This window comes from Armatimonadota bacterium (assembly GCA_031459715.1).
In the GTDB taxonomy this organism is placed as follows: Bacteria; Sysuimicrobiota; Sysuimicrobiia; order Sysuimicrobiales; family Humicultoraceae; genus Humicultor; species Humicultor tengchongensis.
Window position 1 is genome coordinate 112,429 of the sequence record JAVKIA010000001.1, and the last position, 101,398, is coordinate 213,826.

95 protein-coding genes and 2 tRNA genes are annotated in these 101,398 nt (G+C 69.7%); 81 read left to right on the forward strand and 16 right to left on the reverse strand.

The annotated features are described in order from the left end of the window. The 4 genes from QN152_00525 to QN152_00540 all read right to left on the reverse strand — a co-directional run. Positions 1-805 (reverse strand): branched-chain amino acid ABC transporter permease (locus QN152_00525; protein ID MDR7538002.1); only part of this gene is annotated, 805 nt, incomplete at its 3' end. Positions 806-886: 81 nt separating this feature from the next. Beyond that, on the reverse strand, positions 887-1,585 hold the full coding sequence (locus QN152_00530) for an ABC transporter ATP-binding protein (GenBank protein ID MDR7538003.1): 699 nt from the start codon (positions 1,583-1,585) through the stop codon (positions 887-889). 16 nt (positions 1,586-1,601) lie between these two features. Continuing rightward, positions 1,602-2,402 carry an ABC transporter ATP-binding protein gene (locus QN152_00535; protein ID MDR7538004.1) on the reverse strand — a complete coding sequence of 267 codons (801 nt, stop codon included), beginning with the start codon at positions 2,400-2,402 and terminating at the stop codon, positions 1,602-1,604. 168 nt (positions 2,403-2,570) lie between these two features. Next, positions 2,571-3,812, reverse strand: coding sequence for an ABC transporter substrate-binding protein (locus tag QN152_00540; protein ID MDR7538005.1), 1,242 nt, complete (start codon positions 3,810-3,812; stop codon positions 2,571-2,573). A 209-nt stretch (positions 3,813-4,021) separates the two neighbouring features. On the opposite strand from QN152_00540, the gene QN152_00545 reads away from it, so the two are divergent. The 4 genes from QN152_00545 to QN152_00560 are packed head-to-tail and all read left to right on the forward strand — an operon-like array spanning position 4,022 to position 7,680. Next, a complete protein-coding gene (locus QN152_00545; protein MDR7538006.1) occupies positions 4,022-4,903 on the forward strand; it encodes a xanthine dehydrogenase family protein subunit M in 882 nt (293 codons plus the stop codon). Beyond that, complete coding sequence (locus QN152_00550; GenBank protein ID MDR7538007.1) at positions 4,893-5,375, forward strand: (2Fe-2S)-binding protein; 483 nt, start codon at positions 4,893-4,895, stop codon at positions 5,373-5,375. The genes QN152_00545 and QN152_00550 overlap by 11 nt, the downstream gene beginning before the upstream one ends. Further along, complete coding sequence (locus QN152_00555) at positions 5,372-6,679, forward strand: molybdopterin-dependent oxidoreductase (GenBank protein MDR7538008.1); 1,308 nt, start codon at positions 5,372-5,374, stop codon at positions 6,677-6,679. The genes QN152_00550 and QN152_00555 overlap by 4 nt, the downstream gene beginning before the upstream one ends. Further along, positions 6,679-7,680, forward strand: a complete 1,002-nt coding sequence (locus QN152_00560; GenBank protein ID MDR7538009.1) for a nicotinate dehydrogenase medium molybdopterin subunit — start codon at positions 6,679-6,681, stop codon at positions 7,678-7,680. The genes QN152_00555 and QN152_00560 overlap by 1 nt, the downstream gene beginning before the upstream one ends. Before the next feature lie 10 nt (positions 7,681-7,690). On the opposite strand, the gene QN152_00565 is transcribed toward QN152_00560, so the two are convergent. Continuing rightward, on the reverse strand, positions 7,691-8,131 hold the full coding sequence (locus tag QN152_00565; GenBank protein ID MDR7538010.1) for a hypothetical protein: 441 nt from the start codon (positions 8,129-8,131) through the stop codon (positions 7,691-7,693). Between the two features lie 81 nt (positions 8,132-8,212). Here QN152_00565 and QN152_00570 point away from each other — a divergent pair, with 81 nt between their 5' ends. Further along, on the forward strand, positions 8,213-8,863 hold the full coding sequence (locus QN152_00570) for an exopolysaccharide biosynthesis protein (GenBank protein MDR7538011.1): 651 nt from the start codon (positions 8,213-8,215) through the stop codon (positions 8,861-8,863). Positions 8,864-9,502: 639 nt separating this feature from the next. Here the strand turns inward: QN152_00570 and QN152_00575 are convergent. Next, positions 9,503-9,637 (reverse strand): hypothetical protein, encoded by a 135-nt coding sequence (locus QN152_00575; GenBank protein MDR7538012.1) that lies wholly within the window; start codon positions 9,635-9,637, stop codon positions 9,503-9,505. Between the two features lie 149 nt (positions 9,638-9,786). Then, a tRNA-Phe gene (locus tag QN152_00580) sits at positions 9,787-9,862 on the reverse strand. Between the two features lie 253 nt (positions 9,863-10,115). Here QN152_00580 and QN152_00585 point away from each other — a divergent pair. From QN152_00585 to QN152_00600, 4 genes are read left to right on the forward strand one after another with little or no spacing between them, the layout of a single operon-like run. Next, the gene (locus QN152_00585; GenBank protein MDR7538013.1) at positions 10,116-10,589 is read left to right on the forward strand and encodes a GAF domain-containing protein; all 474 of its coding nucleotides are present in this window, start codon (positions 10,116-10,118) and stop codon (positions 10,587-10,589) included. 4 nt (positions 10,590-10,593) lie between these two features. Next, the gene (locus QN152_00590; GenBank protein ID MDR7538014.1) at positions 10,594-11,601 is read left to right on the forward strand and encodes an ABC transporter ATP-binding protein; all 1,008 of its coding nucleotides are present in this window, start codon (positions 10,594-10,596) and stop codon (positions 11,599-11,601) included. Then, positions 11,598-12,404, forward strand: coding sequence for an ABC transporter permease (locus QN152_00595; protein ID MDR7538015.1), 807 nt, complete (start codon positions 11,598-11,600; stop codon positions 12,402-12,404). Before QN152_00590 ends, QN152_00595 begins: the two co-directional genes overlap by 4 nt. 4 nt (positions 12,405-12,408) lie before the next feature. Next, positions 12,409-13,251, forward strand: coding sequence for an ABC transporter permease (locus QN152_00600; GenBank protein ID MDR7538016.1), 843 nt, complete (start codon positions 12,409-12,411; stop codon positions 13,249-13,251). On the opposite strand, the gene QN152_00605 is transcribed toward QN152_00600, so the two are convergent. Together QN152_00605 and thyA are read right to left on the reverse strand one after the other, a co-directional pair. Further along, complete coding sequence (locus tag QN152_00605) at positions 13,245-13,826, reverse strand: dihydrofolate reductase (GenBank protein MDR7538017.1); 582 nt, start codon at positions 13,824-13,826, stop codon at positions 13,245-13,247. The genes QN152_00600 and QN152_00605 overlap by 7 nt on opposite strands. Further along, on the reverse strand, positions 13,823-14,812 hold the full coding sequence (gene thyA, locus QN152_00610) for a thymidylate synthase (GenBank protein MDR7538018.1): 990 nt from the start codon (positions 14,810-14,812) through the stop codon (positions 13,823-13,825). The genes QN152_00605 and thyA overlap by 4 nt, the downstream gene beginning before the upstream one ends. Positions 14,813-15,157: 345 nt before the next feature. Between thyA and QN152_00615 the strand changes: the two genes are divergently transcribed. The 16 genes from QN152_00615 (at position 15,158) to QN152_00690 (ending at position 31,066) form a co-directional block, all read left to right on the forward strand. Then, the gene (locus tag QN152_00615; protein MDR7538019.1) at positions 15,158-15,727 is read left to right on the forward strand and encodes a CoA pyrophosphatase; all 570 of its coding nucleotides are present in this window, start codon (positions 15,158-15,160) and stop codon (positions 15,725-15,727) included. 59 nt (positions 15,728-15,786) lie between these two features. Beyond that, entirely contained in the window at positions 15,787-16,956 is a 1,170-nt protein-coding gene (locus QN152_00620; protein MDR7538020.1) for a cysteine desulfurase family protein, read from the forward strand. Positions 16,957-17,083: 127 nt separating this feature from the next. Continuing rightward, positions 17,084-17,449: an NADH-quinone oxidoreductase subunit A gene (locus QN152_00625; GenBank protein ID MDR7538021.1), complete on the forward strand. Its 366-nt coding sequence runs from the start codon at positions 17,084-17,086 to the stop codon at positions 17,447-17,449. Positions 17,450-17,496: 47 nt separating this feature from the next. Then, complete coding sequence (locus tag QN152_00630; protein MDR7538022.1) at positions 17,497-17,961, forward strand: NADH-quinone oxidoreductase subunit B family protein; 465 nt, start codon at positions 17,497-17,499, stop codon at positions 17,959-17,961. Further along, positions 17,961-18,500, forward strand: a complete 540-nt coding sequence (locus QN152_00635) for an NADH-quinone oxidoreductase subunit C (GenBank protein ID MDR7538023.1) — start codon at positions 17,961-17,963, stop codon at positions 18,498-18,500. The genes QN152_00630 and QN152_00635 overlap by 1 nt, the downstream gene beginning before the upstream one ends. A gap of 5 nt (positions 18,501-18,505) precedes the next feature. Beyond that, complete coding sequence (nuoD, locus tag QN152_00640) at positions 18,506-19,684, forward strand: NADH dehydrogenase (quinone) subunit D (GenBank protein ID MDR7538024.1); 1,179 nt, start codon at positions 18,506-18,508, stop codon at positions 19,682-19,684. Beyond that, entirely contained in the window at positions 19,684-20,160 is a 477-nt protein-coding gene (gene nuoE, locus QN152_00645) for an NADH-quinone oxidoreductase subunit NuoE (GenBank protein MDR7538025.1), read from the forward strand. The genes nuoD and nuoE overlap by 1 nt, the downstream gene beginning before the upstream one ends. Continuing rightward, a complete protein-coding gene (nuoF, locus tag QN152_00650; protein MDR7538026.1) occupies positions 20,150-21,433 on the forward strand; it encodes an NADH-quinone oxidoreductase subunit NuoF in 1,284 nt (427 codons plus the stop codon). Before nuoE ends, nuoF begins: the two co-directional genes overlap by 11 nt. A gap of 11 nt (positions 21,434-21,444) precedes the next feature. After that, entirely contained in the window at positions 21,445-23,859 is a 2,415-nt protein-coding gene (gene nuoG, locus QN152_00655; GenBank protein MDR7538027.1) for an NADH-quinone oxidoreductase subunit NuoG, read from the forward strand. Continuing rightward, a complete protein-coding gene (nuoH, locus tag QN152_00660; protein MDR7538028.1) occupies positions 23,856-24,866 on the forward strand; it encodes an NADH-quinone oxidoreductase subunit NuoH in 1,011 nt (336 codons plus the stop codon). Before nuoG ends, nuoH begins: the two co-directional genes overlap by 4 nt. Before the next feature lie 18 nt (positions 24,867-24,884). After that, positions 24,885-25,370 (forward strand): NADH-quinone oxidoreductase subunit NuoI, encoded by a 486-nt coding sequence (nuoI, locus tag QN152_00665; protein ID MDR7538029.1) that lies wholly within the window; start codon positions 24,885-24,887, stop codon positions 25,368-25,370. Continuing rightward, positions 25,370-25,933 (forward strand): NADH-quinone oxidoreductase subunit J, encoded by a 564-nt coding sequence (locus tag QN152_00670; protein ID MDR7538030.1) that lies wholly within the window; start codon positions 25,370-25,372, stop codon positions 25,931-25,933. Before nuoI ends, QN152_00670 begins: the two co-directional genes overlap by 1 nt. Before the next feature lie 2 nt (positions 25,934-25,935). After that, positions 25,936-26,235: an NADH-quinone oxidoreductase subunit NuoK gene (nuoK, locus tag QN152_00675; GenBank protein MDR7538031.1), complete on the forward strand. Its 300-nt coding sequence runs from the start codon at positions 25,936-25,938 to the stop codon at positions 26,233-26,235. Next, positions 26,228-28,072 carry an NADH-quinone oxidoreductase subunit L gene (gene nuoL / locus QN152_00680; GenBank protein ID MDR7538032.1) on the forward strand — a complete coding sequence of 615 codons (1,845 nt, stop codon included), beginning with the start codon at positions 26,228-26,230 and terminating at the stop codon, positions 28,070-28,072. Before nuoK ends, nuoL begins: the two co-directional genes overlap by 8 nt. Further along, a complete protein-coding gene (locus QN152_00685) occupies positions 28,072-29,625 on the forward strand; it encodes an NADH-quinone oxidoreductase subunit M (GenBank protein MDR7538033.1) in 1,554 nt (517 codons plus the stop codon). Before nuoL ends, QN152_00685 begins: the two co-directional genes overlap by 1 nt. A 4-nt stretch (positions 29,626-29,629) precedes the next feature. Continuing rightward, on the forward strand, positions 29,630-31,066 hold the full coding sequence (locus tag QN152_00690; protein ID MDR7538034.1) for an NADH-quinone oxidoreductase subunit N: 1,437 nt from the start codon (positions 29,630-29,632) through the stop codon (positions 31,064-31,066). Positions 31,067-31,076: 10 nt separating this feature from the next. On the opposite strand, the gene lgt is transcribed toward QN152_00690, so the two are convergent. Further along, on the reverse strand, positions 31,077-31,850 hold the full coding sequence (lgt, locus tag QN152_00695; protein MDR7538035.1) for a prolipoprotein diacylglyceryl transferase: 774 nt from the start codon (positions 31,848-31,850) through the stop codon (positions 31,077-31,079). Between the two features lie 19 nt (positions 31,851-31,869). Between lgt and QN152_00700 the strand changes: the two genes are divergently transcribed. From QN152_00700 to QN152_00770, 15 genes are all read left to right on the forward strand, one after another. Then, on the forward strand, positions 31,870-32,427 hold the full coding sequence (locus QN152_00700; GenBank protein ID MDR7538036.1) for an inosine/xanthosine triphosphatase: 558 nt from the start codon (positions 31,870-31,872) through the stop codon (positions 32,425-32,427). 110 nt (positions 32,428-32,537) lie between these two features. Then, positions 32,538-33,437: a homoserine kinase gene (thrB, locus tag QN152_00705; GenBank protein ID MDR7538037.1), complete on the forward strand. Its 900-nt coding sequence runs from the start codon at positions 32,538-32,540 to the stop codon at positions 33,435-33,437. A gap of 49 nt (positions 33,438-33,486) precedes the next feature. Next, complete coding sequence (ligA, locus tag QN152_00710) at positions 33,487-35,466, forward strand: NAD-dependent DNA ligase LigA (protein MDR7538038.1); 1,980 nt, start codon at positions 33,487-33,489, stop codon at positions 35,464-35,466. Next, positions 35,463-35,996, forward strand: a complete 534-nt coding sequence (locus QN152_00715; GenBank protein ID MDR7538039.1) for a GerMN domain-containing protein — start codon at positions 35,463-35,465, stop codon at positions 35,994-35,996. Before ligA ends, QN152_00715 begins: the two co-directional genes overlap by 4 nt. Before the next feature lie 66 nt (positions 35,997-36,062). Then, the gene (locus tag QN152_00720) at positions 36,063-37,217 is read left to right on the forward strand and encodes a hypothetical protein (GenBank protein ID MDR7538040.1); all 1,155 of its coding nucleotides are present in this window, start codon (positions 36,063-36,065) and stop codon (positions 37,215-37,217) included. 95 nt (positions 37,218-37,312) lie between these two features. Next, a complete protein-coding gene (locus tag QN152_00725) occupies positions 37,313-38,806 on the forward strand; it encodes an acyl-CoA carboxylase subunit beta (protein ID MDR7538041.1) in 1,494 nt (497 codons plus the stop codon). Between the two features lies 1 nt (position 38,807). Continuing rightward, positions 38,808-39,971 carry an FAD-binding oxidoreductase gene (locus tag QN152_00730; protein MDR7538042.1) on the forward strand — a complete coding sequence of 388 codons (1,164 nt, stop codon included), beginning with the start codon at positions 38,808-38,810 and terminating at the stop codon, positions 39,969-39,971. 124 nt (positions 39,972-40,095) lie between these two features. Further along, a complete protein-coding gene (locus tag QN152_00735; protein MDR7538043.1) occupies positions 40,096-40,569 on the forward strand; it encodes a GNAT family N-acetyltransferase in 474 nt (157 codons plus the stop codon). A 73-nt stretch (positions 40,570-40,642) separates the two neighbouring features. Continuing rightward, entirely contained in the window at positions 40,643-42,136 is a 1,494-nt protein-coding gene (locus QN152_00740; GenBank protein ID MDR7538044.1) for a biotin carboxylase N-terminal domain-containing protein, read from the forward strand. After that, complete coding sequence (locus QN152_00745; protein ID MDR7538045.1) at positions 42,133-42,660, forward strand: biotin/lipoyl-containing protein; 528 nt, start codon at positions 42,133-42,135, stop codon at positions 42,658-42,660. The genes QN152_00740 and QN152_00745 overlap by 4 nt, the downstream gene beginning before the upstream one ends. A gap of 1 nt (position 42,661) precedes the next feature. Continuing rightward, positions 42,662-44,227 (forward strand): methylmalonyl-CoA mutase family protein, encoded by a 1,566-nt coding sequence (locus QN152_00750; protein MDR7538046.1) that lies wholly within the window; start codon positions 42,662-42,664, stop codon positions 44,225-44,227. Then, positions 44,224-45,168 (forward strand): methylmalonyl Co-A mutase-associated GTPase MeaB, encoded by a 945-nt coding sequence (meaB, locus tag QN152_00755; GenBank protein ID MDR7538047.1) that lies wholly within the window; start codon positions 44,224-44,226, stop codon positions 45,166-45,168. Before QN152_00750 ends, meaB begins: the two co-directional genes overlap by 4 nt. A gap of 214 nt (positions 45,169-45,382) precedes the next feature. Further along, the gene (locus QN152_00760; protein MDR7538048.1) at positions 45,383-46,504 is read left to right on the forward strand and encodes a 3D domain-containing protein; all 1,122 of its coding nucleotides are present in this window, start codon (positions 45,383-45,385) and stop codon (positions 46,502-46,504) included. Continuing rightward, positions 46,501-47,427: a 16S rRNA (adenine(1518)-N(6)/adenine(1519)-N(6))-dimethyltransferase RsmA gene (gene rsmA, locus QN152_00765; GenBank protein MDR7538049.1), complete on the forward strand. Its 927-nt coding sequence runs from the start codon at positions 46,501-46,503 to the stop codon at positions 47,425-47,427. Before QN152_00760 ends, rsmA begins: the two co-directional genes overlap by 4 nt. Then, positions 47,424-48,677 carry a PLP-dependent aminotransferase family protein gene (locus QN152_00770; protein MDR7538050.1) on the forward strand — a complete coding sequence of 418 codons (1,254 nt, stop codon included), beginning with the start codon at positions 47,424-47,426 and terminating at the stop codon, positions 48,675-48,677. Before rsmA ends, QN152_00770 begins: the two co-directional genes overlap by 4 nt. A gap of 144 nt (positions 48,678-48,821) precedes the next feature. On the opposite strand, the gene QN152_00775 is transcribed toward QN152_00770, so the two are convergent. Further along, a complete protein-coding gene (locus QN152_00775; GenBank protein ID MDR7538051.1) occupies positions 48,822-50,102 on the reverse strand; it encodes an LCP family protein in 1,281 nt (426 codons plus the stop codon). A gap of 133 nt (positions 50,103-50,235) precedes the next feature. Here QN152_00775 and ispE point away from each other — a divergent pair, with 133 nt between their 5' ends. From ispE to QN152_00795, 4 genes are all read left to right on the forward strand, one after another. Further along, positions 50,236-51,105: a 4-(cytidine 5'-diphospho)-2-C-methyl-D-erythritol kinase gene (gene ispE, locus QN152_00780; GenBank protein ID MDR7538052.1), complete on the forward strand. Its 870-nt coding sequence runs from the start codon at positions 50,236-50,238 to the stop codon at positions 51,103-51,105. After that, positions 51,102-51,854 (forward strand): nucleotidyltransferase family protein, encoded by a 753-nt coding sequence (locus QN152_00785; GenBank protein ID MDR7538053.1) that lies wholly within the window; start codon positions 51,102-51,104, stop codon positions 51,852-51,854. Before ispE ends, QN152_00785 begins: the two co-directional genes overlap by 4 nt. Positions 51,855-51,903: 49 nt before the next feature. Continuing rightward, a complete protein-coding gene (gene purR / locus QN152_00790) occupies positions 51,904-52,791 on the forward strand; it encodes a pur operon repressor (protein MDR7538054.1) in 888 nt (295 codons plus the stop codon). Between the two features lie 116 nt (positions 52,792-52,907). After that, the gene (locus QN152_00795; protein MDR7538055.1) at positions 52,908-53,510 is read left to right on the forward strand and encodes an SMI1/KNR4 family protein; all 603 of its coding nucleotides are present in this window, start codon (positions 52,908-52,910) and stop codon (positions 53,508-53,510) included. On the opposite strand, the gene QN152_00800 is transcribed toward QN152_00795, so the two are convergent. Further along, positions 53,507-54,682, reverse strand: a complete 1,176-nt coding sequence (locus QN152_00800; GenBank protein MDR7538056.1) for an MFS transporter — start codon at positions 54,680-54,682, stop codon at positions 53,507-53,509. The genes QN152_00795 and QN152_00800 overlap by 4 nt on opposite strands. A 202-nt stretch (positions 54,683-54,884) precedes the next feature. On the opposite strand from QN152_00800, the gene QN152_00805 reads away from it, so the two are divergent. From QN152_00805 to cimA, 10 genes are all read left to right on the forward strand, one after another. Beyond that, the gene (locus QN152_00805) at positions 54,885-56,243 is read left to right on the forward strand and encodes a TolC family protein (GenBank protein ID MDR7538057.1); all 1,359 of its coding nucleotides are present in this window, start codon (positions 54,885-54,887) and stop codon (positions 56,241-56,243) included. Positions 56,244-56,311: 68 nt separating this feature from the next. After that, entirely contained in the window at positions 56,312-58,291 is a 1,980-nt protein-coding gene (locus QN152_00810; GenBank protein ID MDR7538058.1) for an acetoacetate--CoA ligase, read from the forward strand. Between the two features lie 141 nt (positions 58,292-58,432). Beyond that, a tRNA-Met gene (locus tag QN152_00815) sits at positions 58,433-58,509 on the forward strand. Positions 58,510-58,741: 232 nt separating this feature from the next. After that, positions 58,742-59,458 carry a hypothetical protein gene (locus tag QN152_00820; GenBank protein MDR7538059.1) on the forward strand — a complete coding sequence of 239 codons (717 nt, stop codon included), beginning with the start codon at positions 58,742-58,744 and terminating at the stop codon, positions 59,456-59,458. 176 nt (positions 59,459-59,634) lie between these two features. After that, on the forward strand, positions 59,635-61,131 hold the full coding sequence (locus QN152_00825) for an isochorismate synthase (protein MDR7538060.1): 1,497 nt from the start codon (positions 59,635-59,637) through the stop codon (positions 61,129-61,131). Then, positions 61,118-62,941, forward strand: a complete 1,824-nt coding sequence (menD, locus tag QN152_00830) for a 2-succinyl-5-enolpyruvyl-6-hydroxy-3-cyclohexene-1-carboxylic-acid synthase (GenBank protein ID MDR7538061.1) — start codon at positions 61,118-61,120, stop codon at positions 62,939-62,941. Before QN152_00825 ends, menD begins: the two co-directional genes overlap by 14 nt. Positions 62,942-62,945: 4 nt before the next feature. Beyond that, complete coding sequence (gene menB, locus QN152_00835) at positions 62,946-63,764, forward strand: 1,4-dihydroxy-2-naphthoyl-CoA synthase (GenBank protein MDR7538062.1); 819 nt, start codon at positions 62,946-62,948, stop codon at positions 63,762-63,764. Further along, the gene (locus QN152_00840) at positions 63,761-64,675 is read left to right on the forward strand and encodes a 1,4-dihydroxy-2-naphthoate polyprenyltransferase (GenBank protein MDR7538063.1); all 915 of its coding nucleotides are present in this window, start codon (positions 63,761-63,763) and stop codon (positions 64,673-64,675) included. The genes menB and QN152_00840 overlap by 4 nt, the downstream gene beginning before the upstream one ends. Next, positions 64,672-66,903 (forward strand): o-succinylbenzoate--CoA ligase, encoded by a 2,232-nt coding sequence (gene menE, locus QN152_00845; GenBank protein ID MDR7538064.1) that lies wholly within the window; start codon positions 64,672-64,674, stop codon positions 66,901-66,903. The genes QN152_00840 and menE overlap by 4 nt, the downstream gene beginning before the upstream one ends. 317 nt (positions 66,904-67,220) lie before the next feature. Next, positions 67,221-68,789, forward strand: coding sequence for a citramalate synthase (gene cimA / locus QN152_00850; protein ID MDR7538065.1), 1,569 nt, complete (start codon positions 67,221-67,223; stop codon positions 68,787-68,789). Here the strand turns inward: cimA and QN152_00855 are convergent. From QN152_00855 to QN152_00870, 4 genes are all read right to left on the reverse strand, one after another. Continuing rightward, complete coding sequence (locus QN152_00855; GenBank protein MDR7538066.1) at positions 68,786-69,661, reverse strand: ABC transporter permease; 876 nt, start codon at positions 69,659-69,661, stop codon at positions 68,786-68,788. The genes cimA and QN152_00855 overlap by 4 nt on opposite strands. Positions 69,662-69,666: 5 nt before the next feature. Beyond that, positions 69,667-70,806, reverse strand: a complete 1,140-nt coding sequence (locus QN152_00860) for an ABC transporter permease (protein MDR7538067.1) — start codon at positions 70,804-70,806, stop codon at positions 69,667-69,669. Continuing rightward, on the reverse strand, positions 70,803-72,356 hold the full coding sequence (locus QN152_00865) for an ABC transporter ATP-binding protein (protein ID MDR7538068.1): 1,554 nt from the start codon (positions 72,354-72,356) through the stop codon (positions 70,803-70,805). The genes QN152_00860 and QN152_00865 overlap by 4 nt, the downstream gene beginning before the upstream one ends. Before the next feature lie 69 nt (positions 72,357-72,425). After that, the gene (locus tag QN152_00870; GenBank protein MDR7538069.1) at positions 72,426-73,649 is read right to left on the reverse strand and encodes a BMP family ABC transporter substrate-binding protein; all 1,224 of its coding nucleotides are present in this window, start codon (positions 73,647-73,649) and stop codon (positions 72,426-72,428) included. A gap of 443 nt (positions 73,650-74,092) precedes the next feature. On the opposite strand from QN152_00870, the gene QN152_00875 reads away from it, so the two are divergent. From QN152_00875 to QN152_01005, 27 genes are all read left to right on the forward strand, one after another. Then, complete coding sequence (locus QN152_00875) at positions 74,093-74,800, forward strand: GntR family transcriptional regulator (protein MDR7538070.1); 708 nt, start codon at positions 74,093-74,095, stop codon at positions 74,798-74,800. 47 nt (positions 74,801-74,847) lie between these two features. Then, entirely contained in the window at positions 74,848-75,837 is a 990-nt protein-coding gene (locus QN152_00880) for a C-terminal binding protein (protein MDR7538071.1), read from the forward strand. Then, complete coding sequence (locus tag QN152_00885) at positions 75,837-77,102, forward strand: pyruvate carboxyltransferase (protein MDR7538072.1); 1,266 nt, start codon at positions 75,837-75,839, stop codon at positions 77,100-77,102. Before QN152_00880 ends, QN152_00885 begins: the two co-directional genes overlap by 1 nt. Before the next feature lie 3 nt (positions 77,103-77,105). Continuing rightward, positions 77,106-78,113: an amidohydrolase family protein gene (locus tag QN152_00890; GenBank protein MDR7538073.1), complete on the forward strand. Its 1,008-nt coding sequence runs from the start codon at positions 77,106-77,108 to the stop codon at positions 78,111-78,113. After that, positions 78,110-79,375: a Xaa-Pro peptidase family protein gene (locus QN152_00895; GenBank protein ID MDR7538074.1), complete on the forward strand. Its 1,266-nt coding sequence runs from the start codon at positions 78,110-78,112 to the stop codon at positions 79,373-79,375. The genes QN152_00890 and QN152_00895 overlap by 4 nt, the downstream gene beginning before the upstream one ends. Before the next feature lie 64 nt (positions 79,376-79,439). Then, positions 79,440-80,294, forward strand: a complete 855-nt coding sequence (locus QN152_00900) for a branched-chain amino acid ABC transporter permease (GenBank protein MDR7538075.1) — start codon at positions 79,440-79,442, stop codon at positions 80,292-80,294. Next, positions 80,291-81,343: a branched-chain amino acid ABC transporter permease gene (locus QN152_00905; protein MDR7538076.1), complete on the forward strand. Its 1,053-nt coding sequence runs from the start codon at positions 80,291-80,293 to the stop codon at positions 81,341-81,343. Before QN152_00900 ends, QN152_00905 begins: the two co-directional genes overlap by 4 nt. Further along, entirely contained in the window at positions 81,340-82,590 is a 1,251-nt protein-coding gene (locus QN152_00910) for an ABC transporter substrate-binding protein (GenBank protein MDR7538077.1), read from the forward strand. The genes QN152_00905 and QN152_00910 overlap by 4 nt, the downstream gene beginning before the upstream one ends. A 28-nt stretch (positions 82,591-82,618) precedes the next feature. Further along, positions 82,619-83,380, forward strand: coding sequence for an ABC transporter ATP-binding protein (locus QN152_00915; protein MDR7538078.1), 762 nt, complete (start codon positions 82,619-82,621; stop codon positions 83,378-83,380). A 1-nt stretch (position 83,381) separates the two neighbouring features. Beyond that, positions 83,382-84,092 (forward strand): ABC transporter ATP-binding protein, encoded by a 711-nt coding sequence (locus tag QN152_00920; GenBank protein MDR7538079.1) that lies wholly within the window; start codon positions 83,382-83,384, stop codon positions 84,090-84,092. Between the two features lie 32 nt (positions 84,093-84,124). Further along, the gene (locus QN152_00925; GenBank protein MDR7538080.1) at positions 84,125-85,006 is read left to right on the forward strand and encodes a polysaccharide deacetylase family protein; all 882 of its coding nucleotides are present in this window, start codon (positions 84,125-84,127) and stop codon (positions 85,004-85,006) included. A 28-nt stretch (positions 85,007-85,034) separates the two neighbouring features. Then, positions 85,035-86,231 carry an acyl-CoA dehydrogenase family protein gene (locus tag QN152_00930; GenBank protein ID MDR7538081.1) on the forward strand — a complete coding sequence of 399 codons (1,197 nt, stop codon included), beginning with the start codon at positions 85,035-85,037 and terminating at the stop codon, positions 86,229-86,231. 9 nt (positions 86,232-86,240) lie between these two features. Beyond that, the gene (locus QN152_00935) at positions 86,241-87,038 is read left to right on the forward strand and encodes a hypothetical protein (protein ID MDR7538082.1); all 798 of its coding nucleotides are present in this window, start codon (positions 86,241-86,243) and stop codon (positions 87,036-87,038) included. Then, entirely contained in the window at positions 87,038-88,018 is a 981-nt protein-coding gene (locus QN152_00940) for an electron transfer flavoprotein subunit alpha/FixB family protein (GenBank protein ID MDR7538083.1), read from the forward strand. Before QN152_00935 ends, QN152_00940 begins: the two co-directional genes overlap by 1 nt. Positions 88,019-88,129: 111 nt before the next feature. Beyond that, positions 88,130-88,969, forward strand: coding sequence for a phosphoenolpyruvate hydrolase family protein (locus QN152_00945; protein MDR7538084.1), 840 nt, complete (start codon positions 88,130-88,132; stop codon positions 88,967-88,969). Positions 88,970-89,001: 32 nt separating this feature from the next. Continuing rightward, positions 89,002-90,255 (forward strand): Tm-1-like ATP-binding domain-containing protein, encoded by a 1,254-nt coding sequence (locus QN152_00950; protein MDR7538085.1) that lies wholly within the window; start codon positions 89,002-89,004, stop codon positions 90,253-90,255. Beyond that, entirely contained in the window at positions 90,249-91,028 is a 780-nt protein-coding gene (locus QN152_00955) for a C-GCAxxG-C-C family (seleno)protein (protein ID MDR7538086.1), read from the forward strand. The genes QN152_00950 and QN152_00955 overlap by 7 nt, the downstream gene beginning before the upstream one ends. 41 nt (positions 91,029-91,069) lie before the next feature. After that, complete coding sequence (locus QN152_00960) at positions 91,070-91,243, forward strand: hypothetical protein (GenBank protein MDR7538087.1); 174 nt, start codon at positions 91,070-91,072, stop codon at positions 91,241-91,243. A 15-nt stretch (positions 91,244-91,258) separates the two neighbouring features. Continuing rightward, complete coding sequence (locus QN152_00965; protein MDR7538088.1) at positions 91,259-91,540, forward strand: hypothetical protein; 282 nt, start codon at positions 91,259-91,261, stop codon at positions 91,538-91,540. 120 nt (positions 91,541-91,660) lie between these two features. After that, positions 91,661-92,374, forward strand: a complete 714-nt coding sequence (locus QN152_00970) for an SDR family oxidoreductase (protein MDR7538089.1) — start codon at positions 91,661-91,663, stop codon at positions 92,372-92,374. A gap of 146 nt (positions 92,375-92,520) precedes the next feature. Then, on the forward strand, positions 92,521-93,558 hold the full coding sequence (locus tag QN152_00975) for an alcohol dehydrogenase catalytic domain-containing protein (protein ID MDR7538090.1): 1,038 nt from the start codon (positions 92,521-92,523) through the stop codon (positions 93,556-93,558). 33 nt (positions 93,559-93,591) lie between these two features. After that, positions 93,592-95,373 carry a CocE/NonD family hydrolase gene (locus QN152_00980; protein MDR7538091.1) on the forward strand — a complete coding sequence of 594 codons (1,782 nt, stop codon included), beginning with the start codon at positions 93,592-93,594 and terminating at the stop codon, positions 95,371-95,373. A 104-nt stretch (positions 95,374-95,477) separates the two neighbouring features. Further along, complete coding sequence (locus tag QN152_00985) at positions 95,478-96,509, forward strand: alcohol dehydrogenase catalytic domain-containing protein (protein MDR7538092.1); 1,032 nt, start codon at positions 95,478-95,480, stop codon at positions 96,507-96,509. Further along, entirely contained in the window at positions 96,506-97,732 is a 1,227-nt protein-coding gene (locus QN152_00990; GenBank protein ID MDR7538093.1) for a Xaa-Pro peptidase family protein, read from the forward strand. Before QN152_00985 ends, QN152_00990 begins: the two co-directional genes overlap by 4 nt. Positions 97,733-97,799: 67 nt before the next feature. Next, on the forward strand, positions 97,800-98,780 hold the full coding sequence (locus QN152_00995) for a D-glycerate dehydrogenase (protein MDR7538094.1): 981 nt from the start codon (positions 97,800-97,802) through the stop codon (positions 98,778-98,780). 66 nt (positions 98,781-98,846) lie between these two features. Further along, a complete protein-coding gene (locus tag QN152_01000; protein ID MDR7538095.1) occupies positions 98,847-100,223 on the forward strand; it encodes a dihydroorotase family protein in 1,377 nt (458 codons plus the stop codon). Positions 100,224-100,230: 7 nt separating this feature from the next. After that, positions 100,231-100,920: a cyclase family protein gene (locus QN152_01005; GenBank protein ID MDR7538096.1), complete on the forward strand. Its 690-nt coding sequence runs from the start codon at positions 100,231-100,233 to the stop codon at positions 100,918-100,920. The last annotated feature ends 478 nt before the right edge of the window (positions 100,921-101,398 follow it).

Sequence of the window (101,398 nt, forward strand, 5' to 3'; positions counted from 1 at the left end):
CGGTGTAGGCGATGGCCCCCGCCAGGGGCCCGTACAGCGTGCCCACCCCGCCCAGGATGGTGACCACCACGGGGTCGGCGGCCCGGTGGAAGCTGGTGATCTCCGGGCTGACGAAGCCGAAGTAGACGGCATACAGAGCCCCGGCCAGGGCTGTGGTGGTGTTGGCGATGATGAAGGCCAGCCAGCGGATGCGGAAGTTGCTGTAGCCCAGGAACTGCAGCTTATCTTCGTTGATCTTGGTGGCCAGGCAGCAGGCACCGTAGATGGTCTCGTCCAGGTACTTGTAGAATCCCCAGAGCAACAGGGCCAGGAGGAAGGTGAAGACGAAAAACCGGCTGGGGTCGGTCAGGTCCAGCACGGGCGTGGGGCTCATGCGGGCGAGGAACCACAGGCCGTTGTCGCCGTGGGTGATCCCCGCCAGCACCTTCTCCATCAGGTAGTACATGATCACAGCCAGAGCCAGGTTCACCAGGGCGAAGTAGTCGCTGCGCAGCCGGACGAAAAGCGGACCAATGAGCAGGGTGACCAGCAGCCCCCCCAGCAGCCCCAGGAGGATGCCTACGTAGGGGTTGTGGCCGAAGTAGAAAAGGTAGAAGGCCGTGGTGTAGGCACCCACCCCCAGGTAGGCCGGCTGGCCGAAGGAGATGAAGCCCACCCGCCCCAGGAGGAAGTTGTGGCCCATGACGTAGATGGAGAAGATGAGGATCTCGTTGGCGAAAGGCAGCGGCATGACCAGCCGCAGCACGGCCACCACCAGGAAGGCAACCAGGATGCCGGACCACCAGCGCAGCGCGCTCTTCAGCACCGGGCTGCTCCTGCGCTCCGGTGTGTATCGCCTGCCACCGGGGCTTCTCGCGCGCAACTGCGGTTCGGACGCCGGTTCCGGCTACAGGTATCGTTCACAGACATTGGCCCTGATGGCCTCCGGATCCGAGATCTCAGCGACAATGTGCCCCTCCCTGACGGCGTAGACCTTGTCGGATATGGCCGAGACCAGCGGCAGGTTCTGCTCGACAATGACCAGGGTGGTGGTCTTGCTCAGCTCCCTGAGCACTTCCTTCAGGTGGTCGACCAGGCTGGGGGCCAGGCCCTCGGTGGGCTCGTCGATAAGCAGCAGGCTGGGGCGCCCCAGCAGCGCCCGCCCGATCATCAGCATCTGCCGCTCCCCTCCGCTGAGGTAGCCTCCCTTGTGATCCAGCAGCTGCTTCAGCCGGGGAAAGTGCGCGAACACGGGTTCCCAGTCGTAGTCCCCAGTGGCGTAGCTGGCCAGCTCCAGGTTCTCCCGCACCGTCAGGTCGGAGAAGACGCGCTTGTCCTGGGGGACGTACTTTAGCCCCATCCGGGCGATCTGGTAAGGCCGCAGACCGATGAGGTTGGTTCCGTTGAAGACGACGGAGCCGGAGGTAGGGCGGAGGAAGCCAGCGATGGTCCGCAGAAGGGTGGTTTTTCCGGCCCCGTTGCGGCCCACGCAGGTGACCAGCTGGCCCCGACGTACGGAGATGTGGGCGTCGAACAGCACCCTGGACTCCCCGTAAGCCACGTGCAGCCCCTCCACCACCAGGATCTCGCCGTCCCGGGCTGTCACCTTGCCCTCCATGAGCTCAGCTGGCGCCGACCCCGATCTGCCAGTAGCTGCGGCGGACCTCTGGATCGCGCAGGGTCTCTTCGAAGTTGCCGTCCGCGATGATCCTGCCGTCGTGCATGACCGTGAGCCGCTGTACGAAGTCAGCGATCTGGGAAACCTTGTGCTCCACGATGAGGATGGTCTGGCGGCCCACGTGCCTGCGCAGCACATCCAGGACGCTCTTGATCTCCGCCTGGCTCAGGCCGGCCAGGGGCTCGTCCAGCAGGAGCACCTGTGGCTCGGTGAGCACGGCCATGGCGATCTCCAGGCGCCTCTTCTCCCCCAGGCTGAGGTGACGTACCAGGCGGTCACGCACATGCTGCAGCTCGAAGACCTCCAGGGCTTCCAGGATCTTCTCCTCCTGGCGGTATCTCCGGCGGGCTGTCAGGACCATGGAGAACAGCGAGGGCCGGCAGTACGCACGGTAGAAGGCCAGCACCAGGTTGTCGATGGTGGTCAGGTTGTCGAAGGTTGATGTGAGCTGGAACGTCCGCATCATCCCCATCTCGATCCGCCGCTGGGGCGTGGCGTGGGTGATGTTCTCCCCACGGTAGAAGATCGTCCCTTCGTCGGGCGGGTAGTAGCCGGTGAGGAGGTTGAACAGGGTGGTCTTGCCGGCGCCATTGGAGCCGACGATCCCCGCCACCTCGTACTCCCGCAGCGTGTAGGTTACCCGGTCGACGGCCACAAGCTGCCCGAAGCGTTTGGTGACGTTGACGGCCCGAACGATCTCCGCGCCAGCCGGTGCCGCGGCCTCTGCGGAGCCCGCACCCACCATTCGTTCAGGCTCCTGTGGGTATGCGGCCGTGCGACCCGGAGAGGGTGTTGCCTGGGCAGACCCCCTCTCCGGGTGCAGCTGCCGCGGGGGCGGATGATGCCAGGAGCCGCGTCGGGTCAGAAAGGCGCAGGACGACCACCCAGTCCCTAGACCAATAGCATGGATCCCTCAGTAGCCCAGCGACTGCAGGGTGGGCATGACCCCCTCGCCCCCCTGATAGCCCAGGACCTTGAAGAGGTCCCAGGCGTGCTTCTGCTCGCCGGGGCCCTTGCCCCTGACCAGAAAGGCAGCGAACTGGTAGATTGGCGCGTGGTCCTGCCGCCAGCGGGCGGGTCCCTTCACCGTGGTGAACTGGGGCTTGGCCATCAGCGCTGCGCCTACGGCCTTGGGCTCGAAAGAGCCCGCAGTCTCGAAGCCGCGGAACATTTCCCGGAAGGCGGTGTAGGCGATGGTGGCGTAGGCGTCCGCCGGCGTCCCGTACTTGGCCTGGTACAGCTGGCTAAAGGCGCTGGCGCTCTTGGCTACCCCCGTCGGCCCCAGGTCGCTCAGGTCGTAGTAGAAGTAGTGCATGGCGTAGACGCCGTCCAGGGCCTCGGGAGGAATGCCCTTGGCCACCACGTTGGTGATAAAGGCGTTGAAGATGGTCATCTCCCGGTTCAGGCCCATCTGGTGGGTCTGCTTCAGGAGGGCCACCGCGTCGGCAGCAAACTGCGCCGAGATGAAGACGTCCGGCCTGGCCGCCCGCACCTTCGTCAGCACCGTGGTGAAGTCCGTGGTCCCCAGGGGGACCTCGTCGTAGCCCACCACCTCAGCGCCGTGCTGCTTGGCGGCAGCATAGACTCCGTCACGGATGTCCCAGCCCCAGCTGTCAGCGCGGGCCAGGAAGAAGATGCGCTTCTTCCCCAGCACCTTGATGGCCGAGGTGCCGGACATGTATCCCACCGTCCAGGGGCTGTAGGCCACGGCAAAGGTGGTGGGGGAGAGCTTCCCCTTCTCGAAGGCCTCCTTGGCCATGACGCAGGTGGGGAAGTACGGCAGAGGCTCCTTCATCACCACGGCGTTGAGGGCGTAGGCCAGCGGGGCCCACGTCTGCCCACCCACGCCTTTGACGCCCTCGGAGACCAGGTAGCGGAAGCGGCGGACTCCGACGTCCAGCTTGGCCTCGTCGTCGGCCACCACCCCTTCCACCTGCACCTTTCCCCAGGGCATGTTCAGCCCGCCTTTTCCGTTGATCACGTCGATGGCTAGCAGCGCGCCGTTCTTCTGCGTCTCGGCCACCGCGGCGAACGGTCCGGTGAGCGGCAGCAGGATGCCCACCTTGATCTTGCTGGGTTGGGCCGGCCCCGCATTGGCTGGAGCCAGAGCCACGGACAGGGTGAAGAGGAGCAGCAGAACCAGCCACTTTCTCATCGCCATCCCCTCCCATCCAACGACCTACTCGGACTGCCCCGCGCACCGGTCGGCTCGGGCATTGAGCCCGTGCGACCGCACGGCCTGGATCCTCCGCGCCAGTGAAGGAAGGAGGAGCCCCACCCCGAATCGGTTGTTTGGATACATTATCCAATATCCCTTTTTAACCGGCCAGGCTGGTAATTCCTTCTGCCCTGGAGGAGGCGCCAGTGAAGCCGCCCCGATACATCGCTGCCTCGACGGTCGCCGAAGCCTCCACCATCCTGACGGCGGAGGAGGGGGCGCACGTGTTGGCAGGGGGCACCGACCTCGTGGTGCGCATGCGCGATGGCCTGGTGCGGCCAGCAGCGCTGGTGGACATCGAGCGTATCCCCGACCTGGCGGCCATTGACAGCGTCGACGGCCACCTGCGCATCGGGGCCACGGCAACCATCGCCGCGTTACTGGAATCACCGCTGGTCCGCCGCCTGGCGCCGCTGCTGGCCGAGGCCGGCGCCCAGATGGGCGCGGTGCAGCTGCGCAACCTGGCCACGGTGGGAGGCAACCTGGCCAGCGCCGTCCCCTCCGCCGATCTGGCCCCTCCGCTCATCGCCCTGGGAGCGGTGGCGCGGATCGCCGCAGTGGGGAGAGAGCGGACGCTGCCTGTGGAGGAGTTCTTCGTGGGGCCGCACCGCAGCGCGCTGCGCCGCGGCGAGGTGCTCACCGCCGTGGGCGTGCCTCCGCCGGAGCGAGGAAGTGGAGCGGCCTTTGTCAAGTTCGGCCGGCGTAGCGCCCAGGTCCTGGCCGTGGTCAACGCAGCGGCCTGGGTACGTCTTCAGCAGGGCGTGGTGGAGGAGGTGCGTATCGCCCTGGGCGCGGTGGCGCCCACACCGCTGCGGGCGCGCACGGCGGAGGAGCTGCTGCGGGGAGAGCCGCCGGATCCACGCCGTCTGGAGGAAGCGGCCGCTGCGGCGGCGGGAGAGACCAAGCCCATCTCCGACATGCGCGCCTCCGCGGACTTCCGGCGACATCTCTCCCGGGTGCTGGTGCGCCGCGCCCTGGAGCAAGCTGTGCAACGGGCCCGGAGCAGGGGGTGGGACCGTGTCCTATGAGCTCAGCTTCCGCCTGAACGGCGAGCCCGTCACCACGGCGGTGGAGGCCGACGAGAGCCTGGTCTGGGTGCTGAGGGAGCGCCTGGGGCTCCTGGGGACGAAGATCGGCTGCGGCACCGGGGACTGCGGAGCCTGCACGGTCTTGCTGGACGGGCGTCCGGTCTGCAGTTGCCTGCTGCTGGCGGTGAAGGCGCAGGGGCGGGAGGTGATGACCATCGAAGGGCTCGGCCAGCCCGGCCGCCTGCATCCCCTGCAACAGGCGTTCGTGGACCACGGCGCGCTGCAGTGCGGCTTCTGCGGTCCGGGCATGCTCCTGTCGGCGGCAGCGCTGCTGGCCCGCAATCCCCGCCCGCGGGAGGAGGCGGTGCGGGAAGCCATCGCCGGCAACCTGTGCCGCTGTAGCGGTTACGTCAAGATCGTGGAGGCCATCCTGGCCGCCGCGGAAGCGATGACCGGGAGGGAGGCCGTATGACGACCATCACCCGGCCCGCGCCGCCGGTCGTCGTCCAGGAGGTTCCACCTCAGGCCGTGGGGCGGCGTGTCAGCCGGCACGATGCCCTCCTCCAGGTTACCGGCCAGGTCCTTTACGGGGAGGACATGCGGGCCCCCGGGATGCTCTGGGCCAAGGCCGTCCGCAGCCCGCACCCCCACGCCCGCATCATCAGCATCGACCTCCTGCCGGCGCTGACCGCTCCCGGCGTGCGGGCAGCGATCACGGCCCGGGACGTGCCGCGCAACCGCTACGGGTTCACCCACCAGGACCAGCCTGTGCTGGCGGAGGACCAGGTGCGCCACGTGGGGGAGGCGGTAGCGGTGGTTGCCGCGGAAACCCTGCGACAGGCGGAGGAGGCGGCCGCCAGGGTGGTGGTGCACTACGAGCCCCTGCTGGCCGTCTTCGACCCCCTGGAGGCCATGCGCCCCGAGGCCCCTCGGGTGCACCAGGGCAGCAACGTGGCGGAGCACGTGCGCCTCCGCCAGGGGGACGTAGATGCCGGCTTCGCCGCCGCCGACCTGGTGGTGGAGGAGGAGTTCACCACCACGTTCGTGGAGCACGCGCACCTGGAGCCTCACGCCGGCCTGGCCATTCCCGCCGCCGACGGGGCCGTAACCATTTACTCTTCGGTGCAGCGGCCGTTCCTGGTGGCGGCAGACACGGCCAAGGTCCTGGCCATGCCGCAGCACCGCATCCGCGTCATCGCCACCGGTGTGGGCGGTGGCTTTGGGGGAAAGAACGAGATGACCCTGGAGCCCTGGATTGCCCTCCTGGCCCTGAAGACCCGCCGTCCGGTGAAGATGGTGTTCACCCGGGAGGAGGAATTCCAGGCAACGACGGTGCGTCACCCTTACCGCATGCACTACCGCACGGGCGTGCGCCGCGACGGCACCCTGCTGGCCCGGGCGGTAGAGATCATCAGCGACTGCGGCGCCTACGTTTCCTGGGGCGCCTCCACCCTGGCCAAGGCCTCCATCCACGCCGCCGGGCCGTACGCCATCCCCCACGTGCGGATCGACGGCTACCTGGTGTACACCAACAACCCGGTGGGCGGGGCGATGCGGGGGTTTGGAGTGCCGCAGGTTGGGTTCGCCTACGAGTGCCACACCGATGCGGTGGCGGCGGCCGTGGGCATGGATCCCGTCACCTTCCGCCTGCGCAACGCCCTGCGGGACGGCGGGCGCCTGCCCACGGGTCAGGTGCTGGAGAGGGTGACGCTGGAGCAGACACTGCGGCGAGCGCTGGCGCTGGCGGGGTGGGAACCGGAAGGGAGGGGGCGGTAGTGCGCAGGCGCGGGCGCGGGGTCGCCTGGATGGCCTATCCCATTGGCTTCACCTCCTATGCCAACCCCAGTGCCGCGTTCGTCAAGGTGAACCAGGACGGCTCGGCCGTGGTCTGGACCGGTGCGGCGGATGTGGGGCAGGGCTCCACCACTGCGCTGGCCCAGATTGCGGCGGATGCGCTGGGCGTTCCCCTGGAGCAGGTCACCATGGTCACCAGCGACACGCTGCACACGCCCATGGACCTGGGCTCGGTGGCCAGCCGAGTCACCTACATCGCTGGCAACGCCATCCTGCGGGCCTGCGCCCAGGCCCGGCAGGTCCTGCTGGAGGTGGCGGCTGAGGAGCTGGGCATCGGCCCGGAGGGGCTGGAGAGCCGCGGCGGGTGGATCCTGGTGCGCGACCTCCCAGAGCGCCGCGTCCGCCTGGCGGAGATCGCGCGGAAGGCGGAGGCGGTGAAGGGCCGCCCTCCTATCGGCGCCGGTTCTTACAACCCACCGACGACCTTCCTCGATCCGGAGACGGGGCAGGGCAAGCCCTACAATACATATGTCTACGCCACTCAGGTCGCTGAGGTTGAGGTGGACACCGAGACCGGTGAGGTGCGGGTGCTTCGGCTTGTCGCCGTGCACGACTGCGGGCGCGCCGTCAACCCCCTGCTGGTGGAGGGGCAGATCCAGGGCGGCATGGCCATGGGCATGGGCTATGCCCTCAGCGAGGAGATGGCGGTCCAGGAGGGGCAGGTGCTCAACACCAAGTTCGCCGACTACCTGATCCCCACCGCCATGGACGTTCCTCCCCTGGTGGTGGACCTGGTGGAGGCGCCGGATCCCAGCGGGCCTTTTGGCGCCAAAGGGGTGGGGGAACCCGCGCTGCTGCCCACGGCGCCGGCCATCGTCAACGCCATCTACGACGCGGTGGGAGTACGCATCCGCGAGCTCCCCGTGACCGCGCAGCGTGTTCTGGCTGCACTGCGGGCGCAGGAGACCTCTGCCGCAGACTGATAGGCCCGGACTAGCGCTCGAACCAGAGGGTCTGCGGCTTGAGGTTGCGGGTGATGCCCAGTTGTGCGGCCATCAGATTGGTCCAGGCGAGGAACCCCTCGATGATCCCCAGGGCTTCCTCCTCCACCTCATCGGGGTCCAGCGCCGAGGATTGCAGGGCGGCCACCATCTCGCCGATGGAGTGGCAGAAGGTGTCGATGTCGTCCAGGAGCTCCCGGCCAATGCGCAGCGCCGCCGCCGTGGCCGCCTGCGGCCGTCGCGACGATCGCGGCGCCAGAGCGCGGCGGTGCGCCACGGCCCACTCCGCCAGCTCCTCCAGGGCATAGTAGGCTTCCTCCGGGCCGCGCTCCATCAAGAGCGTGACGAAGGCCTGACAGTTCCGCCAGACCTGGTGGATGATGTTGGCCAGTAGCTTCTTGTCGTAGGGCTCCAGGCCGCGAGCGCGTGCCATGCCGGTCGTCCTCTATTGTTCTCTCTTCCCGACGCAGGCCGCAGTTCCTGCAGGGGAAGGCCGTCCCCCGGAGGAAACCTGATGCGCCATATGATGGAGGCTCACCCGAAGTTTCCTCTACCGCCTCCGCCCATCAGCGAGGTGCTGGACCAGCTCCTGGCCGCGGAGGAGCGAGTCACCATCGGGGAGATCGTCGACCGCATCGACGAACGCGGGTTCGGGCTCCTCATGCTGATTCTTGGGCTGCCCATGCTCATCCCTGTGCTCCCTCCCGGGGCATCTACCCTGGTGGGCCCCATTTACGCTCTGCTGGCCCTGCGCCTGGTCATCGGCATGGATCGCCCCTGGCTGCCCGGGTTCGTGCGACGCAAGGTCCTCTCGGCCCACACGCTGCAGGTGCTGCGGCGCCGCGGCGTCCCCCTGGTACGGCGGATAGAACGCTTCTCCCGCCCCCGCTTCCGCGTGCTCAGGCATCCCCTGATCGTCCGCCTGGCCGCGCTGAATGTGCTGATCATGGGGCTGGTCCTCCTCAGCCCGGCGCCCTTCCTCAACACCCTGCCGGCGCTCTCGGTGATGTTCATCGGTCTGGGACTGATGAAGGACGACGGCGTCTTCCTGGCACTGGGCCTGGGGTTGGGCCTGGTGGTGCTGGGCCTCCTCGCCGCCAGTGTCGGCCTGCTCGTCGCTGCCCTGCGGCGTCTTGCTCCCTGGTGGTTCCCGCCCGGGCCGTAGGAGTGGTTGTCGTTCGGGTGCTTCCCGGTCGCCTCTGGGCTTGTGGGTGGCCGCCAGGGCTGGGTGGCGTGGTGTGGAGGGTAGGAAGGGGGTACGCCGGGTAGTCCGGCGAACGACTGCAACCACGTTGACGCTGTGCCGCCTGCTCGGGTCTGTCTGGCCGTGTTCCTGATGGTGGCGCCGGCGACCGGGCAGCAGTGCTCGCTTCCCGGCCTGCGGACCGTCATCGCCGGCGTGGGCATGGATGGTAGGATCACCGGCGCTGCCGGCGCGCTGACCGCGGGCCTGTGGTGTACCGACTATCTGAAACTACCTGGAGTGGCGGCAGCTCAGACCAGAGGAGATCGGGGTGCAGTGGCATACCCATCCTGAGGTGCGAGCGGGGAGGGTAGTTTGTAGCTGCGCGGGTTCTCTGTCACCCGTAACGGCGGGCACAGCGCGCCTCCCCTATCAGTACCATTAGCCCAATGGTCATCAACGGGGTGCATTCAGCGCTTCGGGGCGAAGGGAGGTAAATACCATGTTGCACAGGCTGATTACTGCTCTTCTGCTCGGCCTTCTTCTGCTGCCAGCCGGGATGCAGGCTACGGCCCTGGGCAGGGGAGCACAGTCAGGATGAGGAGGAGTGGGTCCTTTGCCTCAGGCCCGATTGAGCCTGCAGAGTCCGCCGATCCGATCCGCCAGGCCGAACAGGCCCAAGTTGAGGGTGGCAGTGACGCTGGCGCGCCCGCTGAGGACGGTGGCGAGCACCGCGCGCAGCGGTAGTGCCCACACAATGGTGCCATTCTGAATGGCGCTGGCAGGTAAAGAACCCGGTGGCGAGGAGGTGAGGACAATATGTCCGACCCTCCCCGCCACGGGTTGGGCAGAAGTTATATCACCCTGAAGGAGATCGAGACCCGTGCGAGCAGAGCAGAGGGTCTTGGTGCCGGGGGACGGAATCGAACCGCCGACGCCGGGCTCTTCAGGCCCGCGCTCTACCAACTGAGCTACCCCGGCCCAGTCCTTACCGTAGTGGCTGCCGAAGGGATCCCGCAACACACTGTACCTACTTTCGCCCCGGAGGGCAAGCACCCGGATCCTGCTAGTCCTGCCCCAGCAACGACGTGTGCGCGCGGTGACGGTCCGTCGTTGTTTACACATGTGCCTGCATGGAGAACGGGCGCCAGCCAGTCCCGATGCTGCATGCAGTCACGAGCCACCGGGTCCGGGCGCAAAGCCTGATGCAGAGCCTGATACAGAGCCTGATATAATGGGCCGGGTTCATCTGGGGGTTCTGGCCATGGCTTCAGAGGTGGATTACACTGGTGCGCTGCAGGCGGTGCGCGACCGCCTGGCAAGCGGCGGTGTGGAGGCCGTCGTCGCCTACCTGGCGGAGGCCTTCCCTCACTACTCCTGGGTGGGGATCTACTGGGTGGAGGGCGGCGAGCTGGTACTGGGGCCGTGGAAGGGCCCCCAGGCCACGGAGCACACGCGCATCCCCATCGGCGCCGGTATCTGCGGGGCGGCGGCAGCCACGGGACGCACGGAGGTCGTCGACGACGTCAGCCGGGACCCCCGGTACCTGGCATGCTTTCCCTCCACGCGCTCTGAGATCGTGGTGCCCATCAGCCGGGCCGGCCGGGTGATCGGGGAGATCGACATCGACAGCGACCTCCCGGCCGCCTTCGGCCCGGACGACCGCCGGTTTCTGGAAGCGGTGGCCGCGCTCATCGCCGCGGCGTAGGGCCATGCCGCCCGCCATCGAAACCGAGGACCTCGTCCGCATCTTCCGCCTGCGCCGCTCCCGGCACCATCCCTCCGGCGCACCCATAGTGGCGCTGGACGGCGTCTCCCTGGAGGTGCCGCGGGGGGAGCTCTTCGGCCTGCTCGGTCCCAACGGCGCGGGGAAGACCACGCTGATCAAGATCCTGGTGACCCTGCTGCTGCCCACCTCGGGGCGGGCGGCAGTGGAGGGGTTCGACGTGCGCACGCAGGCGCAGCAGGTGCGGGAGCGCATCAGCATGGTCTCCGGAGGGGAGCACTCCGGCTACGGCCTCCTCACGGTGCGCGAGCAGCTGTGGATGTTCAGCCAGTTCTACGGCCTCCCCAGCGGTGAGGCGCTGGCGCGCATCGACCACCTGCTGCAGATGGTAGGTCTGTACCAGGAGCGGCACCGCAAGGTACAGCAGCTCTCCACGGGCATGCGCCAGAAGATGAACCTGGTCCGTGGCCTGCTGTCCGACCCCCACGTCTTCTTCCTGGACGAGCCCACTGTGGGCCTGGACGTGGGGGCGGCCAGGGATATCCGTACCTATATCCGGACCTGGCTGGCCGACCGCCCCGACCGCACCATCCTTCTGACGACGCACTACATGAGCGAGGCGGAGGAGCTGTGCGACCGTGTGGCCATCATCCACAAGGGCAAGATCGTGGCCTGCGACACTCCGGTCCGCCTGAAGCAGGCGGCCTCCGGCGGTTCGTACTTCCTGCTGGACACCGAGCGCCTGGACGGCGCCGACTTCCTGCGCAGCCTTCCGGGCGTGGCCCGGGTGGACAGTGCGGAGCGCGACGGCCGGACCGAGCTGCGGCTGCGCCTGGCCGAAGACGCAGCCATCGCCGGGGTGGTGGCCGCGCTCACCGGGTGCGGCCGGCGCATCCTCCGCCTGCAGAAGATCGAGCCCACCCTGGAAGACGCCTTCATCACCCTGGTGGGGCAGCGCCTGGAGGAGGCCGACCAGGAGGCCGCTGCGCCATGAGGATGCGGCGCGTCTGGTACGCCCTCCGAGGTCGGGCTTACCCGCGGACGGTGGGAGCGGCACGGGAACCCTCCTGGATCTTCTACGACCTGGCTCTACCCATCCTCGGCGTGCTGGCCTTCGTCTTCGTCTACCGCGCCCTGGGAGCGCCGCCGCAGTTCACCGGCTACGTGATCATGGGCGGGGCCACCGTCTCCTTTTGGATGAACGTGATGTGGAACATGGCCGCGCAGTTTTACTGGGAGAAGCACCAGGGCAACCTGGAGCTCTACATGATGGTCCCCTGCGGCCTCGTGCCCATCCTCCTGGGCATGGCCGCAGGAGGCATGGTGGCCACGACGGTACGCGCTGCCGTGGTGGTGGCGGTAGGCGTCCTGCTCTTCCGGGCGCCGCTGGCGGTCTCGTCCTGGCCGCTGTTTGGGCTCATCTTCGCCCTGGGGCTGGTGGCCCTCTACGGCCTCGGCATGTTCTTCAGCAGCCTCTTCCTGCTGTGGGGACGGGAGGCCTGGCACCTGGTGGGCCTGCTGCAGGAGCCGGTTTACCTGGTCTCCGGCTTCTACTTTCCCGTGCGGGCGCTGGGGCCGTGGGTGGGCCTGGCGGCCTCGATCATTCCCATCACCCTGGCCCTGGATGGCCTGCGCCAGGTGATGTTCCCGACATTCCATCCAGGCCTCTTGCCGCTGGCGTGGGAGATCGCCGGCCTGGCCCTGCTGGCGGTGCTGTTTGTGGTCCTGGCGCTGCGCATGCTGCGTCTCATGGAGCGGCTGGCCCGCCAGGAGGGCCGGCTGAGCTTCCGCTGGTGAGACGGTGCTGACCCGGGCCCTGCGCACGGCCCGCGTGGGGTTCTGGCTGGGCTGGCAGGTCCAGTCCAACTGGACCGACCCGTTCTTGTTCTTCGTTTACTCCATCGCCCGCCCCCTGGGTGGGGTGCTGATCCTCGTCTTCATGTTCTTTGTGGTGGCGGGGGGCCGGCGAGGGCCGATGCTGGACTTCTTCGTGGTCGGGGCGGCCCTCTGGCCGGTGGTGGTCTGGGCCATGCAGGGGCTGGCCTGGGGGCTGCTGGAGGACCGCGAGCACTTCAAGACCATCGCCTACATCTACACGGCGCCGGTGCCCTTCTGGGCCTACCTGGTGGGCCGCGGGTTGGCCTCGGCAGTGGTGGCACTGCCGGCCACCGTGATCACGCTGACAGCAGGGATCACGGTCCTGCAGGTTCCCCTGGTCCTCTCGCTCGACCGTCTGCCCGCACTGGCGGCAGTCTTCCTCGTAGGTGTCGCCGGCCTGGTGGCCGTGGGCATGACCGTGGTGGGGGCGCTCTTCCTCATCTCGGGAGAAGCCTGGCGGCTTCCCGACGCCGTGGGGCAGGGACTGTATCTGCTCTGCGGCGCGGTTTTTCCCCTGACGGTGCTGCCGGCCTGGCTGCAGCCGCTCACCCGCCTCTTCCCTGTGACCTACTGGCTGGAGGCGATGCGGCGGAATCTGCTTCCGCAGGACGCAGTTCGCTCCCTCCCCGGGATGGGCGGCCCGGCTGTGCTGGGTGCGCTGCTGCTGGCGACGGGCCTGTGGATCCTGCTCGCCGGACTGGCGTACGTCGGCGGCCTGGCTCGGGCACGGCAGAAGGGCATCCTGGACGCCTCCACCGGTTACTGAAGATCGCTGGCGGCGACCTCATCGGAGCCGGTGGGGCCAGAGGCCGGCGCTGCGGCGTGCTGAACCCGGCCGGGGGGCCAGCGCCGCTCCAGCAGCTCGAAGGTGCAGGCGTATTCGTTCTCGGAGTCCTGGGGGTGTTGCCCCAGGGGTATGGTCCGCCACTCTTCCGGATTCAGCGGGGGAAAGAACGAGTCTCCCTCCACGGCGGCGTGGACCCGTGTCAGGTAGATCCGGTCGGCGTGGGGCAGCGCCTCCCGGTAGATTTCCGCCCCGCCGATGACGTAGACCTCTTCCTCTGCCCGGGCCATCTGCAGCGCACCTTCCAGCGTCGGAGCGATCTCACATCCCGGCAGCCGGTAGCCGGCCTGCCGGCTAAGGACGATGGTGCGCCGTCCGGGGAGGGGCCCGCCCAGGCGGCGCATGATTGACTCCTGGGTCCTGCGGCCGACGATCACCACGTGTCCCGCGGTGAGGCGGCGGAAGCGGCGCAGGTCCTCGCGCAGGCGCCAGGGGAGGTCGCCGGCCCGGCCGATGACCCCGTTCTCGGCGACAGCCACGACAAGCGCGACCCTCACAGCGGCGTGGGAATCCTCAGGCGCGGCAGGCGCGGGTGGTAGTCCGCCACCGAGAAGTGGTGGGGGCGGAAGGCGAACAGGCTGGTCACGGACCGGTCGAAGGTCACGGTGGGGAAGCGCTGCGGCTCCGTGGCCAGCATCCGCTCCACATAGGGGAACTGATTGTGGTAGATGTGCACGTCGTCGAGGTAGTAGACGAGTTCTTTCGGCCGGTAGCCCGTCACGTGGGCGAGCATCAGGGTGAGGGCGGCATAGTGGACGAGGTTGAACGCCAGCCCCACGGGGGCATCGGCGCTGCGCTGGCGGTGGCTGATGGTGAGCTCCCCCGCTCCATTGATGTGCACGTGGAACCAGCCATGGCAGGGGGGAACGGCAGCCCGCCGGTCCGGCCGGAGCAGGTACTGCGGGATCCAGGGGGTGACCTCGTGGTAGCGCAGGTGCGGGTGGGCCCTGATCTGGGCCAGCAGGGCGCTGATCTGGTCGAAAGGGCCCTCAGCGGTGGGGAAGCGGCGGAAGGCAGCGCCGTATGAGGCCGGCCCCAGGTCTCCCGGGGGCAGGCCGGTGTGCGCCGCGTTGGCCTCGCTCACCCACTGGATCCACCAGTGGCAGCCGAAGGCCTCCAGCTCGGCTTGCGTCTGGGCCCCGTTGAGGAAGGCGCAGATCTCTCCCAGCGCCTGGTAGAATGGCGACGGCCTGCCGCCCTGAGGGGCGGGGGTGGCCAGGTCCCGTTCGGTAATCAGGGGGAACCCGTTGGCCAGGGGGAAGCGCATGAGGTGGCCGACCACCCGGCGTGCTGGCACTTCGTGGGCGGTAGGGACGTCTTCTCCCTCCTCCAGGATGCGGCGCAACAGTTCCCGGTACTGGAGATCCGGACTCCTCTGGTCGAAGGGGAGGTAGACCGGCGGCTCCTCCCCGGTCAGGGAAGATGCCACCATGGCAGCGGGGCTTTCGCGGCCGGCGGACGGTTGCAGGCGAGGACCGCTCATCTCCGCGAACTCCTTAGGTGCATCCAGCTTGGATGCGTCCGGCCGCAGGCGCAGCCCAGACGACCCATCAGGTGCAAGATGACCTCAGGGAGAGGGTCGGGGATAGAGCGGGGTCGGATGCGGTGTGGTCAGGACGGTCAAAAGGGTGGCGAAATGGACAGGTCTAGGCGTCGACCCCCCCTGAGATCAAGAGGTATTTCCACATGTGGTGGCAGATTCCTCCTGCCTGCCCTACATCTTGTGGAAACTTTCTCTTTAGGCAGGGCGAGGACCTGCATCCGGGGTGAGTCAGAAGGTGGTCTTTTCCTTCCGACAGGGCAGGAGGTAGCATAAAAGGGTCGCAACATGGCTTCACCTCTCATCGAAGAGCTCAAGAAGCGGCTGGCCTCCCTGCCTCCGGCCCCGGCGGCGGCAGAGAACCTGCGGCGGGCCGCTGTGCTCGTGCCCCTGTTCGAATCGGGAGGTGAGGTGCACCTGTTGCTCACCCGGCGCAGCCAGGCGGTGGAGCACCACAAGGGGCAGATCGCCTTTCCCGGCGGCGCCGCCGACGGTGACGAGAACCTCCGCCAGACCGCGCTGCGGGAGACCTTCGAGGAGGTTGGGCTACCTCCGGAGCGCGTGGAGATCCTGGGGCGCCTTCCGGATGTGGAGGTCGTGGCCTCGGGATTCCGGGTGAGTCCCTTTGTCGGCGTGATCCCCCATCCCTACCCCCTGCGCCCCAGCAGCGAGGAGATCGAAGAGATCGTCTCCGCCCCCCTGGCCGTCTTCCGCCGGCCGGCGAACCTGCGGGTCGAGCGGCGAGACCGGGGCGGGCGGCGGTATGAGATTCTGCACTACACTTACCGGGGACACGACATCTGGGGCGCCACGGCCCGGATCATCAGGCACCTGGTCGACCTGCTGGAGGGGGCGTAGGCGGACCTTCCCGCAGCCGCGGGAGGGGCGGTGCTAGAATAGGCCCAAGCGGAGACGTGTTGGGGTACGGGCAAGTGCCCAGGGCTGTCTACCTGGATTATGCCTCTACCACGCCGCTGGACCCCCGGGTGGCGGAAGCCATGGAGCCGTTCTTCCGGAAGCGGTTCGGCAATCCCAGCAGCGTGCACACCTTCGGGCAGAGCGCCCGGCAGGCGGTGGACGCCGCGCGGGAGACCGTGGCCCGCGCGGTGGGGGCAGATGACCCGGAGGAGATCGTCTTTACCAGCGGCGCCACCGAGGCGGACAATTTCGCCCTGATCGGAGCGGCCTACGCCGGTGAGCCCCGCGGTCGGCACCTGGTGGTCAGCGCCGTAGAGCACCACGCCGTCCTGGAGCCCGCCCGCTTCCTGGCCTCGCGCGGGTTTGAGCTCACAGTTGTGCCCGTGGACGGGACCGGCCGGGTCGACCCCGATGCCGTCCGCCGCGCCATTCGCCCTCAGACCATCCTGGTCTCGGTGATGCACAGCAACAACGAAATTGGCACGCTGCAGCCGGTGGCCGAGATCGGTCGGATCACCCGGGAGGCCGGGGTGCTCCTGCACTGCGATGCAGCGCAAAGCGCGGGGATCGTACCCGTGAACGTGCAGGCGCTGGGCGTGGACCTACTCTCCCTCTCCGCACACAAGCGCTACGGGCCCAAGGGCGTGGGGGCGTTGTACATCCGCAAAGGCACGCCCCTGGTGCGTCTCCTCCACGGCGGAGCGCATGAGGGCAACCGCCGCGCCGGCACCCCCAACGTCCCCGGGATCGTCGGCTTTGCTGCAGCGCTGCGCCTGGCGCTGCAGGAGATGGATGCGGAGGCCGCCCGCCTGCGCGCGTTGCGGGACCGGATGATCGCCGGGCTGCTGACCCTGGACGGGGTCCGGCTCAACGGCCACGCCAGGGAACGCCTACCCGGGAACGTCAACGTCTCCTTTCGCGGGGCGGACAGCGAGTCGTTGCTCCTGGCCCTGGACCTGCAGGGGGTGGCCGCCAGCAGTGGGGCGGCCTGCACCTCCGGCAGCCTGGAGCCTTCGCACGTGCTGGCGGCCATCGGCCTGGACGCGGAGACGGCGGCTGGAACGCTGCGCTTCTCCCTGGGGCGCTGGACCAGCGCTGAGGAGATCGACTACGTCCTGGAGATCCTGCCGGGGATCCTGCAGCAGGTGCGCTCGGCGCTGGTGCGCTAGTCCATCTGGCAGTGCTTCGGCGCGTCGCCGTTGACGGTACGGTGGCGCGCTTATTGACACCTCCCGGCCTCTCTGCAATTATGCCCTTGTGCCACCATCCGCGCGAGCGCGCGCCTGTTAGAGGCACATGACCCAGCCGCTGGCAGCGTACCTCCCCGTCTTCATCCACCTCCTCCTGGCCGTGCTGCTCACCGCAGCTCTCCTGGGAGGGCACGCCCTCCTGGGCGGACGGCGCCCCACACCGGCCAAGCTGGAGCCCTATGAGTCCGGGGTCTGGCCCATTGGCAGCGCCCGGGTGCGCGTCCCCATCCGTTACTACCTCATCGCCATGCTCTTCATCATCTTCGATCTCGAGGTGGTCTTCCTCTACCCCTGGGCGGTGGTGCTGCGGGAGCAGGGGGGCGTGGCCCTGTGGGCCATGCTGGTCTTCCTGGGCGTGCTGGCCGTGGGCTTCGTCTACGAGTGGGCCAGGGGAGGCATGGAGTGGGAGTAGAGATTCCTGTGCCCGGGCGCGCCGCCGCCGGGGTCTCCCCCGAGGACGTGCAGCTGTTGGAGCGGCAGGTGCTGACCACCCGGGCCAGCCGCGTGATCGCCTGGGCGCGCAAGAGCTCCATCTGGCCGGTGCAGTTCGGCCTGGCCTGCTGCGCCATCGAGATGATGTCGACCGCGGCGGCCCGCTTCGACATCGCCCGCTTCGGCAGCGAACTCTTCCGGGCCTCCCCGCGGCAGTCCGACCTGATGATCGTGGCGGGCCGAGTCTCCCAGAAGATGGCGCCGGTGCTGCGCCACATCTACGACCAGATGCTGGAGCCCAAGTGGGTCCTGGCCATGGGGGACTGCGCTTCCTGCGGTGGGGTCTTCAACAACTATGCATTGGTGCAGGGCGTGGACAAGGTGGTCCCCGTGGACGTCTACGTCGCCGGCTGCCCGCCACGGCCAGAGGCGCTGCTGTTCGGTCTGCTGCAGCTCCAGGAGAAGGTCGCCCGCAGCGGAGGGCGCCGCTAGTGGGGAGCGGTGCGGCCCCTGCCGCCCTGACCGTGCTGCTGGCGGCGCTGCCCGACGCCGTGCAGGAGCAGGTGGAGTTCCGCGGGGAGACCACCGTCGTGGTCAGTCCGGATCGCGTCCTGGAGGTCCTGACCTTCCTCCGCGACCGCCTGGCCCCCCGTCCTCCTGCGCTCACCGACCTCACCGCCGTGGATCGCCTGCCCCTCGAGCCCCGCTTCGAGGTTGTCTACCTGCTGACCTGGTACGACCCACCCGGCCGCCTGCGGGTGAAGACCCGGTTGCCGGGGGCTGATCCCCAGGTGGACAGCGCCACGGGGCTGTGGCCGGCGGCCAACTGGCTGGAGCGCGAGGTCTACGACCTCTTCGGCATCCGCTTCCGCGGCCACCCCGACCTCACCCGCATCCTCCTGCCCGACGACTGGGAGGGGCACCCGCTGCGCAAGGACTACCCGCTGGTGGAGGAGCCGGTGGAGTTCCTCGGCCGGATCCCACCCATCCCCAGCCAGGCCATCCCCCGAGTCCCTCCCCGGGAGCAGTAACCGCCGTGGCCGCCCCAAGCCGCGAGACGCTCACCATCAACATGGGTCCGCAGCATCCGGCCACCCACGGCGTGCTGCGCCTGGTCCTGGACCTGGAGGGCGAGGTGATCATAGGCGCCCGGCCGGTGATCGGCTACCTGCACACCGGTATCGAGAAGGAGATGGAAACGCGGACCTATCACCAGAACATCGTCTTCCCGCCGCGTGTGGAGTACCTGGCCACCATGATCGAGGAGGTGGCCTACGTGCAGGCGGTGGAGAAGCTGCTGGGCATCACCCCGCCCAAGCGCTGCCAGTACATCCGCGTGGTCCTGATGGAGCTCTCCCGCATTGCCAGCCACCTGGTCTACCTGGGCAGCGCCGGGATCGACCTGAACATCACCAGCCTGTGGATGTATGCCTTCGCCCCGCGGGAGCGGATTCTGGACATCTTCGAGGCGGTCAGCGGCCAGAGGATGATGCACGGCTACATGCGCGTGGGCGGGCTGCAGTGGGATGTGCCCGCAGACTTCATTCCCCGGGTACGCGCGGAGATGGAGGAGCTGCCCCGACGCCTGGACGAGTTTGAGGCCCTGCTAAACGACAACCTGCTGTGGCGGCGGCGGCTGGAGGGGGTGGCCGTCCTCCCTCCGCAGGAGGCGCTGAGCTACGGCTGCACGGGCCCCGTGCTCCGCGGGTCGGGGGTGAACTACGACGTGCGCCGTGCCTTTCCCTATAGCTCCTACGAGGATTTCCAGTTCGACGTGCCGCTGGGCCAGCGGGGGGACGCCTTTGACCGCTACCTGGTGCGCATGGAGGAGATGCGGCAGAGTCGCCGCATCATCCTCCAGGCGCTGGATCGCCTGCCCGACGGCCCGGTCAGCGCGGACGACCGCAAGGTGACCCTGCCGCCGCGCCGGGAGCTGGTGCGCAGCATGGAGGCGGTGATCCACCAGTTCAAGCTGGTGAGCGAAGGCTTTCACCCGCCGCCAGGGGAGGTCTACAGCGCCGTCGAATCTCCTCGCGGGGAGAAGGGGTACTACATCGTCAGTGATGGCAGCAACCGACCGGTCCGCGTGCACATCCGCACCCCCTCGCTGTGCAACCTGCAGGCGCTTCCGGTGATGATCTATCGGGGGTACATGGCGGACGTCGTGGTGGCCATTGCCAGCACGGACATCATCCTGGGAGACGTCGACCGCTGATGGCCCCGCTACCAGACGAGGCGCGGGACGAGATCCGCCGCCTCCAGCGCCACTACGAACAACGGCAGTCCGCGCTGCTGCCAGCGCTGTTCGTGGCCCAGCGGGAGCTGGGCTGGCTGCCCCCGCAGGCGCTGCAGGAGGTAGCCGACCTGCTGGACCTGCCGCTGTCCGAGGTGACCGCCGTCGCCTCCTTCTACCGCTTCTTCTTTCTGGAGCCCGCAGGGCGCCACCTCATCCTCCTGTGCACGAACCTGGCCTGTCTGCTGAACGGGGCGGAAGACCTGCGCCGCCACCTGGAGGAGCGGCTGGGCGTGCGCCCCGGGCAGACCACGCCGGACGGGGCGTTCACCTTCCGCGAGTCAGAGTGCCTGGCGGCCTGCCACCTGGCGCCCATGCTCATGGTGGACCGGGAGCGGTTCGGCCCGCTGACCCCGCGGGAGGTGGACGAGCTGCTGGAGCGATACCGTGCCCGCTGAATCCATCCTGCTGCGCTTTATGGAGGGGGAGGGAACCGCCGACCTGGAAGCCTACCTGCGGGTCGAGGGCTACGCGGCGGCGCGGCACGCCCTCACCGCCCTAACCCCGGAAGAGGTCATCGAGATCGTCGACCGGTCCGGGCTGCGCGGCAAGGGCGGAGCGGGCTTTCCCACAGCGCGCAAGTGGAAGTTCGTCCCCAAGGACGCGCCCCTCAAGTACGTGGTGGTCAACGGCGACGAGGCTGAGCCGTGCACATTCAAGGACCACATGTTGCTGGAACGCGCCCCGCACCTGTTGCTGGAGGGGATCATCATTGCCGCCTACGCCGTGGGCGCCCACAAGGCCTACGTCTACGTGCGCCGCGAGGGTTATCTGGCCCGGGAGCGGCTGCGCCAGGCGGTGGCGGCAGCCTATGCCCGCGGCTTCCTGGGGCGGAAGATCTTCGGCACAGGCATGGACCTGGAAGTGGTGGTGCACAGCGGCGCCGGCGCCTACATCGCCGGAGAGGAGACGGCGCTGCTGGAGTCGCTGGAAGGCCGCCGCGCCATGCCCCGGCCGCGTCCGCCCTTCCCCGCGGTCTTTGGCCTCTACGGCCGGCCCACCGTAGTGAACAACGTGGAGACGCTCAGCCACCTGCCGGCGGTGATCCGTCTGGGGCCAGAGGGCTACCGCGCCCTGGGCCCGCCGGCACTCTTCTCCGTGAGCGGCCACGTACGTACCCCGGGGGTCTACGAGCTGCCGCTGGGGACGCCCATGCGCCAGGTGATCGCCGCGGCCGGCGGCCTGCGCCCGGGGCGGAGGTTCAAGGCCGCCTTCCCCGGAGGGTCCTCCTCGGCCCTCCTCACCGCGGAGCACCTGGACGTGCCTATGGACTACGAACCCCTGCGGGCGGTGGGTTCCATGCTGGGGTCGGCCTCGCTCATCGTCATGGACGACACCACCTGCATCGTCCGGGTGGTGGCCCGGGCCGTGGCCTTCTATAAGGAAGAGTCCTGCGGCAAGTGCACCCCCTGCCGGGAGGGCACCTACTGGCTCTCCCAGATCTTTGACCGCATCCTTGAGGGCCGGGGACGGGCCGAGGACCTGGAGCTCCTGACCCACATCTCCCGCGGGATGAGTAACGGTGCCTGCTTCTGCCTGCTGGGGGAGAGCGTGCCGCCCGGCCTGGAGGCATCGCTGCGGCACTTCCGTCATGAGTACGAATACCACATCCGCACCGGGCGCTGCGACGTGGAGGCGGCCCTCGCCGCGGCCGTCGCCCCGGGTGCCTAGTCCCGGGAGCCGTGACTGAGCGCAGTGAGATCACCCTGACCATCGACGGGCGCCAGGTGACCGTCCCCCGCGGCATCACCGTCTGGCAGGCGGCCCGGCAGGCCGGCATCGACATCCCCATCTTCTGTTACCACGACCGGATGCCCCCGCTGGGAGCCTGCCGCCAGTGCCTGGTGCGCGTGGAGAAGAACCCGCGCTGGCAGACCTCCTGCACGCTCCTGGCCGAGGAGGGCATGGTGGTGCACGCCAGCACCCCGGAGGTGCGGGCGGCGCAGGAGCGCAACCTGGAGTTCCTCCTGATTAACCACCCGCTGGACTGCCCTATCTGCGACAAGGGTGGGGAGTGCCCGCTGCAGGACCAGACCTTTGCCTACGGCCCCGGACGCAGCCGGTTCGTGGAGACCAAGCGGGACTTCGCCAAGCCGGTCTCCCTGGGGCCGATCCTGGTGCTGGACCGAGAGCGCTGCATCCTCTGCTGGCGCTGCGTCCGCTTCGGCGAGCTCATCGCTGGTGACGAGGCGCTGAAGGGGTTCGAGCGGGGCTTCGCCACCGAGATCAACACCCCATTTACCTGGCCCGTGCGCTCCAAGTTTATCGGCAACACCATCAACATCTGTCCTGTGGGCGCCCTGACCAGCCGCACCTACCGCTTCCGCGCCCGCCCCTGGGACACCACCCCGGTCCCCTCCGTGTGCAATCACTGCGGGTTGGGATGTGCGCTCTGGCTGGACGTGCGCGACCAGACCGTGGCCCGGGTCCGGGCCAGGGAGACTCCGGACCTGAACGACATCTGGCTATGCGACCTGGGGCAGTTCGGCTTCTCCTTCGTGCACGCGCGGGACCGGCTGACCCGGCCGCTTGTGCGCCGCCACGGGCGGCTGCAGGAGGCGAGCTGGGAGGAGGCACTCGCGCTGGTGGCCGGACGGCTGGCGGCGGCGCGGCGGGACGGCCCCGGCCGGGTCGGGGTGCTGGGGGGAATGCGGCTGACCAACGAGGAGAACTTCCTGCTGTCCCGCCTCTTCCGCCAGGTGGTGGGCACGCCGCACCTGGACCACCGCCTCGACGCCCGCCCGGGCAGCGCCAGCCTGGAGGTGGCCTGGGGACTGCGCACGCCGCTGGAGACCATCTCCCACAGCGATCTGCTGCTGCTGGTGGGCTGCGACATCACCGAGGAGTACCCCATCGCCTGGCTGCGGATGAAGCAGGCCACAGACCGCGGCGCCGCCCTGTACACCCTCCACTGCCGGCCGCTGGAGATCCGCCGCTTCGCCCGCGCCTCCCTGGTGCCTGCTCCGGGTGCGGAGGGAGTGGTGATGTCGCAGTTGGCCGCCGCCGTGAGCGGGGCGGCACCAGATGAAGCCGTCCTGCGCCAGGTGGGGGTGGACCCCGCGGTGGTGGAGACCCTGGCCGCGGGGGTGCGCACGGCCAGGAAACCCATGGTCTTCCTGGGGAAGAGCGCGCTGGAGGGGCTTGCGGGTAGGGCGGTACTGCGTGCCGCGGCGCAGCTCCAGGCCGGGGGGTGCACCGTGCACATCATGCGCGGCAAGGGCAACGCCGTTGGCGCCGCCCTCATGGGGGTGCTGCCGGTTCCCGGCGGGTGGACCGCGCCGGAGATCATCCGCCAGGCGGGAGGCGGTGCGCTGCAGGTACTCTACGTCCTGGGGGGCGACCCGGCCACCGAGGTGGCGGACGGGCGAGCATGGACGGCGGCCCGGGCGGGAACGCCCTTCCTGGTCGTCCACGACCTCTTCCTTACCCAGACCGCGCAGCAGGCGGACGTGGTCCTGCCTGTTCTGGCCTTCGCCGAGAAGGACGGCACGGTGTGCAACCTGGAGGGGCGGGTGCAGCGCATCACCGCAGCGGTCCGCGGCCCCGGCGAGGCCCGCGGCGACGCTGCGGTGCTGGCCGACCTGGCCGCGCGCCTGGGCGCCCCCTGGGCCTACGACGGCTGGGAGGAGATCTTTGCCGCCGCTTCCGCCGCGGTCCCCGGGCTGGCCGTGGGGGCGGTCCTATCGCCGCCGCCGCTTGCGGGGGAGTGGCCGGCGGACAGTGCTCCTCTACCCCGGGCTGCGGACCTGGTCCTGATCAGCGGGGAGGTGCTCTTCGACCGCGGCAGCATGACCGGCCGCTCGCCCGCCATCGCCGAGCTGGCCGGCCCGCCCACCGTCTGGGTCCACCCTGCCGACGCCGCCGCCTGCGGGCTTGCCGACGGCGCACTGGCCCGGCTCTCTGCGGGCGATGCCTCCCTGGTACTGAGGGCCCGCGTCACCTCCGAGGTGCCTCCCGGTCGGGTTTTCGTTCCCCGGGGCTTCGATGCGCTCCCCCTGCACCGTCTCCTCTCCTGGGATCGCCCCCTGCCGGCGGTCTCGCTGCGTGCGGTGGGCGGGACGGCTGCTGCCGCTGCGGGCGCGGAGGCCGCACCGTGATCCCTCTCCTGGTGGAGGCTGGCATCAAGAGCGCTGTCCTGCTGCTGGCGCTGCTCACGGCTACCGCCTACCTGACTCTGCTGGAGCGCCGGCTCCTGGGGAGGTTCCAGCTGCGATACGGGCCCAACCGCGCCGGGCCGCTGGGCCTGCTCCAGCCGCTGGCCGACGGGGTGAAGCTGCTCTTCAAAGAGAGCTTCGTCCCCGCGCAGGTGGATCCCATAGTCTACTGGCTGGCCCCGGCGATCTCCATGGTGGCGGCGCTGTTCGTCTACGTGGTCATCCCCTTCGGCCCCGCCGTGGTGCTCTTCGGGCGGACCATCCCCCTGGTGCTGGCCGATGTGAACGTGGGCATCCTTCTGGTGCTGGCCGCCTCCTCCATCGGCGTCTACGGCATCATCCTGGGCGGGTGGTCGGCCAGTAACAAGTACTCCCTCCTGGGGGCGCTGCGCAGCAGCGCGCAGCTCATCTCCTACGAGCTGACCCTGGGGCTTGGGGTCATTGCCGTGGTCCTGCTGGCCGGGTCCCTGTCCATGGTGAGAATCGTAGAGGCGCAGCGGGAGCTCTGGTTCGCCTTCCGCTTCCCTTACGGGACGGTGGCTTTCCTCCTGTTCCTGGTCGCCGGGGTGGCGGAGACCAACCGCGCTCCCTTCGACCTGCCGGAGGCGGAACAGGAGCTGATCGCCGGCTACCAGACCGAGTACGGCGGGTTCAAGTTCGCCATGTTTTACATCGGCGAGTACATGTCAGTGATCACCATCAGCGCTCTTGTGGCCACCCTCTTTTTGGGCGGCTGGTACGGCCCGCCGCTAGCGGGGAGGTGGCTGCCGGGCCCCTTCTGGGTGATCCTGAAGATCCTGGCCGGCGTCTTCTTCTTCATCTGGCTGCGGGCGACGCTGCCCCGGGTGCGGCACGACCAGCTCATGGCCCTGGGCTGGAAGGTGCTGCTCCCCGCGGGCTTCCTGAACGTGCTGCTGGCCGCCGTGGTGGTGGCGCTGCGGGGGGCGTAGGATGCGCCGGGAAGACGGGTGAGCACGACCATGGCGGTGGCCCTGCGGCAGGTGCTGGGGCTTCTCCGGGGGCTGGGGGTGACCCTGCGCGTCCTGGCGCGTCCCCCGGTGACGGTGCTCTACCCGGAGCGGAAGCCTCCGGTGGAGCCGCGCTTCAAGGGGCGGCACTGGCTGACCCGGTACGCAGACGGGCTGGAGCGGTGCATTGGCTGCGAGCTGTGCGTCATCGTCTGCCCCTCCCAGGCCATCTTCGTCCAGGCGGCGGAGAACACTCCCGAGCACCAGGTCAGCCGCGGGGAGCGCTACGCCGCCGACTTCCAGATCAACATGCTGCGCTGCATTTTCTGCGGCTTCTGCGAGGAGGCGTGCCCCACGGGGGCCATCGTCCTGGGGCACGACTACGAGCTGGCCGGCCCCAGCCGGGCGGCGCTGATCTACACCAAGCCCATGCTCACCGAGCCGTATCCCGGGGCCAGCGGCCGCGACCCCCACCGGGAGGTGTGATGGAACCCGTCCTCTTCATCATCTTTGCCGCGCTGGCCCTGGCCGGCGGACTGGGTGTGGTCGCCTCCGCCCGGGCCATCCACAGCGCGCTGGCGCTGCTAATGGTTCTGGGCGCGCTGGCCGGACTCTACCTGCTGCTGGGGGCGCAGTTCATCGCTGTCCTCCAGGTGATCGTCTACGCCGGCGCCATCGTTGTCCTCTTCCTCTTCGTCATCATGCTGCTGCACATGGCCACCGGCGAGCCCCCCACCCGAGGTCTGCGGCCCTGGCGGGCCGGGGCCACCCTGGTTGCCGCCTTCTTCCTGGCCGGGGTGCTCTTCGCCTCCCTGCGGGCCCCCGGTCTGGCGGATCCGGCGCCGGCCCCGCCGGAGGGCTTTGGCAGCACCGAGGCCGTGGGACGACTGCTCTTCACTCGCTTCCTCCTGCCGTTCGAGCTGGCCTCCGTGGTGCTCCTGGTGGGGATTGTCGCCGCGGTGGTCCTGGCCAAGGGGGCTCTGGTGCTGCGGGTCCCCGCGCGCCCGCCGTCTGAGGTGGAGGCGAAGGCGGAGGCGGTGCCGCGGTGACGGTGCCCCTGCCGGCCTACCTGGTGCTGGGTGCCCTCCTCTTCTCCCTGGGTGCGGTGGGGGTACTGGTGCGGCGCAACGCGTTAATTGTCTTCATGTCCATCGAGCTGATGCTGAACGCAGTGAACCTGACGTTCGTCGCCCTCAGCCGCCATCTGCCGTCCATGGACGGGCAGCTGGCGGTATTCTTCACCATCGTTGTGGCCGGGGTGGAGGTGGTGGTGGGGCTGGCCATCATTGTAGAGATCTTCCGCTCCCGGGCCACGGTCGACCTGGACGAGGTCCGCCTGCTCCGTGGCTAGCTTTGCCTGGACGATTCCCCTGTGGCCGGCCCTGGGCTGGCTGGTGCTGGGCCTGGTGGGAGGGCGGCTGCCGCGGGGTGCCGTGGCGCTGGTGGGATGCGGCAGCGTGGCCCTGGCCGCAGCGGCGGCCACGAGCGCCTGGCTGACCTTTCCCGGGGCCCCGGCGCAGCGGACCTTCTACACATGGATCGCCGCGGGCGCCTTCAGGGTGGAGGCGGGGCTGCTGCTGGACCGCCTCTCCCTGGTGATGTCGCTGGTGGTGAGCAGCGTGGGGCTGCTCATCCACATCTACTCCGTCGGCTACATGGCCGGGGACCGAGCCTACAGCCGCTACTTCGCCTACCTGAACCTCTTCATGGCCTCCATGCTGCTGCTGGTGCTGGGGAAGAACCTCCTGGTCTTCTTCGTGGGGTGGGAGCTGGTGGGGCTGTGCTCCTACCTGCTGATCGGGTTCTGGTTCGATCGGGAGCGCGCGGCCAGCAGCGGGCGCAAGGCCTTCGTGGTCAACCGCATCGGCGACGCCGCGTTCCTGGTGGGGATCCTGCTGCTGTGGACCCAGCTGGGGACGCTGGATCTGCGGGCGATCGGCGCGCAGGCCCGGACGCTCTCTGCTTCGGTGATGGTGGCGGCGTCGCTGCTCCTCTTTGCCGGGGCCACGGGGAAGTCGGCGCAGCTGCCGCTGTACACCTGGCTGCCCGACGCCATGGAGGGCCCCACCCCCGTCTCAGCCCTGATCCACGCGGCCACCATGGTCACCGCCGGGGTCTACATGATCGCCCGCCTCTTCCCGCTGTTCACCCACCCGGTGACGCTGTCGGTGGTGGCCACGGTGGGAGCGGCTACCGCGTTCTTTGCTGCCACCGTCGCCCTGGTGGAGTGGGATATGAAGCGGGTGATGGCCTACTCCACCATCAGCCAGCTGGGCTATATGTTCCTGGCCATGGGCACGCTGGCCCCCGCCGCCGGCATCTTCCACCTGACCACCCACGCCTTCTTCAAGGCGCTGCTCTTCCTGGCCGCCGGCAGCGTCATGCACGCCATGGACAACGTGGTGGACATGCGCGCCCTGGGCGGTCTGGCCCCCCGCCTGCGATACACCACGGGAACCTTCGTCATCGGCGCTCTGGCCCTGGCGGGCATCCCGCCGTTTGCCGGCTTCTTCAGCAAGGACCTGATCCTGGAGAAGGCGTGGGAGCACGCCGCAGCCGGGGGGAGCTTGCTGCCGTTCCTTCTGGGGCTGGTCACGGCGCTGGTGACGGCGGTCTATATCACGCGGGCCACGCGCTACACCTTCTTCGACCGGCCCCGCCGGGAGGCGCACCCCCATGAGGCCCCGCCGGTGATGCTGTGGCCCATGCTCGCCCTCGCCAGCCTCAGCCTGGGCGGCGGACTGCTGGGCGCGCGAACGGTGGGCGCGCCACTGCTGAAGTTCCTGGGGCTGCAGTTCGCCGTGCGCGCGCCGCATGCGGCGGCACCCGGGCTGTCTGCCCCGACGCTGGCGGTCCTCGCTGCCGTGGCCGGGGTGGTCGTCGGCTGGCTCGGCTACCGTGACCGGCGCGATCCCGACCTGGGCTGGGTGGCTCACCTGTTCCGCCGCCACTGGTACCTGCTGGATCTCTACGACGGGGTGCTCGTCCCCGCAGCCAGGCACCTGGCGCTGCTTCTGGCCGGCCCGGTGGATCTGGGCCTGATCGACCGCGCGGTTAACGGGATCGGGGCGCTGGCCGCCGCAGGGGCCCGGGGACTGCGCCAGCTGCAGACCGGCTACATCCGGCAGTATGCGGCGGTCATCCTGGTGGGGGCGATCCTGATCATGGCCTACTGGGTGGCGCGCTGATGCTCACCTGGCTGATCTTCACCCCGACCATCGGCGCAGCCGTGGTGGCGGCGCTGCCGCGCCGGCGCGCCGGCGCAGCGCGTTGGGTGGGATGGCTGGCCAGCCTGGCCACTCTGGGCCTGGCCGTCCGGCTCTTCCAGGCCTTCGTCCCGGGCAGCGGGGAGATGCAGTTTGTCGTCCGCCGGCCCTGGGTGCCGCTTTTGGGCATCGAGTACGCGCTGGGGGTGGATGGGATCTCGCTGCTACTGGTGATGCTCACCGCGGTGATCTTTCCCATCGCCCTGCTCTCCTCCTGGGGGGCAATTGCGGAGAAGGTGCGGGAGTTCACGGTGGCCATGCTCCTCCTGGAGACCGCCGTCCTGGGGACCTTCCTCAGCCTGGACCTGCTGCTCTTCTACGTCTTCTGGGAGGCAGTGCTGGTTCCCATGTACTTCCTCATCGGCATCTGGGGCGGCCCACAGCGCACCTACGCCGCCAACAAGTTCATCCTGTACACCATGGCAGGCAGCGTGCTGATGCTGGTGGCCATCATCGCCTTCTACCTGACGGCGGCGCCGGCGGGCGCGCGCACCTTTGATCTGCTGCGCCTCCAGGAGGCGGCGCCGCCCTCAGGGCTTGCTCCCTGGCTGTTTGCCGCCTTCACCCTGGCCTTCGCCGTGAAGGTGCCGCTGTGGCCGCTGCACACCTGGCTGCCGGACGCGCACGTGGAGGCACCCACCGCTGGCAGCGTAATCCTGGCAGCCCTCCTGCTGAAGATGGGGACCTACGGGTTCCTCCGCTTCTCCCTGGGACTCTTCCCCCAGGTGGCGGTCACCGCCGCACCGCTGCTGCTGGCCCTGGGGGTGGTGGGGGTCATCTACGGGGGGATCGTCTCCTGGGCCCAGCCTGACCTGAAGCGCCTGGTGGCCTTCAGCAGCGTTAGCCACCTGGGCTTGGTCACCCTGGGCATCTTCGCCCTGACCACCGAGGCGCTGCAGGGCGCCCTGCTGCAGATGGTCAACCACGGCATCTCCACCGGCGGGCTGTTCCTCATCGTCGGCGTCCTCTACGACCGGCTGCACACCCGGGCCATCGCCGACTACGGCGGGGTGGCCGCGCTTATGCCGCGCTTCGCCGCCCTCTTCACCATCGTCCTGCTCTCCTCCGCCGCTGTGCCATCGACCAACGGTTTCGTAGGCGAGTTCCTCATCCTGCTGGGGACCTTTCACCGTTCCCCGCCACTGGCCGTCCTGGCCGTCAGCGGGGTGATCCTCTCGGTGATCTACCTGCTGTGGGCCTACCAGAAGGTGATGCAGGGTCCGGTGAGGGCAAAGACGCCGGAGCGCCTGGTGGAGGTGAACGCGCGAGAGGCGCTGGTCTTCCTCCCGCTGGTGGTGCTCATCTTCTGGATCGGCCTGTACCCTTCCCCTCTGCTGCGCCGCTCCGAGGCTTCCGTGCGCGCGGTGGTGGAGCGCGTGGAACGCCGTACGCAGGGTGCGGTGACGCCTGGACGGCCAGTCGCAGGTACCCCCGGCGCGGTAGCTGGGAGGATTCCGCCTCTGGGGGCACGGTGACGCCGTGAGTGCGGCCATCGACCTGCGCACCGTCCTGCCGGAGGTGGTGGTGGCCGCCCTGGCCATGGCGGTGTTGATGTGGGATGTGCTGGCCGGGGTCCGCGGGCGGAAGGCGCTGGCCCCGGGAACTATCCTGGGGCTGGCGGCCGCCGCCGGGGCCGTGATCTGGGTGGGGCCTCGCCCGCCGGCCTTCGCCGGCGCCTACCTGCGCGATGCTGCCACGGTGCTCTTCCAGGCCATCGCGCTGATCTCTGCGGTTCTGGCCACCCTCCTTGGCGCCGACTACCTGCGGCGAACCGGCCTGGAACGAGGGGAGTACTATGCCCTCCTCCTCTTTGCCTGCCTGGGCGCTATGGTCATGGCGGCCGCCGGAGACCTGATCGTCCTATTCCTGGGACTGGAGACCCTATCCATCCCGCTGTATGTCCTGGCCGCCTTCCGCCGCGGGAATGTCCGCTCCCAGGAGGCGGGGATGAAGTACTTCCTGCTGGGATCCTTCTCCACGGCCTTCTTCCTCTACGGGGTTGCCCTGCTCTATGGTGCCTCTGGGTCCACCGCTCTGGGGGCGCTGGCCCGGGCTGCAGCGGCGGGGCTGACCCCGCTGCTGGGGATAGGCGTCGCCCTTTTCTCCATCGGCCTGGCCTTCAAGGCCGCCCTGGTCCCCTTCCACACCTGGGCACCCGACGTCTACGAGGGGGCGCCGCTGCCGGTGACGGCCTATATGGCGGTGGTGGCCAAGGTGGGCGCATTCGCCGCGGTGCTGCGGGCCTTCCCCCTGGCCCTGCCCGGGCTGGCCGGCCAGTGGACGCTGCTGCTGGCCACCCTCAGCGTGGCCACCATGATCCTGGGCAACCTGGTGGCGCTGGTGCAGCGCTCTATGAAACGCCTGCTGGCCTACTCCAGCATCGCCCACGCCGGGTACCTGCTGATCGGGGTGGCTGCCGGAGGAGCGGAGGGGGCGTGGGCGATGGTCTTCTACCTGGTGGCCTACCTCTTCATGACCCTGGGCGCGTTTGCTGTGGTCCTGCTGCTGCAGCGGGCCGGCGAGGAAGCGGACCTTATCGAGGAGTACGCCGGCCTGGGAGGGAGGGCGCCCTGGCTGGCCGCGGCCATGGCCGTGTTTATGGTCTCCCTGGCCGGACTGCCCCCGACGGCGGGGTTCATCGGCAAGTTCTACCTGTTCAGTGCGGCCCTGGCTGCGGGCCAGCCCGCGGTGGCTCTGGTGGGGGCCCTGACCTCGGTGGTTTCCGTCTACTACTACCTGCGCGTCCCCTACATCATGTTCGTGGGCAGGGAGGTGGAGGGTGTGGAGGTGGTACCTGCGCCCGGCGTGCGCGCCGTCGTCGTCACCGCGGCAGCGGCGGTGATCCTCCTGGGCGTGCTCCCGGGCGCGCTGACGCAGGCGGTCCACCCTCTGGTCGACCTCTTCGGCGCCCGGTGAGGTTCCGCGCTTACGGCTCGGGATCCGCGCCGACCGGCGGGGGCTGAGGGGGCGAGCTGCGGGGACGGCGCCAGAGGAACCACACGCCGGCCAGAAGCAGGATCGCTGCGGCCACCTGGCCGTAGGCCAGGGTCCCCAGGATGACGTGCTCCTCGCTGCGCAGCGCATCCAGGAGGATACGTCCGGCGGAGGTGAGCACGACAACGACCCACCACACCTGCCCGGGGAACGCGCGCCGCCTGGCCACGCGCCAGGCGGCCCAGAGGATCACTACGGCCAGCGCCATCTCGTAGAGCTGCAGGGGATGGCGCGGCGCATCCGGCGCCGTGGGGAAGAGGACTCCCCAGGGCAGCGCCGTCGGGTCTCCGTATAGCTCGCCGTTCATGAAGTTGCCGAAGCGGACGAAGATGTTGCCCAGGGGGATGGCCCAGACCACGGTGTCGGCCAGCGACCAGTACGAGACACCGCCGCGGCGCGCCACCAGGTACCCGTACAGCAGCCCGGCGGCGATGGCCCCATGCGACGTCAGCCCGCCGTGCCAGAGGCGGAAGACCTCCAGGGGGTCGGCGAACTCTCCCGGATGGGAGACGACGTACCCCAGCCGGGCCCCGGCGAAGAGAACCAGGGCCAGGGGGAAGGTGATGCGGTCGATGAACTCCCGGGCGATGCCGAAGCGAGGTCCCCAGCGCAGGGCGAAGAGGATGCTCGCCAGGATCGTCAGCGCCATCATCACTCCGTACCAGCGGACGACCAGCGGTCCGGCCTGGAAGAGCACGGGGTTCATGGCGGTCCCAGTCTAGCAGATGGATCCCTGCGGCAGCAGCCCGCTCCCTTCTTCGCCTACGCGCATCGCCGTCGGCTCGCAACAGCCAGCCAAGGTGGCCGCGGCCACGGTCGTGCTGCAGAGGGCCTTCCCCGGAGCGGAGGTCGTGGCCCTGGGCGTGGAGGGCGGTGTCGGCCCGCTACCCCTCTCGGTCGAGGAGACCATCCGGGGCGCGCTGGAGCGGGCCCGGCGCGCGCTGCGGGAGGGCGGAGCCGATCTGGGTGTGGGGATCGAAGACGGGCTGGAGGAGACCCCGCACGGCACCTTCCTCGGGAGCTGGGCGGCCGCCATCGACCGCAGGGGACGGGTGGGGCTGGGAGCGGGGATGCGCATCCTCCTGCCGCCGGAAGTGGTGCAGGCGGTCCGCCGGGGGCAGGACCTCGGCCAGATCGTCCGCGAGCACTCCTCTCTGGTGGACAGCGAGACCGGCGGCGCCATCGGCTGGCTTACCCGCGGCCTGGTCACGCGGGAAGAGGCGCACCGCCATGCCGTCGCCGCAGCGCTGGCTCCCTTCCTGCCGGGCGCGGTACAGTGGTAAGAGCCACGCATCGTGGAGTTCAGCGAGACCACTGTGAGGCGGGTGAACAGGGTGGAGGCCGATCCGGAGAAGTGGATGCTCCAGTCCAGCTACACCAGCGATGCCCTCCCATGACCGTTGAGGTGGCTGTTCCCGCCACCATCGCCAACCTCGGCCCGGGCTTCGACGCCCTGGGCATGGCCGTCAACCTCTACGATCGCTTCCGCGTGAGCATCGCCGACCGGCCGGCGGTCTCCTTCAGCGGGGGAGATGCCGCTGCGCTGGCCGGGGAGCCCGCGCCGCTGGTCCTGCGGGCGGCGGAGGAGGTCGCTCGACAGGCGGGGCGCAGGGCTGCCTTTGCCATCGAAGCCCGCCTGGCCGTCCCGGTCACTCGCGGCCTGGGCAGCAGTGCCGCCGCCATCGTGGGTGGGGCGGTGGCGGCCAACGAGCTGCTGGGCCACCCCCTGGACCAGACGGCCCTGCTGGAGCTGGCGGTGCAGCTGGAAGGGCATCCCGACAATGTGGCGGCGGCGCTGCTCGGCGGGGTGGTGGTGGTGACCCGGGACGGCCAGGCCCTGCGCGCGGGGCGCTTTCTCCCACGGCTGGACCTGGAGATTGCCCTGGCCATACCCGATCGCGTCATCCCCACCGCGGAGGCGCGGGCGCTGCTGCCGCGGACCGTCCCCCTGGCCGATGCGGTCTTCAACCTCTCCAGAGTGGCGCTGCTGGTCGCGGCCCTGCTGACCGGGGACGGTGCGCTGCTCCCGGCGGCCCTGCAGGACCGCCTGCATCAGCCGCACCGGGCCAGGCTGCTGCCAGGGTTCGCCGCGGTGCTGGTGGCGGCGCGCGAGGCCGGCGCCTACGGTGCGGTGCTGGCGGGCTCCGGGTCCACGGTGGCCGCCTTCAGCCCCCCCGGCCGGGGGGAGCGCGTAGGGGAGGCCATGCGCCAGGCCTTCGCTAGCCACGGCGTGACATCGGCGACGCGCACGGTGTCCGTGGACGCGCACGGTGCCACCGTCTACCCCTCGTAGCTGCGCCATGGGGCCGTCCTCCGGTGCTCCACTCGAGATCCTGCGCCGTGTGCAGCAGCTGCGCCGCCAGATCGAGGAGCACAACTACCTCTACTTCGTCCTGGACGCTCCCAGGATCAGCGACGCGGAGTATGACGCCCTGGTGCGCGAGCTGCGCGACCTGGAGGAACGCTTCCCCGGGCTGCAGACACCCGACTCCCCCACGCAGCGGGTGGGGGCGCCGCCCGCCCTGGCCTTCGCCACGGTGGTGCACTACCAGCCCATGCTCAGCCTGGCCAACGCCTTCAGCCAGGAGGAGCTGGACGCCTGGCACCGCCGTTTGGTCCACATCCTGGGGGACGTCCCCCTGGCCTTTGTCTGCGAGCTGAAGATTGACGGGGCGGCTGTCTCCCTGGTCTACGAGCACGGACGCTTCACCCGCGGGGCCACCCGGGGGGACGGGCAGCGGGGCGAGGAGGTCACGCTCAACCTGCGCACGATCCGCAGCCTGCCCCTGCGCCTGCGGGCAGATCCCCCGCCACCGCTGCTGGAGGTGCGGGCCGAAGTCTACCTGACCCGTGCGGCCCTGGAGGTGCTCAACCGCGAGCGGGCCGGCCGGGGAGAACCGCCCTTTGCCAACCCCAGGAACGCCGCCGCCGGATCGCTGCGCCAGCTCGACCCGCAGGTTACCGCCTCCCGCCCCCTGGACCTCTTCGTCTATGGCTTAGGTGCCGTGCAGGGCCTGGAGCTGCCCACGCACGGCGAGACCCTGGCCTGGCTACGCGCGGCCGGCTTCCGCACCAACCCCCACACCCGGCGCTGCACCTCCCTGGACGAGGTGCGGGCCTACGTGCGGGAGTGGACGGTGCGGCACCGCGACCTCCCCTATGAGACGGACGGCGTGGTGGTCAAGGTGGACAGCGTCGCCCAGCAGGCGGAGCTGGGGGCGACGAGCCAGGCGCCGCGCTGGGCCATCGCGTACAAGTTCCCGGCGGAGCAGGTGATGACCCGCGTAAAGGACATCGTGGTCTACGTGGGGCGCACAGGAGCCCTCACCCCCGTGGCCGTGCTGGAGCCGGTGGCCGTCTCCGGAGTGACGGTGACCAGCGCCACGCTGCACAACGAGGACGAGGTGCGGCGCAAGGACGTGCGCGCGGGCGACTGGGTGGTGGTGCAGCGCGCCGGGGAGGTTATCCCCGAGGTGGTGCGGGTGCTGACGGAGCGACGTACCGGGCAGGAGCGTCCCTTCCGGATGCCGGGGAGCTGCCCGGTCTGCCGCACCGCGGTGATCCGCCCGGAGGGGGAAGCGGTAACGCGCTGCCCCAACCCCGCCTGCCCTGCGCAGGTGATGGGCGCGCTGCTGCACTTTGCCTCCCGGGATGCGCTGAACATCGAGGGGCTGGGGACCAGACGCCTGGAGCAGCTGCTGGCCGCGGGCCTGGTGGGGGACGCCGCCGACCTCTACGGCCTGCGCCGTGAGCAGCTGCTAAATCTGGAGCGGATGGCAGAGCGGTCGGCGCAGAACCTGCTGGATTCAATCGCCCGCAGCCGGCGGACCACGCTGGCGCGCTTCCTGGTCGCGCTGGGCATCCGGCACGTGGGGCCCACCGTAGCGGAGACGCTGGCGGCGCACTTCCGCGACATCCGGGCGCTGATGGAGGCCTCCTTCGAGGAGGTGCGGGACGTCCCCGGGGTGGGTCCGGTAATCGCCCACAGCGTGGTCACCTTCTTCCAGGAGGGGGAGAACCGGGCGCTGGTGTTGCGGCTGCTGGAGGCTGGTGTGGTGCCCGCCCCGCCGGATGCGCGGGGTGAGGGGCCGCTGGCTGGACGGCATTTCGTCTTCACCGGGACGCTGCGGCGCTTCACCCGGGGAGAGGCGGAGGCGCGGGTGAAGGCCCTGGGAGGCACGGTGGCCGGCAGCGTGGGGGCCCGGACCACTGATGTTGTCGTGGGCGAACAGCCGGGGGCCAAAGCGGAACAGGCCCGGCGGCGGGGGATCCGCCTGCTGGATGAAGCCGAGTTCCTCACCCTGATCGGAGTCGGCCCGTGAACCCTGATCGGAACCGGTCCGTGCGGAACCGCTGGCTGCTGGCCTTCCTGCTGGTTATCGGTCCGGCCCTGGTCTGGTACCTCTTCATCCGCCCCGTACCCACCGAAGTCGCCGTCTACTTCACCCGGGTCCAGGACGGTGAGGCCACGCTGGCCCCGGTTACCCGTCTGGTCCTGGCCCGCAGCCTGGAGAGCAAGCTGCGCGGGGCGTACACAGCGCTGCTGGCCGGCCCCTCGGAAGGGGAGCGGGCGCTGGGGCTGACCACGGAGATCCCTCCGGGGACGGTCCTGCGCGGGCTGGCAGTGGCCGGTGACGTGGCGGTGGTGGATCTCTCCGCGGAGGTGGAGCGCGGCGGAGGGTCGTCCAGCGTGCAGGGCCGTGTCTGGCAGCTGGTCTACACGGGAACACAATTCTCTGGCGTCTCCCGTGTGCGCATCCTGATAGAGGGACAGCCACGGAAGGCGCTGGGCGGAGAAGGGTTCATCATCGAGGACCCTCTCCCGCGGCCGCCGGCCATCCCGCGGTTCTAGGCGCGTGTCCGGGAGCCGCGGAGGAGGGCGTTCCGCTACAATAGGGAGGCCGGAGCGGGGTCGGTCATGGCCAGAGAAGTCTACGCGGAGGAGATCGAGCAGTTCCTGGAGCGGCTGGAAGGGGTGGCCTCAGCCCGCGTCGTGGCCAACCAGGAAGGGCAGATCGAGCGCATCTTCCTGACCACGGAGAGCGTACGCGATGACGGGGGGCTGCGCCGCCAGGTCAGCGCGGCACTGATGAGCGAATACGGCCTGCCCATCGAAGGGTGGCGCCTGCAGATCGCGCACCTGCGGCCCGAGCCCGGTCGGGTGCCTCCCGCCCGCTTCCGTCTATTCCGCATCGAGGAGACACTGACCGAGAGCGCCACGCGTGTCCTGGTGGACCTGCGGTACGACCGTCAGGGGGCGCAGAAGCAGGCGGTGGGGGTGGCCCAGTCCTCGCCCGGCGCCGCCTTCCGCCTGCGCACCGTGGCCCAGGCGACGCTGGAGGCCGCGAGCAGGGTCCTGGAGGACGTGGGGTGGAAGGCCGCCCTGGAGTCGGTGGCGGTGGTGCCCTTCGCCGGTGTCTCCGTGGCGCTGGTCGGGCTCACCCTGGCCGCCGCTGGCGGGGAGGTGGAGGGACCTCTGGTCCAGGTCGGCGGCGAGGTGGTGCGGACCAGCGAGACGGAGGCGGTGGTGAAGGCGACGCTGCGGGCGCTGGGACAGCTGCCCGACGAGGAGCTGCCGCGGCCGCGGGACCGGTGGAGCCGCATGGAGGAGATGCGTGCCCACTACCAGCGTCTCATCCGCCTTCCACAGGCCCCGCCATCCCCCGCGGCGCAGGGTCAGGCGCAGGCCGGTCCCCCGGCCAGTCCCCCTGGACAGGAGACCGTGGAGGACACCATCGCCAGCGTGCAGGAGATTCGTCCGGAAGTGCAGGGAGGTGCAGGGATGGCCACACGCGAGGAGCCGTACCGCGCCGAGGGCGGTCGCCCTGAAGGCGGCCGCGCCCCACGGGGCGGGATGGAAGACGACTTTTACCGCCGGCTGATCCACAGCGGGGTCGCCGTCCACATCCGCTGTCGCGACGGCTATGAGATCCCCGAGGCGGTGGTGCGGGACTTCGGGACCTACAGCCTGCTGGTGCAGGCCCGGGGGGTGGAGGAGCTGATCTTCAAGCACGCCATCATCTCCATCCGCCCTCGGGCCCTCCTGCCACGGGAAGTCCCGGTGCAGGCCTAGGCCCGCCCGACGCCGGAGTGGGCGACCTGCAGAAGAGGGAGGCCCCCGTGGATCGGCTGGACGAGCTCCGCCGCCGCGCCCAGGCGGTCCTGGCCATGGGCGGCGAGGAGCGGATCCGCCGGCAGCATGCCGCGGGCAAGCTCACCGCCCGCGAGCGCCTGGACCTGCTGCTGGACGCGGGATCGTTTGTGGAGCTGGACCGCTTCGTCACCCACCGCGGCCGGGAGTTCGGCCTGGACCGGGTGGAAGCCCCGGCCGACGGCGTGGTCACCGGCTGGGGGACCATCGACGGCCGTCCGGTAGCCGTCTTCTCCCAGGACTTCACCGTGCTGGGCGGGTCGCTGGGTGAGGGGCACGCCGGGAAGATCGTCAAGGTCATGGACCTGGCGCTTGGTAGCGGCATCCCCATCATCGGCCTCAACGACTCGGGCGGAGCCCGCATCCAGGAAGGGGTGGCCGCGCTGGGGGGGTACGCTGAGATCTTCCTGCGCAACGTGCTGGCCTCCGGCGTCGTCCCGCAGATCTCCGCGGTGCTGGGCCCCTGCGCCGGCGGCGCCGTCTACTCGCCGGCCATGACCGATTTCATCATCATGGTGCGCGGCACGTCCTACATGTACGTCACCGGCCCGCAGGTGGTGAAGGCAGTGACCCGCGAGGAGGTCAGCCACGAGGAGCTGGGCGGGGCGGGGGTGCACGCCACCAGGAGCGGCGTGGCCCACTTCGTGGCCGACGACGACGAGGAGGCTCTGGGGCTGGTGCGCCGGCTGCTGGCCTACCTGCCGCAGAACAACGTGGACGATCCGCCGCGCCTGGAGCCCAGCGACGACCCGGCGCGCATGGACGACGCCCTGAACACGCTGGTTCCGGAGGACCCGGCCAGGCCCTACGACATGCGCGAGGTCATCCGGCGCGTCGTCGATCACGGAGAGTTCCTGGAGGTGCACCGCGACTTCGCCCCCAACCTGCTGGTGGGCTTCGCCCGCCTCCACGGCCGGTCCGTCGGCATCGTGGCGCAGCAGCCCGCGGTGCTGGCCGGGGTGCTGGATATCGACTCCTCGGACAAGGGCGCCCGCTTCGTCCGTTTCTGTGACGCCTTCAACATCCCGCTGCTCACCTTCGTGGACGTGCCGGGGTTCATGCCGGGGACGGCCCAGGAGGCCGGCGGGATCATCCGTCACGGGGCCAAGCTCCTCTACGCCTACTGCGAGGCCACAGTGCCCAAGCTGACGGTGATCACGCGCAAGGCCTACGGTGGAGCCTACGATGTGATGAGCAGCCGGCATATCCGCGGCGACCTGAACCTGGCCTGGCCCACCGCCGAGATTGCGGTGATGGGACCGGAGGGAGCCATCGATATCATCTTCCGCAAGGAGCTGGCTGAGGCCGAGGATCCCGAGGCGCGTCGCCGCAAGCTGGTTGACGCCTACCGCGCTCAGTTCGCCAACCCCTATGTGGCCGCCGCCCGCGGCTACATCGACGACGTCATCGAACCGCGGGAGACCCGCCCCCGCCTCATCGCCGCCCTGGAGGTCCTGCAGGGCAAGCGCCAGCCAACCCCCAAGCGCAAGCATGGCAACATCCCTCTCTGAGATGGATAGCGCCGACGTGGTGGTCATTGGCGGTGGGTGCACCGGCACCAGCACAGCCTTCCAGCTGGCGCGCCGGGGGGCGGGCCGCGTCCTACTGCTGGAGCAGGATCAGGTGGGAGGCGGGCCCACGGGTAAGTCCAGCGGCATCGTCCGCCTGCACTACTCTCTGGAGCCGTTGATCCGCCTGGCCCGGCGCAGCCTGGAGATCTTCCAGCGCTTCGCCGACCTGGTGGGGGGGACTGCCGACTTCCGCAGCACCGGGTTCCTCCTGCTGGCCGGAGAGGCCGACCGCCCCCGGCTGGAGGCCAACGTCCGCCTGCAGTCCGCTCTGGGCGTGCGCACCTCGGTGCTCGGGCCGCACCAGCTGGCGGAGCTGGAACCGGCCATGCGCCTGGAGGACGTAACCGCGGCCGCCTTCGAGCCGGACTCCGGGTATGCCGACGGACACGCCACCAGCACATCGTTCGCCGCGGCGGCGCGACGCCACGGCGCGGTCGTCTCCCCCGGCACCGCCGCCAGGCGCATCGTCGTGGAGCGCGGCAGGGTGCAGGGGGTAGAGACCGATGCCGGGTGGATCCGCACCGCTCGCGTCCTGGTGGCCGCCGGACCGTGGACACCGCGCCTGCTGGAGCCGCTGGGCGTTCGCCTGCCCATCCGCGCCGTGCGCGTGCAGGTGGCCGCAGTGTATATATCCGCGGTGGTCATCCGGCGGATCTGCGGCGACCTGCTGCGGGGCTTCTACCTGCGGCCCGATGTGGGCGGTCAGGTACTCCTGGGATCTCTGCAGGAGGCCGACGAGCAGGAGGTCTCCGTCGACCGCTACGACCAGGGGCTGGACTTCGCCTTCGCCGAGCGCGTGGGGCGGTGGCTGGCCTGGCGGTACCCGGCAGCGGCGGAGGGAGAAGTGCGCGGCGGGTTTGCCAGCCTCTACGACGTCACCCCCGACTGGCAGCCGGTGCTGGGGCCGGTGGAGGGTGTGGAGGGGCTCTTCGTCGCCGCGGGGTTCAGCGGACACGGTTTCAAGCTCAGTCCCGCCCTGGGCGAGGTCCTGGCGCAGTACCTGCTCGGCGAGCGTCCCGCCATCGACCTGGGGATCTTTCGTCCCTCGCGCTTCGTGGAAGGGGCCCTCATCCGCAGCCCCTACGAGTACGGCATTCTGGGCTGAGCCGCCTGGCACCGCCCTGCTCTGGCCATGGAGCACCCTGCCCTCCTACAGGAGTCTCCCGGTGCAAGGGTGAATACCCTACCCGCGCCCGACCTCTGTGAGCACTCGAGGACTACGTGTCGCCATGAAACTGGAGCACGTCGACCCCGGCGACAGGAAGTTCCGGGACTGGATGCGCCACTACCGCGAGGAGATCAACGGGGAGGCGCCTCCGGAGGAGTGGCTGGACCAGTACCTGAAGGTCCTCTTCCGGGACCAGGGCAAGACGCGACACATCTGGTGGGCGGTGGACCAGGGACGGAAGGTGGGCTTCGCCATCGCCACCCTGCAGCGGGGGATGGTGGACGGGCGGGCCCAGGGGATGATTGCCGAGTTTTTCATCTACCCGGAATACCGCCGTGAGGGGCTCGGCCGCCGCCTGGCCGAGGCGGTGATCACCTTCCTCAAGGCGCAGGGCGCGGGCGAGATCTACGCCGCCGTGGTGGCGGGCAACGTCCGCGGGCTGCGCTTCTGGGAGGCGTGCGGGTTCCAGATCGCCCGCTACTCCATGGTCTACCGGCCGGACGCCCGGCGTGAGGAGGAGGACGAAGAGCTCTGAGGAGTGAAGGAAGCGCTGCCGTCGCAGGTCTTGCTGATCCCGCTCCTCTGCGTGCGGTGTCTCTCATCTTCCGGTGCGCATCCGCCGCCTGCTGATTGCCAACCGCGGTGAGATTGCCGTCCGCATCATCCGGGCGTGCCGCGCGCTGGGTGTCGTCCCCCTGGCCGTCTTCTCCCCGGTGGACCGGAGCGCGCCGCACGTGCGCCTGGCGGCGGAGGCCTGGCCGCTGCCGGGCGACTCTCCGGCTGAATCCTACCTGAACATCCCCCGCCTGCTGGAGATCGCCCGCGCCGCAGAGGCCGACGCCCTCCACCCCGGCTACGGCTTCCTCGCGGAGAACCCGGCCTTCGCCGCCGCCTGCGCCGCCGCGGGGGTGATCTTCGTGGGTCCGCCGGCCGAGGTGCTGGCGCGGTGTGGCGACAAGGTGACGGCCCGGCAGCGGATCGCCGCCGCCGGCGTCCCGGTCCTGCCGGGAACCGGAGCGGTGGACGACCGGGAGGCAATCGCTGCCGCCGATGTGGTGGGCTATCCGCTGCTGATCAAGGCGGTTGGGGGCGGAGGGGGAAAGGGAATCCACCTGGTGGAGTCGGCGGCTGACCTGCCATCAGCGCTGCGGCTGGCCCGGGGAGAGGCGGTCGCCGCCTTCGGCGACCCGCGGCTGTACCTGGAGCGGTGGCTGGACCGTCCGCGGCACGTGGAGGTGCAGGTGCTGGCCGACGCCCGCGGGGAGGTCGTCCACCTGGGGGAACGGGAGTGCTCGGTGCAGCGGCGCCACCAGAAGGTGATCGAGGAGTCCCCCGCGCCAGCCCTGACCCCCGCGCTGCGCGACCGCCTGGGTATGGCGGCGGTGGCCGCGGCCCGCGCCGTGGGGTACGTCAACGCCGGGACGGTGGAGTTCCTCCTGGACGGGGAGGCCTTCTACTGCATCGAGGTGAACGCGCGGCTGCAGGTGGAACACCCCGTCACAGAGATGGTGACGGGGGTGGACCTGGTGGAGGCGCAGCTGCGCATCGCCGGGGGCGAGCCGCTGTGGTTGGGTCAGGACCAGGTGGTCCTGCGGGGGCACGCCATCGAGTGCCGCGTGGGCGCCGAGGACCCGCACCACGGCTTTCTCCCGTCGCTGGGGGTGATTGTGGAGGTGCGCGAACCCGCAGGGCCGGGCGTGCGGGTGGACAGCGGACTTGTGCCGGGGCTGCCGGTGTCACGGTACTACGATCCGCTGCTGGCCAAGGTGATCACCTGGGGTCCCTCCCGCTCCACCGCCCTCGACCGCATGGCCGCCGCTCTGGACGAAATGGCCGTCTCCGGCGTGCGGACCACCCTGCCCTTCCTCCGCTGGGCAGTGCGCGATCCGGCATTCCGCGCGGGGGCCTACGACATCCGCTTCGCCCAGCGCTGGGACCGGCGGCTGGACGAGCAGCCACCGGACCGGGAGGCGCAGGAGGTCTCGGTGATCGCCGCCTCCCTCTGGACCCACCAGCGGCTGCGGGCAAGGGCGCGTCGCCAGGTGCCGGCGGATGGCTGGCAGCGGGTGGCCCGGCTGGAGGCGCTGCGAGGCGGGATGTGAAGTACGTCGTCAGCGGCGCCGGCCTCGATGTGGAGGTAGAGGTGGTGGAGGTCCCCGGTGGAGGCTACCGCGTCCGCCTGGAGGGGAAGGAGTATGATGTCCGATGGAATCCCGCCCTGGGCGGCACGCACTGGTGGCTGGAGTGGGACAGCCGGCGGCAGGTCGTGGTGGTGGAGTCTGAGGGCGACCTGGTGGGCGTGACACTGGCGGTCGACCACCTGGATCTCCGGGTGGCTCCGGCCAGTCCCCTGCACCGTCCAGGCCGTGCGCCGGACCGGGCGCTGCCCGCGGTAGAGGTGCGCGCGCCGATGCCCGGGCTGCTGGTGGCCGTGGAAGTACGGGCGGGCCAGGCGGTGGGCGCCGGAGAGGCGGTGGCGGTGATCGAGGCGATGAAGATGCAGATGGAGCTCCGCACGCCCGCAGCGGGGACGGTGCGGGAGGTGCGGGCGAGCGCCGGCGGTGAGGTCTCAGCCGGAGACGTGATCGTGGTGCTGCAACCGGATCGGGCAGCGGGGGCGGTGTGAGATGGGCGCCAGGAGCGCGCGGAAGATCGTCTACACGCCCGCCGACGTCCCGGCAGAGGCCGCCCGGGACCCGGGCCTCCCGGGACAGCCGCCGTTCACCCGCGGCATCTACCCCACCATGTACCGCGGGCGGTTGTGGACGATGCGCCAGTACGCGGGCTACGGCACGGCGGAAGAGTCCAACCGCCGCTTCCACTACCTCCTAGCGCAGGGGCAGACCGGCCTCTCCGTGGCCTTCGACCTGCCTACCCAGATGGGCTACGACTCCGACCACCCCCTGGCCGAGGCGGAGGTGGGCAGGGTCGGCGTGGCCATCGACTCCCTGGCCGACATGGAGCTCCTGCTGGAGGGGCTGCCTCTGGATCGTGTCTCCATCTCCATGACCATCAACGCCACGGCCATGATCCTGCTGGCCATGGTGGTGGCGGTGGCAGAGCGCCGGGGAATCGACCCTCGCCTCCTGGATGGGACCATCCAGAACGACATCCTCAAGGAGTACATCGCCCGCGGGACCTACATCTTCCCCCCGCAGCCCTCCCTGCGTCTGGTCGTCGACATCTTCCGCTACTGCACGGAGCACCTGTCCAGGTGGAACCCCATCAGCGTCAGCGGCTACCACATCCGCGAGGCCGGGGCGACCGCCGTGCAGGAGGTGGCGTTCACCCTGGCAGACGCGCTGACCTACCTGAAGGCGGCGGTGCAGGCGGGGCTGGACGTGGACCGGGTGTCCCCCACGCTCTCCTTCTTCTTCGCCGCGCAGATGGACCTGCTGGAGGAGGTGGCCAAGTTTCGCGCCGCCCGGCGCCTGTGGGCGAATCTGGTACAGGAGCGCTTCCGCCCCCGGGACCCCCGCTCGCGGATGCTCCGCTTCCACACGCAGACCGCGGGGGCGGCGCTGACGGCGCAGCAGCCGGACAACAACGTGGTGCGGGTGACGCTGCAGGCGCTGGCCGCCGTGCTGGGGGGGACCCAGTCACTCCACACCAATGCCCGTGACGAGGCCCTGGCCCTGCCCACGGAGGAGTCCGCCCTGCTGGCACTGCGCACCCAGCAGATCCTGGCCTACGAGAGCGGGGTGGCGGAGGTGGTGGATCCCCTGGGGGGCTCCTACTACGTGGAGGCGCTCACCGACCAGATCGAGCGGGAGGCCCGCCACCTCATCGAGGAGATCGAGCAGGCCGGAGGGATGCTGGCGGCCATCAGCAGCGGCCTGGTGCAGCGCATGATCGCTGAGAGCGCCTATCAGGAGGCGCGGGCGATCGAGGCCGGGGAACGGATCGTCGTCGGCGTCAACCGTTTCGTGCAGGAGGAGACCGTTCGCCCCCGGCTGCTGCGCATCGACCCCGCGGTGGTGGAGCGGCAGCGGGCGCGCCTCTCCCGCGTACGCGCCGAGCGGGACGGTGATGCGGTGGCCCGAGCGCTGGCCCGCGTACGCGCCGCCGCCGAGGGCGATGGCCCCGTGATGGAGCCGGTGCTGGAGGCAGTCCGCGCCTACGCCACCGTCGGCGAGATCTGCGACGTGCTGCGTTCGGTCTTCGGCGTCTACCGCCCGGTGGCGGTGGTGTGAGCCTTCCGGTCGAGGCCCTGGTCGCCCAGGTGCTGGCCGGGTCTCATCAGGCGGCGGCACGGCTCATCTCCCTGGTGGAGGACGGGGAGCCCGAGGGCCGGGAAGCGCTGCGCGCCCTCCTGCCGCACGCCGGGCGGGCCTACACCATAGGGATCACCGGCCCGCCGGGGGCGGGCAAGTCCACCCTGGTCGACGCCCTGACCGCGCTGCTGCGAGCCGAAGGCCGCCAGGTGGGGATCATCGCCGTGGACCCGACCAGCCCCTTCAGCGGCGGGGCGCTCCTGGCGGACAGAGTGCGGATGCAGGCGCACGCCACCGACCCCGGGGTCTTCGTCCGCAGCATGGCCACGCGAGGTCACCTGGGAGGGCTGGCCCCGGCCACGGGCGACGTGGTGCGCATCCTGGACGCGCTGGGATGCAACACCATCCTCATCGAGACGGTGGGCGCAGGGCAGGGGGAGGTGGACGTGGTAAGCGCCGCAGACACGATCGCCGTCGTCACCGTCCCGGGCCTGGGCGACGCCGTGCAGATGCTCAAGGCCGGGATCATGGAGATCGGAGACCTCTTCGTGGTCAACAAGGCCGACCGCCCGGATGCGGAGCGGACTGTCACCGAGATCAGCGCCATGCTCCGGCTGGCCCCCCCGGGGGGGTGGCAGCCTCCGGTGCTGAAGACGGTGGCCCTGCGGGGGGAGGGGGTGGGGGAGGTACTGGGGGCGATCCATGGCCACCGTGCCTACCTGGAGGCGGAAGGGCTGCTCGCCATCCGCCGGCGTGAGAGGCGGAAGGCGGAGATCCTTCGGGCCCTGCAGACCCGGATCAGCGAGGAGGTGGTGGCGCGGGCTCGCGCCGACGGGACGCTGGAGGCCCTGGTCGAGGCGGTAGCCGAGGGACGTCTGGACCCCCATACCGCTGCAATAAGCCTGCTACGCGGGATCTGAGTCCGCAACGGGCCCCGGTGGCCTCGGGCCAGGCGGCGGCCTTAATGCGTCCGGCCGCGTGCGGACGATTATTCGCTTCAGAGGAAGAGCCGGACCGAGAGCGGATTGTCACCTGCGCCCAGATCTGCTATAGTCGTCCGCAGTGAGCCCTGGGGTGCAATGATTAGCCTCAGGGTTCGATGTTTCATGCAGCTGGATCCCTGGAGGTGGTGGCATGAGGGGTGGCATGCCCTCGCCCCCGCACGGCTCCCCGGTGTCAGTTCTCGCCCTCCCTGCTCGGCGCAGTTCCTCGGCCTGGCTCTCCCCATTGCTGATCGGTTTGACCGTCGCCCTGGCTGGTGCATCGACCGGATACTCCGCCGCCAACCTGCGGCAGCCCGGGGTGCAGGGCCCGGTCAGGCGCCACCCGCAGGCCCGAGCCCTCTCCGCCCTCCCCTTCTTCCCCCCAGCGCCCTCCCGGTCTGCTCCCTCCAGGGCAGAGGTCCTCTCCCCGGTCCTCCAGCGGCGACCCGCCCCGGTCCCCGATCCTCTGGCCCGGCTGGTGGACGATCCCGTGGTGAGGCAGGTGCCTGCCAGGCCGGAGCGGGCCATCCCCCTGACGGTCATCGCCGATGGGAAGGTCTACCAGCTCAAGAGCGCCTCTCGCACCCCGGGGGAGGCGCTGGATGACCTGCAGATCCGGCTGAGGCCGGGCGACCGGATCTTCCCCGCCGGGGAGGGACCTCTCTGGCCGGGAGCGACCGTCCGGGTCATCCGCATCCGCACGGCCGCGGTAGCCAAGCGCGTTCCCCTCCCCGTGCCCGTCGTCTACCGGTCCGATCCCACCCTGCCCCGGGGTCGGGTCGTGGTCACCCGGGGACGTCCCGGGGTCAAAGTGCAGCGCTTCCTCCAGACCTTCGCCGACGGGAAGCTGGTCTCGCAGTCGTTCCTGAGCCAGGAGGTGATCCGCCCCAGTACCCCGCAGGTGGTGCGCAGAGGCACAAGGTTCCTGGTCGCCTCGCGGGGGGCCTTCACCGGATATGAGTACCTGGACATGGTGGCCACCGCCTACGCTCCCTGGTGCTGCCGCGGGGTGGATCACGTCACCGCCACGGGCCGGCGCGCCGGGTACGGCGTGGTCGCCGTTGACCCGCGGGTCATCCCTCTGGGCAGCCAGGTCTACGTCGAAGGCTACGGCTATGCTATCGCCGGAGACGTGGGCAGCGCCATCAAGGGGCTGCGCATAGACCTGGGCATGGACACCACGCGCCTGGCCAGGCAGTTCGGTCGCCGTTCGGTGCGTGTCTACATAATCCAGAAGGCCCCGCCAAAGCGTCCCGCGAACACCCAGACGTGACCCTTCCACTGGGCGACCCGGGGGAACTGGCCACCCCCGCCGGGACCGCCCGCATCCTGCGCGCCTTTGCCATCCGCCCCCGCAAGCGCCTGGGGCAGCACTTCCTCGTCAGCCGCCGCGTGCTGCAGCGCCTGCTGGCTGAGGCCGACCTCCGCCCCGGCGAACTGGCCCTGGAGGTAGGTGCCGGCCTGGGCACGCTCACCGTGGCTCTGGCTGCCACGGGAGCGGCGGTGGTGGCCGTGGAGGTGGACGAACGGCTGATCCCCGTGCTGCGCGCCGCCACCGCCGGATGTCAGGCGGTTCGCATCGTGCACGGTGACATCATGGCGCTGGACCCGGTGGCCCTCACCCTGGGGCACCCCGCGGTGAAGCTGGTGGCCAACCTGCCCTACCAGATTGCCTCCCCGCTGCTGGTGCGCTGCCTGGAGACGCTCCCCGCGCTGACTCGCGCCGTGGTCACCGTGCAGGCGGAGGTGGCGGAGCGCATCCAGGCCTCGCCAGGGAGCCCGGCCTACGGGGCGCTCTCGGTGGCGGTGCAGTTCCGGGCCCGGGCCCGCAGGGTGCTGCGGGTGCCACCCGGCGCCTTTTTGCCTCCGCCGCAGGTGCACTCGGCGGTACTGCGGCTGGACGTCCTCCCGGCGCCGCGGGTGCGGGTGCGCGACGCGGCCCTCTTCTTCGCCGTGGTGCGCGCCGCCTTCGGCCAGCGGCGCAAGATGCTGCGCCGCGCTCTGGCGGCGGCCTGGCCCACTGCTGCGGCGGAGCTGCCCGAGATCTGTGCGCGCGCAGGAATCGACCCACAGCGCCGGGGCGAGACGCTCACCCTGGCGGAGTTTGCCGCCCTGACGGATGCCCTGGCTGAGGCCCTGCGCCATAATGGAGAGGGAAGAGGAAGCGGCTCTCCTCCCCCAGGAGGTAGGTCATGACCGTGGACCTGGACACCTTCCTCTCCGCCAGCGCGCGGAGCATGCGGCGCTCACTGATCCGCGAGCTGCTCAAGCTGACCGCCCGGGGCGGGATCATCTCCTTCGCCGGGGGATTCCCCGACCCCGCCACCTTTCCCGTCGCCGAGCTCCAGGAGGTGACGCGTGACGTCCTGGCCGACCAGGCGCACCGTGCCCTGCAGTACAGCACCACCGAGGGCGATGCGGGCCTGCGCGACCAGCTGGCCCGCTGGATGGCCAAGGACGGGATCACCGCCAATCGCGACCAGATCCTGGTCACCAGTGGCTCGCAGCAGGGCCTGGACCTGGTAGGCAGGATCTTCCTCGACCCGGGCGACGTGGTGGTCGTGGAGCTGCCTTCGTACATGGCGGCGCTGCAGGTCTTCCGCGCCTGTCGGGCGGAGATGGTGGGCGTCCCTCAGGACGAAGAGGGGATGCAGACCGACCGCCTGGCCGAGATCCTGGCCGACCTGGCGCGGCGGGGTCGTCGTCCCAAGTTTATTTACGTGGTCCCCGACTTCCAGAACCCCTCCGGGATCACCTGGAGCGAGGAGCGCCGCCGCGTCCTGCTGCAGCTGGCGGCACAGTACGACACCCTGGTGGTGGAGGACAACCCTTACCGGGAGATCCGCTTCGAGGGCACGGCCCCGCCGCCGATCCACGCGCTGGACGGCGGAGACCGGACCATCTACCTCTCCACCTTCAGCAAGACGCTCTGCCCCGGGCTGCGCATCGGCTGGATGGTGGCGCGGGAGGAGGTGATGGCCCAGCTGGTCACCGCCAAGCAGGGAATGGACCTGTGCAGTCCGGCCTTCACCCAGGCCATCGCTGCGGAGATGCTGCGGCGAGATATCCTCTACCGCCGCCTCCCGCTCATCACCACACTCTACCGGCGCAAGCGCGACGCCATGCTGCGTGCGCTGCAAGGGGAAATGCCGTCGGGGGTGCGGTGGACCCGTCCGCTGGGCGGGCTCTTCCTCTGGGTGCGCCTGCCTGCGGGGATGAACACCGAGGTTCTGCTGCCCGAGGCGGTGGAGCGGGAGCAGGTGGCCTACGTGGTCGGCTCCGGTTTCCACGCCGACGGCGGAGGGGAGGAGGCCATGCGCCTGAACTTCTCCTACCCCTCGGAGGAGGAGATCGACGAAGGCATCCGCCGGCTGGCGCGGCTGGTGCGCCGACACCTGCCGTTGTCCACATCATCCACAACACCGCGAACGACAGTTTCGGATTGACGCAGCAGGGACCCGGTGCTAGGGTAGCCGTGTCGGCGGTGCGTGCTCGGCAAGGTGGGAGGAGGTACTCCTCCGGGAGCAACCCGGCCTAACTTGCGAGCCCGGCCGCCGACGCTTTTTTCTCGCGAGTGCGGCGCGCTGCGATTAGGGCCGGGGGGGGCGCGACAGGGTCGAGGAGACTGCGGCGAAGTCCCGCGCCAGCAGCACGGTGATGTCCACGTCGGCGGGCTGCACCTGGCGGACGATCCGGGGTTTTCCCAGGACCTCGGCCAGCAGCCGGGTTACGGCGTGCTTTCCCGCGCGGTCGATGATCACGGTGTTGGCCGCGACCTCCCTGGCCGTGCCTATGCGGACGATGCGGAAGCCCAGCCGCTCCAGGCGGCTGGCGGTGCGGCGGGCCAGCCCGGGGATGCCGCTGGCATTGAGCAGCTCGATGGTGGTCGCGGCCAGCACCTGCGGGGAGACCCCGTGGAAGTAGTCCAGCACCAGGGGCAGGGCCCGCGACCAGTCCGGCTCCCAGAAGTTGGGGGCGAACGTCCCCGGCAAGGTGGCCGTGCGGATGTCCGCCTCCTCCAGGCGCAGGGCGAACATTCCCAGCGACATCATCTCCGGCAGGGTGAGGTTGGTCTGGGTGTTGTCGGTGAACGCCCGGATGAGGTGGGGGGCACGCACCAGCATCGCCGGGTTCTTCAACTTGCGGAAGATGGCCAGCAGGATCTTCTGTTGCCGCTCCACCCGGCCGATATCCCCCAGGGCATCGTGCCGGAAGCGGATGTAGCCCTCCGCCTGCGCGCCGTCCAGCACCTGCAGGCCCTTTTTCAGGTTGATGCGCAGTCCGGCCCAGGTGTCGGTGTAGCGCATGTCCTTCTCCACTTCCACCTCCACGCCCCCGATGGCGTCCACCAGTCTGGCGAAGGAGGCGGGGCCCAGCTTGACGTAGTAGTCGACCCGTAATCCCAGCAGCTGTTCCACCGCACGGATGGTCAGCCCCGGGCCGCCGAAGGCGTAGGCGGCGTTGATCTTGGTCACCCCCACCCCGGGAATCGCCGCCCGTGTGTCGCGGGGGATGGAGAGGGCGTTGATCTTCCCCTCCTCCGGGTCCACCGACACCAGCAGGAGGGAGTCCGCCCGGGCCAAGGGGAGGATCTGGCGTCGCGGACCGATGGTGACGTCGGTACCGATGACCAGGATGTTCACCCGCTGGGTCAGGCGCAGCGGCCAGGAGAACGACTGCTCAACCCCGCTTGGCCGGTCCACCACCCGCCCGCCGGTGAAGGTCTCGACCTGGCGGGCCACGGCCAGGTAGGCCCCCAGGGTGAAGCCGAAAAGGAAGACGACCAGCGCGGAGAGGGCGATGCGGACGCTCCACCCCCACCTTCGGCGGGGAGGACGCGGTGAAGCGCGGGTGGGTGGGTGGTCAGCCATCGGATGTCGCAAACACACCTATCGTACGGGTGCGCAGGGGAAAGTCAACACGGCGCCCAAGAGTAATAGTACCCTTGAGCGGCCGGAGACGACAGCACGAACAGGGAGCGGAAAGGCGAGGGGAGGGGGGCGGTTGCTGAAGGAGCTGCACCTGAACGCCTACGCCAAGGTGAACCTGGCTCTGGACGTGTTGGGACCCCGCGAAGACGGCTTTCACGAGATCGAGACGGTGCTGCACACCGTCGAGCTGCACGATACCATCACCCTGCGCGAACAGGAGGACGGCATCACCGTCCGCACCGACGACCCGGCGGTGCCGGACGACGCCCGGAACCTGGTGGTGCGCGCCGCGCAGGTGCTGCGGGAAACCTTCCAGGTGTCCCGCGGCGTGGATATCGAGATCAAGAAGGGCATCCCGGTGGGTTCCGGGCTGGGCGGGGGAAGCTCGGACGCCGCCATCACCCTGCTGGGGCTCGTCCAGATGTGGAAGCTCCGGCTGAACGGACGGGGGCTGCTGTCTCTGGCCGCCACCCTGGGCTCGGACGTCCCCTTCTTCCTGGAAGGGGGAGCGGCCATCGCCCGCGGCCGGGGTGAGAGGGTCACCTGGCTGCCCCCACTGCCCACCACCTGGGTGGTGCTGGCGCGTCCACGGGTGGAGGTCTCCACCGCCTGGGCCTACCAGGTGCTGGACCTCTCCCGTGTGTGGCGCCGGCCCGACGTGGCCGCCCTGGTGGCGGCCATGCGGCGCGAGGATGTGGCCGCCGTGGGCCGGCTGATGGGGAACGTTTTCGAGGAGCTGCTGGTGCAACACCACCCGGTGGTGGGCGAGCTGAAGCAGCTGATCCTGGCGGGGGAAGCCTACGGGGCGGCACTCTCGGGCACCGGGCCCACCGTCTTTGGGCTGATGGCCAACGAAGCCGCGGCCCGTAAGACGGCCGACGATCTGCGGGCCCTGCCGGATGTGGACGTCCTGGTGAGCCGCACCTTCGCCGAGGAACGGTGATCGACGCCCTCCTGCTTGCCGGCGGGGGCACAGCTGCTGCAGCAAACAAGGCCTTCCTGGATGTCGCGGGCCGCCCCCTGGTCTGGTACGTGGCGCGGGCGCTGGCCGAGGCTCCCTCGGTGGGCCGGATCGTGGCGGTGGGCCCGGCAGAGGACCTGCGCCGGGCCTGTGGCCCCATCCTCGCCGCCGTTGTCCCCGAAACCGGGAGCTCAGTGGTGGAGAACCTGCTGGCCGCGCTGGCGGCACTGCCGCCCGCGCCGCGGGTGCTGGCCGCGGCCGCCGACATCCCCCTGCTCAGCGCTGCGGTGGTGGAGGAGTTTCTCTCCGCCTGCGCGAAGGAGGAGGCCGACTTCTACTATCCCATCGTCCCGCAAACCGTCGTCCAGGACCGGTACCCGGGAGCTCGCAAAACCTTTGTTCGGGTGCTGGAGGGATCGTTCACCGGCGGCAGCATGTTCGTATTCAACCCGAGCGTGGTCCCGCGGGTGCGCGAGCTGCTGGATAAAATGGTGCGGGCCCGGAAGAAACCGTGGATCATGGCCGGTATCGTCGGCTGGTCCACAGTGATGAAGCTGGCCTCTGGCCGCCTGGCTATCTCAGAGGTGGAGGCCAGGCTGGGCGAGATTACGGGGCTGGTGCTGCGGGCGGTGGTGCTGCGGCGGCCGGAGCTGGCCCTGGACGTCGACCTGGAGCACCCAGAGAACCTGGAGCTGATCCGGAGGGCGCTGCAGGATTCCCCCGAGCGTTAGGCGCATCTCCAGGGATTGGCGGGAGAAAGGCGGGCCGGGCGTGCGGGAGATGCTGGATCCGCGGGGGGTGCCGCCAGCTGCGGCAGAGGGAGGGGAACGGGCGGCGCCGGAGAGGCGACCGCGGCGGGCCAGGCTGCGGCGGGGGGAACGGATGGTGGTGATCGCGCACCATCTGCTCTCTCACCCCTACCAGCTCTTTCCCCTGGCGACGTTTATGGAACTGCTGGGCGCGGCCAAGTCTACCATCAGCGAGGATCTGGGCTTTCTACGCCAGACCTTCGACCGCTTCCGCCTGGGCAGGGTGGAGACGCTGGCCGGCGCAGCCGGCGGGGTACGCTACCTGCCCCAGATGCACCGCGAGCAGATCCGCGCCCTGGTCGAGGACCTCTGCCGCCGCCTGCGCGATCCCGCCCGGGTGCTGCCCGGAGGGTTCCTGCACGTCACCGACCTGATCAGCAGCCCGCAGTTCGCCACCCCCATCGGGCAGGCGTTCGCCACCCTGCTGGGGGGCGGGCGTCCCGACGTGGTCCTGACCATGGAGGTGAAGGGGATTCCCCTGGCGCTGGAGACCGCCCGGGCCTTCAACGTCCCCCTGGTGACCATCCGCCGCGGCGGTCGGGTGACGGAGGGGCCCGCGGTGACGGTAAATTACGTCTCGGGCTCCTCCCGCCTGGTGGGGCAGATGACGCTGCCCCTGCGGGCCATCCCCCCCGGTGCCCGGGCGGTCTTCATTGACGACTTCCTCCGCGGCGGGGGCACGGCGCGCGGCGTGGTGGACCTGATGAAGGAATTCCGCGCCGAGCTGGTCGGGATCGGTGTCCTGGTGGAGACCGCCCTGCCCCGGGAGAAGATGGCGCAGCGCTACCTCTCGCTCATCGTGTACGAGGGGACCAGCGAGCACGGGGAGGTCCTGGTATACCCCAGCCGCCACGTCTGACGCCGCCGGGATAAGCGCCAGCCACTATGTCTTACGCCCATGTCTGACGCCCGGGTCGGTGCCGTCTGCGGATCGACCGCGGTGGGTACATAGCCTGCGGGGGGAAGCGGGGCTGGATGACGCTTGAGGACATCAGGCAGGCGCTAGGGTATTTCGCGCCCGGGGTCTGCAAGCTGAACCCGGGCGCGCTGCCGAACCAGATCACCCGGGCGGAGACACTCCTGGGCGTGGCCTTCCCTCCCACCTTCCGCCAGCTTCTTCGTGTCTTCAACGGAGGGATGGTGGTGCACGAACCCCTGCTGGGGGTACCCCCGGTGGCGACGGCGCTGGATCTGGTGCGGGTGACGCGGCAGGCCCGTACCTACTGGGGCGCGCTGGGGTGGTCGCGGGAGTTCGTGGAGGTGGGCTCAGACGGTGCGGGCAACCCCTTCGTCCTGCTGCTGGACCGGCACGACGAGCGGGACGAGTGCCCGGTGGGGATCTTCGACGCCGGCACCATGCAGGTCAGCGAGATCGTCGCCTCCGACTACCTGCACTTCGTCTGGTTCCTGGTGCAGGACGTGAAGTGGTACCACGGATCCGACGGCCGGCTCCTGGGCCGGGATCCGGTGGTCTGGACCAGGCACCAGGTGAAGGTACGCCCCGCCGCCCTTTCCCCCTGGCGGTTCAACGAAGCCTGGATGATGGCCAACGACCCCGGACTGGCCCGCTGGCGCTAGCGCGCCGCGATCTCCGGGGCGAGCCTGACCCTGGCCGCGGTACCCAGCGTGGCCAGGAGGAAGAGGAGGAAGACCGCGCTGCTGCTCAGGAACGGGGCACGGATGTCCACGGCGTAGATCATCCCCGCCCACAGCGGCCCCACGGTGCGCCCCAGGCTGTCGAAGGCCGTCTGCACGCCCATGGCCAGACCGAGCCCCTGCTCTGCCCGTTTGGACAGCAGCGAGGTGATCGCAGGTCTAATGAGCGCCAGTCCAGCCCCGATAAGCACGACGCAGGCGACGACCACCGGTACGGAGGCGCTGGCCGCCGTGAGCGCAAAGCCGATCGCCCCCAGCACCAGGCCCGCGCAGGTGACGGCCACCTCACCCCAGTGCCGGATCAGCGGTCCCACCAGCCCGAACTGGAGGATCACCCCCGCCACCCCCAGCAGGGTGAAGGCTACGCCCACCTGTGTCGGGCTGCCTGCCAGGCGGTCGATGAAGTAGTACCCCAGCATGCTGAACATGGCCGAGCCGCCGAAGGTGGCCCCGAAGGCCAGCCAGAAGAGGATGCTGTAGGGGCTGCGTACCGCTGCCCAAACTCCGCGCCACAGCGGCCGGCGCATCCTCGTCACCCGCGATGGGGGCTCGCGCAGCAGCAGCAGGCCCACGGGCGCAGCTGCCACGCCCAGGGCGCCGGCCACCAGGAAGGGCACGGCCAGGCCCAGCGGCGCCAGCGCTCCGCCGATGGCCGGCCCAAACATGAACCCCAGGGAGAAGACGCCGCCTATGGCTCCCATGGCCGCTCCCCGGCGCTCCGGTTCTGTGAGGTCGGCGACCATGGCCTGGGAGGTGGGGAGGGCCGCGCTGGAGAGCAGGCCCCCGGCCAGACGCGCCACCAGCAGCGCCAGGTACGAGCGGGCCAGGGCCATGAGGAAGAAGGTCAGCCCGAAGCCGAGGACGCCTACCAGGAGCACCGGCTTGCGCCCCACGCGGTCAGAGACATCGCCCCACAGCGGCGCGGTGAGGAACTGGGCCGCTGCCCACACCGTGACCAGCAGGCCCATCTGCACAGGGCTGGCGTCGACGCGGCGGGCCAGGAAGGGAAGCGTGGGGATGACGATGCCAAACCCGACCATCATGATGAACAGGGTCAGCAAGAGCAGCAGGATCTGGACGGTGGGACGGTGCATGCTCGGGATCCGGCGCTCACCCCTTCGGCACGCGGGGTGCCTGCTTCCTGCTTCGTGTGTCGCAGCCGTTCTCTCCCTCCGCGCTGCGCCCGATGGCGCAGGGCGCGCCAACCATCTACAATGCGGAAGGTTCCACGCTCCGGGTGAATCCGTCGCGCCCTGCCAGGAGACCCCCGAAGGACGCGACGTTCGGAGGTTGCCCATGAAGGCGCTGTTGACGAAGAGTTGTCTGCTCCTTTCCCTGGTCGTGTTCGCCTCAGCCCCTGCGCTCTGGGCGCAGACGGCGCCGCCGGCTCTTGAAGTGCGGCCCATCACCCTGAGCCAGGCCCTGCTCACGGCACTGCAGAACAACCTGGCGCTGCGGATCGCCCTCTTCGAGGTGCAGGTCACGCAGGCGCAACTGGCGCAGGCCCTGGCGGCAAGAAGCGGCGCCCTGACCGGCACCCTGGGCTACACCCGCACTAGTGAGCGTGTCACCAGCTTCGTCATCCCGGCCAACGCCTTCGGACCGGGGCTGCCTCCTGTGGAGACGACCATCACCTTTCCGGTCTCCCCCAACGTCTACGTGGTCAACCTGGGCTACCAGTACCCCGTCTACAGCGGCGGACGGCTGGAGGCGCAGATCGCCCTGGCCCGGGCGGGGGTGAAGGGAGCGGAGGCGGCGCTGGAGCGGACCAAGCAGGAGGTAGCTTTGCAGACCAAGCTCGCCTACTTCCAGGTGCTGGTGGCGCAGGCGGGGCTGCAGGTGGCACAGCAGAACGTGGCGCAGGCGGAGGAGACCCTGCGCATCGCCCAGGCCCGCGTGCGGGCGGGGACCTCGCCCCGCTTCGACGAGATCCAGGCGGAGGTCAACCTGGCTAACGCCCGCCAGGGGCTGCTTCGTGCCCGCAACGGCGTTGCCGTGGCCACACAGGGGCTGGCCGCGATACTGGCCCTGCCGCTGGATGCGGCCCTCCACCCGCAGGAGACCATGGAGGTGGTCCCGGTGACGGCCTCGCTAGCCGACCTGGTGGCACGCGGCCTGCGGGAGCGGCCGGAGCTGGCCGAGCATCAGGCGAAGGTGGAAGCGGCGGAGGCGGCGCTGGAGCTGGCTCGGACCGGAGGGCGGCCGGTGGTGGGATTGAGCGGGGGACTCTCCCTGGACGGCCTGGGCACCGGCGCCGTGGCCCTGGGGTGGAGCATCGGTCTGGCCGCCACTTTTCCCCTCTTCGATGGTGGCATCACCGCGGCGAAGATTCGAGAGGCCGAACTGCGACTGGAACAGCTCAAGGTGGTGGGGGCACAGCTTCGCCAGTCCATCGAGCTGCAGGTGCGGCAGGGGGTCCTCAACCTGGGAGCGGCGGCAGAGGAGGTGAGCACGGCCAGGGCTGCCATCGAGCAGGCGCGCGAGGCGCTGCGCATCGCCCAGGTCCGCTTCCGCGAGGGAGTGGGCACCAACCTGGAGGTGATCTCGGCCCAGGCCGCCCTGGCCCAGGCCGAGGGGGCGAGGGTGCAGGCGCTGTTCTCCTACAACACCGCCCGCGCTCAGCTGGAGCGGGCGGTGGGCGGGCCGGTGCAGTAGGAGCGGGCTGCGCCGCCGCTGTCGGCTATGGTAAGTAATAGGGGCAAAGGCCGGTGGGAGGTGACCCCATGAAGACGCCACTGTGGGTGCCTTCCGATGCGGTGAAGCGCCGGGCGAACATCACCAGGTTCATGGACATGGTCAACGGGCGGTGGGGCCTGGAGATCCAGTCGTACCCCGAGCTCTACGCCTGGTCCGTTGAGCACATCCCGGATTTCTGGGCCGCCATGTGGGACTTTGGGGGGATCCTCGCCTCCCGCGGGTACCGCCAGGTGGTGGATGACCTCACCAAATTCCCCGGGGCCAGGTGGTTCGACGGCGCCCGGCTGAACTTTGCGGAGAACCTCCTCAGGTACCGCGACGATCATCCCGCGCTGGTGTTCAGGGGAGAGACGCGGGCATCGGCGCAGCTGACGTACTCCGAGCTGTACGACGCCGTGGCCCGCCTGGCGGCATCCCTGCGCGAGCTGGGGATTCGCCCCGGCGACCGGGTGGCCGCCTACATGCCCAACCTCATCGAGACGGCCGTGGCCATGCTGGCGGCCACCAGCCTTGGGGCCACCTGGGCTTCCTGCGCCACCGACCTGGGTCCGCAGGCGGCGCTGGACCGCCTCGGCCAGGTGCACCCCAGAGTGCTCTTTACCTCCGACGGCTACTACTACAAGGGCACCCGCTTCGACACCCGGAGCAACGCGGCTGAGGTCGCCCGAGGCATCCCCTCCCTGGACAAGGTCATCGTCGTGCCCTACACGAGGGTGAAGCCCGACATCAGTGTCATCCCCAAGGCGGTGCTCTACGAGGACTTCCTGGTGCGGGGGGAAGGGCTGAAGATGGACTTCGCCCACCTGCCGTTCGATCATCCGGGCTTCATCATGTTCTCCTCCGGGACCACCGGGAAGCCTAAGTGCATGGTGCAGGGAGCGGGCGGCGTCCTGCTCAACCACCTGAAGGAGCTCCTCCTGCACACTGACCTAAAGCGGGAGGACAGCATCCTCTACATCACCACCTGTAGCTGGATGATGTGGAACTGGCTGCTCAGCAGCCTGGCCGTGGGTGCCACGGTGGTCCTATACGACGGCCATCCCGCCTACCCCGAGCCCGGTGCCATGTGGAAGCTGGTGCAGGACCAGGGCATCACCATCTTCGGGACCAGCGCCACCTACATCAACTTCCTCAGGCGGGAGGGGGTCAGGCCCGGCCGGGAATACGACCTGTCCACGCTGCGGGAGATCTCCCAGACCGGCTCCGCCCTCTCCGCCCAGGGCTTCGAGTACGTCTACCGGGAGATCAAGGCAGACCTGCACTTCAACTCCATTTCGGGGGGGACCGACATCAACGGCTGCTTTGCCGCCGGCAGCCCCATTCAGCCCGTGTACGCCGGCGAGCTGCAGGGCCCCGCCCTGGCCATGAAGGTCAAGGCCTATGACGAGGAGGGCCGGGAGGTGTGGGATCGGCAGGGCGAGCTGGTATGCGAGGCCCCCTCCCCTTCCATGCCCCTGTACTTCTGGAACGACCCCGATGGGGAGAAGTACCGCAACGCCTACTTCACCTTCTACCCTCAGAAGAACGTCTGGCGGCACGGCGACTTCATCGTCATGCACAGCGACACGGGGGGCATCACCTTTCACGGCCGATCCGACGCCACCCTGAAGCCGGCGGGGGTGCGCATCGGCACTGCGGAGATCTACAGCGTCGTGGAGAGCCTGGAGGAGGTGGCGGACAGTCTGGCCGTGGGACAGGACTGGCGCGGCGACCAGCGCATCCTCCTGTTCGTGAAGCTGGCCCCGGGCTACACCCTGACCGAGGAGCTGAAGGGCAGGATCGCGACCGCGCTGCGCACCCGGGCCTCGCCGCGGCACGTTCCGGCGATGATCCTGGAGACCCCGGAAGTGCCCTACACCTTCAACATGAAGAAGGTGGAGAGCGCTGTGGCCAACATCATCAACGGCAGACCCGTGGTCAACCGGGACGCCCTGGTCAACCCCCAGGCCCTGGACTACTTCGAGCGCATCCTCCCCGAGCTTGGGCGCGACTCCTTCGGGCGCTGAGGTCCCGCGCCGCCCCGACTGCCGCCACCCGCCTGGAAGCGCAGGGTCGGACCTGGCTGGATGAGGCAGTCTGAGGCGGTGTTTTGAGGCAGTGCGGCGCGTTGACAGCCGGCGGACGAGCCGTATAATTAACGGTGCTGACGCGGGGTGGAGCAGTCCGGTAGCTCGTCGGGCTCATAACCCGAAGGTCGGAGGTTCAAATCCTCCCCCCGCTACCACCGGTTTTGAAGGGGTTCCGTCGGCTGCCAGCCGCGGGACCCATATCAGTTTTTATCGGCGGTAGTCCTCGGAAGTATCTCCCTGCTCAACGGGCGCAGGGAAGGGTGCTTCCTGCCCGAGAGGCCCCCCGCTAGCCTTCTGGAACTCGGTTGGATCGAGGAGTTTGAGCCCCCGAGTAACTGTGCTAGCATCGACGATAGATTAGAGGGAGCGGAAGTGCTGGAAGCGCGCGTGGACAGGCTCGAGGTAGCTCTCCAGCGGCTGGCTGAGGCCCAGGCCGAGACGCAGGCAGAACTTCGCGCGCTGGCCGAGGCCCAGCGGCGGACGGAGCAGCGGTTGGAGGCACTGACCGCGCGGGTGGACGATCTGGCCGAGGCCCAGCGGCGGACGGAGCAGCGGTTGGAGGCGCTGACCGCGCGGGTGGACACCCTGGCCGTGCGGGTGGACACCCTGGCCGCGCAACTTAGCGAACTGGTGGTCCAGGTGTCCCGTCTTGCAGGCATTGTAGGAGACGTGCGCGGCAGGGTGCTCGAGCTCGACTACCGGGAGAAGGCGCACGCCTATTTCCTGAGGATCCTGCGGGCGATCCACCTGGTGCCCCGGGCGGAGCTGGCCGCGATGGCCGAGGACGCCGAGGGGCGCGCCCTTCTTTCGCTGGACGAACACACGGATCTCTTGCAGGCCGATGTGGTCATCCGCGGGCGGCGCCGAGATGGCGACGAAGAGTGCTACCTCGTCGCCGAGGTCTCCGCGGTGGTGGACGCACGCGACGTGGAACGGGCGGCTCGCCGGGCACGGCTGCTCCAGCGGATGGTCGCCATGCCGGCGCTGGCGGCTATGGCCGGGGAGCGCGCCACGGCCGATGCCAGCCGGGAAGCCGCCACCGCAGGGGTCTGGCTGGTGATCGACGGACGGGCCTACCCGCCAGGGAGCCTTCCGGAGAGCTGATTGCCCAAGAGACGTTCGGGGGCTTCTTCAGGGGCTGCGGCGTAAAGGCCAGCAGCCCCTGACTATGGTCGCCGCCGGGGCTGCCCTTGCGCCTGGCTCGGTGCCTTGCTAGCATCCTGCTGTAGACCGACGCGTCGGTCTATCCCATGACCCCGAACCAGGACGGTGGAAGAAGCATGGCAACCACGCCGGCCGGCACACACCGTGTCGACATGGCCGTTGCCCCGCTGATTCAGGGGCTCAGAGCCGCGTCGACGGTGGGCCGGCGGGTCGCCGCGCGTCAGGGGCGTCCGGTTCTGGTCTGGACCTCGGCCGCCGTTCCGGCGGTCGATCCCATCGCTCTCTTCGAACGCGCCGCCGGGTTCGGGGCGGCACGGCTGCTGTGGGCGCGCCCGGCCGATGGGGAGAGTCTCGTAGGGATTGGGGCGGCCTGGGAGGCCACGGCGGAAGGCCCGGCGCGGTTGGGCGCGGTGGGGGATGCATGGCGCCGCTGCCTGGCTGAGGCAGTAGGTGTAGGCGATGGAGCCGGTCCGGCGGCGATGGGCGGCTTCGCCTTCGCTCCCACCGTCGATCCCCGGTCTCCGTGGCGCACGTTCCCGGCCGGCTGGCTGCTGGTACCGTGGCTGGTGGTTCGCACAACCGGCGCAGGCTCTCAGGCGGTGCTCAGCACGCTGGTGCCCCCCGACGGCGACGGCACTTCCCCGTACAACGATGGCAGCTCCCTGCACGACGCCACGCACCTGGCCGCGTTGCTGGATCCGCAGGACGGGCCGGGGCGTCCGCAGCCTGTGCAGCCCGCCTCCTACCGCGTGCAGAACACGGTCACGACGGCTCCGCCGGTCGCGGAAATCCCGGCGACTTCACGCTGGAAGGCGCTGGTCGTCGAGGCCGCGGCGGCCGTGCGCGGCGGCGCGCTTCGCAAGGTGGTACTTGCGCGCGCCGTGACGGTGGACGGGGTGACGACCGGCCTGGCCACGGCGCTGCACCGCCTGCGCACCGCCTACCCGGGGTGCGCGCTGTTTGCGGTGGCCCGCGGCGACCTCTGCTTCCTGGGTGCGACCCCCGAGCGCCTGTTGCGGGTGCGAAACGGTGTGGTGAGCACCGGAGCCCTGGCCGGGTCGGCTCCCCGGGGCACGGCGCCGGAAGAGGACGAGTACCTGGGCCAGGTGCTGCTCGCCAGCTCCAAAGACCGGCTGGAGCACGCGCTGGTCGTGGAAGCGGTCCGCGACGCGATGACCGCGGCGTGTGACGACGTGGTGGCCCCGCCCACCCCGGTCCTGCTGCGCATGCCCAACGTACAGCACCTCTATACGCCGCTGCGGGGGCGCCTGCGCGCCCCGCTGGAGATCCTGGAGCTGGCCAGCCGCCTGCATCCCACCCCTGCTGTGGGCGGCGTCCCCCAGGAGGCGGCCCTGAAGTGGATCGCCCGGCACGAGGGGTTCGAGCGTGGGTGGTACGCGGGCGTCGTAGGCTGGCTGGATGGGGCCGGCGACGGCGAGCTGTCGGTGGCCATCCGGTGTGCACTGCTGCGCGGCCGGCGCGCCACGTTGTTCGCCGGGTGCGGCATCGTGGGCGACTCCGATCCGGAGGCAGAGTACGCGGAGTCATGCCTGAAGCTGCGCCCCCTGGCCGAGGCGCTGGACGCGCCCGGGGCGCTCCATGGCTGCCGCTGAGCCTGGCCGCGCACCGCTAGCGCCCGAGAACGCCACCTATGCGTTCGTCGGCGCCCTGGTCGACGAGCTGGTCCGGGCGGGTGTGCGTCACTTCTGCCTGTGCCCGGGATCCCGCTCGACACCGCTGGCCATGACGGCAGTCCGGCAGGGGGGCCTGAAGGTCTGGATGCACGTGGACGAACGCGCGGCCGCTTACTTCGCGCTGGGCCTGGCCAAGGCCTTGCGCTCGCCAGTGGCAGTGGTATCCACCTCGGGAACCGCGGCCGCCAACTTCCTCCCGGCGGTGATCGAGGCCCGGTTCGGCCGGGTACCGCTGCTGGTGCTTACCGCGGACCGGCCGCACGAGCTACGCGACGCCGGCGCCAACCAGACCATCGATCAGCTGCGGCTCTTCGGGGTGCAGGTGAAGTGGTTCGCGGAGGTTGCCCCGCCGCTGGCTACGGAGGCGATGCTGCGGTACGCGCGCCAGCTGGCAGCCCAGGCCACCTTCCACGCGGTTGAGGCGCCCGCAGGACCCGTGCACCTCAACTTCCCCTTCCGCGAGCCGCTAGTTCCCGTACCCGCACCCAACGAGCTGCCCCCCACGGACGATCGCGCCGGACCTGCCTGGGAGGGCCGTGCGGAGGGGCAGCCTTACACGGTCGCGCTGCACGCCGTCCGGGCCCCGGATGCGGCGGTTGCGCGGGCGCTGGCTGGCATCGTGGGCGCCGCGCGGCGCGGCCTGATCGTCTGCGGGCCGCAGGACGATCCGGCCTTCCCCCAGGCGCTGACACGGCTGGCGGATGTGGTTCGCTTCCCGGTGCTGGCCGATCCGCTGTCCGGGGTGCGGTGCGGCCCCCACGACCGCAGCCTGGTGGTGGATGCCTATGATCTCGTCCTGCGCGCCGATCGCGCTGCGGCCACCCTCGAGCCCGACCTGGTCCTGCGCTTCGGCGCCATGCCGGCGTCGCGGCCGCTGCTGCAGTACCTGCAGCGCCACAGCCGGGCGCGGCAGGTCGTGGCCGACGGTGCCCGGTGGAGCGACCCCCTGCGCGTGGCCGCGCAGATCCTGGCAGCCGACCCACGGCTGGTGTGCGAGGCCCTGACGGCGGCGCTGGCCGGTCACCGGCCCGCGCCGGCGCAGGAGGAGTGGACCGACCGCTGGCTGGAGCTGAGCTGCTCCGCCCGCGCCGCTGCCGCCCGCCGCCTGCTGGAGATCACCGAGCCGTTTGAGGGCAGGGTGTTCGCCGAGCTGGGGGCGCTGCTGCCCGATGGTGCGCTGCTGGTGGTGGGCAACAGCATGCCGGTGCGCGACCTGGACACCTTCCTGCCGTCGGTGCCCACGCGCCTGCGCGTGCTCGGCAACCGCGGCGCCAGCGGCATCGACGGCCTGCTCTCCACCGCCCTGGGCGCCGCTGCGGCCGCCGCCGGCCCGGTGGTGGCCGTCCTGGGCGACCTGGCGTTCTACCACGACATGAACGGCCTGCTGGCGGCCAGGCTGCACGGGCTGGCGGCCACCATCGTGCTGCTCAACAACAACGGCGGCGGGATCTTCAACTTCATGCCGCAGGCAGCGTACCCGGCCTACTTCGAGGCGCTCTTTGGGGTGCCCCACGGGCTGGAGTTCCGCCATGCGGCCGATCTGTACGGCGCCACCTACGCGGTTTTCGAAGGATGGAGCGCCTTTGGCCAACAGGTGCGCGCGGGCCTGGCCCGGTCGGGGCTGACCATCGTGGAGATTCAGACCGATCGGGGGCGCAATGTCCGTCTGCACCAGGAGATCTGGGCCAGCGCCGCCGAGGCGCTCGGCGCCGGCCTGTCCACGAGGTGAGAGGATGCCCGTGAACTGGATGAAAGTACGTGAGTACACAGATATCGTCTACGAACAGGCTGATGGGATGGCCAAGATCACCATCAACCGGCCTGAGGTCCGCAACGCCTTCCGCCCGCAGACCATCGTCGAGCTGATCGACGCCTTCACCCACGCCCGCGAGGACCCAGCCGTGGGGGTCATCCTGTTCACCGGAGCGGGGACCGAGGCCTTCTGCTCGGGCGGGGACCAGCGCGTGCGCGGAGACGCCGGCTACCTGGACGAGACGGGAATCCCACGCCTCAATGTGCTGGACCTGCAGCGGCTGCTCCGGGTGCTTCCCAAACCCGTGATCGCGCTGGTCGCGGGCTACGCCATCGGCGGCGGCAACGTGCTGGCCACCGTCTGCGACCTCACCATCGCCGCCGAGAACGCTGTTTTCGGCCAGACCGGGCCAAAGGTCGGCTCGTTCGACGCGGGCTACGGGTCCACTTACCTGGCCCGCATCGTGGGTCACAAGAAGGCCCGGGAGATCTGGTACCTATGTCGCCAGTACACGGCGCAGCAGGCGCTGGAGATGGGGCTGGTCAACGCCGTGGTGCCGCTGGAACAGTTGGAGGAGGAGGGCATCCGGTGGGCCCGGGAAATCCTTGAGAAGAGCCCGCTGGCCATCAGGCTGCTCAAGGCGGCGTTCAACGCCGACACGGACGGACTGGCCGGCATCCAGCAGCTGGGCGGCGACGCCACGCTGCTGTACTACCTGACCGATGAGGCAAAGGAAGGGCGCGACGCCTTTCTCCAGAAGCGCCGACCCGACTTCTCCAGGTTCCCCCGCTATCCGTGACTGCCCGCCCTTCCGTGGCTCCGGAGCGCCGGCCCGTCTCCCGCCGGCGCGCCTGGGTGCATGCGGCGCGTATCCCCACGCTGCCGGCGGCCGTGGCCCCGGTGCTGGTGGGCAGCGGCGCCGCAGCCGCTGCAGGCGGGTTTGACGCGCCGGCAGCGCTGGGGGCGCTGGTGGTGGCCCTGGCCATCCAGATCGGCACCAACCTCCACAACGATGCCGCGGACTTCCTGCGTGGCACCGACGCGACACACCGACTGGGTCCGCCCCGCGTCACCCAGGCCGGCTGGCTTGCGGCGCACGAAGTGCTGGCCGGCGCCTACGCATGTTTCGGCCTGGCGGCGCTGGTGGGGCTTCTCTTCGTCTGGCGGTGGGGGTGGCCGGTGCTGGCGGCGGGGGGACTTTCCATCCTGGCCGCCCTAGCCTACACCGCTGGGCCCTGGCCGCTCGGCTACCACGGCCTGGGCGAAGTGTTCGTCTTCCTCTTCTTCGGCGTCGTGGCCACCGCCGGAACCGCCTTCGTTCAGTTGGGACGGATCAGCCCGGCCGCGCTGGCGGCCTCGGTCCCGGTGGGCCTGCTGTGCGCAGCGATCCTGGTCGCCAACAACCTGCGCGATGTGGCCAGCGACGCCCTGGCGGGCAAGCGCACCCTGGCGGTGCGCCTGGGTCCGGATCGGACCCGTGTGCTCTACGAGGTTTTGCTGGCCGCCGCCGTGGCCGCACCGCCGGTTCTGCGGCTGGCCGGGCTGGCCGGGCGGTGGTTCTGGCTGCCCTGGCTGGCCCTGCCCGAGTTCCTGGCGCTGGGGCACGCCGCGTGGTGGCACCATGAGGCGCCCGCGCTGGTGGCCGTCCTGAAGCGCACGGCCCGGCTGCACCTGGTTTACGGGGCGCTTTTGGGCGCCGGCCTGCTGTGAGGCAGACCGACGCGGGCCACGCGGCCCTGCACACCCCCGACTGGCTCGCCTACCGCGCCGCCGTCTCCCCAAGCCACCTGGCGCTGGTTGCCGGCGCCGAGCGGCTGACGTTCACCGACCTCGACCGCCGGGCTGGGGCTCTGGCCCGACGCCTGAGGCATGCGGGTGTGTCAGCCGGCGACCGCGTGGCGGTCCTCCTGCGCAACGGCCCGGCCTACGTCGAGGTGACCTTCGGCCTGGCGCGCGCAGGCGCCGTGATGGTACCGCTGAACACGCGCCTGGCCCCGCCGGAGATTGCCTGGCAGCTGACGGACAGCAGCGCCCGGTGGCTGGTGTGCGAGGAGCGTACGGCCGCACAGGTACCCGGGATCTCCCCGGACCTCTGCCTGGTGGTCGTAGAGGAGCTGGCCCGGGAGCCCGAGGGCGAGGTGACGCTGGACGACCGGTGGCACCTCTCCCGCGTGCAGGGCATCGTTTACACCTCGGCCACGACGGGCCGCCCCAAGGGGGCACAGCTCACCTTCGGCAACCACTGGTGGAATGCCGCGGGCTCGGCGTTGCTCCTGGGTGCGCACCGCGGGGACGCCTGGCTGGCGGTGCTGCCCTTCTTCCATGTCGGCGGTCTGGCTCTGCTGTGGCGCGGTGTGCTGTACGCCACTCCCCTGGTCGTGCACGATGCCTTCGACCCGGAGGCCGCCAACCGGGCCGTGGACGCAGGGGAGGTGACCCTGGTCTCGCTGGTGGCTCCCATGCTCCAGCGCATGCTGGACGCCCGCCGGGATCGGCCGTTCCCTCCGACGCTGCGCGCTGTGCTGCTGGGAGGCGGGCCGACGGGCCGCGACCTCCTCGACCGGTGCGTGGCCCTGGGCGTGCCCGCAGCCCCCACCTACGGGCTGACGGAAGCAGCCTCGCAGGTGGCGACGCTGCCGCCGTGGGAGTTCCCGCGGAAGGTCGGTGCATCCGGCCGGCCGCTGTTCCCGGTGGAGCTGTGCATCGATGCACCGCCCGGCGAGGTGGGGGAGATCCTGGTGCGCGGCCCCACGGTCATGGCTGGCTACTGGAACCGGCCCGAGGAGACCGCGCGGGTGCTGCGCAGTGGATGGCTGCATACCGGCGATCTGGGCTACGTCGATCCCGACGGTGATCTGTTCGTCGTGGACCGCCGCGATGACCTCATCATCACCGGCGGTGAAAACGTGTACCCCTCTGAAGTGGAGGAGGCGTTGCGGGCCCACCCCGCCGTGGCCGATGCCGGTGTCTTCGGGATGCCGGACCCCCTGTGGGGCCAGGCGGTCGCCGGGGCCGTGGTCGTCCGCCCAGGGGCCAGCGTGGACGCCGCTACGCTGGAAGCGTTCTGCGCGGCACGCCTGGCCCGCTACAAGGTGCCGCGGCGCGTCTGGTTCGTCACGGAGCTCCCGCGGTCGGCCGGGGGGAAGGTGATGCGCCGCGAGCTCCAGGCGCGTTTCGTGCCTTCGGTTCCCGGAAAGCCCACCGGCCCGCGCAGCGTACCGGGCGTCGCCCTGCCGGCCGCGGTGCCGCGGTGGTGGGTGCGCGACGCCTTCCACGCCATCGCCGGACGCTACGACCTCCTCAACCACCTGCTCAGCGGCGGCCTGCACCTGGTCTGGAAGCGTGCCGCTGTGCGGGCCGCTGCTCTGGGCCCCGGCGGCCGGGCGGTGGACGTGTGCTGCGGGACGGGGGACCTGCTGGTGGGGCTTGCCCGCATCGTCGGCCCCGGCGGCCGGGTGCTCGGTGTCGACTTTGCCGCGGGCATGGTGGCCGCAGCGGCCGCCCGCCTGGCACGCCGGCGGCTGGCCGGCGCTACCGTGCTGCTGGGAGATGCCGAGGCCCTGCCGCTAGGCGACGCGACGGTGGACGCGGCGACCATCGCCTTCGGCCTGCGCAACGTGGCGGACCCTGCCCGGGCGCTGCGCGAGATGCACCGGGTGCTGCGCCCCGGAGGGCGGTTGGTGGTGCTGGAGTTCGGGCAGCCTCGCCCGTCGTGGTTCCGAGCGCTCTACGACCTCTATTCGCGCACGGTGATCCCGCGCTGCGGCGGCTGGCTCTCCGGGCGGCACGATGCCTACCGCTACCTGCACGACTCCATCCGCCAGTGGCCCGATCCGGAGCAGCTCAGTGACCTCATCCGCGAAGCAGGGTTTGCGCAGGTGCGCTATCACCTCCTGACGCGCGGCATCTCCGTGCTGCACCTGGGCACCAAGCCCTGACCCGCCCCCTGTCAAGAGCCAAGACGGCGATCGCGGTTCCTGGAGGAGAGCGGAGGTTCGCAGCACGCGTCGGGGTCCCTTGACAGCTCCCGCCTCTCCTTGCTATCGTCCGCTGCAAGTCCACGGGGTCCGCGGCCGGCAGTGGCAGCCGCGGCGAGGAAGCGCGCCCCAGAATCCACGGCTCCCACAAGGGCCGGTCGGTTCACGCGGCGCGGGCGGCCGGAGATGGCCGCCACTCCGTCAGGAGCAAAGCCTGAGGGGCAGGTTCCTCCCGGAATCGGTCTCTCGGGCTTTTGTCATCCGGGGAGGATGCGACCATGGGCAGGCGGATCGTCGTCTATGACACCACGTTGCGGGATGGCACCCAGGGGGCCGGTATCAGCTTCTCCGCCGAGGATAAGCTGCGTATCGCCCGCCTCCTGGACGAGCTGGGCATTGACTTCATCGAGGGCGGATGGCCAGGCAGCAATCCCAAGGACCTGGCCTTCTTCGAGCGCGCCCGCCACCTGCGCTGGACCCACGCCACGGTGGTGGCCTTCGGCAGCACCCGGCGCCCGCAGCGGCGGCCCGAAGACGACGCCAACCTGCAGGCGTTGCTGCAGGCGGGCACCCCCGCGGTGGCCCTTTTCGGCAAGAGCTGGGACCTGCACGTGCGCACTGCCCTGCGCACCACCCTGGAGGAGAACCTGCGCATGATCGCCGACTCGGTGATCTACTGCAAGCGCGCCGGGCGCCAGGTGATCTACGACGCCGAGCACTTCTTCGACGGGCTGCGGGCCGCCCCCGACTACGCCCTGGCTACGCTGCGGGCGGCCCGACAGGCGGGGGCCGACGTCCTGGTGCTGTGCGACACCAACGGAGGCGCGCTCCCCGAGCACATTCGCGCCGGAGTGGAGCGGGTGGCGGCGGAGGTGGGAGGGCCTTTGGGCATCCACAGCCACAACGACGGCGAGCTGGCCGTGGCCAATACCCTGGCGGCGGTGCAGGCGGGGGCGGAACACGTCCAGGGGACGGTCAACGGCTACGGCGAGCGCTGCGGCAACGCCAACCTCTGCTCGGTGATTCCCAACCTGCAGTTGAAGCTGGGGTACTCCTGCCTGCCTGGGAACTCCCTTGGCCGGCTCACCGAGGTCTCCCGCCTGGTCAGCGAGCTGGCCAACCGCGCGCCCGACGACGACCAGCCCTTTGTGGGCCGCAACGCCTTCGCCCACAAGGGCGGTGTGCACGTCAGCGCGGTGATGGCCGACCCGGCCACCTACGAGCACATCGCCCCGGAGCAGGTGGGCAACCGCCGCCGGATCATCGTCTCCGACCTGTCGGGGCAGGCCACCGTCCTGTATAAGGCCGCCGAGGTGGGCATTCCGCTGGACCGCTCCCGGCCCGAGGTGGCGGAGATCCTGGCGCGGCTGAAGGCGCTGGAGCACGAAGGCTACCAGTTCGAGGGCGCCGAGGCGTCCTTCGAGTTGATCATGCGGCGCCTGCTAGGGACGCAACGGCCGCTGTTTACCCTGCACTGGTTCCAGGTGACGGTGAGCAAGTCCGGGGATTCCGCGCGGGCCGAGGCCACCATCAAGCTCTCTGTGGACGGGGTGGAGGAGCACACCGCCGCCGAGGGCAACGGACCCGTTCACGCCCTGGACCGGGCATTGCGCAAGGCCCTGGACGGCTTCTACCCCGAGCTGCGGGCCATCCGCCTGACCGACTACAAGGTGCGGGTGCTCAACGCGGATGCAGCCACAGCGGCGCGGGTACGGGTGCTGATCGAGTCCTCGGACGGGGAGCGCACCTGGGGGACGGTGGGGGTCTCCGAGAACGTGGTGGAGGCTAGCTGGCTGGCGCTGGTGGACAGCCTGGAGTACGGGCTGCTCTGCCGCCGCGGCGCTTAGCCCTTCACATAGGACCGACCCAGAGCTTCGGGCTTGGCCAAGCCCCAGCGGGTGCGGAACCAGGAGGTGGAGATGACCACCAGGATGGGGATGGTGATGGCGAAGGGCACCGTGCGCCACACGTAGCGTGAGAGCACCCCCGGGAGGACCAGCTCCGGGCTCAGCGAGAGCTGCCACATCACCCCAAACAGTGAGGCTCCCGCCAGCAAGATCCAGGGGTTCCACATGGAGAAGAAGACCAGAGCCAGGCTGACAAACCCCCAGCCCATGAGGAAATTGTAGGTCCACACGGGGTTGTAGGAGAGCGTGTAGGTAGCCCCGGCCAGGCCGGCCAGCGTGCCGCCGCCGATGACGCAGAGGTAGCGGATGGCCACCACGGAGACGCCGGAGGCCTCCGCAGCCGCCGGGTTCTCCCCCGCGGAGCGGATGGCCAGCCCCAGGCTGGTGCGGAAGAGGAGGAACCAGACAGCCGCCACCAGGATGACCCCGATGGGGAAGAACGGCGAGAGGCCCAGGACACCGGGGATCCGCTCCAGCCCCAGGGGGCCGGTGCGAGGGCCGCCCAGGTAGGTGGTCAGGCCGAAGCTGAGGATCCACAGGCCCATCCCGCTCACTACCTGGTCGCCCCGCAGGGTGATGGAGAAGAAACCGTGGGCCAGGCCCAGGAACGCACCCAGGGCCATGCCGGCGAGGAAGCCCAGCGGGTAGCTCGCCGTGGTCTGGGCGGTGATGAAGGCCGCAGTACCCCCGAACAGCATCAGGCCCTCCAGCCCCACGTTGAGGACGCCGGCGCGCTGGTCGACCAGCTCGCCCAGCGCTGCAAAGAGGAAGACGGTGGACGCTTCCAGGCTGCGTGCCAGCAGCTCCCACACAGCCGCTACTCCCTGGACATCTCCGCCGCGATGGCCGGGGCCTGGGCCTCGACCCGCCGCCAGATCAGGCGGAACTGATAGAGGACGTGGGAGGCGATAAACGTCATCATGAGCAGGCCCAGAAGCGCATAATCCACCCCGAAGGGGAGGCGCAACGCTCCCTGGGCGAACCTGGCTCCCAGGGACAGGCCGGCGAAGAGGACGGCGATGGGGACAGCGCCCAGGGATGAGCCGCGGGCAATCAGGGCGGAGATGATACCGTAGAACCCCAGGTCCCCATAGTAGCCGTAGTTCCCCGGGATCTTGTACACACCGGGGACGGCGGCGAAGTAGTGGTAGCCGGCCAGACCGGCGAAGGCGCCGCCCAGAAGGAAGACGAACAGGGAGAGGGTCACAGGGATAATGCCGCCGTACCGGGCGGCGGAGGGGTTCTCACCGAAGGCCCGGATGCGGTAGCCCAGCGCGGTCTTGGCGAAGAGAAGATCCAGGAAGACCGCCGCCCCCAGGGCCAGCAGCGCGGTGAAGGGCACCCCCTGCAAGAGAGGCGCGTACAGCGGCGGGGGTAGGCTGAAGCTCTCCCCTTCGGCCGTGGCACCCATGAACGGTCCGCCTTCCTTGATCATGTACGCCACGAGCCAGACCAGGATCGAGTTCAGCATCATGGTGACCAGGATCTCGTTCACCTGAAGCCTGGCGCGGAGCAGGCCAGCAAAGCCGCCCAGGGCCGCGCCCGCGGTGGCCGCAGCCGCGACCATGAGGGCGACCAGGACTCCGGCCGGGAGGGCGGGGGGCGATCCCGTGGCGCGCAGGGCGAAGGGGACAGCGAAGGCCGCCAGCGCCCCGGCGTACACCTGACCGGGCAGCCCGATGTTCCACAGGCCGGCCCGCAGGGGCACGAGGAAGGCGTAGGTGCACAACAGGAGGTAGATGGAGCGCTGGGCGGTGGCCAGGACGCCGTGGGGGTTGAAGAAGGCGTAGGAGAAGACCGTGCGGTAGGCGGCGAAGAGGGGAGCATCGGCGGAAAGGAAGAGGACGCTGGCCAGCACCAGGGCCAGCAGGATGGCCACAACCGCCCCCAGTACCGCGTAGACGGCAGGCAGCGCGGGCCGCGGCTCCAGGGTCAGCTCGTGACGCCCCAGCCTCACCGCAGGCGGGTCTCCTGCGGCCGCGATCCGGCCATCATGGCGCCCACCATCTCGGCGTCGGCCTGCTCCCGGGGGAGGACGGCGACGAATCGCCCTTCGTAGATGGGCGCCACCCGGTCGCTGAGGGAGAGGATTTCGTCCAGGTCTTCGGAGATGAGCAGAACCGCCGCCCCTTCCTCCCGGGCCTCCAGGAGCTTGGCCCTAACGAACGCCGTCGCCTCCACGTCCAGCCCCTGCGTGGGGAGGTGGGCGATGAGGAAGCGGGGGCGGCGGGAGAGCACCCGGCCTAGGATGAGCTTCTGCAGGTTGCCTCCGGAGAGGTGCCGCGCCGGAGCGTGGTGATGGGGAGCCACCACATTATAGGTGGAAAGGATGTGCCGCGTGAGCCGGCCCAGGCCCGCCTGGTCCAGCAGGCCGCGTGGCGTGTACGCCGGGTCGAAGTGGTAGGTGAGCGCGGTGTTCTCCACCAGGGAGAAAGAGGCGATGGAGGCCACCTCGGTTCGTTCCGCCGGGATGTAGCCCATCCCGATGCGCCACCGCTCCAGGGGTGAGAGGTGGGTCACGTCGCGGCCATCGAAGCGGATCCGCCCCCCGCTGGCCGGACGCAGCCCTGCCAGGACCTGGGCCAGCTCCTCCTGACCGTTCCCGCTGACGCCAGCCACGCCCAGGATCTCGCCCGCGCGCAGGGCGAAGGATACGCCGCGCAGGGCCAGGAGGCCCCGGTCGTTGAAGGCGGAGAGCTGCTCCACCTGCAGCAGGGGATGCCCCGCGCCGACGGATCGCTCCACGGTGCGGAAGGCCACCTCGCGGCCGATCATGTGCTGCACCAGGGTCTCCTCGGTGGCCTCCGCCGTCCACAGGCGGGCGGCGACCCTTCCGGAACGGAAGACCGTCACTCGGTGGCTGGCGGCCATGACAATGGGCAGCTTGTGGGTGACTAGCAGGACGGTGACGCCCCGGTCGCGGACCAGGGTCTGCAGGCCGGCCAGGAGGGTCTTGACCTCAGGGGGCGTGAGCACCGAAGTGGGCTCGTCCAGGATGAGGATACGCGCCCCCCCGTAGAGGGCCTTGAGGATCTCCACCCACTGCCGCTCCCCCTCCGAGAGCTGCCACACCCTGGCCCCCAGGTCGACGGCAAAGCCGTAGCGGCGGCACAGGGCCTCCACCTCGGCACGGGCGGCGCGCAGGTTGAGGAGGCCGCGTATGCGGGGGTGCCCCAGGACGATGTTCTCCAGCACCGTGTGCGCGGCCACCAGGCGGCGGGTCTGGTGCACCATCCCGATCCCCTGGGCGATGGCGTCGTGGGGCGAACGGAAGTGCACCCGCCCCCCCCGCAGGTAGAGGGCACCCGCGTCGGGCTGCACCAGGCCGAAGAGGATATTCATCAGGGTGGTCTTGCCGGCGCCGTTCTGCCCCAGGACCGCGTGCACCTCGCCCGCCTGGACCTCGAAGTCCACCCGGTCCAGGGCCAGCACCCCGGGGAAGCGCTTACTGATGCCGCGGGCCGCGAGGAGGGGCTCGGTCCCCGCGCGCTCAGCCGGTACGGTCATGACCTCATCCGTTTGGGGAAAGAACGGCCGGCCGCTGGACCCTGCCGGGGCCCGCGGCCGGCACCCACCTCACTTCAGGATAGTTATCCCGTTGAGGTCGAAGTTGAACTTCCCCAGCAGCCATGTGTCGGACGGCGTCTGCCGCGCCTTCTTCACCACCCTCCCCTTGGCGGGAATCGGGGTGTCCTTGAGGGCCAGCCCGGTGCCGTTGCTGATGAAGGCGTGCTCGAAAAACGGATCCCACTGCCCCTTCATCATCTGCTCGCGGCGCTGGCTCACCAGGCGGAGGATGGAGGCCGGGATGAGCGGCCGCGCCTTGGGGCTGATGGCGTCCACCCCCACCTTCTTGTTGTTCATGATGTCCACGGTGGGCTCCACCGTGCCGTCGGCCAGGGTCATGGTATCCCGCATACCCAGGTAGAGCAGGGTGCGCGGGGTCTGGTTGCCGGCCAGCCACTCCTTCACCATGCGCTCGTAGAGGACCTCCCAGCGGGTGTCGAAGGAGACGGCTACCGTGTCGGTACTGGACCACCCGTAGAAGCCCACCACGTCCATGTCCTTGCCCACGAACCAGATCTTGCGCTCCTGGGCCACGTCCAGCGGGGAGCCGGAGTCGGTCTGCTGGGTGATCACGTCCACCTTGTACTGACGCACCAGGGTCGTGGCCACCTCGCGCTCCTCCGCGGGCTTGTACCAGTCTCCCACGTACTTCACGTAGACGGTGACCTTCTTGCCCAGGGCCTTGGCCCCGTCCTGTACCCCCAGGAAGAAGCCGGCCTGGCGGCGGATGACCTGCACGTTGGGGAAGGCAGAGACGATGCCGATGTTCCCGCTGCGGGTGAGGGCGGCGGCGATCAGCCCCTCCAGGTAGAGGGCCTGGTACTGGCGCGGGAAGAACCGGATGAAGTTGCGCTTGGTGGTCACATCGCTGGCCACCACGGACCCGAAGTAGACCTTGGGGTACTTGTCGGCGATGTCCTTGAGGGGAAGGCCCATGAACTCGGCATTCCCCACCACGATGTTTGCGCCCTGCCGGATCAACTCTTCGGCGTAGGGCACGGTGAGGTCCGGTCCCACTTCTTCGCGGTAGACGTACTTCACGTTGGGGTACTTCTCGGCGATGCGCTGGGCGGCGCGGTGGTGGGCGCCGGACCAGGTCGTCCCCTTGATCACGCTGAAGTGCAGGATCGCCAGGGTCGCATTCGCTGCTCCTGCGTGGGCAGACGAACCCACAGCGCCTGCGGCGCCTGCCAGGAGCGCCGCGAGCAGCAACGACGGGATGACGATCCGCACTGGAGCCAACCTCCTGCGCCACCCATTTGTCCGGTCCATGTCAACCTCCTTTCCGCCCCTCCTGACCTGGGTGTTCTCGCCCGGGGCACCCCAAGAATCGCAGGCAATCCCCTCGGGGTCCTGCCATCTACTCTGCCGGATTTCTCGGACAGACCCCTGGCCTGGTGGATGTTCCGCGAAGCACCCGCTGCGCCACGGTTCTACAGGACGCGCGCGTTTCCCTTTCGCCGGATGCGCACACCACTGCCGCGGGTGGCGAGAGGAGCCCCGTGTTGCGGCCATGGTCCCGGTGCGGCGGCAACGCCGCTTGCGGCAGCGGGGCAAGCCGCCTGGTACGGGTGGGCCGGGGCTGTAGCGGGACTGCCGGCTGTCCAGGCGGGGCGCAGGAGGAAGACCGGGGACGCGGGAGGAGAAGGTATCCTTGTATAGAAGATACAATATACATGCTCTCTCTGGGAGACCTGGCCACGCAACTGGGCAAGCGGCGCAGCGCGCCTGACCTGGTGGCGGAGGTGCTGCGCGAGGCTATCCTCAGGGGGATTCTCCGCGGCGGGGAGCCTCTCCCCCAGGATGAGGTGGCGGCGCAGCTGGGCGTGAGCCGGATTCCCGTACGCGAAGCCCTGCGGCAGCTGGAGGCCGAGGGGCTGGTCAAGTTCAACCCACACCGCGCCGTGGTTGTCTCCGAACTCTCGGCCGCCGAGGTGGAGGAGATCTACGATATCCGCATTCCCCTGGAGTGCACCGCCCTCCGCCTGGCTCTCCCCCGCATCAGCGCCGAGGACCTGCGGCGGGCCGAGGCGATTCTGGAGGCCATCGACGCGGAGACGGACATCTTCCGCTGGAGCCAGCTGAACCGGGACTTTCACGCCGTTCTCTATACCCCGGCCAACCGCCCTCGCCTGCTGGACCTGATCAACACCATGCGAGCCAACGTCGACCGTTACATGCGCATCTACATCTCGCTGCTTAACTTCAAGCCCCGGTCGCAGCAGGAGCATCGCCGCATCCTGGCAGCGGTGCGGCGGCGCGACACTCGCAGGGCCATCACCGCCCTGGAGAGGCACCTGGGGGCGGCGTGCCGGGAACTGGTGGCGTATCTCTCCCGGGAACCTGTCTCTGCAGCGTCGCGCGCGCCCGGTCGCCCAGGGTAACCGCGACCGGCGCGCCTGGAGGGCGGTAGCGGCAACAAGGTGTGACGGTGGGCCGCTGGATGGTGCTGGTCACCGACTACGTTTTTCCTTCCCTGGAGGTGGAGCGGGCGGTCCTGCGGGCCGCCGGTGCCGAGCTGGTGGCCATGCAGGCGGGCAGCGAAGCCGAGCTGGCAGAGGCGGTGGGCAATGCAGATGGCCTGCTGGTCTGCTACGCCCCGGTCACGCGTCGGGTCATCGAGCGGGCACAGCGTTGTCGGGTCATCGCTCGCTACGGCATCGGCGTGGACAACGTGGATGTAGATGCAGCTACAGAGCGGGGCATTGTGGTCACCAACGTGCCAGACTACTGCATCGAGGAGGTGAGCGACCACGCCCTGGCCCTGCTGCTGGCCTGCGCCCGTAAGGTGGCTTTCCTGGACCGGGGGGTGCGCGCCGGCCGCTGGGAGGCCAGAGACGCTGTGCCCATCCGCCGCCTGCGGGGGCAGGTGCTGGGGCTGGTGGGCTTCGGCAAGATCCCCCGGCTCCTGGCGGCCAAGGCGCGGGCCCTGGGCCTGACGGTGCTGGCCTACGACCCCTACCTGGATGCTGCCACCTGCGAGGCGTACGGAGCACGCCAGGTGGAGCTGGGGGAGCTGCTGGCCCGGGCCGACTTTGTTTCGGTGCACGCGCCCCTTACCCCGCAAACCAGGGGACTGATCGGCGAGGCCGAGCTGCGCCGCATGAAGCCCACCGCCTACCTGATCAACACGGCGCGGGGCCCCATCGTCCACGAGGCGGCGCTGCTGCAGGCGCTGCAGGAGGGCTGGATCGCCGGGGCGGCGCTGGACGTCCTGGAGAGCGAGCCGCCGCCTGCCGGCCACCCCCTGCTGCAGGCCCCGCAGGTGGTTCTCACCCCCCATGTGGCCTTCTACTCCGAGGAGTCGCTGCAGGAGCTGCAACGCAAGGCGGCGGAGGAGGTGGCCCGGGTGCTCACGGGTCAACCGCCGCGCTACCCCGTGAACGTGGTCCAGGCACCAGGTACGAGAGGAGGGTCCTGATGGCGACACCCTGGTTCAGCGAGCGGTGGTTCACCAGCCCGCACAACTTCAGCGAGGAGGTACGCGCCCAGCTCAGGTTCCCCCAGCAGATTATCTTCCACGACATCACCCTGCGGGACGGCGAACAGCAGGCGGGGGTGGTCTTCACCAGGGATGACAAGATCCGCATCGCCGAGAAGCTGGCCGAGGCCGGGGTGCACCGCATCGAGGCGGGGATGGCCACAGTCTCCCCAGCGGACGAGGAGGCCATCCGGGAGATCGTCAGGCGCCGCCTGGGCCCCAAGATCTTCGCCTTCTCCCGCTGTATGGTCTCGGACATCCAGCGGGCCGTGGACTGCGGCGTTGAGGGGGTGGTGGTAGAGATCCCCAGCAGCGAGCACATCATCGAGCTGGGCTACCAGTGGCCCCTGCAAAAGGCCATCGACCTCTCCGTGGAGGCCACCCGCTTCGCCCACGAGCAGGGGCTATACGTGGTCTTCTTCCCCATCGATGCCACCCGCGCCGAGCCGGGTTGGTTCCTGAACCTCATCGAGCAGGTGGCCACCCAGGGGCACATGGACGCCCTGGTGCTGGTGGACACCTTCGGAGGCTCCTCGCCCCACGCCATCAGCTACTTCACCCGGCAGGTGCAAGCGCGCATCCACAAACCCCTGGAGGCCCACTTCCACGACGACTTCGGCATGGCGGTGGCCAATACGCTGATAGCCCTCTCCCTGGGGGTGGAGGTGGCGCATGTGACGGTCTCTTCCCTGGGGGAGCGCGCCGGCAACTGCGCCCTGGAGGACCTGGCCCTGGCCCTGCTCACCCTCTACGGCATCGACACGGGCCTGCGCACCGAGACCTTCTACGACCTCTCCCGCCTGGTGCGCGAGCTGGCCGGGATCACCCTGCCTCCAAACCGGCCCATCGTGGGCGACATGCTCTTTAAGGTGGAGTCGGGGATCATCGCCACCTGGCTGGCCCGCCTGCAGGAGAAGCGGCCGGTGGAGCTGTTTCCCTTCCACTGGGGACTGGTGGGCCAGCCCCCGGCGGAGATCGTACTGGGCAAGGGCAGCGGCCGCGATTCCATCCTATACTTCCTCAGCCGCCTGGGCTACGACCTGTCCCCCGGCGACCCGCGTGTCGACGAGCTGCTAGTGCGGGTGAAGGAGCACTCCCTGACCACCAAGCGGCTGCTTGGCGACGAGGAGTTCCGCGGCCTGGCCGAGTTGGTGCTGGGTCCTCCCGCCGCCGCGCCGACCGGCCGCGAGGTGCATCCCGGCTGATCCATGGACACCGTGGATGTGCACAGCCACTTCTTCCCCCAGCCCTTCCTGCGGCTAATACGCTCCCACGGCGAGCCCCATGGGGCGTCGCTGCAGCGGCGGGAGGGGGTGGAGTGGTTGACCATGCCCGGGCATCCCCCGGTGCCGCTGGCGCCGCTGTTCGTGGACGCCGAGGCCCGCCGGGCCAGTCTGGAGCAGGCGGGGATTACCGCCCAGGCCCTCTCGCTGTCCCCGCCCATGGTCTACTGGGCGCCGCCCGACCTGGGTGTGGCTCTGGCCCAGGCCTTCAACGACGGGATCAGCGAGCTGGCCCGGGCCTACCCGGATCAGTTCGTGGGGCTGGCCACGCTGCCGCTGCAGGACGTCCCGGCGGCGCTGCGGGAGATGGAGCGGGCCAGCACCCTGCAGATGCGGGGGGTCTACCTGGCCACCACGGTGCGGGGACGCTACCTGGATGCCCCGGAATTCGCCCCCCTGTGGGAGCTGGCCGTGGCCCTGGACCTCCCGGTGTTCATCCACCCCCAGACCCACCTGGGCGCCGATGTGCTGGCGCACTGCCACCTGTTCAACAGTGTGGGCTTCCCCGTGGAGACTGCGGTGCTGGCGGCGCGCCTGATCTACGCTGGTACCTTCGACCGCTACCCGTCGCTGCGGGTGGTGCTGGCGCATGCCGGAGGGGTCCTGCCCATGCTGCTGGGACGACTGGACCACGCCCACCGGCAGCGTCCGGAGTGCCGGCAGGCCATCCAGGCGCCGCCGTCCTTTTACCTGCGACACTTCTACTTCGACACGGTGACCCACGACGACATCACCCTGCGGTTCCTGGTGCAGCGGGTGGGCATCCGGCAGGTGGTGCTGGGCAGCGACGCCCCCTATGACATGGCCGACGAGGGGCCTGTGGTCCGGGTACGCCGCCTGGGCCTGCAGCCGGAGGCGACGGCCTGCATTCTTGGCCGCACCGCCCGTCGGCTACTGCACTGGGAGCTCAAGCCTGCGGTGAAGGAGGGATGAGTATGGCCTACCACGAGTTTCTTCAGGGATATCACGAGTACCAGCCGCGGCGCGTCTACAGCACCACCGCCACCGACTGGCAGGGACGTGTGGACTTCGCCCGCATGCGCGCCGCCCGTCTGCAGCGGGCGCGGGAGCAGATGGAGCGCCACGGCCTGGGCGGGCTGGTGCTGTTCGTGGGGGAGAACATCCGCTATGTGACCGGCGTCTGGCAGGGCAACTGGAAAAACAACATTTTCATCCGCTACTGCGTCCTTCCCCGCGGCGGCCAGCCGGTGCTCTTCGAGACCGTGGGCTCTGACATGGTCTGCGCCCAGATTGACGCCCCCTGGCTGGAGACCGAAGTGCGCCCCGCCATTACCTGGAAGTGGTCGGAGGGGGCGGAGCCGGAGATGGCTCAGCGCATGGCCCAGAGCGTCTACGACGTGCTGCGGGAGCACGGGGTGCACATGGAGCGCATCGGCATCGACGTCATGGACATGATGGCCTACCAGGCGCTGACCGGGCTGGGGCTGAACATCGTCAACGCCTGGCCGGCCATGTCCGCCGCCAGGGTGATCAAGACCCCGGACGAGATCGAGTGTCTGAAGATCTCCGCCGCCCACGGGGATGCGGCCATGTGGATGGCTATGCACGAGTGGGCCAAGCCCGGCGTGCGCGAGTCTGAGGTCTGCGCCAAGGTCAACGAGTACCTCTACCGCAGCGGGTTCGACTTCGTCTACGACATCATCGTGGCCAGCGGAGGCAACACCAGCCCCTACCGCCGCTGGCACACCGACAAGGTGATCCGCCAGGGCGACCTGATGATCGTGGACATCAACGCCGTGGGGCCGGGGGGTTACTTCATCGACTTCGTCCGCTGCTGGAAGGTGGCGGCCAAGCCCACTCCGCAGGAGAAGGACCTGTTCAAGCGCTGCTACGACTCGCTTTACGCCGGCATCGCCGCCATGAAGCCTGGCGCCACCACGGCGGATGTGGCGGCGCAGTTCCCCGAGTACGACGACGACAAGTACGGCAGCGTCAGCCTGCAGCAGTTCGCCCACAGCATCGGCCTGTCGCTGTACGAGGGCATGTGGGTGTCCCGCGCCTACTCCTTCAAGTATCCGGCCGAGATCAAACAGAACATGTACTTCGCCATCGAGACCTTCAGTGGCTTCCCCGGCCTGGAGCAGACGGTACGCCTGGAGGAGAACATCTGCATCACCGACAAGGGGGCGGAGCGCTTCACCCTGTGCGAGCACCCGGAGTACTGGTGGGACTGAGTGGGGGTGGCGGCGGAATGGTCCCCTATGGCAGGCGGGGCGATTGGTGCGATCGGGGTGAGCGATGGAGTTCTGGGTAGGGCAGACGCTGAATGGGCTCTCCTTTGGGGCTCTTCTCTTTCTGCTGGCCAGCGGGCTCTCATTGATGTTTGGGTTGATGCGCATCGTCAACATCGCCATCGGCTCCTACTACCTGATCGGTGCCTACGTGGCCCTTTCGGCACTGAAGTTCAGCGGGCAGCTGGGCTTGGCGCTGCTGGGGGCGGTGGCGGCCGTAGCGCTCATCGGCGTGGGTATGCAGCGTTTCCTGCTGGCACGGTTCCACGCGGAGCCACAGCCTCAAGTCCTGCTCACCATGGGTGCGGCCTTCATGTTCGCTGACATCGCGCTCTGGCTGTGGGGGGGCGACCCCCAGCGCCTCCCCACGCCAAGAATGGTCGCCTTCTCCGTGGAGATCGGCCCCTCGGTCTTCCCTGCCTACCGCCTGGTTGTGATCGCGGTAGGCGTGCTGGTGTACCTGTTCCTGTGGCTGATCCAGGAGCGAACCCGCTTGGGGGCCATTGTCCGCGCGGCGGTGGACGACCAAGAGATGGCCAGGGGGCTGGGGATCAACGTGGGACGGATTCTCACCGCCATGTTCGCTGTGGGCGCAGGCCTGGCGGCACTGGCGGGCGTGGTGGGCGGGCCGTTCCTGGGCGTCTACCCGGGGGCCGATTTCGAGGTTATCCCGCTCGCCTTCGCCGTAGTGATCATCGGCGGGCTGGGCAGCTTGCATGGCGCGCTGGCCGGAAGCCTGCTGGTGGGACTGGTGGACAACTTTGGGAAGGCGCTCTTCCCCGAGCTGTCCTACTTCACGCTGTTCCTGCCCATGGCGCTGGTGCTGGCCATCCGGCCCACCGGGCTTTTCGGGAAGGGGTGAGCTCACTGCGCAGCGTCCTGCGGGTGCTCCGTCCCGTGGCGCTGGCCGCCCTGGCCGCTGCCTTTCTGGTCGTGCCACGGATCGTGCCGGTCTACTTCGTACACCTCCTCATCCTGACGCTCGTCTACGGCACCATGGCCATGAGCCTGGACCTGCTTATGGGCTACACCGGGCTGGTCTCCTTCGGTCACGCAGCGTACTTCGGGGTCGGGGGCTATACCGTGGGAATCCTGGCACTGCGCTATGGCCTGCCCACGCTGGCCGCGGGGGTGGGCGGGGTGCTGGTGGCCTTCGTGCAGGCCCTGCTGTTTGGCCTGGTGGCACTCCGAGCCACCGCCGTCTACTTTCTGATCATCACACTGGCCCTGGGCATGGCGACGTGGGGTCTGGCCTACCGCTGGGTCTCTCTCACCGGGGGTGACAACGGACTGGCGGGGATCCCTCCGCCGGAGGTGGGGTTGCCCTGGTCGCTGAGCGATCCCACCAACCTCTACTACCTGATCCTGGGTGTGGTGGTCCTGGCCGCGCTGGTTCTTTACCGGTTCGTGAGATCGCCGTTCGGGCTCAGTCTGCGGGGCATCCGGGAGAGCGAGTCTCGCATGCGGGTGCTGGGCTATAACACCTGGGCTCACAAGTACGTGGCCTTCGTGGTGGCCGGAACTTTCTCCGGGCTCGGTGGCGTCCTCTACGTCTTCTACAACGGCTTCGTCAGCCCCGCGGACGTCCACCTGACCGGTTCCGCGGAAGCCGTCCTCATGGTGCTGCTGGGCGGGTCCGGCACGCTCTTTGGTCCCGTGATCGGCGCGGGAGTTGTGGTCTTCCTGCGCAACCTGGTCAGTGCTTACACCCACCGCTGGCTGCTGATTCTGGGGCTGGTGTACGTGCTCACCGTGCTCTACGCGCCGCGCGGCATCCTGGGTGCGGCGCAGGAGTTGTGGAGGCGCCTGGAGCGGGCGGTGGTGAGGGAAGCGGAGCCCAGGGCGGAGGTGAGACCCATAGAGGAGGTTGCACCGCAACAGAATCCCACTGGAGGGGAGGAGAGCGTATGAGAAGGTCGATGGTCGTAGCACTGTGCGCGGTGCTGGTGCTCGTGGCCACGCTGGGTGGGGTCCCGCCCACGGGCTGGGCCCAGCAAGGACCCATCAAGATCGGTGCCGCCTGGCCACTCACCGGCTTGGTGGCGGCCAGCGGCAAGGACATGCTTAACGGGTTCGAGCTCTATCTTGAATCAATCAACCGCACCATGGCCGGCCGCCGGGTCGAGTTCATCATGGAGGACACGGGTGGCGTCCCGGCCAACGCCCTGACCAAGACACGTAAGCTGGTAGAGCGGGACCGCGTCCACCTGGTGATGGTGGGCCTGCTGGCCACCGAGGGGTATGCGGTCCGCGACTACGTTACCCGCTTCAGGGCCATCACGCTGTTTCCTATCGTCGCCGCAGACGACCTCACCCAGCGCGTCGGCAGCCCCTACATCATCCGCACTGGGTGGGCCAGCAGCCAGCCCTCCCACCCCTTCGCCGAGTACGTCTACAAAACCCTGAGGTACCGGAAGGTCGCCACCATTGCCAATGACTATGCCTTCGGGTACGAGGTGGTAGGGGGGTTCCACAAGAGCTTTGAGGACCTGGGTGGGTGCGTGGTGCAGAAGATCTGGAACCCCCTGGGGACCCCGGACTTCGGTCCCTTCCTGGCCCAGCTCCGCCGCGACGTGGACGCCATCTTCGCCCTGGAGGTGGGGGCGGATGCGATCCGCTTCATGAAGCAGTACGAGGAGTTCGGGCTGAAGGCCCGGCTGCCGCTCATCGGCGGCGGCGTCCTCACCGATGAGAGCCTGCTGCGCAGTATGGGGGATGAGGCCATTGGGACCATCACCGCGCTGCAGTGGTCCGCGGCCCTGGCCACCGATCACGCCAAGCGCTTCGTGGACGCCTATAAGGCCAAGTTCGGAACCGCACCCTCCTACTACGCCGAATCGCTTTACAGCACCGGTCGCTGGATCGACGCCGCCGTCCGCCGCATCCGGGGCAACGTGGAGGACAAGACAGCTTTCATCAACGCGCTGAAGATGGTGGAGCTGTTCGATGCGGCCCGCGGGCCCATCAAGCTCGATAAGTACAACAACCCCATCCACAACGTCTACGTGCGCCGCGTGGAGAAGGTAGCCGGTACCCTGCAGAATACCGTCATCTACACCTTCTTCAACGTGTCGCAGTTCTGGAAGTACGACCCGCAGAAGTTCTTGCAGCAGCCGCTCTACACGCGGGACTTTCCGCCGCTGTCCGGCTGCCGCTAGTAAGGCGGAGGCGCCCCCGGGAGGTGCGATGACCGACCACCAAGACGAGACTTGCCTGGCCCTGGTCGAGGTGAGCAAGTACTTCGGCGGGCTGCACGCCCTGGAGGGGGTGAGCTTGGTCGTGCGTCGGGGCGAACGCCGGGCCATCATCGGCCCCAACGGCGCCGGCAAGACCACCCTCTTCAACCTCATCACCGGGGAGCTCCCGGTCACGGCGGGGCGGGTGGTGCTGTTCGGCCGGGACATCACTCGCCTGCCGCCCCACCGTCGCTGCGGCCTGGGGCTGGGTCGGACCTTCCAGATCACCAACCTCTTTCCAACCCTCTCAGTGCTGGAGAACGTGCTGCTGGCGCTGCTGGGGACCCGGCGCCTGAAGCTGGCCGCGCACCGCCCCCTGGCCGCCTACCGGGATCTATTCGGGGATGCCCGCCGCCTGCTGGAGCCTATGGGCCTGTGGGAGAAGCACGCCCTGCCCATCACCAGCCTCTCGTATGGAGAGCAGCGGCAGATCGAGGTAACTCTGGCCCTGGCCAGCAGGCCAAAGCTGCTGCTGCTGGACGAGCCCACGGCGGGTCTCTCCCCGGGCGAGGTGAAAGTGCTCATCGCCATCATCCGTTCCCTTGACCCATCCATCACCGTGCTGCTCATCGAGCACGACATGGACGTGGCCTTCGAGGTCGCCGAGCGCATCACGGTCCTGCACCTGGGACGCGTCATCGCGGAGGGCACCACCGACCAGGTCCGCGCCAACCCCGAGGTGCAGCAGATCTACCTGGGGGTCGAGGGGTGAAATGAGCAGCCGGCCGATCCTGGAGATCGAGGACATCCACACCTACTACGGCGAGAGCTACATCCTGCAGGGGGTCTCCCTACAGGTGGCCGAGGGCAGCGTAGTGGCGGTGCTGGGGCGTAACGGGATGGGAAAGACCACGCTCATCCGCTCCATCATCGGGTTTACCCCGCCCCGCAGGGGACGGATCGTCTACCGCGGCACCGACATCACTCGCCGTCCCTCCCACGAGATCGCCCGCATGGGTGTGGGGATCGTGCCCCAGGCGCGGCGTATCTTCCCGTCCCTCACCGCGCTGGAGAACCTTGCCGTGGCGGCCCGGCAGAGCCCGAAAAACGAGTGGGACCTGGCCCGCGTCTTCGAGGTCTTCCCGCGGCTGCAGGAGCGTCTGCACCACAGGGGAGGTAAGCTCAGCGGCGGCGAGCAGCAGATGCTGGCCATTGCCCGCGCCCTGATGACCAATCCCGCGTTCCTCCTGATGGACGAGCCCTCGGAGGGCCTGGCCCCGCTGCTGGTGATGGAGCTGCGGGACGTGCTGCTGGATCTGAGGCGGCGCGGTCTATCCATCCTGCTCGTGGAGCAGAACCTCCCCCTGGCGTTGCGGGTGGCAGACGTCGTGCACGTGCTGAGCAAGGGCCGTGTGGTTTTCGAGGGCTCACCACAGGAGCTAGACGCGGCGGAGGAGGTCAAGCGGCGCTACCTGGGCGTGTAGAGCGCAACAGGAAGCGGGAAGAGGGGATACGGATGCTTGAGGGCACAAGGTTTGCCTATTCTCCCATCGTCGACCGGCCGCCGCTGCGGCTACCCGGTGGGGCCCGCGTGGCGGTGTGGGTGGTGGTGAATGTGGAGCTGTGGGACATTGCCCGTCCCCTGCCCAGGACGCTACTTCCTGCCCCTGGCGGGGGATCCTACGTGCCGGACGTTACCAACTACGGTTGGTACGACTACGGACTGCGGGTGGGTTTCTGGCGCCTGCGAGAGGTGCTGGACCGCTACCACGTGCCCGCCACGCTATCCATCAACGGGGCGGTGTGCACGACTCACCCGCGGTTGGTGGAGGCGGCGCTGGAGAGCCGCTGGGAGTTCCTGGCCCACGGCTACCTGCAGCGTCCCCTGCACCAGGAGGAGCGGGAGCGCGAAGTGATCCACATGACTGCGGAAGCCATCGCCAAAGCCACCGGCCGCCGACCGCGAGGGTGGTTGAGCCCGGGACTTGTGGAGACCTGGGCGACGTTGGACCACCTGGCAGCGGAGGGGTTCGAGTACGTGGCCGACTGGACCAACGACGACCAGCCCTACGAAATCCTGACACCGACGACACCCCTGGTGGCGGTGCCGTACTCGCTGGAGATCAACGACATCCCCATGTTCCTGATCCAGCACCACCCCGCGCAGGAGCTCCTCCGCCGGTCGCAGGACCAGTTCTCCACCTACTATCGCGAGGGAGAGCGCAGCGCCCGCATCATGGCCGTAGCGGTGCATCCCTACATCACCGGTGTCCCCCATCGCATCGGGTACCTGGAGCAGGTCCTGGCCCACCTGCGGCGACACGAGGGCGTGCTCTTCTGGACGGGCTCCCAGATCGTCGACTGGTACCGGGAGATCAGGGCCGCGGGGGACGTATAAGGACCTGGCCATGAAGAGGAGGTGAGCCATGGCAAACCCATTTGCTGTCCAGCCTCACCAGCAACAGCTGCTGGAGCTGGTGCGCGAGTTCGTAGCGCGGGTTGTGGCCCCGGTGGCTGCCGAGCTAGATCGTCGCCAAGACCCCGAGCAGTGCTTCTCCTGGCAGATCGTGGAGGAGGCCTCCCGCGTGGGAATCCGCACCCTGACCTTGGGGGAGGAGTACGGCGGAGCCGGAGCTGACTCGCTCACCACGGCCATGGTGATCGAGGAGCTGGCCAAGGGCGACCTGGGCGTTGCGGTGATCTTCGCCCAGACCCTGAAGATCGCTCAGACGCTGCAGCGGGCCTGCACCCCGGAACAGGCGGCCCGGTTCATCCCGCCCTACGCCGCTGACCCCCGCGGGTTGCTGGCCATCGCCATCACGGAGCCGGACACCTCATCCAACTACATCATCCCCTACGACAGCCCCCAGGCGCCTTACCGGACGACGGCTGTGCGCCGGAACGGTGTGTGGACGCTCAACGGCATGAAGCACTTCATCAGCAACGGCAACCGGGCGATGCTCTACCTGGTCTTTGCCCAGACCGATCCCGGCAAGAGCCTGGTGGAGGGTAGCACCTGTTTTCTGGTGCCGAGAGACACGCCGGGTTTTTCTATCGGGCGCGTGCACGACAAGATGGGCGAGCGATTGGTGAACAATGCCGAGCTGATCTTCCGGGACTGCCGTCTGGGTGACGACCACGTCCTGGGCGAGGTGGGCGGGGGCTTTGACATCCTGGTACAGTTCTTCCCGGCCAGCAACGCCTATGCCGCCGCCAGCGTCCTGGGGGTGGCCGGTGCGGCCTATGAGCGGACTCTGCGCTGGGCGCGGGAGCGCGTGCAGGGCGGCCGGCGGCTGATCGACCACGACACCACCGCACAGGACCTGGCGGAGATGCGGATGCTCCTGGATGCGGCGCGGGCCTACACCTACCAGGCAGCCTACACCGCCGACCACCGCGAGTACTGGGACCCCACTCTGGGCGCGTTGCCCAAGGTCTTCGCCTCCCGGGTGGCCTGGCAGGTGGTGACCAAGGCGCTGGAGCTGCACGGTGGGTACGGCTATATGCGGGAGATGGGTGTGGAGAAGCTGGTGCGGGACGCCGCGGCCTTCCTGCACTCCGACGGCGCCAACCGATCGCTCCTGCTCAAGGGGGCCCGGTTCATCCGGCGAGCGGCCGCCTGAAGGCCCGGTATGCTGGTGATGCGGATCCTGGTAGCCGTCAAACAGGTCATCACACCGGACCTGCCGCCGGAACTCTTCGAGCTCGATCCCGTCGCCCTGCGCCAGCGGCCTGACGGCCACCCGCTGGTGGCGTCGGTGTACGACGAGCACGCCCTGGAGGTGGCGCTGCAGATCAAGGATCGCCACGGGGCGGCGGTGATGGTCGCCACGGTGGGACCCGAGGCTGCAACGCGCGTCCTGCGCAAGGCGCTGGCCATGGGAGCCGACGAGGCTCTCCGCGTCGACCCGGAGGGAGCGGACGACCGGGACTCCGGGGTCATCGCTGCGCTTCTGGCCGCGGTGGCGGTGCGACAGGGGGCCTCTCTGGTCCTTTGTGGCTGCCAGTCCGCGGACTGGGGTTGGGAGCAGACAGGTCCTCTGGTGGCGGGCATCCTGGCTTGGCCATGTGTCACCTTCGCCACCGCAGTGGACGTGGCACCCGGCTACCTTCTGGTCACCCGGCCGGTGAGGGACGGGTACGAACGTTTGCGCGTTCGGGGGTCGGCTGTGGTCACCATAACCAGCTCTCGGGGTAATCAGCCGCGCATGCCGCGCGTGCGGGCGATCCTCCAGGCCGAGCGGCGGGCCATCGCGGTGCTCCCGGCTGGTGAGCTGACTTCGCATACGGCCGTCCGGCCCTCCCCGCGGCTGGTGGATCTGCGTCTGACACTGCCCCGGGCTGGGTGCGAGATGGTGGCTGGTGACGCGCCCTCCGACCAGGCGCGCGCCCTGGTGCAGCTCCTGCGCGACCGTCGTCTCCTCCCCTGATGCGTGTCCTGGTACTGGTCACCGACCGGACCCGCCTCCTCACTCGGACGACGCGGGAGCTGTTGGGGGCTGCCGCTCAGCTCGTGCGGCTCGGGGAAGGCAGGCTGGCCGCAGCCGCGTTCGGCTCCCAGGCGGCTGCGCTGGCAAAGGCCCTGGCCGAAGCCGGCGTGGAGGTGGCTTACGCAGCCGCTCACCAGTGGCTGGACGGCAGGTGGCCGGAGGCCGACCTGGAGGCCTTCCTGGCCGCGGTAGTCGCGGCGGAAGCCACCCACGTCATTGTGCCCGCCGACGCCACAGGCCGCGACGTGGCTCCCCGGCTGGCCTGGCGTGCCGGGATGGGCGTGGTTACCCAGGTCACCGGGTTCGACCGGGTGGACGGCCAGCTAGTGGCCACGCGCCCGGTCTACGGCGGACGCGCCACTGCGGTCCTGGCGCTGCCCCCCAGGGTGGTTGCGACCATCCGGGAGCGCGCCTTTCCCCCGGCCACGCTGAGTGGGCGGGGGGCTGTCGTCTACCTGGACCACTCCCCGCCGCCGGGCGCGGACTCGGTGGAGTTGGTGGAGCGTATCAGGGAGGAGGATGGTGGCGTGGATCTGGAGGAGGCGCGGGTTGTCGTCTCCGGCGGGCGGGGGGTGGGCGGGCCGGAGGGATTTGCGATGCTGGCGGACCTGGCGCGACTGCTCGACGGGGCAGTGGGAGGCTCACGGGCAGCCACCGACGCAGGGTGGCTGCCGCCATCCTGCCAGATCGGCCTGACCGGCCGATCCGTAGCCCCCGAGCTGTATATCGCGGTGGGCATCTCGGGTGCCAGCCAGCACCTGGCCGGCGTGAAGGCAGCCCGCACCATCGTCGCCATCAACATCGACTCCACAGCCCCCATCTTCTCCGCGGCGGACATCGGTGTGGTAGGAGACTGGCGGCCGGTGGTTGAGGCGCTGATCGCGGAGCTTCGGGCGCGTGATGACGCAAGCGGTCGGTGAATGGCCATGGAGGGTTGCGCCTCGCACGGGCGGCCGTAGGGCTGGCCCCAAGCGACGCGGAGTGTAGTGGAGGAACCAAGCACGCTGAAGGTCGCCGGGGAGGTGAGGGGCTTGGCAAGACAGTTCCGGGCAGAGGAGGTCACCGCGCGCCTGCGGGCCACGGTGGCCGAGGGCTGGCCGGTCTACGTCGTCGGCGCGGGGACCGGGATCTCAGCCAAGATGGCAGAAATTGGCGGGGCGGACATCGTGGCCACCTACGCCATGGCCCGCTATCGCATGTGGGGCCACTCCTCGATGGCGGGCTACCTCTCAATCTGCGACAGCAACCAGGTGACACTGGAGATGGGGGAGCGTGAGGTGATCCCAGCGGTGCGCGAGGTCCCTGTGGTGGCTGGTTTGCTGGGCGTGGACCCAACGCGGGAGATGGCCAGGCTGCTGGACCGTGTCCAGGTGGCTGGGTTCTCTGGCATTCACAACTGCCCCACGGTGGCCCTCATCGACGGCACCTTTCGTGTAGCGCTGGAGGAGACGGGGCTGGGCTTTCACAAAGAGGTGGAGATGGTGCACCTGGCCCACCGTCGGGGCCTCTTCACCCAGGTGTTCGTGACCACACCGGAAGAGGCCGAGGAGATGGTGACGGCGGGCGCGGACCTGGTCATCGCGCACATGGGGAACTCCGTCGGGGGCACCGTGGGCATGCGCACAGCCATCTCCCTGGACGACGCGGTGGAGCGCGTCCAGGGCATCATCGACGCCGTCCGGGCCCGGCGGGCCGATGGGCTGGTCATCTGTCACGGCGGGCCCATCGCTACCCCCGAGGACTTTGCCTACGTGTTGCAGCGCACGCGCGGGCTGGTGGGGTTCATGGGCGGCTCCGCGGCCGAGCGCTTCCCGGTGGAGGAAGGTATCAGGGCGGCCACGGAGCGATTCAAGGCGGTGAGGCTGCACTGACTGGCCATACGGATGCACCGGCGAGAGCGGTCGTGGTGATCCTGGGAACGCTGGACACCAAGGGGGAGGAATGCCGGTACCTGAGGAGGGCTGTGGAGGCTCTTGGCGGCAGGACCCTGCTGCTGGACGTGAGCTGCCTCCACGCGGCGGGCGGCTCAGACGTCGACATCTCCGCCGAGCGCGTCGCCGCTGCGGCGGGGATGTCGTTTGCCCAGGTGGCGGCCATGCCCCGGCGCGAGGCGGTGGAGGTCATGGGGCGCGGTGCTGCTGAGATCCTTGAGCAGCTGATCCGCGAGGGGCGGGTAGCGGCCGCCATTGCGCTGGGTGGCGCCAACGGGTCGCGGCTGGCAGCCCGGGCCGTGGCGCCGCTCCCTCTGGGGATGCCCAAGGTGCTGGTGGCGGTCGTGGGAGCTACCGACCTCACCGCACTTGTCGGCCCACGGGACATAACGGTCGTGAACGCAGTCTGCGACATTTCGCTGAATCCGATCACCCGACCCATCCTCCGCCAGGCTGCCGCCGCGGTGCTGAAGATGAGCACAGTGCCCAGGGACGAGCCGGGAGCCGCGCCCACTGTGGCCATGTCGGTACTCGGCGTAACGCAGGCGGCCGCCGAGGCGTGCCGCCGCCTCCTGGAGGCTGGCGGGGAAGAAGTCGCCGCCTTCCACGCCAACGGCGTCGGTGGACGGGCCCTGGAGGCCGCGATCCTCGACGGCCGGATCGCCCGGGCGGTGGAGTTGACGCCGAGTGAGCTGATCAACCACCTCGTGGGCGGCGTCTTCTCTGCGGGGGAAGGGCGGATGGACGCCGCTATCGCGCGAGGGCTCCCCCTGGTGGTCATCCCCGGAGCCATCGACTTCGTGAACTTCTGGACCGGGCGGGTGCCGGAGCGGTTCGCCGGACGACGATTTCTCCAGTACACGGAGCAGAATGTCCTCATGCGGACCAGCAAGGAGGAGATCGGGGCCTTCGGCGTCCTGCTGGCGGCGAAGCTGAACCGGGTGCGCCGGCCGGCAGCGGTCGCCATCCCTACACGGGGGTTCTCCCGGTTCGACCACGCGGACGGACCGGAAGCCCGCACCCTCCGAGGAGAGGCGGCGGGCCCATGGTTCGACCCGGAGGCCGATGCCGTCTTTGGGCAGGCGCTTGAGGGCGGCCTGCGCACCGACCTGGTACGCGCGGTATTCGTACCCTACCATATCAACGATCCCGGCTTCGCGGAGGTGGTGGTGGGACTGCTGGACGAAGTTACGTTGGAATGCAAGGGACGGGCTGGGCGATGGTGACGCGACGAGCGCTGATCAGGCGGGCGGGCGACCGGGCGGAGCATTTCCGCCAGCAGGGTTTTCACTGTTCGGAGGCCGTCCTTCGGGGGGCGGCGGCGGCGCTGGGCCTGCGGCCGGATGAGGCCCTCCTGAGGGCCTGCACGGGGTTGCGCGGGGGCGGCGGGGGGTACGGGGACCGCTGCGGCGCGCTAGAGGCTGGCGCGATGCTCATTGGGTGGATCTTCGGCCGCAGGCGGTCGGAGGAGGACAACTCCTGTGCCAGCGCGCTCGTGCACTGGCTGCACGAGCGGTTCGTACGGGAGCTAGGCAGCACCTCTTGCCGGGTCCTCAAGCCCCTGTCCCACGAGCAGTGGAGCAAGGACTTCTCATGCGGCCCGGTCTACCGCCGGGGCGCGGAGCTGGCCGTGCAGGCCATCCTCAGCGCCCACGAGCTCTCCCTGACCTGCCCCCGTTTTGACCACCGCCGCCGGCGAGCACAGCGGGCACCGGTCCGGCGTGCGGAGGTCCTGGCTGCGCGGCGCCACATCAGAGCCCTGGCGCGCCGTGGAGAAATCCAGGTGGGCGCGGCGGTTCGCCACGCACAGGCACGCCTGGGGATTTCAGAAGAGGACATCTCGTACAGCTTGGCCACGGCTGTGCGTGTGCACCCGGCCGTGGGTGGACGTCTCGTGGTGGAGGGACGGCGCCGGGACCGCTGGTACCTGACGACGGTGGTGCAGCTCCGCCCATCGGGGGGCAGGCCCGATCGGGTGGAGGTGGTGGCGATCCTGTAAGGCGACGACGACCTGCATCGACCTAGTGCCATGGCGGCGCGGTGGAAGAGGTGGTGGGGGTGGGCGTCGTAGTCAGGCAGCTGGAGAACTTCTTCACCCTGGTGACCGTGGAGGGGAGCCATCACGTCCTGGTGGGGGACGAGCCCGTGCACAGTGGGGGCACCGACAGGGGGCCCAGTCCCTTCAATCTGTTCCTGGCCGCGCTCGGGACCTGAACCGCCGTCACCCTCGTGGGCGTGGCCCGCGAATTCCAGATACCGCTGGAGGGGCTCCAGGTGCGCGTCAGCCACAAGCAGAATCTCCTCGTAGGCGGCCCCAACGACCCCCAGCAGCGACAGATGCGCATCACGGAACTCTACCGGCACATCAGTGTCCGCGGTCCCATCACAGAGGAAGAACGGGAGCGGCTCCTGTGGGGCGCGGAGCACTGCCCCGTCCACAACTCTATCAGCGCCGCCATCCCCATCCGAACCACGATCGCCGTCTTACAGGAGGGGGCGTCCCGTGGCTAGGGGGGCGCCGACCGATTCGCCGTCGGCGTTCCCCCGGGCCGGCGAAGTGTTCCGGCTGCGGACGGAGCGCCTCCGGATCGGGGTCGGCTCCAGCAAGCCCCCCGTGCAGGGGTGATGTGGATGAAGCGGGCGCTGGTGACGGGTGCCGGCGGGGGCATCGGGCAGGCGATCGTCCGTGCCCTTTTGGACGCCGGCTACCGGGTGATCGCCACTGACCGGGATGCGGATGCGCTCCGTTCCCTGCAGGGCGTCGTGACTCCACAGGAGACCAGCGTGCTGGACGTGGCCGATGTTTCGTCCATCGCCGCATGCTTTGCCCGAGTAGAGCCGGTGGACGTGCTGGTAAACTGCGCCGGGGTCCAGATCCGGCGCCCCGCGCTGGAGGTAACCCCCGAGCAGTGGGACCACATTCACGCGGTGAACCTGCGCGGGCTCTTCTTCTGCTCGCAGGCCGCGGCACAGTCCATGGCCCGGCGCGGCGGAGGTGTCATTATCAACGTCGCCTCCATCCTGGGCGTCGTGGGCCGTCAGCACAATGCCGCCTACGCCGCCAGCAAAGGGGGCATCGTAGCGCTGACCCGTACCCTGGCGGTGGAGTGGGCTCCCCTGGGGATCAGGGTGAACGCCATAGCCCCGGGGCTGGTGTGGACGCCCATGACCGCTGACCTCCGCCAGGATCCCGTGGTCTACGCTGACGTACTGCGCCGGATCCCCGTAGGCCGGTTCGCCACCCCCGAGGAGATTGCTCCGACCGTGGTCTTCCTGGCGTCCGATGACGCGCGGTATGTCACCGGGGAGGTATTCGTGGTAGACGGCGGGTACACCGCCCAGTAGCCGGAAGGAGAGAGGAGATGGCACGCCGGAGGGTCACCGTGACGCAACCTTTGCGGCACCGGCGTATGCGAGCGGAGGTCGACGGTCCACCCTGAACTGGTGGGCAACCGCAGGGTGCTGAAGTCTTTGACCAAAGGAGGCAGCATATGTTCGCACAGGTGCTGCACCGCTGGGGAGGAGCGCTCTCCTATGAGGAGGTTCCGGTGCCTGTTCCGGCTCCCGGGGAGGCGCTAGTGAGGGTGGAGGCGTGCGGCGTGGGGCTGACGGTCCTGAACTACATGCGCGGTGATCTCCGGCAGCCCGGGCCGGGGCTGCCCCGCATCCCCGGGCACGAGATCGTGGGCCGGGTAGAAGCCCTGGGCGACGGTACCACCGGGCTCGATCCTGGGGATCGAGTGATGGCCTACTTCTATCTAACATGCGGGCATTGCGATTTCTGCCGGCTGGCGCATGAGCCCCTTTGCCGCAACTTCGGGGGGTACGTGGGGGTGAACCGCGACGGCGGCTATGCGGAGTACGTGAGCCTGCCGGTGGCCAACTGGCTGCCTGTGCCCAAGGAGATCCCCGCTGTAGAGGCCACGGCGATTCCGGACGCCATCGCCACCCCCTATCACGTCTGCCGGCGGGCGGGCATTGGTACCGGCGACCTGGTCATGGTGGTAGGGGCGGGAGGCGGTGTCGGTATCCACATGGTACAGATGGTGCGGGCGTTCGGCGGCGAAGCCGTCGGTGTCGACCTGGGCGAGGCGAAGCTCCAGGCGATCCGCGCGGCCGGGGCGATGGCCGCGGTGGACTTCCGTGCCGGGGATAGGCTGGACCGAATCCGTGCGGTCGCGCCCGCAGGGGTGACGGCAGCCATCGACTTCGTGGGGTCGCCGGAAACCCTGGCCTTCTGCCTGGAGGCGCTGGGCCGTCGCGGGCGACTGGTGCTGCTGACTACCTTTCCTGGTGTGGAGTTCCCTGTAAGCCCTCGTCAGATGGTCTTCGACGAGCTGACGGTGCTGGGCTCGCGCTACACCTCTCGCTGGGAGCTGATGCAGGCTGCGCGTCTGGTGGCGCGGGGTGCAATCAGGCCCGTGGTCTCTGAGGTGGTCCCCCTGGCTGCGGTGGAGACGCTGCATAACAAACTCCACGAGGGAACGCTGATCGGCCGGGGGGCCGTCCGCTGCCAGCCCCCGCTGTAGACGGAGGGCACCGGTCGGGGGGATGACGCGGTGATGGCACGGCGGACCGGAGGGAAGATGCCGCGGCGGGGGACGAACCCGCTGCAAAGGAGCGTCACAGTGGATGGCATGCACATCGACTACGACGTTCCCATCCCCATGGACGACGGAGTGATCCTGCGGGCCGACGTCTTCCGCCCTGCGGTCGAGGGCCGTTACCCTGTCATCCTCAGCTATGGGCCCTATGCCAAGGGCCTCCCCTACCAGGTGGGCTACCCCGACCAGTGGCACGCGTTGGTCCGCGACTTCCCCGAGGTGGCCCGGGGGTCGACCTGCCGCTACCAGAACTGGGAAGTGGTGGACCCGGAGAAGTGGGTCCCGCACGGCTACGCCTGCGTGCGCGTGGACTCCCGGGGTGCGGGGCGCTCTCCAGGCCTCCTGGACATCTTCTCCCCGCGGGAGACGCGCGACTTCGCCGCCTGCATCGAGTGGGCGGCCGGCCAGCCCTGGAGCAGCGGGAGGGTGGGCCTGAACGGGATCTCCTACTACGCCATCAACCAGTGGCTGGTGGCCGGGTTGCAACCCCCGCACCTGGCCGCCATCTGCGCCTGGGAGGGGGCGGCCGACTACTACCGCGACTGGCACCGCCACGGCGGCATTCTGTGCACCTTCACCGGTGCCTGGTTCAAGGCGCAGGTGGAGACGGTGCAGCACGGCGTGGGGGCCCGCGGTCCGGTAAACCCGCATACCGGCGAGCTGGTCGCCGGTCCGGAGACCCTGCCCGAGCACGAGCTGGCCCAGAACCGGGTGGACCCGCTGCGCCAGGCCCTGCTGCGTGAGCTGGACGGCCCGTGGTACCGGGAGCGGTCGGCGGACTGGTCGCGGATCACCGTGCCCTTGCTTTCAGCGGGCAACTGGGGCGGACAGGGGCTGCACCTGCGGGGCAACGTGGAGGCGTTCGTCCGTGCAGCCTCGGCCCAAAAGTGGCTGGAGATCCACGGGCACGCGCACTGGACGCACTTCTCCACCGACTACGGCCTGGCGCTGCAGCGACGGTTCTTCGACCACTTCCTCAAAGGACTGGACAACGGGTGGGAGCGGGAGCCGCGGGTCCTGCTAAACATCCGCCGCGTCGACGGGTTCGTCCTGCGCAAAGAGCACGAATGGCCCCTGGCCCGTACCCGCTGGACAAGGTTGTACCTGGACCCGGCACGGCGGACGCTGGGACAGGAGCCGCCGGCGGCCCAGAGCTGGGTGGAGTACGCACCGCTACAGGAGGGGGTGGCCTTCCGCACCCCCCCGTTTGAGGCGGAGACGGAGATCACCGGCCCGCTGGCGGCCAGGCTCTTCATCGCCTCCACCACATCCGACGCCGACCTGTTCCTGGTGATCCGGCTGCTGGACCCCTCCGGGGTGGAGGTTACGTTTACCGGGGCGGTGGAGCCCCGCGCGCCCATCGCCCAGGGGTGGCTGCGGGCCTCGCACCGCAAGCTGGACCTGCACCTTAGCATGCCCTACCGCCCCTACCACACCCACGACGAGATCCAGCCGCTTGTCCCGGGCCGCGTCTACGAGGTGCAGGTGGAGATCTGGCCTACCTGCATCGTCGTCCCCCCCGGCTACTCGCTGGAGCTGCTGGTGCAGGGGAGGGACTTCCAGCGGGAGATGCCCAGCGGGGACCTGGGGCCCTGGTCGGGACTGCGGGGCTCGGGGCCCTTCCTGCACGACCACCCCTGGGACCGGCGCCCGGAGGTCTATGGCGGGCAGGTCCGGGTGTACGGTGGGGGCGACACGGCTTCCTACCTGCTGCTGCCGGTCATCCCCGGTGAGGCCTGATCCCTGGAGGCGGTGATGGAGGAAACCTTGTTGCGTATAGTCGGCCGCTCGCAGATGGTGGCCGCACTGGAGCTCCTGCGCCAGGAGGTCTCACCGTGAGGAGCATGGCCCTGGTGGCCTTCGGCCAGCCGCTGGTCCCCCGGGAGGTAGAGCCGCCCCGGCCCGGGCCGGGCGAGGTGCTGGTGCAGGTGCTGGCCTGCGGGGTCTGCCGCACCGACCTCAAGATCGTGGACGGGCAGATGTCCTTCTCCGCCCATCAGAGGTTGCCCCACGTCCCCGGGCACGAGATCGCCGGCGTGGTGGCGGCCTCGGGTGCGGAGGTCGCCCTGCCCCCGGGCCAGCGGGTGGTGGTCTACAACTACTGGGGCTGCGGCGGGTGCCCTCACTGCGTTGCCGGGGAAGAGAACCTCTGTGATGCCCTGCGGGGGTGGGTGGGATTCACCACGCCGGGTGGCTTTCAGGAGTTCCTGACGGTGCCGGCCAGCCACGTGCTTCCGCTTCCCAACCAGGTCAACGCCACCCAGGGCGCGGCCATGTCCTGCGCCCTGGGCACGGCCTACCGCGCCGTGCTCACCCGGGGGCGAGTGCAGGTCGGGGAGACTGCAGTCATCCTGGGGACGGGCGGGGTGGGCATCCACGCCCTGCAGTTCGCCCGGGCTGCCGGCGCAAGACCGGTGGCCGTGGACGTCGCCGAGCGCAAGCTCCAGGCAGCGCGGGAAGCCGGCGCAGAGGAGGCGGTCCTGGTCGATGAGGCGGTGGAGCGTGTACGGGCCATGACCACAGGCCGCGGCGCCGACCTGGTGGTGGACTGCGTGGGCAGCGGCAACACTACCGGTGTGGCCCTGACCCTGGTGCGTAAAGGGGGCCGGATCGTGCAGGTGGGATACACCACCAGGGAGGGGCACCACCCCGCCCTGCCCACAGATCGAATGGCCCTGGGCGAGGTCAGCATCATCGGCTCCCGCTACGTCACGCGGCCGGAGCTGGCCAGGGCCATCGAGCTGGTGGCGCGGGGCCAGGTACGCCCCGTCGTCTCAGAGGTCCTGGATCTGGGAGAGGCCAACGAGGCGCTGGCCAGAGTGCGCGCCGACCGGGCGGTAGGCCGCATCGTGCTGGCCGTGGCGGCGGCGCCATGACCGAGGCCTGGGCTCCCGGCCCCTTCGCCGTGGACTATGAGCGGCGGGCGGACTATGAGGTCCTGCGGGGCAAGCGGGTGCAGCGCGCCCGGGCGGAGATGGCGGCGGCGGGCCTGGACGCCCTGATTGTTTGGAAGGATGAGAACGTGCGCTACCTGACCGGGCTGCGGCCGCAGCTCATTGCCGGGAAGAGCGGGGTGCTGAACGGCGCGCTGCTGGCCGGCCAGGGGGAGCCTGTCCTCTTTGTCTCCGGGGGCGATGCCGACCGGGTCAGGCTGCGCCAGCCCTGGTCAGCCGAGGTGCATCCCATACCCATCCTGGAGGAGGCCGGCTTGATCCGCCACTTCGTCACAGCCATCCTGGCCGGGGTGCTGCAGCGGTACGGCCTCGGCCGCGGCCGCATCGGTCTGGACCTGGCCAGTGCCGCGCTGCATGCGGCGCTGCACGAGTGCTTCCCCCAGGTGCACTGGGCCGACGGGGACGCGGTGATGCAGCGCGCCCGGCAGGTCAAGCTGCCCGAGGAGGTGGCCGTCCTGGAGGAGGCTACAGCCATCGCCGACGCCGTGACGCAAGCGGCTGTGGACTGCGTCCGGCCCGGGGTGCGGGAGGTGGAGGTGGCCGGGGAGGCCATGCGGGTGCTTTACCGGCTGGGCGGAGAGTATGCCCACGTGATCACTCCCTTTGTCGCCTCCGGCGAGCGCATGTCCCCACCCACCCGGCTAGCCACCGACAAGCTGATCCGCCACGGCGACCTGGTCTTCGTGGACATCGGGGCCATGCTCAACGGCTACTTCGCCGATGTGGGCCGCACGGTGGCCTGCGGTCAGCCTTCTGCGGCCCAGCGGCGGATCTTCCGCGCCGTCTACGAGGCGCACCAGGCAGGCCTGGCAGCCATGCGCCCGGGGGCTACCACCGGGCAGGTGGCCGAGGCGGTCCGGGCATGCGCCGCGCGGCACGGGCTGGCGGAGCACCTGCTCAGCCTCTTTATCGGCCACGGGATCGGTATGGGGGCCAACGAACCCCCGTACATCGGGGAGCCGTTTCCCGGCGCGGTGGAGGTGGAGCTGCGCCCCGGGATGGTCTTTGCCATGGAGCCGCTGATCTGGGTACCGGGCATCCAGGGCGGCGGCGGCGTCCGGCTGGAGGACATGGTCCTGGTGACGGAGCAGGGGCCGCGCCGCCTCTCCCGCATACCGTACGAGGAGCGCCTGCTGGCAGAGTGACCGACCACGGCTGCCGGCGCGGCATTCGAAGGCGAGGCCAGCTAGCGGAAGGCAAGGAGGGACGGGGATGGCACGTCCGAGGGTCTTTGTGACGCAACCGGTGCCCGAGTCCGCGCTGGCCAGGCTGCGCGAGGCGGCCGAGGTACGGGTCTTCCCCGATGCCAGCCGCATCCTGCCCCGGGACGACCTGCTGCGGGAGGTGGGTGCCGCGGAGGTGCTCTACTGCCTGCTGCACGACCGGGTGGACGGGGAGGTCATCGAGGCGGGGCGGTCGCTGCGCCTCATTGCCACCTCGGCCATCTACCCGGCCAATGTGGACGTGGCCGCCGCCACCTCTCGCAGGATCCCCGTGACCTGCATCCCCAACATCGTGGCCGAGACCACCGCAGACCTGCAGTGGGGGTTGCTCCTGGCGGTGGCCCGCCGCATCGTGGAGGCGGACCGGGCGGTGCGCCGGGGGCTCTTCCCCGGCGGGCAGTCCATGTACTTCGTCGGAGGCGAGGTCCACGGCAAGACCCTGGGTACCATCGGCCTGGGGGCCATCGGCCGGGGGATCGCCCGCCGGGCGCGCGGCTTTGGCATGACGGTGCTCTACACCAAGCGCGCCCGTCTGCCCGCCGACGAGGAGGCCTGGCTGGGGCTGCGCTACGTCTCCCTGGAGGAGCTGCTGGCGGCCAGCGACTTCGTCGTCGTCAATGCCTCCTACCACCCGGGCACACACCGGCTGATCGGGGCGCGGGAGCTGGAGCTGATGAAGCCCACCGCCTACCTGATCAATACCGCCCGCGGCCCCATCGTCGACGAGCAGGCCCTGGTGGACGCGTTGCGCGCCGGGCGCCTGGCCGGAGCGGCGCTGGACGTCTACGAGAAGGAGCCCCAGGTCCATCCCGATCTCCTGACGATGGAGAACGTGGTCCTCACCCCCCACATCGGCAGTGCGGGGAGGGAGACCCGCGAGCAGATAGCCGCCGTAGTGGTGGACAACATCCTGGCCTTTCTGGCGGGGAGGCGTCCACCCAACCTGGCCAACCCCGAGGTCTTTGCATGAGACCGGAGGCCGGGCCGGGTACCGGGAGCCCGATCACCGAGCGGGGCCCCAGGCCCTGAGAGGAGGGTGCGTACGGACCTGGCCATCCTGGGCGCGACGGTGGTCACCCCGGCGGGGACTATGCCCACCCACGTCTATGCCAGGGACGGCCGGATCGCCGCCCTGACCAGCGAGCGCCTGCCCGCACGGGAGACGGTAGAGGCCGGAGGCCTGCTGCTGCTGCCGGGGATGGTGGACAGCCACGTGCACTTCATGGACCCCGGGGCCACCGACCGGGAGGATTTCATCAGCGGCAGCTCCGCCGCGGCTGTGGGCGGGGTGACCACGGTGATCGAGCACACCCACGCCGCCCCCGTGACCGATGCCGCCGCCTTTCGGGCCAAGGCGGCCCACCTGCAGACCCGCTCGCTGGTCGACTTCGGCCTGGCCGCGCACGTGCTGCCCGACCGTCTGCAGCGGGTGCGGGAGGTCTGGCAGGCCGGTGCCCTCTACCTCAAGGCCTTCACCTGCACCACCCACGGAATCGCCGGGCTGTCCAGCTTCGACCTTCTGCGGCTCTTCCGGGAGGCGGCCGCCTGCGGCGCCATCTGCCTGGTCCACTGCGAAGACGAAGCCCTCACTGCAGGAGCGGAGCGCCAGTTGCGGGAGGCGGGGCGGGGGGATTTCGGGGTCATTCCCCTTTGGCGGTCCCGGGAGGCGGAGCTGGTGGCGGTGGGCGTGGTAGCCCTGCTGGCCCGGCTGAGCGGCGCCCGGGTGGTGATCGCCCACGCCAGCCATGCCGCCGCAGTGGACCTGGCGGTGGGGGAGCGGCGGCGGGGAGCCGCGGTGTGGGTGGAGAGCTGCCCCCAGTACTTCTACCTCCGGGAGGAGGAGGTCCTGGAGCACGGCCCCTTTCGCAAGTTCACCCCTCCAGCACGCTGCCGCTCCCAGGCGGATACGGACGCCATGTGGGACCGGCTGCGCCGGGGGGAGATCACCCATGTGGCCACCGACCACGCCCCGGCCACGCGGGCGCAGAAGGAAGCGGGGAGCATCTGGGAGGTCCACTTCGGGTTGCCCGGCGTCGAGACCACGCTGCCGCTGATGCTCCATGCGGTGCACCAGGGCCGGCTCAGCCTCCCCCGTCTGGTCGAGGCCGTCGCCGAGGTTCCGGCCCGGCTGTACGGCCTTTACCCGCGCAAGGGGGCTCTGCAGGTGGGGGCCGATGCGGACATGGTGCTGGTTGACCCGGCCTTGCGACGGGAACTGCGGAACGAGGAGATCGTCTCCCGGGCCGGGTGGACCCCCTACGCCGGCCGGCAGGTGCAGGGCTTCCCGGTGATGACCTTCGTCCGGGGAAGGCTGGTGGCGCGGGACGGGAAGCCCACGGGCGAGCCGGGATGGGGGAGGCTTGTGAGGCGGGTCCAGGGGGCCGACGCCCCGCCCGGAGGCAAGAGCGGGTGAGGTGAGGATGGTGAAGATCATCGATCTCAGCGTGCCGATCGGGGAAGGCACCAAGGGACCCCCGTCGACGAATCTTACGCTGGTGCTGAAGCGACACCGCCGCCAGCCCGGGTTCTGGCTCTCCACGTCGGTGGAGGCCAACCTGCACATGGGGGCGCACATAGATTCTGCGCTGCACGTCTTGGAAGGCGGGGCCACCACCGCCGAGATCCCGCTGGAGCAGGTGATGGGCAGTGCAGTGGTGCTGGATCTCTCCTGGATCGGCCCACATCACCTGATGACGGCGGAGGACCTGCAGCAGGCGCGCCAGCGGCTGCAGGCGGCGGGGGAAGATCTCCGCGCCGGGGATATCATCCTGGTTCGCACCGACTGGTCGGACCGCACCTGGAACACGCCGCGCTATTTCCTGGAATCGCCTTCCCTCAGCCCCGAGGGGGCGCGCTGGTTGATGGCGTTCCGCCCGAAGGCGCTGGGGTTCGACTGCTTCGAGGAACCGGCTGCCAAGGATCCCGCCTTTATGCCAGATGCATTCGTGGTGCACCGCATCGTGCTCGGCGGGGGCGCCGTGCTGCTGGAGGGCCTGACCGGGCTGGGCCGCCTCCCTCGTCCCCGCGTCCGGTTCTTTGCCGCCTTCCACCGGATCGTGGGGACAGAAGGAGCCTGGGCGCGATTCTTTGCCGTCGAAGAGGAGGCCTGAGCCGCGCCAGCCGGGCCCGCCCCTCGGCCCGATGCAGTCCCCCGCGGCGCCTCCTCTCTGCGGCAGCCGCCTTCTGCGGGCAACCGTGGCAGGAGTTTCGCGCGGCGAAGAAAACTCTGTGCGTGGTACCCTTCGTGATGGAGGGTACGCCGACTCCAGGACGGAAGGGAGGATGAGCGTGGCTGCACAGCGGAAGGCCAAGGCCGCACGGCGTCCCGCGCGCAGGCGCCGGGCGGGTGCCGGAAAGGCGTCTCCACAGAAGGCCGCCAGGGTAGCGCGGAAGGCGGCCAGGAAGGCTGCGGGCGGGGGGGCTATGCGGAGGAAGGCCGTCCCGAAGAAGCCCGCCCGGAAGGCTCCCGCCAGGGTGCGGAAGGCCCCTGCCCGGAAGCCGGCGGCGAGGAAGGCCCCGGTCAGGGCGCCGGCGAAGGCCCCGGCAGTGACCCCTCCTGCTCCGGCCGCCCCCGCTGGCGAGAGGCCG

Bases quoted from the DNA above. Each gene is read 5' to 3' on its own strand.
- QN152_00535 (MDR7538004.1), bottom strand. From the start codon at position 2,402: ATGGTGGGTGCGGGCTCCGCAGAGGCCGCGGCACCGGCTGGCGCGGAG.
- QN152_00540 (MDR7538005.1), bottom strand. From the start codon at position 3,812: ATGAGAAAGTGGCTGGTTCTGCTGCTCCTCTTCACCCTGTCCGTGGCT.
- QN152_00555 (MDR7538008.1), top strand. From the start codon at position 5,372: ATGACGACCATCACCCGGCCCGCGCCGCCGGTCGTCGTCCAGGAGGTT.
- QN152_00565 (MDR7538010.1), bottom strand. From the start codon at position 8,131: ATGGCACGCGCTCGCGGCCTGGAGCCCTACGACAAGAAGCTACTGGCC.
- QN152_00570 (MDR7538011.1), top strand. From the start codon at position 8,213: ATGCGCCATATGATGGAGGCTCACCCGAAGTTTCCTCTACCGCCTCCG.
- QN152_00585 (MDR7538013.1), top strand. From the start codon at position 10,116: ATGGGCCGGGTTCATCTGGGGGTTCTGGCCATGGCTTCAGAGGTGGAT.
- QN152_00590 (MDR7538014.1), top strand. From the start codon at position 10,594: ATGCCGCCCGCCATCGAAACCGAGGACCTCGTCCGCATCTTCCGCCTG.
- QN152_00595 (MDR7538015.1), top strand. From the start codon at position 11,598: ATGAGGATGCGGCGCGTCTGGTACGCCCTCCGAGGTCGGGCTTACCCG.
- thyA (MDR7538018.1), bottom strand. From the start codon at position 14,812: ATGAGCGGTCCTCGCCTGCAACCGTCCGCCGGCCGCGAAAGCCCCGCT.
- QN152_00615 (MDR7538019.1), top strand. From the start codon at position 15,158: ATGGCTTCACCTCTCATCGAAGAGCTCAAGAAGCGGCTGGCCTCCCTG.
- QN152_00625 (MDR7538021.1), top strand. From the start codon at position 17,084: ATGACCCAGCCGCTGGCAGCGTACCTCCCCGTCTTCATCCACCTCCTC.
- nuoE (MDR7538025.1), top strand. From the start codon at position 19,684: ATGGCCCCGCTACCAGACGAGGCGCGGGACGAGATCCGCCGCCTCCAG.
- QN152_00670 (MDR7538030.1), top strand. From the start codon at position 25,370: ATGGAACCCGTCCTCTTCATCATCTTTGCCGCGCTGGCCCTGGCCGGC.
- QN152_00685 (MDR7538033.1), top strand. From the start codon at position 28,072: ATGCTCACCTGGCTGATCTTCACCCCGACCATCGGCGCAGCCGTGGTG.
- lgt (MDR7538035.1), bottom strand. From the start codon at position 31,850: ATGAACCCCGTGCTCTTCCAGGCCGGACCGCTGGTCGTCCGCTGGTAC.
- QN152_00700 (MDR7538036.1), top strand. From the start codon at position 31,870: ATGGATCCCTGCGGCAGCAGCCCGCTCCCTTCTTCGCCTACGCGCATC.
- thrB (MDR7538037.1), top strand. From the start codon at position 32,538: ATGACCGTTGAGGTGGCTGTTCCCGCCACCATCGCCAACCTCGGCCCG.
- QN152_00720 (MDR7538040.1), top strand. From the start codon at position 36,063: ATGGCCAGAGAAGTCTACGCGGAGGAGATCGAGCAGTTCCTGGAGCGG.
- QN152_00725 (MDR7538041.1), top strand. From the start codon at position 37,313: ATGGGCGGCGAGGAGCGGATCCGCCGGCAGCATGCCGCGGGCAAGCTC.
- QN152_00730 (MDR7538042.1), top strand. From the start codon at position 38,808: ATGGATAGCGCCGACGTGGTGGTCATTGGCGGTGGGTGCACCGGCACC.
- QN152_00735 (MDR7538043.1), top strand. From the start codon at position 40,096: ATGAAACTGGAGCACGTCGACCCCGGCGACAGGAAGTTCCGGGACTGG.
- QN152_00750 (MDR7538046.1), top strand. From the start codon at position 42,662: ATGGGCGCCAGGAGCGCGCGGAAGATCGTCTACACGCCCGCCGACGTC.
- QN152_00760 (MDR7538048.1), top strand. From the start codon at position 45,383: ATGAGGGGTGGCATGCCCTCGCCCCCGCACGGCTCCCCGGTGTCAGTT.
- QN152_00770 (MDR7538050.1), top strand. From the start codon at position 47,424: ATGACCGTGGACCTGGACACCTTCCTCTCCGCCAGCGCGCGGAGCATG.
- QN152_00775 (MDR7538051.1), bottom strand. From the start codon at position 50,102: ATGGCTGACCACCCACCCACCCGCGCTTCACCGCGTCCTCCCCGCCGA.
- purR (MDR7538054.1), top strand. From the start codon at position 51,904: ATGCTGGATCCGCGGGGGGTGCCGCCAGCTGCGGCAGAGGGAGGGGAA.
- QN152_00795 (MDR7538055.1), top strand. From the start codon at position 52,908: ATGACGCTTGAGGACATCAGGCAGGCGCTAGGGTATTTCGCGCCCGGG.
- QN152_00800 (MDR7538056.1), bottom strand. From the start codon at position 54,682: ATGCACCGTCCCACCGTCCAGATCCTGCTGCTCTTGCTGACCCTGTTC.
- QN152_00805 (MDR7538057.1), top strand. From the start codon at position 54,885: ATGAAGGCGCTGTTGACGAAGAGTTGTCTGCTCCTTTCCCTGGTCGTG.
- QN152_00810 (MDR7538058.1), top strand. From the start codon at position 56,312: ATGAAGACGCCACTGTGGGTGCCTTCCGATGCGGTGAAGCGCCGGGCG.
- QN152_00825 (MDR7538060.1), top strand. From the start codon at position 59,635: ATGGCAACCACGCCGGCCGGCACACACCGTGTCGACATGGCCGTTGCC.
- menD (MDR7538061.1), top strand. From the start codon at position 61,118: ATGGCTGCCGCTGAGCCTGGCCGCGCACCGCTAGCGCCCGAGAACGCC.
- menB (MDR7538062.1), top strand. From the start codon at position 62,946: ATGCCCGTGAACTGGATGAAAGTACGTGAGTACACAGATATCGTCTAC.
- cimA (MDR7538065.1), top strand. From the start codon at position 67,221: ATGGGCAGGCGGATCGTCGTCTATGACACCACGTTGCGGGATGGCACC.
- QN152_00865 (MDR7538068.1), bottom strand. From the start codon at position 72,356: ATGACCGTACCGGCTGAGCGCGCGGGGACCGAGCCCCTCCTCGCGGCC.
- QN152_00875 (MDR7538070.1), top strand. From the start codon at position 74,093: ATGCTCTCTCTGGGAGACCTGGCCACGCAACTGGGCAAGCGGCGCAGC.
- QN152_00885 (MDR7538072.1), top strand. From the start codon at position 75,837: ATGGCGACACCCTGGTTCAGCGAGCGGTGGTTCACCAGCCCGCACAAC.
- QN152_00890 (MDR7538073.1), top strand. From the start codon at position 77,106: ATGGACACCGTGGATGTGCACAGCCACTTCTTCCCCCAGCCCTTCCTG.
- QN152_00895 (MDR7538074.1), top strand. From the start codon at position 78,110: ATGAGTATGGCCTACCACGAGTTTCTTCAGGGATATCACGAGTACCAG.
- QN152_00900 (MDR7538075.1), top strand. From the start codon at position 79,440: ATGGAGTTCTGGGTAGGGCAGACGCTGAATGGGCTCTCCTTTGGGGCT.
- QN152_00910 (MDR7538077.1), top strand. From the start codon at position 81,340: ATGAGAAGGTCGATGGTCGTAGCACTGTGCGCGGTGCTGGTGCTCGTG.
- QN152_00915 (MDR7538078.1), top strand. From the start codon at position 82,619: ATGACCGACCACCAAGACGAGACTTGCCTGGCCCTGGTCGAGGTGAGC.
- QN152_00920 (MDR7538079.1), top strand. From the start codon at position 83,382: ATGAGCAGCCGGCCGATCCTGGAGATCGAGGACATCCACACCTACTAC.
- QN152_00925 (MDR7538080.1), top strand. From the start codon at position 84,125: ATGCTTGAGGGCACAAGGTTTGCCTATTCTCCCATCGTCGACCGGCCG.
- QN152_00930 (MDR7538081.1), top strand. From the start codon at position 85,035: ATGGCAAACCCATTTGCTGTCCAGCCTCACCAGCAACAGCTGCTGGAG.
- QN152_00935 (MDR7538082.1), top strand. From the start codon at position 86,241: ATGCTGGTGATGCGGATCCTGGTAGCCGTCAAACAGGTCATCACACCG.
- QN152_00940 (MDR7538083.1), top strand. From the start codon at position 87,038: ATGCGTGTCCTGGTACTGGTCACCGACCGGACCCGCCTCCTCACTCGG.
- QN152_00955 (MDR7538086.1), top strand. From the start codon at position 90,249: ATGGTGACGCGACGAGCGCTGATCAGGCGGGCGGGCGACCGGGCGGAG.
- QN152_00970 (MDR7538089.1), top strand. From the start codon at position 91,661: ATGAAGCGGGCGCTGGTGACGGGTGCCGGCGGGGGCATCGGGCAGGCG.
- QN152_00975 (MDR7538090.1), top strand. From the start codon at position 92,521: ATGTTCGCACAGGTGCTGCACCGCTGGGGAGGAGCGCTCTCCTATGAG.
- QN152_00980 (MDR7538091.1), top strand. From the start codon at position 93,592: ATGGCACGGCGGACCGGAGGGAAGATGCCGCGGCGGGGGACGAACCCG.
- QN152_00985 (MDR7538092.1), top strand. From the start codon at position 95,478: ATGGCCCTGGTGGCCTTCGGCCAGCCGCTGGTCCCCCGGGAGGTAGAG.
- QN152_00990 (MDR7538093.1), top strand. From the start codon at position 96,506: ATGACCGAGGCCTGGGCTCCCGGCCCCTTCGCCGTGGACTATGAGCGG.
- QN152_00995 (MDR7538094.1), top strand. From the start codon at position 97,800: ATGGCACGTCCGAGGGTCTTTGTGACGCAACCGGTGCCCGAGTCCGCG.
- QN152_01005 (MDR7538096.1), top strand. From the start codon at position 100,231: ATGGTGAAGATCATCGATCTCAGCGTGCCGATCGGGGAAGGCACCAAG.